This window comes from Serratia sp. 2880STDY5682894 (assembly GCF_001537385.1).
Lineage (GTDB): Bacteria > Pseudomonadota > Gammaproteobacteria > Enterobacterales > Enterobacteriaceae > Serratia > Serratia nevei.
On the sequence record NZ_FCJA01000001.1, the window covers coordinates 286,846 to 386,609 of the forward strand.

Genomic DNA, 99,764 nt, shown 5'->3' on the forward strand with positions numbered 1-99,764 from the left:
TGACTACCTGGACTAAACCTGAGTTTGTTGACCTGCGTCTGGGTCTGGAAGTGACGCTGTACATTTCCAACCGTTAATCGCCCGTCTGCCCGCCTTTCGCGCGGGCATTTCTTTCCCTTTCTTTCTGGTTTAGACATGCAGATAAAAGTTCTCGGCTCAGCAGCAGGCGGCGGCTTTCCCCAGTGGAATTGCAACTGCGACAACTGCCGGGGCGTTCGCGACCACAGCATCAACGCCACGCGCCGCACCCAGTCTTCCATCGCCGTCAGCGACGACGGTAAAAACTGGGTACTGTGCAACGTTTCCCCGGACATTTGCCATCAGCTGCTGGCCTCGCCCGAATTGAATAATCCCGATGTGCTGCGCGGCACCGGTATCGGCGCGATCGTGTTGACCGACAGCCAGATCGATCACAGCGCGGGCTTGCTCAATTTGCGCGAGGGCTGCCCGCATCACGTCTGGTGCACGCCTGAAGTGCATGACGATCTCAGCACCGGCTTCCCGGTGTTTCCCATGCTCTCCCACTGGAACGGCGGGCTGATTCACCACCCGGTGACGCCCGGGGAGCCGTTCCACACGGCGGTCTGCCCGACCGTGCGCTTTACCGCCATTCCGCTACTCAGCAACGCGCCGCCCTATTCGCCGTACCGCGATCGCCCGCTGCCGGGCCACAACGTGGCGCTGTTTATCGAAGATACCGCGCGCGGGGTCGGGCTGCTGTACGCACCGGGCCTGGGTGAGCCGGACGAGGCGCTGATGCCGTGGCTGCGCCGCGCGGACTGCCTGCTGATCGACGGCACGCTGTGGCGCGACAACGAGCTGGCCAACGCCGGCGTGGGCCGCAATACCGGCAAAGACATGGGGCATCTGGCGCTGGCGGAAGAACACGGGCTGGCGGCCCTGCTCGCCACCTTGCCCGCCAGGCGCAAAATCCTGATCCACATTAACAATACCAACCCAATCCTCAATGAAGACTCGGCAGAGCGGCAAAGCCTGACCGCCGCCGGCATTGAAGTGAGCTGGGACGGCATGAATATCGAACTGTAGGGAACCGCCATGACGCAACCACTGCCCCTGACTCCGCCGGCATTTGAAGCGGCGCTGCGCGCCAAAGGCGCTTATTACCATATCCACCACCCGTACCACATCGCGATGCACAACGGTGAAGCAACCCGCGAGCAGATCCAGGGCTGGGTGGCCAACCGGTTCTACTACCAGACCAGCATTCCGATCAAAGACGCGGCGATCATGGCTAACTGCCCGCAGCCGGAAACCCGCCGCAAATGGGTGCAGCGCATCCTGGATCACGATGGCTACGGCGGCAGCGAAGGCGGCATCGAAGCCTGGCTGCGCCTGGGCGAAGCCGTCGGGCTGCAGCGCGACACCCTGCTCTCTGAAGCGTTGGTGCTGCCGGGCGTGCGCTTTGCGGTGGACGCCTACGTCAATTTCGCGCGCCGCGCCTGCTGGCAAGAAGCGGCCTGCAGCTCGCTGACCGAACTGTTCGCGCCGCAAATCCACCAGTCGCGCCTCGACAGCTGGCCGCAGCACTATCCGTGGATCGACGCCGCCGGCTACGACTATTTCCGCAGCCGCCTCGGCCAGGCCAACCGCGATGTGGAGCACGGCCTGGCGTTGGCGCTGGACTATTGCGACACCGTTGAAAAGCAGCAGCGCATGCTGGAGATCCTGCAGTTCAAACTGGATATTCTGTGGAGCATGCTGGACGCCATGAGCATGGCCTATACCCTGAACCGCCCGCCTTTTCACAGCGTGACCGCCGCGCGGGTATGGCACAACCAGAGGCTGGTGTAATGACGCTGAACCCTGAACACACCCCGGTCTTCCGCCGCGGCTACCGCCTGCAATGGGAGCAAGTGCAAAATAGCCACGTGATCCTCTACCCGGAAGGCATGGCCAAGCTGAACGACAGCGCCGCCGCCATCTTGCAGCTGGTCGACGGCCACACCACGCTGAACGGCATCATCGCGCAGCTGAACGCCCGCTTTCCCGGCGCCGAGGGGTTGGCGGATGACGTGCTGGAGTTTTTCCAGCGCGCCTACGAACAAAAATGGGTGACCTTCCGTGACTGAAGCACGCGCGCCGGCGGTGAACCCGCCGCTCTGGCTGCTGGCGGAGCTGACCTACCGCTGCCCGCTGCAGTGCCCCTATTGCTCCAACCCGCTCGATTTTGCCGCGCAGGAAAAAGAGCTGACCACCGCGCAGTGGATTGAGGTGTTTCGCCAGGCGCGGGCGATGGGCAGCGTGCAGCTCGGTTTTTCCGGCGGCGAGCCGCTGGTGCGTAAAGACCTGCCCGAGCTGATCGCCGCCGCGCGCGATCTCGGCTTTTACACCAACCTGATCACTTCCGGCATCGGCCTGACCGAGAAGAAGCTGCAGACCTTCGCCGACGCCGGGCTGGACCATATCCAGATCAGTTTTCAGGCCAGCGACGAAACGCTGAACGCCGCACTGGCGGGCTCCGCCAAGGCGTTTCAGCAGAAGCTGGCCATGGCCAGGGCGGTCAAGGCGCTCGGCTATCCGATGGTGCTCAACTTCGTGTTGCATCGCCACAATATCGGTCAGATCGACCGCATTATCGAACTGGCGATCCAGCTGGACGCCGACGACGTCGAGCTGGCGACCTGCCAGTTCTACGGCTGGGCACACCTCAACCGCGAGGGCCTGCTGCCGACCCGCGAGCAGATCGCCGACGCGGAAGCGGTGGTAAAACGCTACCGCGAACGCATGGCCGCCGACGGCAAGCTGGCCAACCTGCTGTTCGTCACGCCGGACTACTACGAGGAGCGCCCCAAAGGCTGCATGGGCGGCTGGGGTGCGATCTTCATGAGCGTAACGCCGGAAGGCATGGCGTTACCCTGTCACAGCGCCCGTCAGTTGCCGATCGCCTTCCCGTCGGTGCTGGAGCACGATCTGCAGCATATCTGGTACCACTCGTTCGGTTTTAACCGCTATCGCGGCTATGACTGGATGCCGGAGCCCTGCCGTTCCTGCTCGGAGAAAGAGAAAGACTACGGTGGCTGCCGCTGCCAGGCGTTCATGCTGACCGGCAACGCCGACAACGCCGACCCGGTATGCGGCAAATCGCCGCACCACGGCACCATTCTGGCGGCGCGGGAAGCGGCGAACCGTTCGCAGATCGGTATCGATCAGCTGCATTTTCGCAATCAAACCAACTCCCGTCTGATTTTCAAGGGTTGACGATGGCACTCGCCGGCGCCTCCTGGCAGCTCGACAACGGTTTGGCCGTCAAGGCGATAAGCGATCCTGCCGCCGCTAGCGCCGCCGCGCTGGTGCGCATTGAGGCAGGCAGTTTTCAGGCGCCCACCGCCTGGCCGGGCCTGGCGCATCTGCTGGAGCATATGTTGTTTCGCGGCAGCGCGAACTTCAGCGCGCAAGATAGTCTAATGGGCTGGGTACCGTCGGTGGGCGGCCGCCTGAATGCCACCACTCAGGCGACGCAAACCGCGTTTTTCTTCGAGGTGGGCGCCGATCATTTGGCGCAGGGGCTGGCGCGGCTGAGCGATATGCTCGCCGCCCCACAGCTGGCGGCCGAGGCGATCGCACAGGAGGTTGAGGTCATCGACGCCGAATATCGCCTGCTGCGCGCCGAGGTGGAAACCCGCTGCGAAGCCGCACAGCGGCAGATGTTCGCCGGCCTGGACGCCATGCACCGCTTTCATATCGGCAGCCGCGCCGCTTTCGGCAACGACATTTCCGCCCTGCAGCAGGCGCTGCGGCAGTTTCACCGGCGCTATTTTCGCGCGCCAAACCTGACGCTGTGGCTGCAAGGCCCACAATCGCTGGCGCAGCTGCATGTTCTGGCCCAGCGTTACGGCAGCCGCTTGCCATCGGGCAGCGCCATACCGCACAAAGCCTCACCGCCGCTGACCGCTGCGAAAGATTACACTCTGTCTCTTCCCGGCACGCCGCAGCTGAGACTGGTGTTTGCCCTGTCGCGCTCCCATGCGCGCGGTTGGCTGCGGCGGCTGGAGCGCCTGCTGCTGGACGAAGCCCCCGGCGGGCTGCTGGCGCGGCTGCGCGCTCAGGCGTGGTGCGATGCGGTTCGGCTTGATTATTCGCGCTGCAGCGAGAACAACGCGCTGCTGAGTTTTATCTTTACCGTCAATCACGGTTCAGCCACTGAAGCTGCCCACATCGAAAGCGCGTTGTTGGCGTGGCTGCAGGCGCTGCAGGTGCTGGCACCGGCTCAGCTTGCGCATTACGAACGGCTGGCCAATCGCGATCTCCACCGTTTGGCGCCGCTCGATCAACTACGCGCCAGAGCGTTTGGGTTGCCGCCGGCGGAGCCGAACGACGAGTGGCCACGGCATATTGCGGCGCTGATTAGCGCGCCGCGCCGCCGCCTGGCCGTGCGGCCCGATGGCGGCGGCGAAACCCGTGAAATTCAAGGGTTGCCGCTGGCACTTGGCCCCTTCGTTGGCGCCGCGCTGACGCCCGCAGCGGAACCTTTTCGCTTTTTCACCGCCTCGGCGGCGCTGCCGAGTCCGACCTTGCCTTCCGGCCTGGCGCCGCTGCGGCATCTGCTCCCTGGCGAAGCGCAGCCGGTGCTGTTGCTGCGGCCGGCGCCGTCCAGCCCCTTCAGCGATGAACAGGCCTGCGGCATACAGGCGGCGCTGCGCGCCGGGGCGGCCGAACTGGCGCATCGGGAGGGACATTTAAGCTTCGAACGCCACCAGGGCGTGTGGCTGCTGCAGTTGGCGGGCTGCCACGCGCTGATCTGCCATGGGCTGAGCGTAGTAAACCGGGCGCTGGCGGTGTTGTCGCCGGCCGTGCTCAACGAGGCGGCGAGAAACCTGCGCCATACGCAGCGGAAAGAGCAAAACGATATCGCCATTCGCCGTCTGTTAGCCCAATTGCCGGCGGCGCTCAGCGCGCCAACCGCAGCGGCGCAATGGCATGCCACCTTGATCGGCGGCGATGGCGAGTTAAAACGGCAGCTGTCGCACCTGCTGTACGGTTTCCCCTATTCCGTGGCCGCGGAGCCGCCGCTGCCGACACATCACCATCATCGCCCCGTCACGCTGACGGAAAGCGGCGCCGAAAGCGCCTTACTGCAGTTTTACCCGCTGCCGAACGGCGAAGCCGAAGGCCGTTGGGCGCTGCGCGTGCTGGCTCAGCTTTACGCCCCGCGCTATTTTCAGCGGTTGCGCGTGGATCGCAACGTGGGCTATGTGGTGCAATGCGCCTTCCACCGCTGTGCCGATGCCGAGGGCCTGCTGTTCGCGCTGCAATCCCCGACGTTCAACGTTGAACAGCTGCGGCAGTTGACCGACGAATTCTTGCTGCAGATGCACCATGAGCTGGCGCACGTTGGCGCTGGCGAGCTGGCGCAAATACAACAGGCGCTGCGGCAAAGCCTGCAGCGCCTCAGCACCGAATCGTTGCAGCGCGCCCGAGAAATTGCCTTGGAAAATCGCGCACTCATTGCCGCCAAGCCGATGACACTGACGCAACTGACGGATTGGCAGCAGCGGCTGTTCCCCGCAGGCTGATGTTGCGGCGTTGCCAATCCGACGCGATATAAACGCAGCAAGACAAACAATCATCGGGAAAAGATATGTCTCAGAAAATCATGTTATCCCTGTAAAGCTTGCTCCGGAAAATTATTTAAATAAGAGCATGTTGATAAATCGCTTAATCGACTTCTTCCTTTTCCTTTTATACCAGGCATATATTCTTCGCTTTTTCATTCTTCTAAACTCATAAGCTAGAGATATATAAAACACCATGAGCAGCAACATTAATATAACAATCATAAGTTAGCCCAAATCCATTTAGCCATTTCATATGATTATTATCTAATTTAATAAATTAAAAAATTAGAAACATCCTGTTCTAAATATTACTTTATCACATCCCTCAAACCGGCCTTTTATGCTGGCCGGCGAGGCTCGAGAGTTATAATTGCACCGCCCAGTTAGCCCGTCGTGAACAACACAGTGGGTAAGCGATGCCGGTCAGCACCATGCTGATCACCCAGGAAATGTCTGCGCCCGGGATCAGATTGGCGTAAGGGCCGGAGAAAAACGCGTTCTCAACAAAAGGCACCTGCACCGCAATACCGCCGAAATAAACGCCGAGCGCGCGGGTGTTAAGCAGGCCGTAGCGCCCGCCGTCTGCGCTGAAAATGGCCGAAATGTCATAGCGTTGGCGGTTAAGCAGGTAAAAATCGATCAGGTTGATCATGCACCACGGGATCAGCACCGAGATCAAGGCAAAGATCAGGTTCAGGAACAGATGTACAAAGTTGGCCGAGGCAACCAACGCCACCCATACCGATCCCAGCAAAATCAATGCCGAGAACAGCGTACGTATCCGCGCATTAGGCATCCACTGCGGCAAGAAGGTTTGTACGGCGGTAATCAACGAGAGCACCGCACCGTACAAATTCATCGAGTTATGGCAGATGATGTTGATCAGAAACAGCACCATCAGCACCGGCCCCAACCCTCCCGTCGCCTGGCGTACCGCCTCCATGGCATCGTCGCTGCCGGCGACCAGATTGACCGCCACCATACCGAACACGAAGGCTAAAATGGTACCGCTGCAGGCGCCCAGATAGGTATACAGGAAGGGTTTGGCAATGCCGACTTCCGCCGGCAGGTAACGCGAATAGTCTGACGTGTAGGGCGAGAAACTGATTTGCCAGACGGCGCCGATGCAGAATGTGGCGAACCAACCGGCAATGCTGAACGATCCCCGCTGCCAAAAATCCGCCGGCAGCGGTTGAGAAAACATCAATACCAACCCGAGAATCAGCGCGCTGCCCATCACCCAGGCGCCGATTTTGTTGATCTTGTGGATGAAACGGTAGCCCACCACCCCGATCAGCGTCGCCAGCACCGCGCCAATCACCGTCGCCACGCCCATGCTCAATGACGGGATGACGTTATGGATGACCTTGCCAGAAAGCGTGATGTTGGAAATAAAGAACCCCAGATAGATCACCGTGGTGAACACGATCACCAACAGCGAACCATATCGGCCGAACTGCGCCCGGCTCTGCACCATTTGCGGTATCCCGACCTGCGGCCCCTGGGCCGAGGTCAGCGCCAGAAAAATGCCCCCGAACAGGTGGCCGGCGACAATCGCGCTCAGCGCCGAGAGAATATCGAGATGAAACGTCTGCGTGGAGATGGCCCCGGTCACCACCGCCAGCGGCGCAATGTTGGTGCAAAACCACAGGGTAAACAGGCTGCGGGCATGGCCGTGACGCTCCGCGGCGGGAACAAAATCGATCGACTTGTCTTCAATAAACGCGGTCTGCTCTGGCTGAGAATTCATATATCCCCCGGTTAACGTGGATTCTTATTTTTTTACAGCGTGTAGGGTGCGAATACGTCGAAAAAAGCGTGCGTTTGCCCCGGCGACATTGCGGTCGCCTGTATCAACGCGATGAAAACAGAGCTGCCGGCGCGACCTGAGATCGCGCCTGATTACGCTGACTCAGCGCATGACGAAGGGATCGTCTATCGGATCGTCACTGGTGCGCAGCCACACCGTCTTGCTGGTGGTGTATTCCAGCGCGGCGTCAATCCCGCCCTCGCGGCCAAACCCCGACTTGCCGTAACCGCCGAACGGCGCCAGCGGCGATACCGCCCGATAGGTATTCAGCCACACCACGCCCACCCGCAGGCGTCGGGTCACCCGATGCGCACGCGTCAGGTTCTGCGTGAAAATGCCGGCCGCCAGGCCATAGGCTGAATCATTGGCAAGCTGAATCGCCTCCGCTTCGTCCCTGAAGGTCAACACCGACAGCACCGGGCCGAACAGCTCTTGCTTTACGCACTCGGCGTCGGGTTGCGCACTGCAGTCGACGATCGTCGGCGGGTAATAAAAGCCCGGTGAATCGATCGCCGCGTGGCCAACCACCAGTTTCGCCCCCTGCTCCAGCGAGCGGCTGACGATGGCGGCGATCCGCTCTTGCTGCTGCCGGGTACAAAGCGGCCCGAACTGGGTGTCCGGGCGATCCGGCGGCCCGATGCGAATACTGCGCACCTTCTCCGTCAGCCGGGCCAAAAACGCGTCTTTGATGCTTTCTGCCACCAACAGGCGCGAACCGGCTACGCAGCTCTGGCCCGACGCGGCGAAAATGGCCGCCACCTGCGCATTCGCCGCGCTGGTCAGATCCGCATCGTCGAAGACGATAAACGGCGATTTCCCGCCCAGCTCCAGCGAGGTGCTGGCGAGGTTTTCCGCACTGCCGCGAACGATGTGCTTCGCGGTTTCCGCGCCGCCGGTAAAGGCGATGTGGTCTACCTGCGGATGCGCCGTCAGCACCGCGCCGCAGTCGGCGGCAAAGCCGGTGATCACATTGCATACGCCGCGTGGAAAACCGGCCTCGTCTATCAGCCTGGCGAACGCCAGCAGCGGCGCCGGCGCGGTTTCCGCCGCTTTGACCACCAGCGTGCAGCCGGCGGCGATCGCCGGGCCGATTTTCACCGCCGCAAGAAACAGCTGGCTATTCCAGGGCACGATCGCCGCCACCACCCCGATCGGTTCTCGCCGCACCCAGGTTTCCATGTCAGGTTTGTCGATCGCCAGCACGCTGCCTTCCATCTTGTCGGCCAGGCCGGCGTAGTACCGGTAGTATTCCGCCACATAAGCGATCTGCGCCTGGGTTTCCCGGATGATCTTGCCGGTATCCAGCGTCTCCAGCCGCGCCAGCTCGGGAGCGTGTTGCTCCAGCAAATCGGCCAGCCGCAACAACAGCTTGCCGCGCGCGCCGGCGGTCATATCGCGCCATTCGGCTCCCTGAAACGCCCGGTGCGCCGCGGCAACGGCGCGATCCACATCCTGGGCGCGGGCTTCCGCCACCTGCGCCCAGGGTTCACCGGTCGCCGGGTTGAGCGAGGCGAAGGTCGCCGAACCGGCGTCAAACCGGCCGTCGATGTAGAGTTTGAATGATTCCATCAGCGCCTCCGTCAGTGAAATTCCGGCATCACACAGCGAATGAACCGCTCCAGAGAGGCCTTTTTACGCGCAAAGCTCATGCCGCTGTCGATCCACAACGCAAACTCGTCATAACCCAGCGCCTCATATTTTTTCAGCCGCGTAATGACCTCATTGGCGGTACCGATAGCCAGGTTAGTGCGCATCATCTCGGCGGAATAATAGGTATTGGCGGCGATCTCTTCATCGCTCAGCGGCTGAATCAGCCCTTGCCGCACCGGCCGCTGGTTCTTGAACCAGGCGCCGAAGTAGTGGTAGAAACGGTTGAGTTCTTCCGCCGCCAGGCGGGCGTCCGCCTCGTCTTCCGCCACATAGCCATGTTGCAACAGCATGATCTTCAGCGGCTGCTCGGCGGCGAAACGCGCACGCGCCTCGTTGAAACAGGTCACCAGCCGCACGATCTCCTCTTCCCCCTGATGCAGCGGCGTAACCTGAACGTTGCAGCCGTTTTGCACCGCAAATTCGTGGCTGTTGGGATCGCGCGCCGCCACCCAAATCGGCGGATGCGGCTGCTGTTTCGGCAGCGGCGAGGAGGTGGTTGCCGGGAACGACCAGTATTCCCCCTGATGGGCATAGTCGCCCTGCCAGAGTTTTTTTACCGCCGGGATCAGCTCGCGCATGCGTTGCCCGGCATCCCAGGCGGTCAAACCGGGCATCAGCCGTTCGTATTCATAGGAATAGGCGCCACGCGCGATACCCAGCTCCAGCCTGCCGCCGGTGATGATGTCGGTCATCGCCGCCTCGCCCGCCAGACGGATCGGGTGGTTGAACGGCGCAATGATGGTGCCGGTGCCAAGCCGCACCCTGGAGGTGCGCCGGGCAATGTCCGCCAGATTGATGAACGGATTCGGCGCGATGGTGAAATTCATGCCGTGGTGCTCACCGGTCCAGATGGCGTGCATGCCGCCGCGATCGGCGATTTCACAGAGTTCGATCATCTCCTGGTAGAGCTTTTCCTGCGACTCTTCGGGTAACGTTCGTTCCATATGCACGAATAAAGACAGTTTCATCACACTCTCCCGTTCAGCCTCAACCGGCGAATTGCTTGATGGCACCGCTGTGCTCATCGCCATAATAGATACCGTAATTGCCCACGGCGTTTTCTTTGACGAACCGGCCCAGCATCGACCGCAGCGCCGGATCCTTGATCGGCAGCCGCGCCAGCGTCGGCATATCGAACCATTCCGCCGCGCTCAGCTGCGGCGTCAGGCTGCCGGCGTCGGTCGGCAGCGCACACAGAAAAACGATGTGCTGCTGGTGCTTCTGCCGGTCGTCATAGACGGAATAGACGAAACCCGGATGGGCGTTGATGCCCAACTGCCGCAGTAAATCTCCCAACGTTTCGCTGACGCTGCGTTTCTCCACCGCGCTGGACGGCAGCTGATAGCCGCCGTCGTTTTGCCGTACCATCACGGCATGCCCTTCAAACTCGATCAGCGCGCTCACCACCACCTGCGGCCCGCCAATCAGCGACTGCGCGTTTTGATACGGCGTGAAATAGGCACCGCGGTAATACCCCAGACCGGCGGTGGCGTTGGACTCGAACCCTTCGACCTGGCCGATCAAAATGGCATGGTCGCCGGCATCCACCACCTGATGCAGCGAGCAGTCGAACCACGCCGAACTGTTCTCGATCAGCGGCACCCGTGACGCGCTCCAGCGCCAATCGATCAGCGCAAAGCGGTCTTCGTTCTTTTGCGCAAAAATGGTTGAAGCCTCTTTTTGCTGTTCCGCCAGAATATTGATGGCGAAGTGGCTGCACTGGGTAAAGTGCGCCAGGTTTGCCGAACGTTTATCGATGCTCACCAACAGCAGCGCCGGATCCAGCGACACCGAAGAAAACGAATTGGCGGTGAAGCCAATCGGCCGCCCCTGCTTGTCCACCGAGGTCACAATGGTGACGCCGGTCATAAAGGCGCCGAAAGCGTCGCGCAACTGCCTGCGTTTATCCGCGTCCATTTGCCGCTCCTAAAGTCAAAGGTTGCTCTGCGGTCAGAAAATCGAGCATCAGCGCGTTGACGCGTTGCGCATCGGTCAGACTGACCATGTGTTTGGCGTTCTCAATGATCACCGCGCGCCCGTTCGGTGCGGCCTGCGCCATTTGCCGCGCCATCTCCGGGCTGGAGTTGGCGTCGTGCTCGCCGGTCAATACCAACACCGGGCAGCGGATAAGGTGCCAACGCTGGGCATACACCCGATCGCCGGTAGCAAACGCCTGATACGCGCGGGCGTAGCCCGTGACGTCCACCTGTTGCAACCAGCCACCCACCTGCCGGCGCAGACGCTGTTCGGCGGGATCGGCGCCAAACCACCGGCTCAGCGGCGAGTCGATCTGCGTCTGGCCGCTGGCCAACGCGCTGGCGCGTTGCGCAACCGCGGCACTGGCCTGGGCCGAGCGCTGGAACACGCCGCTCATCACCACGGCGCGTTTGACCCGTTCCGGATAATCGATCGCCAAACCGGCGGTGATCAACGCCCCCATCGAGTGCCCCGCCACTGCAACGCTCGGCGTATCCAGGGTGTTTAAGAAGGCCGCCATCCAGCGCACGTAATCCTCCAGCGTCGCGGCGTGGGCGAAGCCTTCGCTTTTGCCGTGGCCCGGCATATCGACGGCGATGACCCGAAAGTGCGCGCTAAGCGCATCGAGCTGGGGATACCAGGCCTCCGCGTTCATGCCTACGCCGTGGATCAACACCAGCGGCTCGCCACGCCCGGCGTCCAGATACCCTACCCGCAGAGCGGGCTCAGACAGCTGCCGGATTGTTCTGATCATGGCCCAGCTCTTTCAGATCCAAATAACGGTTGCCGATACGGTGATGCGGCCGCCCCCCCAGCGCCGCGCCCAGTGCGATGACGATTTCGTCGTCGAAAGGCGCGTCGTTGATGTTGAACTGGAATGTCAGGTAGTGCTCGCGGCTGCCTTCGTCGTTTTTCCCCATCATCGGGATCAGGATCGGCGCGTTGGCCGGCCCGCGGGTATTGTTGAACGCCAGATAGCTTTTACCGTTGACCGCCGAGCGGTAGTGGTTGCCGAAATGCAGCGTGTGAATCAGCGCCGAGGCGTGTTCCAACTCACCGCCCAGCCCCACCACCGCGCTTTTGCCGAAGGCTTCCACCCGCTCGCCGGAGCCGGCCTCTTTGAGGATCAAACCGGTCAGCAGCTCACCCAGCACCGGCGCCATTTCTCGAATCTTTGGCGCCAGATCCTCAACAAAGCCTTGCCCGGCCCAGGGGTTTTTAATCACCGCCGCCGCCGCGATCATCACCAGCGGTTTGCCCGCCGATTTGCCGCCATCGGCGTAGAGGGTTTCTGTGGAAACCAGAGTCTTACGGATGTCTTGATGCATAAGGGACCTCGAAAAGTAAATCAAATGTTAATCAGATGTCGCGAGTCGAGGGTATAGCATCGGGCAGATTGGCATGTCAAAATTTGGTATACCATAATACGGTATTCTTATTTTCATCTAAGAAGGTAAAGAGAAATTGAAAATAACCGATATTAATCAAAGCATTAATAAATCTGCGTGGACTTTGGCCGGGGGCGAAACGCCGGCCACGACCGCTTCCGCTCAGCGGCCGGTGCCCGTGCCGAACCCGTTGAGCCAGCGGGTATCGGCAACGAAAAGCGGTTTTTTTAGGCTATCTTTCGATTTTGTGAGCTGCTGCAACATTCGCCGTTTTAGCGATGCGGCGCGAAATCGGCCGCCGTTGCTTTGCGGGTTGGAAAGATGTTAATAGTACCGGGCAAACGGGAATACGCGTCGTTATCCGGATTAATGATGATCCACAAAAAATAGAGACAATTATGGTTCAGGCGTCATTGAAGATTGAGAATGCACCGGTCACCTTGCGCGAATTGGCATTGGCGAAAATTAGGCAGGCGATTATCTCAGGGTATTTTCAGGCCGGCGATCGTTTGGTGGAACGCAGCCTGTGCGAGGAGCTGGGCGTCAGCCGCAGCGTGGTGCGCGAGGTGATCCGTTATCTCGAAGCGGAGGGACTCATTGAAACACTCGGCAAGAAAGGGCCGATTGTCGCTATTCTGACCTGGGAAATTGCCGAGCAGATTTATACTATTCGTCTGCTGCTTGAACAGGATGCCGCTCACGACTGCGCTTTGAAAGCCGGGCCGGAAGATAAAAAGAAACTGCATGAAAAATTAATTGCAATTAATCAGGCTTCGGCCGGGCAGGACGATATTCAGCGCGTTGAGGCGTCGCAGGCCTTTTATGAAACCATTTTCCAGGTGGCCCATCACGCCATCGCCTGGGAAATCGTTCAACGCCTGAATAGCCGCATCAGCCGCCTGCGCGCCCTGACCCTGAAAACCCCGGAGCGCCAGCTGGCCGGTTTCGAGCGCATGACGCGGATCTATCACGCCATCGAACAAAACAATCCGACGCAGGCCAGGCAAGAAGTCATCGATCACCTGACCGAGGCCGCCGCGCTGGCCAAGCGCATTCTGCAACAGGAGCCCTGAGATGCCCGCGTACTGGATTGCCCATGTCACCGTGAAAGATCCGCAGCAATATCAGCATTATATGGATTTGGCGCCTCAGGCGTTTCGCCAGTTCAACGCCCGTTTTCTCGCCCGCGGCGAACAGGCGCAAACGTTGGAAGGCCCGGCGTTTGTGAAACATGTGCTGATCGAATTCGACGACTATGCCACCGCCCTGGCCTGCTACCATTCACCGGCCTATCAGCTGGCGAAACAACAGCGGCGCCACGTAGCGGAAGCCATGATTACCATCGTCGACGGCTTGCCGACCTCCCCATAAAAGCCCCCCACCGTTACGGCGGAGGCTGGGTGGCGTGAGGTGGGATAACCGCCGGGTCAGGCCGGCGTTTTCCGCTAGTTATTTCTCTTCAGGATCTTTCCCGTCTCGGCCCAGATTTGACTGCGGTAATGATCGTCTTCCTGAGAGAAGAAAAGTACAGTCAGCCCTTCCTTGTCTAACAATGCAATGCCATCAGGTGCAGGACGCCACGCCACTGGCTCTTGCGGCAAGACGTCGGGCGTGCAATCAGACAAAAATTTTAGGCTATAGCCGCCGGCCGATTCCACACCCTCCGTGTTGAGCTGTACAACACAGGACTTTGATTTATCGCTGACCGTCCACTGCCCGGATAGCGTTTCGGCAGAAGGTAAAACCAGACTGCTTGCCATAGAGGCTCCTGAAAACAAGAATATTATTCCGACAAGAATAAATTTACACATAGCTGGCCCATGCAAAACGGTGGGCATCATCGCCCACCGTTGCCGTTTTATACGATAAAGTCAACAGCGACGTCAGCCTGCCCGACGATGTGCACCAGGAAGTCTGGATTTGCACCGCCATGGATGTTGAAGGCCAGTTCGCTCAGATTGCTTTGGGTATCATAGGACACCAGCGCCTCACCGGCCTGCCCGCTGAAATGATCGACAAACTGAATAAAATCACTGCCTTTATCGCCTTGGTTGAAGAAGGACAGATCGATCTTGTCCTTGCCTGACTCAAAGTCCCAAATTGTATCAGGAGCCCGAACAGGCGAGTCATTCAGGTCAGAGAAGACAAAAATGTCGTTACCTTGCCCTCCCCACAATTGATCCTGGCCCGCCCCACCGTAAATAACATCGTTACCGGCGCCGCCTTTGAGCGTATTGTCTGCGTGATTTCCAACAATGACGTCATTACCTGCTCCCCCTATCGCGTTTTCGATGGTGGCGCCGGCAGCGATGGAAACATTCCCTTTTAATCCACCGACGTCGGAGAAAGCGCTTTCGTTCAAATTGATACGCTGATTTTGGCTATACCCCGAAAAATCGAGGGTATCATTGCCACCTGCATCCCAAACAGACATCACCAGCTTGTCGTGGCTGTCCTTGAGCGTATAGAAGTCTCGGCCTGTATTTGAATTAAACCCGTAAACGGTGTCGCCGGTTCGGGTAGTCATGTTGGCGCCGTAAAGATGCTGGATGGCCGCGATATCATCAACCAGCGGTGCAGCGGCATAGTAATGGCCATGATCCGCGTTGGTAATGGATTCATTCCAGTAACTCATTACGCTAAACTGCCGGGTATCTTCGGCGTAAACTGCCTTGGTATAATTTGGGCTGCCTTGCCCCGCATTATAAGTGCCCGGGTGATCTAACCCGAGAGTATGGCCAACTTCATGGGTAATGGTTAAGCGGCCGTAATTACCTAGCTCAGGATGCAAATTTTCGGAGTGATTCTTAATGTTGTACCAACTTTGCCCATCAGAGTTGTATCCTCTGTAATCATTGCCATTATATGAGTAAGGTTTCAAGGCATACGCTTGTCCCGTCCCCTCATAATTCCCAAAGGTAATATTGGAAGGTTGACCTGAAGCAACTTCGACAAATTTGATGTTGGCAACATCGGCCCAGGATTGTAAAGACAGCTTCGCCTGTTCTTGCTGCTGTTGCGTGAACGCACTCAGCCCCGTATCACGTTCCGGGGAGCGGTGGCCCAGGTTCAGTTCGTTATAATCCCAATCCGGGAAGGAATAGGTCACCGTCGCCTCTTTTCCCGTGACGTGAACGCCATTCCAGGTTTTATCGCCGCGCGCTATCTGCAACCCCGCCTCATTTATGTCATAAGACGGTTTGTTATTTATCGTCAGGCCATTCCCGCGTTCATGGTAGTGAATAAGATCGTTAACACTGTCCCAACCCGTTTCGTTTCCATTCATGGTATTACCCATAACTTTCTCCACAAAGTAGCTAGTATTAATATGACATCCGAAATGTCTCTTAGGGATAATCAAAATCCGGAGAATAGCGATAACCCGATACGCCCACTCTTTTTCCTATCCCTTTACACCCAGAGAGTAAATTTACTTTTAACTACCCGAGCCTCCTTACCCATGATTGAGAACTGATGCAACTGCATGAGATCGCGATGTGTCCGTGCAAAATGCGCGAAAGTAACAGGCCGCATTGATCCGGCAAGGGTGTGATTCCAGTGTCTGCGCGTTGAGGCTAAGTTGAGATGCCGCTCAAGAGGTCTAATGACAACGGCCGTCCGATGCATTGCCTCGTTGCCAGAGACCACATCAGACAGGCTCTTGTGCTGTGAATCTGGTCTGTTATCCGAACGGTTACCCGGAGATAATTGCGTGAATGCATTTGCGCCACCATCCAGTTTTGCTAATGATTATCATTCGCGAGGCTATCTCACGCGTAAGCAAAGTGTCAACATATGAAACAAAACATTTCTTGATTTGCATCATGATTTTTCCGCTAAGCCCCAGTAAACGGGCGCTGCAGAGTGCATAAAATGGCGTTCATCCCCGTCTGGACTGCGGTTTTTGTCAGTATTACCGCATAGAGCGGGCAGAATAGCGCCAGGGAGTACATCATGGCGACTGAACATTTAGCCATAGAGAAACATCAAGAATGATTAATTTTCACGGCAATAACGCGGTGTGGTCCGATCACTTATTTTTCGCTGCAATATAAGGGATACTTATAAATAACAGGAGTATTCCTAATGCGTTCACGCTGGATGTATTCCATGCTAGCGGGCCGATTTTTAGCCGCGCCCGCTGGCTATTCCCATTTTCATTGGCAAGACTATATTGAAAGAAGCTCTGCTCTAGAGCGAGAATATGGGTAATTTTCCGAGGAAATACCGCATGACCCTGTTGCCCAAGCAGAGCAATAACAAAAATCCGATTGATCTCTATGGCGAAATCGTAGACGACTTGCCCGGCCTGATTTGCTTCGGCAACCGCCTTGGCGGTTACTTCAATAAACAGTGGCGCGACTATACCGGCGCTATCGCCGGTGAACACGGCGCCGCCGACTGGCTCGATGCTCTGCACCCCGACGATCGCGAGCGGCTGGCCGCGCAGTGGCGCCAGGCGATCGTGGCCCTCTCCTCGTTCGCCGGCGAGGCCCGCCTGTGCGATCGCAGCGGCGCCTACCGTTGGTTTATGCTGGCGTTTAACGCCCGGCAGGACGGCATGGCGCTGGAGCCCAGCTGGTACCTGACGGCGACCGACATTCATCCGCAAATGCTACAGCGCCAGCAAAACGTTCAGGCGCTGTCTATCCAGCAAGACATGCTGGACGCCAGCGTGGACTGCATTAAAGTGATCAATCACGACGGCACGCTGCGCCACATGAACCGCTCCGGCAGCCTGGCGCTCGGCCTTGATCCGGGGCAAAAAGAGTTTGGCATGCCCTGGCTGGGGCTGCTGTCGCCCGAGATCCGGCGCCGCGGCCGCAAGGCGCTGCGCAGCGTCAGAGCCGGAAAAAATGCGCGCTTCACGGGATTGAGCGTGACGCCGCAGGGCAAAAAACAGCACTGGGACAACATTCTCACGCCGGTCAGCGACGAACACGGCACCGTGGCCGAGATCTTGTGCGTGTCACGCGACGTGACTTCGCAACGCGTGATGGAACAACGCCTGTTGCTCGCCAGCGAATATGACGAATTGACCGGCCTGCCCAACCGGCGCCTGTTCAAGAAGAAACTGAAGCAAGAGATGAAGCGGGCCCTGCACGGCAACAAGTCGCTTGGGCTGATGCTGCTGGATCTTGACCACTTCAAGCTGGTGAATGACACGCTGGGCCACGCGGCGGGCGACCATCTGCTGCGGGTTTTGGGCAAAAGGCTCAGCGCCTGCATGAATACGCACTCGTTCGTCTCTCGCCTCGGCGGCGATGAGTTCGCCGTCGTGATCAGCGACGTCGAAAACGAGCAGGATATTTTCCGCATCGCCAACAAATTTCTGCTGCAGCTGGAGACGCCGATCACCCACGGCGGCAAGACGCTGCACTGCGGCATGAGCATCGGCGGCGCCATCTACCCCAAAGACGCACGCGACGCTTCGGAACTGATGAAATGCGCCGATACTGCGCTGTATGAGCTGAAAGACGGCGGCCGCGGCGGTGTCTATATGTTCGACCGCAAAATGATGGACAAGGCGCGCGCCCGCGCCAGCCAGCTCAACTACGCGCGCCAGATCGTGCGCGACAACTGCATCCGCCCCAGCTACCAACCGAAGGTCAGCCTGACCGACGGCAGCATCGTCGGCTTTGAAGCCTTACTGCGCTGGCACTGCCCGATCAACGGCGTGCAGCTGCCGGCGACGGTGAGCGAGGCGTTCAACGACTACGAGCTGGCGACCAAGATCAGCGAAGCCATGCAGCTGAAGGTCTTCGCCGATATCGCCCGCTGGCGCGCGGCCGGCGTGGCGGTGCAGCCCATCTCGCTGAACGTGTCGCCGATCGAGTTTTTACGCGACAACTACGCCGAAACTTTCCTGCAGCGCCTGCTGAAGTTCCACATTCCCCACCACCTGATCGAACTGGAGGTGACCGAACACGCGTTCAACAAGCACGGTTCGAAGTACGTGCTGCGCGCGTTGCAAATGCTCAAGGAGATGGGCATCCGCATCGCGCTGGACGACTTCGGCACCGGTCACTCCTCGTTCAGCCATATCATGGATTACCCGCTGGACTGCATTAAGCTGGACTGCGACTTCGTTCAACGCATGAATACCGAACCGGCGATCCTGGCGATCGTGGAAAGCATCGGCATTCTCGGTCAAAAGCTGTCGATCGATATCATCGCCGAAGGGGTGGAAACCGAGCAGCAGCGGCAAACACTGTGCGAAGCCGGTTTCCATATCGGTCAGGGTTTTCTGTTCAGCCGGGCGGTGGACTCCCAGCGGGTGCCCGAAATGTTGCAGACGATACGACAACCCGCCAAAGGCGGCATGACGAACCGTTAAACCAGGCATCGCATATTCCGTATTCGGGGGTTTTGCCCCCCATATTCCCCACTGTTTTTTCACCACTTCCTCAGCGAGATATTTGTGAGAACCCTCACAAAGCATAAACGTATCTTTACATTTTTGAACGCTTGAGCTTCCGTTCTGTCGGATTTGAGTGTATTCCAGAGCGTCAAAGAGATTCTTTTTCCACTCAATTGGGAACGTTACCGGAGATTTGTTAAAAAATAGTTAATCCAAATCAATGCACTACTCAATGGCAGGAGGTTCTGCGATGCACGCTAGGCAAGAGAAGAATGCAATGTTCATTTCGTTCGATGCCGTCTCGGTCTCAGGGATCACGGTAGAAGCAATGAAGATTGCCAAACGACTGCAAGCCTGTGGATTTCGGTCTTATCTTGATCTGGGATACGACATCAAGATTGATAAGGGAAACTTTAATAAACCCTATAGACATGAGCATGATATCTACCAGGATGTCTTTACGCTTGTCCGCCTGGACGGCATCACGTCGATTCCAGACTACCACCCCGCCTTTCTCGACCACGCGCACGCGGCGTTGATCGGCCAGAAAACGCCCATTGACGAGCAAGAAAAAACCGACCTGTTGCACACTATTGCGCTGGCGGCGCGGCGACTTGCGGATCGCCTTATCGCCCAATGGGAAGCGCTTGCGATCAGCCATGTGGTGGTGGAAAACGGCACGCTGCCGGAAAACATCATCTATACCAAAGCGCTATATCTGGCGATCGAAGATTACGGCCGGCGTTATCAACTGACGCGTTTCGTGATATGGCGCGATCATGACCTGATGTGGAACAGTGAAAAAAAGGTGCTCAAATACGGCCCCCCACCTTATTCTCACGCTATCAAACCTATCGCTTCAAAATACATTACCTATGTCACGCTCAATCACGATCTGAAGCAGAAACTTGAGGCCTGGTGCAATCATGATGTCCATGTCGAGGTAAAGAAAAACACCTATGATTTCTCAGAAAACCTCGAAAGGATAAACTGCAGAAAGCAGATTAATATACGTGAAAATGACATTCTCATTGCCAGAACCACCCGTATAATCCCCCAAAAAAGATTGGATCGTGATATTGTACTGGTCAGCAGGCTTAACGCTTTATTTATACGTGACAACAACACTCGCCGAGTCTGTTTGGCGATCGCCGGCAATGAATATGAGAATCCTTCATGTTATTTGCAGCTCGCCAAATTGGCGCAGGAGCTGCAAGTTCTCCCCTACGTCAAATTTGTCGGCATGCTTCCCCATGCCAGTATGCGTTCGCAAAGTGATACGCTTTGCATAGAGGACCTTTATTATTCCTGCGATTTGGTCTCTTTTCTCACCTCATATGACTATGACAGCTACGGCAATCCCATTGGTGAAGCGGTAAGCTGCCGGCGCTGCTATATCGCCACCAGCTACGAGTATTACCATGAGGTCTATGGCCAGCACGGCTTTGAAGCCCCTATCATGACGATCTCTGAGTTACACGACGGTTTGCCAAGTGACGAATTCGTCGACGAACTCTATCAATTTATTAACAACAAAGAAAAAATGAGACGCGTAGCGGAAAACAATTTCACGCTAGGGAAACGGGTGCTGTCAAACAACGTCATGGAATATTTAAATATTAGTTAAACGTCAATATCACTTGATGTGATATTTCACTTTCAGACAAGGCATTTCTAACTGTGGACTTTCATTAGCCCTGGAGGATCTATGCGTGATACTGTTTTTGTGTCTATCGTACTGCCCGTTTATAATGAAAGCGACCGTATTGAGGCGGTCTTGCTTTCTCTATTCAATCAGAATACCAAAGATGAATTAATCACCCACGACACTTACGAGCTGATTATTGTCGATAATAACTCCACCGATGATTCCGTCGCTAAAATAAACGCGTTTAGTGAAAGATATCCGGTTATGGATATTCTCGTTATCGATGAAAAGGTACAGGGGGTCTCTTCGGCCAGAAAACGCGGTATGGATTATGCGTCGCTGCGATCCAAAGCCCGCGATAGCCGGCTGGGAAAGAAACGCAAGCACTATATCGTGTCCGCCGATGCCGATTGCACCGTGGATGCATTTTGGCTTTACGAGCTGGTGAATACCATGCTCGATCAACAAGGCGACCTGGGCACCAGCAACTATTACTACAACCCCGTAGATTTTGAGCAGCGCCCCAACCTGTTCCGCGAGATCCAAAAAACGCTGCGTCTGCGCGAATTCTCGTTCTCCCTGTTCGGCGGCTTCCCCGACGGCAAGGGGTTCGGGGTGGAACGCAGCCTGTATGACGCGATAGGCGGCATCGAAATCTTCTATCAGCTCAACAACGGCCGTTTTGTCGAGCACCTGTCCGACGACTGGGATTTCGGCATTAAGGTTATCGCCTACGGCGGCAAACCGGTTTACGCCCGGCATGCTTACGTTGAGATCAACAGCCGTCGGGTCGACACCATCCTCGACGAGGTAATCAACGGCATCGCCTACGGCAAAGACGGCATCATTATCATGAAGGACGTCCGGCCGGACGTTGAGCAGCAGAAAACCGTGCTGGCGGACGCCACACCGGCGGAGGCGAAACTGGCCTGGGATTACTCGGTCAAGGACTACACGCCCAAGAATATCTTACTGCCCGTGCTGCTCAACCCATATCTGCTGTTGGAAAACAGCGAAGTGCGCGATTTCTTCTCCGGCCCGTTGGCCGACCACCTCTACCGCCGCATTCACGAGCTGAAACACGAAATGCGCATCATCGATTTCAAACCAATTCATGCCTACAAAACCCCCGCCTATCGGCTTTACCTTGAGTTTCGCGATGCGCTGTTTGCCGCCATGCGCCGCGCCGTCGGTGACGATATCGGTTTCCCGCCCGCATTGCCGACCTGTTTCGACGCGGTCAACGACGAGGATTTCTCCCGCTTTGTTTATTACTTCTGTGAAGACCGCGAGTCCGGCGAAGCCCATAACTATTTCGGTAATGGAGGGGTCTTCTGATGAATGACGAAGCCTTGCAATCGTTATTGGATATCGATGAAAACTACCCTACGCCGCAGGTGAACGGTTTTCTGGCGCAACCGGAAAACCGGGCCTTTCTGGAGTATGTGCATAAGGATCCTTTCGGCTGTCACGTGTTCCCCGGCGATATCGTCGACTATCCGCTGTCCGCGTTTTTTGCCGATATGGAAGACGACATTCGTCAGGCGGGCAAAATCCATCTCTGGGCCTATATCCCGACCTGCCGCTATCGCTGCCATTTTTGCCAATACCCCACGGTGATACTCAATCCCAAGGCGCCCGCCTCTCAGGAGGTATTCCGCGATTTGGTCGACTTCAATATCAAAGAGGCTCAAATGTGGCTGGCGCGCGTGCCCAGTCTGGCCAAGGTGGAAATCGGCGAATTCAACGTCTTCGGCGGCACGCCGTCCCTGCTGCCGGAGCCGGAACTGCGCCGCATGATGGCCTTCTACTACAGCCACTTTAACTTCGCCAACGCCACCCTGCGCTTCGAAGGAGAGCCAGGCACCCTGAATAAAGCCTATCTGACGCTGTTGAAAGAGCTTGGCTTTAGCAAAATCAGCTTCGGCACCCAGTCCTTCAATGATGACATCATCACCGCCTGTGGGCGCATGCATTCGGCCGAGGAGTGCGTGGAAACCATTTATCATGCGCGTGCACTCGGCATCGATTGGGTCAGCGTGGATCTCATCTATGGCATGCTGGGTCAAAGCGTGGACGACGTAAAATACGACATGGAAAAGGCGCTTGCGCTGGATCTGTCACATGTCGTCTGCACCAAGCTGCACATGGATGAGTTTATCAAAAATCGCACCGGCGTCTCGGGCGAACGCGAAAGCCTGTGGCAGAAAAAGGGGCTGATCAGTATCAATAACATGCGCTTCCCAGGACTGGGCAAGCAGTACCAAATGCGCGAACTGGTCGAAAGATACCTGAACGACGGCTATACCGAACACCCCACCATGTACTTTCACCGCAATGATCAACAGCCGGAAAAGTGGAAAGCGCTCATCACCGATCTCGATAAGCAGTATCCGGAAGTGGCGATCGGTTTGGGCGGCAGCTCCAAATCGACGCGATCCGAAGCCATCAACATCACCGGTTACAAGAAGTACAAGGAGGCGCTCAACCAAGACCGCCTGCCCATCGAGGAAAGCCGCGGTTTCTCCCCGATCCAGCGTGAAGTGAACGCCTTCAAAATGGCGCTCTCCACCTTGCTGCCGGTTGACGATCGGGTGTTTAAACGGCGCTTTGACGGCAACAGCCTGTTTGCTAACCCGGTCATCCGCCGCACGTTGAAAACCTTGGTGGATAAAATGCTGGTCATCGTCGATGGCCCGTGCGTCACGCTAACGCCCATCGGCGTCACACTGGTTGAAGCCATTATCAATACCCAATTTTCCGCAGAATTCCCCCATCAGGAGTGAATGATGACCACAACCGCCTCCAAACCTAAACCGGTATTCAGCTTCTATTACATCGGCATCGATACTGAAGCCGGCGTAACGCAACCACAGTTTGAAACCTTTGTCCGCGAAAAAGGCGTACATATCCCCTGTTATCCCGGCTGGCGCTGGACGTTGCTGCGCGGCCTTCGCGGTGAGCGCGTCGGGCAATACCTGATGCTGTATGAGATTGACAGCGTCGAGCAGCGCGATCGTTACGTTACCGCTACGGGGCAGCGAACGACACAGGCGCATGAATTCTGGCGGCAACATGCCGATGCGCAGGAGATCCTCGCCCAGTGGCGAAAATTGGGCACCTACAGTCAGTTGCCGACGCTGTTCAGCGATTACCGTCTGCTGGCGGAGAATGAAAGAAGTGACGTGCCGAGTGGCCCGCGTTATCAAGAACGGCCCGGAGAGGCACCTGAAGCACGCATTATCGGCATCCACAATCTGGCGCTGCGCGAGGGCGTGACGCCGGCGCAGTTCGAACGTTTTATCGCCGAGAATCATCATCGCATTGAAGATTATCCGGGCTGGAAGTTTCATTTGCTGAAGGGAGAGCGCGGTAATCGGCTCGACCAGTACGCGGTCATGATGGAAATCGCCAGCCTGGCGGCGCTGGACGTGTTCTACCCGGAACCCGACATCGCCACCGCCGAAGCGGCAACCTTCGCCAAAGCGCATCGCGACACCAAACAAATGTATGAAGAGTGGAAGCAACTGGCGTCATTTTCCGGTTCGCCGCAAATTTATACCGACTATCTGTCCGTCGCACAGAGCCGATCGTCATGATGCTGCATTGGCTAACCGGTGAGGCCACGGAGAATCATCGCCGGCAAATCGCCACCCGAGCGATATTCTTCCTCGCCGGGTTGGGCATGGCCGCCTGGGCGCCGCTGATCCCTTTCGTAAAAGCACGGTTGGGCATCGATGACGGCACGCTCGGTTTGCTGCTGTTTTGCCTCGCCGCCGGCTCCATGGCGATCATGCCCTTTGCCGGTTATCTGATCGGCAAACTGGGCTGCCGCACCGTGTTGCTGGGTGCAGGCGCCTTGCTGTGCATCGACTTGCCGTTGTTGGCATTACTCGATGCTCCGCTGCTGATGGGGGTGGCGTTGGGGGTATTTGGCGCCGTTAACGGCATCATGGATGTGGCGATGAACTCACAGGCGATAGTCGTCGAGCGGGAGAGCGGCCAGGCGAAAATGTCCGGCTTTCATGGTTTTTACAGCCTTGGCGGCATTGCCGGCGCCGGCGGCGTCAGTCTGCTCCTGCTGCTGGGCATCGTCCCGGCCTTGGCCATCGGCCTGATCGCCCTCCTCATCGCGATCCTGCTGCCGATCGTCGCCGGCGACTTACTGGCGCAGGGCGGCATCGGCGAACGATGCCGGGGCGGCGTGCGGCTAGCGCTGGCCCATGGCAAGATCCTGTTTATCGCCCTGCTCTGTTTCTTCGTGTTCCTGACAGAGGGAGCGATGCTCGACTGGTCGGCATTATTCCTGCATGCCGAGCGCGGCGTGGCCAAATCGCAGGCGGGGATGGGGTTCACGTTGTACGCCGTCGCCGTGGCCTGCGGGCGGCTGTATGGTGACAGACTGATCGGCATCATCGGGCGCTACCGCACTCTGCTGTTCGGCAGCCTGTGCGCTGCAACGGGGTTACTGCTGACCGTCACCGTTCCTCTGGCCTGGGCCGCCTTCGGCGGGCTGATGATGATCGGGCTTGGCATCGCCAACATCGTTCCCATTCTGTTCAACGCCGTCGGCAATCAAAAACAGGTACCGCCTGGCCAGGCGTTTCCCGCCGTGACGCTGGTCGGTTATGTCGGTTTATTAACCGGCCCGGCGCTGATCGGTTTTATCGCCAAGTACACCACGCTGACTTTGGCTTTCGGTTGCACGCTGCTCTGCCTGGTGCTGGTCAGCATCAGCGCCAAAGCCGTAACGCGCTCATCTCACTGATTCAATTTGCGAGGATCGTTAAATGAATGTATCAACAACGCCGGTTTTCTCCCTGCACTACGTGGGGATCAACCTGAAAAGAGGCATCGCCTCGGATCGCTTCGAGGATTTCGTTCGCCGCAAAGGCGTCGCCATCCCAGCCTACCCCGGCTGGCAATGGACGCTGCTGCGCGGCCTGCGCGGCGAGCGTGAAAATCAGTACCTGATGGTTTATCAGGCTAAGGACGCCGCCACCTACACGCGCTATATCGACGGCAACGGCGAGCTGACCGATGAGGCGCACGCCTTTTGGCGGCAGCGCCCGGAGGCAGCCGCACTGATTGAGGAGTGGAGAACCTTCGCGACCTTCGCCGAACTGCCGACCCTTTATACCTGTTACAGCCTGGTGGCGGAGAATAGTCGCAGTTCGTTGCCTCCCGGCCCCAATTACCGCAACCAACCTGGACAGGAAAGCATTCAACGTGTCGTCGGCATTCATAACCTGGCGCTCAAAGCCGGCGTCTCGGCCCAGCGGTTTGAACGGTTCATCACCGACAACATCCACCGCGTGCAAGACTACCCAGGCTGGAAGTTTCACCTGCTGAAGGGCCAGAGTGGCAATCGTCTGGACCAGTACGCGGTGATGCTGATCATTGAAAGCCTGCCGTCGCTCAACGCATTCCATCCGGATCTCGACGTCTCAACCGAGCAAGCGCTCAGGTTCGTGGCCGAACATCAGGATACCGAGCGGATGTACGACGAGTGGAAAACACTGGCGTCGTTCTCCGGCGCGCCGCAAATCTACACGGATTACCTGGCGATTGGCGGCAATGAAAATCACGCGCATCCGGCGTAAACCGAGTGGCGGCGTTGAGCGCCGCCGCCTTCACGGGCGCTGTTCGCCGAACGGCGCCAGCTGCATGCCGATAAGCGTCACCACGCAGACGATCGCTCCGGCGTAAAAGGTGGAGGCGGAACCGGCCAGCTCCCACAGCATGCCGGCCCCGAGACTCGCCAGCAGCAGCGCCACGCCGCTGATCAGATTGAACATGCCAAACGCGGTGCCGCGCAGATGCGCCGGCGCGGTATGCGCCACCATCGCCGCCAACAGCCCCTGGGTCATGCCCATGTGCACGCCCCACAGCGCTACGCCAAACAGCACCCCGCCCCAATGATCGCTCAGCGCCAATACCAGGTCGGCGGCGATCAGCACCAGCAACCCGGCTTTCAGCAATCCTTTATGGCTCATGCGGTCAGACAGTTTTCCGAACGGATAGGCCGAGCAGGCGTAAACCAGATTCATGGCGACCATCACCAGCGGGATCAGCGCCAGCGGCGTGCCGCCCTGCTGCGCCTTCAGCACCAGAAACGCCTCGCTGAAGCGCGCCAACGTGAAGACGGCGCCGATGCCCACCACCCACCAATAGCCACGCCCCAGCAGCCGCAGATTGGCGCGAGTAATCGGGTGGGTTCGCTTGTCGGTTATCACGGCGGCCGGCTCTTTCAGGCCGAAGAACAGCAGCGCGATCGCCAGCGCCGCCGGGATCGCCGCCATCCAAAAGATGGCGCGAAAATCGTTGTGCCACAGCAGCATCAGGCCGACGGCCAGCAGTGGCCCTAAAAAGGCGCCGACGGTATCCAGCGACTGGCGCAGCCCAAAGGCTGCGCCGCGAATTTCCGGCGGTGTCACATCGGCCACCAGGGCGTCGCGCGGCGCGCCGCGGATGCCTTTGCCCACGCGATCCAACAGGCGCGCGCCCATCACCATTCCGGACGACGACGCGACGGCAAAAAACGGTTTGCTGATGGCGCCCAGCCCGTAGCCCAGCAGCGCCAGCCCTTTACGCTTGCCGAGGTAATCGCTGAGCACGCCGGAGAACACCTTGACGATCAATGCCGTCGCCTCCGCCAGCCCTTCGATCAGCCCGATGACGATCACGCTGACGCCGAGCGTCGTCGCCATAAACAGCGGCAGCAGGCTGTGGATCATTTCCGAGGAAACGTCCATCAGCAGGCTCACCCCACCCAAGATCCACACGCCGCGCGGTATGCGGCCCAACGTAGCGAAGCGCGACGACATGGTTCATCCTCGAAAGATTCAGCGCCACCGACGGCGCATCATGATTTTTCCAAGATTGGATAGTTGATTTTGTTCGTTCACAGACCTTTAGCCTTCAGAGATAGTGCAACGACCCTGTGACAATCCTAATAATGAAGGTAATTAACATAATGATAGATAGCAAAAAGATGATAGTGATGGCGGCGCTGCTGAGCTTTTCCGCCGCGGCCGCGCCAGGGGTGGATATCGTCGCCAACGAAACGCCGATCCATACGGTGAAGAACGCCGAGGCGGTCGCCAAAATCCCCGCCGGTTTCAAGTTCGTGGAGCCCGGCACGCTGACGGTGGCCATTTCCCTGCTGGGCAGCGGCCCGCCGTTCGGCCTGTACGCCCGCGACAACAAAACGGTGATCGGCAGCGAGGCGGACATCGCGCGCCTGGTGGCCGACGGTTTGGGGTTGAAACTCAAGCTGGTGCCCACCTCGTGGGAAGACTGGCCGCTGGGAGTGGCCTCCGGCAAATATGACGCCGCGGTTTACAACATCACCGTGACCAACGAGCGCAAGACCAAATTCGATTTCGCCACCTATCGCCAGGATACGCTGGGCTTCTACGTCAAGTCCGACAGTAAAATCACCCAGATCAAAACGGCACCGGATATCGCCGGTAAAAAAATCATCGTCGATTCCGGCACCAATCAGGAAGCGGTGCTGCTGGCCTGGGACAAGGAGAACCGCGCCAAGGGGCTGGCGCCGCTGCAGCCGGTGTACGTCACCGACAAGGCCGCCTCCACGCTGGCCATTCAGTCCGGCCGCGCCGACGCCACCTTCGGGCCCAACGTCTCCGGCGCTTACCAGGCACGGCTGATCGGCAAAACCCGGCTGGTAGGCATCGTGCCCGGCGGCTGGCCGAAAACCGCCAACATCGCCGTCACGCTGAAGAAAGGCAACGGCCTGGTGGACGCAGTGCAGGCATCGCTCAACAGCGCCATCGCCAACGGCAGCTATCTGCAGGTGCTGGATCGCTGGGCGGAGAGCGACGAGAAGATCGCCCATTCCGAGATTAACCCGCCGGGCCTGGGGGACTAAGGCGGTTAGATAATATAAAAATGTGGGAACCGCCGGTGGGGGTTCCCATAGGCATGAGAAGAAACGGTTACTCCCGCTTTTGAAGTTGACGATACAGTTGCCACACGTTCGCCATGACGATAATAGACGTCATGACGAATACCCATCGGTATCCCGCCAGTGCTGAGACACCTGCCCCCAATAATGGGCCACACACGTTTCCAAGATACATGAATGACTGGTTATAGCCGAAAATACGGCCTGTCGTCTGCTCGGAAGAAGACTGAAGCAATAATGTCTGTAACGCAGGCATTAGCGCCCCGTCGGCAAAGCCGAGCAAAAAGCGTAGAACACCCAACTGCAACGGCGTTCTCACGCACGCCATGGCAGACAATAGCACAGCCGTCAACAGCAACGCGGCGATCAGGATACGGACGGCACCTATGCGATCGCCGAGCCGACCGAAATGTGGTGCCGAGACCAGAGCGGCTATCCCGGGGGCGGCTGCGATCATGCCGCTGATAAAAGCAATATTGCCGGTGTTACACGCCAATGCACGAATGAACAAAGTAAGAATGGGGCTGATTGAAGAATTGGCTAATTGGATCATTAACGTACAAATGAACAAACTAACAACCCACATCGGCTGGGGTAAAGACTGAATACCCCTCTTTCCACTGAACCGTTCTGTCTTTCCGACCCCGTCATGGCGCTCTTTAATCAGGAGTAACGTCAATAGAAAATTGATGAACATCATCCCGGAAGTAACGTAAAAAATCATCCGAAGCCCCAGGTGATCGGCCATCATGCCACCGAATAATGGCCCCCCGATCATCCCAGTAATTTGCCCTGTCGACAGCATACCCAATGCCCATCCGCTCTTATCACGCGGTGCTTGCGAAGCGATCAGCGCCATGGCATTGGGAATATAACCACTGGCAAGTCCCATCAAGGCCCGCAAAGCAAATAACTGCCAAACTTGGTTCACCATACCTTGTAATGCAGTGGCCACCGCCATTCCCAATGAGGCTCGCAACAACATTAATTTACGACCTTTACGATCGGCCAGACTCCCCCACAGTGGTGAAACCATCGCTGAAACAAAAAACATACCGCTAAATACTAATCCTGACCATAGATTGAGAGAGGAATGACCTTTTACCCCCAGTGTTTCAATATACAATGGCAAAAAAGGAAGAATTTGGCTCATTGCTAACCCAGTCAGAAAACAACCGAACCAAGCCGAAATCAGGTTGACTTTCCATACATTCATTGAATTTCATTACCCGTCTTAGAAACTGTTGACCTGGATAGAAATTCTTGAGAAAGCAACACCTACCAGCCAAAAAACTTTTAGATGTGAAATGAAGCGAAAATTTAACATCGACCTCATTATAAACATCAATCCATATTCAATGAATCAACCTTTCTTTTAAAGAAGAAAAACACCATGAATAAAACTTGCGACATTACCAAAGATATCAACGTCGCTTCAGGGAAAGGCAATATCCCTCTAAAGATAAAACACAGTAACCCCACAAGAAAATGGTAGGTAAGCATCTCATTACGCCTCAAGCCATGAGTAAAATGATCCTGCGTCATGAAAACAAGACCAAATAAAAAACTCCCCATAAATAGATAATCTATCATTCCCGGCAATAGCGTAAAGGTGTATCCCACGCCGAGAAAAAACCAACCTATGACGGCACCGAATATACCTGCAATAAGAAAAAAAGGATTGTAAAGTTTAAAGGATATCAGAATTAATGCGCCAATCAGCACTCCAACTTTAGACGTCTCCCCGAGAGCACCAGGCCAAGCCCCGAACACCAAGTATTTTAGAGGGTAAACGCCACACTCTGACATTCGCATCATGCTTTTACGGCAAAGAGAGAGCGGTGTAGCGCTGGATATACTGTCATACTTTATTATTGGCGGATTTAGAAAGAAAATGATCATCCTGCTTGAAATTGCTGGATTAAGATTAAATGTACAACGATCAATCCGCACATTAAACAGAGACACGAACGTTCCGGCAAAAAAAGAAAATGCAACAAGAAAAGGTGTCGCGTTCCATGGAATAATGCACAAAAAAATTATCGCACTAAACTTTATCGATTTATATACGCCATTTATTTTCAAACGGTGTAGTGTAATAACAACAACTAGCGAGGCTGCCACTATGGCAGAAACTTGCCATAGTTTCGATTCAAAAAAAAGCATGGTCTGTTTATGAAAAACATAAACGTACTGATTTAACCCGCCAAGAAACACGACGGGAGCAAGGCTAAAAATAAATTTTTTATATGTTGTCATGTTCTTTCCCCAAAGGGCGACGCATACGTCGCCCTTCCGTCTCCTTACTTTTGAGGATAGCTGAATGTAAATGTTTCAATAAATGGTTTAAACCATTTCGGCACGCCGGTTTCTTTGTCAGTGTGGCGCAAGAAGTTCTTTTCGTCGGGTGCCGAATATTTCAGTCTTACCGTATATGTTCCGGGGCCATTCATTTTTAAGGATTGTGCATAGTGAGCCCCATCCTTGGCTATCATAGGAAGTAGTTGCCCAAATGCGACGAAGTTTTTATCGTCTTTCTTGGTCATAACATAGTTTATTGAAAGATAAGGTATCCATTCATCTTGAGAAAAACCCCAAATGTTATTTTGCGTTGCATGAACGTCACTTTCCAGATGGATAATATCGTTACCCATCGCCATTGACGTAATATCCGGCTCCATAGTTATACCCACAAGGTACGATGAGGCAATCTCCATACCCTCATGTTCAACCGGCCCCCCGATAGGGTACTCCCTCGCGTGAGCCATGACGGTGAATAAAAACATTGGTGCAACGACGAACAGCTTAATTAATTTCATGGTATTGACCTCTGATTACGTGAATAATATCGATTCGGCCCGGATAGGTTCGGCGACCTCATCAGGAAAAATATATAAAAATATGAAGACTAAAATAAAAATGCCAGAGTCCGCTATCTTACGAGCAAGCCTGACGTGACTATCTTCTGTTTAACCGCACTTTAGATATCACTTTTCCTTTTGCATCCTGCGCACTGTAATCATCGAAGAAAAGATACTCCCCAGGTTTAAGTGGGCCAGTCAAAACCGAGATCGTTTTCGCAGGAGGCGCTATTTTTTCGAATTTCATATCAAAACTTTCAAATTCGGCCATTTTTTTTGTGGCATTGTACATCCTGATTTCGATCTTTTCATGTGCCGGAACCTCCAGTTGCGAAGGAACAAAACCTTGTTCCGTCAGCGTCAAATTGAACGTTTGACGCTCACCGGCCCATGTAAACGTAGTCAAAATCATTAAAAAAACGGCTACAAGTCCAGATATGATTTTCATAACACCCTCTTAATTACGTGTTGAAGTCAGCAATAAGCATTGAAAGATTAAAACTGGTACACGATTCCAATACCGATACTGTCATCAGTGGGAACGTTCAGTGTATTTTCTCCAGAATTTCCGGATGAGTTTATTAAGTTAATCTTGTAATCAATATAAGCACTCATATTGGAATTGAATATGTAGCTCGCATTCACATCAACATAATTTACAATATCTGTATCTCCCGTGTTATTTTTAAGTCCGTGCCCCCGAGTGTATACCCATGCAAAACCTGGTTGAACTCCCGAATCGAAACTATACTGCCCCACAACCTCCCAACTATCTGCTCTTCTTATCCACCCATAATCCTCAATATGGATAATATTGTTGCTTCGCGTGTAGTTGGCTGCCAAGAGGATATTTTCTTTGTTATATTTTATCCCTGCAGTCACCGCATCTGCCTTATCGCCCTGGCCATCAATCTTTTGCATCGGTGTTCTTTGGGAGCGCGTCAATGCAGCCCCCAGGCTGATCTCATCGTTCCCATTCCATACCACGGATACCCCATAACCGTCCCCGTTCTGAATTTCTGATTTCCTGTCTTCAGCGCTATTCTTTCCCTGATACTGCAGTGCCAAACTCACCCCTGGAAAATACCCAAAGAGATCGTTATTCCGCCAAGTCAAAAGTCCACTACTGCGGCCAGTCATGAAACGATCCGTATCCTCATAAGAATCATTGCCAAATACGGGCAGAATGTCGGTCCAGGCCCCAATATCATACAGAATGCCGTAATTGCGACCGTAATCGAGAGATCCAAACCGGTCTACTTTAATGCCAGAATAACCCAAGCGCGTATACGCGCTGTCATCATCGCCGCCCTCGGTTTTATTCACTTTTATTTCGTATTCCCATTTCCCATATCCAGTGACACTACGGCTTATTTTGGTTTCACCGATAAAACCAAAGCGCGCATAGCTCTGGTCGCCATCCGTGTCGCTGTCCGGACTAAATTGATGTCGAGCATCGAGCATTCCCGTTAATTGAACCCTATTTCCGTTTTTATTGAAAATCTCGGTCGCGTTTACCCGGGGGCACATGCTAAGCATGAGAAATAATGGCAAAGAAGCCATAGCTGTCGCTGCGTATTGGTTCATAAAAGTCCCTTCCAACATGAAAAATAAACAATACATAAACGATAATGATTATCAATATCATTTATTTTTATCACTCAACGCTTGGAAAGTCCTTGGGTAAAATGTAAATTTATGTAAGCAAAATAAAAGTTAACCAATTGTTGTTAATTGGTTTTTTTCCACGAAAACATTCTTTTCATCCTGTTCAGTTGTTGACTAAATTTCAGAAAATAGCTGTCTATCCACAAATAATTTTATGGATAGACGGAATCAACGGCTATTTTTATTGAGTAGTTAAAGGGAAAGGACTTTGTGAAAGAACCGTATACTGCTATTGAGATTTTATCGCGAAATGCCGCTTGCCCAACTTGCGGTACAGCGTGCTGCGCGAAACGCCGAGCGCCTTCGCCGCCCGGCTGAGATTACCCCCCGCCCTGTCGATCGCCGCCTGCAGATCCTCCAGGCCGGTATCGGCGTTCTCCTGGCGCGGCGCCAGCACCGCGATGGACTGTGGCAGATCGTCCAGGGTGAGCACCGCATGATCGTCCGCCAGTGCCAGCAGCACCTTGAGCGTACTCAACAGCTGCCGCACGTTGCCGGGCCACGGGTAGCGCGCCAGCATCGCCAGCGCCTCCGGCAGCAGGCGAATATCACGCCGCTCGCCGCCCAGCTCTCGCCACAGCTGCAAAATGAAGGCTTCCAGCTGCGCCCGCTCTCTGAGCGGCGGAATGCGCAGGCTGTATTCCTGTATGCGGTACAGCAAATCCTCACGAAACGCCCCCGCCTGTACCTGCCGAGGCAGATCGTGGTGCGTGGCGCAGACCAGCGCGAAATCGACCGGATAAGCGCTGCGGCTGCCGAGCGGCGTGACCGTTTTTTCCTGTAACACCCGCAGCAGCCGCGTCTGCAGGCCCGCCGGCATGTCGCCGATTTCATCGAGGAACAGCACGCCGCCGTCCGCCTCGCGGATCTTGCCGATATAGCCTTTCGGGTTGGCGCCGGTAAACGCCCCCGGGGCATAGCCGAACAACTCGGACTCGATCAGCGGCTCAGGCAGCGCCGCGCAGTTGATCGCCACGAAGTTGCCGTTGCGCCAGCGGCTCTCTTGAAACAGGCGTCGGCTGAAGTGCTCCTTGCCGCAGCCGGTTTCGCCGGTCACGCACAGGGAAAGACCGGCATTGAGAATGCGCAGCGCCTTCTGATGCTGTTCGTCATGCCTTTCCGCCGGCGGCGGAACCGAACGCAGGGCGCTGACGCGGCGCTGCGGCGCCTCGAGCAGCGAATAATAATGCCGTTGATTGCCGGCCAGCGTCTGGTGCGGTGCGCCGTAGGGCTGCCGCAGCAGATCGGGGAACAGCTGGGCGAACTCAACCGAGCCGAATGCGGCCGGTGAAAGCTGGAACTCCAGCATCGCCAGCCGATTGGCGGCGACCAGCACTTCGTCGTGAAACACCAGCAGCAGCTCCTGCGCGCTGCCCAAGCTACCGGCGTCGGCGTGCAGGCGCAGCGTCCAGTGACGATCGGCGATCGCGCTTCTGACCCAGCGGTGTTCGATATGTCGCACCGCCTGCATGATCAGGCGCTGTGCATCGCGATACGGCCGCTGCGCGGGGGCGGAAAGATCCAATATCCCGGCAATGTGGCCATCCGGCCGGTAGATCGGCGCGGCGGTGCAGTTCAATCCGGCATTTTGGTTGAGGTAATGCTGGTCGCCGCGCACTTCGCAGAACGCGCCCAGCGCCAGCGCGGTGCCGATGGCGTTGGTGCCCCGCTCCGCTTCTCCCCACGGGTTGCCCGGCGCCAGCGCAAAGCGCGATGCCTTATGCAGAAAATCGGTATTGCCGCGGGTTTCCAGCACCAGCCCGTCGGCGTCGGCAATGACCACAATGGCGGGCTGGCGCGTAATTTGCGCGCCCAGCTGCTCGATCAGCGGCTGCACCCGTTGCGGCACCCAGTCGTTGCGGCTGCGCCGCTCTTCGAGCAACCCGGCTTTGATGAACGAGATGTGCTGATCGGCGCGCGCCAGGCCGTAGCCCCGGCTGCGCTGCCAGGATTCCGCCAGCGGATGGGTCAACAAACTGGCGCCCTCAGTGGGCAAGCGGTCGTCAGGCAACATGCGTTTCTCCCCCGTTCGCGAGTGTTGCAAATATGTATCACAGATGTGTATCAGGCGTTGCGACACGGGACACAAAAAATCATCGCCGGCGGCGGCACCGCTCGATTCCCTAAGCCATATCCGTTTTTAACACGCTAATAAATAAGCTCTTTTAACGAGCATCTTCGCCATTCATCAATCTGGCACGGGGCGTGCTTCTCCTGCTGCGGCGGCATGCCGCACTCACAGGCGCAGCGCAATAGCGCCGGTTATCATCTGCAGAGAGGTGCTTCACATGAAATATGTCCACCCCGGTTTGCCTGGCTCGCTGGTTTCGTTCCGCAAACGCTATGGCAACTACATTGGCGGCAAATTCGTCGAACCGGTATCCGGCAACTACTTCACCAACACCTCGCCGGTGACCGGCCAGCCGATCGCCGAATTCCCGCGTTCCGACGCCAAAGACATCGAGCTGGCGCTCGACGCGGCGCACGCGGCGGCGGACGCCTGGGGCAAAACCAGCGTGCAGGAGCGCTCCAACGTGCTGCTGGCGATCGCCGATCGCATCGAAGCGCGGCTGGAGATGCTGGCGCTGACCGAAACCTGGGACAACGGCAAACCGATCCGCGAAACCCTGAATGCCGATCTGCCGCTGGCGGTCGACCATTTCCGTTACTTCGCCGGCTGCCTGCGCGCGCAGGAAGGCACCGCGGCGGAGATCGATCAGAACACCGTGGCCTACCACATCTATGAGCCGCTGGGCGTAGTCGGCCAGATCATTCCGTGGAACTTCCCTCTGCTGATGGCCGCCTGGAAACTGGCGCCGGCGCTGGCGGGCGGTAACTGCGTGGTGCTGAAACCGGCGGAACAGACCCCGCTTGGCATCAGCGTGCTGATGGAAGAGATCGGCGATCTGCTGCCGCCGGGCGTGCTCAACGTGGTGCAAGGCTTCGGCGCCGAGGCCGGCGAAGCGCTGGCGCGCAGCAAACGCATCGAGAAGATCGCGTTCACCGGCTCCACACCGGTCGGCCGCCATATCCTCGCCTGCGCAGCGGAAAATATCATTCCCAGCACCGTCGAGCTGGGCGGCAAATCGCCGAACATCTATTTTGAAGACATCATGCAGGCGGAGCCGGAGTTTATCGACAAGGCGGTTGAGGGGCTGGTGCTCGGCTTCTTCAACCAGGGCGAGGTCTGCACCTGCCCTTCACGCGCATTGATCCAGGAATCCATCTACCCGCAGTTTATGGAGAAAGTGCTCGCGCGCATCGCCACCATCCGCCAAGGCGACCCCTTCGACACCGACACCATGCTCGGCGCACAGGCGTCACAGGAGCAATACGATAAGATCCTGTCCTACATCGACATCGCCAAGAATGAAGGCGGCAACATCCTCGCCGGCGGCAAACGCACGCAGCACGGGGATGAATTGCAAAACGGTTTCTATCTGCAGCCGACGTTGATTACCGGCAACAACAGCATGCGCTTCTTCCGCGAGGAGATCTTCGGGCCGGTGATCGGCGTCGCCACCTTCAAGGATGAGGCCGAAGCCCTGGCGCTGGCCAACGACACCGAGTTCGGTCTGGGCGCCGGGCTGTGGACCCGCGACATCAACCGCGCCTACCGCATGGGCCGCGCCATCAAGGCGGGCCGCGTGTGGACCAACTGCTACCACCTGTACCCGGCGCACGCCGCGTTCGGCGGCTACAAGAACTCCGGCATCGGGCGTGAAACCCACAAGGCGGCGCTGTCGCACTATCAGCAGGTGAAAAACCTGCTGGTCAGCTACGACGCCAAACCGCTGGGCCTGTTCTGATCCGGGCGTAACAACAAGAAGGCCACCCGCAGGTGGCCTTCTTATTTGGCATGGTTGATGGCGTGATTTATTTCGCCATGCCGAGATCGATCACCATGCGACCGCGAATGGTGCCCGCCTTCATCTCGTCGAAGATGGCGTTGATATCGCCCAGTGGCCGTTTGGTCACTTTCGGCGTCACTTTTCCTTCGGCGGCGAACTGAAACGCCTCTTTCAGATCTTCACGCGTGCCCACCAGCGAGCCCACCACCTGAATGCCGTCCAGCACCAGGCGCGGAATGCTCAGATCCATGCTCTCCGGCGGCAGCCCCACGGCCACCACTTTACCGCCGGCGCGCACCGCATTCACCGCCGAGTTGAAGGCCGCTTTCGCCACCGCCGTCACCACCGCCGCGTGAGCGCCGCCGGTTTGCTGCTGAATGATCTCCTCCGCGTTTTGCGTTTTGGAGTTGATGGTCAGATCGGCGCCGATCTGTTTGGCGAACTCCAGCTGGCCGTCGTTGACGTCGATGGCGATCACCTTGGCGTTAAACACGTTCTTGGCATACTGCAGCGCCAGGTTGCCCAGCCCGCCCAGGCCGTAGATGGCGATCCACTGCCCCGGCTTGATATCGGAAATCTTCACCGCCTTGTAGGTGGTGACGCCGGCGCAGGTGATGCTGCTGGCGGCAAAAGAATCGAGCCCGTCCGGCACTTTCACCGCGTAGTCCGCCACCACGATGCACTCTTCCGCCATGCCGCCGTCAACGCTGTAGCCGGCGTTTTTCACCGAACGGCACAGGGTTTCGTTGCCGCTGACGCAGTATTCGCAATGGCCGCAACCCTGGTAAAACCAGGCGACGCTGGCGCGGTCACCCACTTTTAACGAGGTGACGCCCTCACCGACGGCGGAGACCACGCCGATGCCCTCATGCCCCAACGTAATGCCCGGCACCTCGCCGAAATCGCCGTTTTTCACGTGCAAATCGGTGTGGCACACCCCGCAACACTCCATTTTCAACGCCGCCTCGCCGTGCTTCAGCGGGCGCAGCACTTTATCCTGAATGTCTACGGTATGGTTTTTCGTCACTACGGCAGCTTTCATGGTGTTTTCCTTAGCAGAATGGGAAGTACAGTTGTTAATGTAGTGACTGTATTCGGTGAGGGCAAGCGCCGCGTGTTTTGTGTAAAAACAAATAATTAAATATGAATCAGCATGATTATTTCATAAAAAACAATTAACAGACGGCGCGATCCCAGGCGAATGATTTGCCTGTTCGCTGGCGCCGCCATGACCTGATTCAGCCCTTAAAACGATTCACGGGGATTTTCAGATAGTGTTGCCCATCGTCTTCACAGTCAGGCAAAACGCCGCCGCGAATATTGACCTGCAGCGCCATCAGCATGAGTTCCGGGTGCGGCAGCGTGGCGTCCCGCTGTTTTCTTTGCGCAACGAACCGGGATTTATCCATGTTGACCACCCAGGGATTGTTCTCGCGCTGCTCTCTCACGGTGCTTTCCCAACGGGCCTCACGCCCCGCCGGGCGGTAATCATGGCCGGTAAACAGGCGGGTATCCGCCGGCAGGCTCAGGATCCGCTGCAATGAGTCCCACAAGGCTTCCGCATTGCCGCCAGGAAAGTCGGCCCTTGCGGTACCGCTGTCCGGCATGAAGAACGTATCGTGGATAAACGCCGCATCCGCAATGTGGTAAGTGACGGACGCCAGCGTGTGCCCGGGAGACAGCAAGACTTCAGCGCGCAGGTTACCGATAAAAAAGACGTCCCCGTCCGCGAACAGCACATCCCAGACGGTCTTGGCCGCAGGCAGGTCTTTTAAATTATAGATCTCTTCCCACAGCCCCTGAACGGCGGTAATTTTTTCACCGATACCGGTGAAGGCGCCGGTTTTCTGCGCCAGCCAGGTGGCAGCCGAAAAATGATCGGCGTGCGGGTGCGTATCCAACACCCAGGCCACTCCCCACCCCCGTTGATGGATAAAATTCAGAATGTCGTTGGCCTGTTGATGCGAGACCGTGCCCGATCGGCGGTCAAAATCCAGCACCGGGTCGATAATCGCACAGCGGCGCGCCTCGGGATCGGCAACCACATACTGCAGGCTGCCGCTTTCCGGCTCATAAAACGCGTGAACTTCCGCCGTGGCCCGCACGGACCGATGCTTGCCATACCAGCTGAGCGCCTTATCGGCGTCCGCGCCGTATTCGTCGCATTGGCGGCGAAACTGCGCTTCATCTATCTGACCTTCGCGCAGCGCATACAGCAGGGAAAGGCAGGCAGATCGAGCCCCGCTTCTGCAGTGCGCCAGAGTCTTCCGGCCTTGCCGCAGCAGAAACTGGAAGGTGTAAACGGTCTCCCAGGTCAGCGTATCGAACGTGTAAGGGAGATAGACGTAACGCATCCCCCCTTGTTCAGCCAACGCTTTCTCTTGCTGATGATCAAGATACTCCCCCGGCTCCTCGTCCGGCCGATTGTTGACGATAAGGCGGTAGCCCTGTTGAGACAGCGCCTTGAAATCACTCGCTTCAGGCGCGCCCGAAAAGGAGAGCTGAGGGTGGTAAGTGCGGATGCGCATGTTTTTTTCCTTCCGTTTCATAGGCTTTTAAATAACATATACAGGGCCAGCGCCAGGAGCATGACGGCATAGAGCACATTGATAATGTCCTCGCGTTTTTTCAGGCGCTCGGCGAGCGCCACCCCCACCACGCCCCCCAGGACGCCGCCGACGATGAGCCAGCACGTAATCGCGATCGAGACCTTTCCCGACATGGCGTAGCTGGCGCTGGTCGACAGCCCCATGGCCGCCACGACCACCAGTGAGGTTGCCACCGCTTCAACCATCGAGAAGCGGAAAAACCAGACCAGCACCGGCACAACCAAAAATCCGCCGCCGATGCCCAGAAAGCCCGCCAGCCCGCCCAGGGCCAGCACGCTGGGCCATACGATGGCGGGATGGACGGCAGCATGCGGGGACGGCAAGGGGGGGCCGGCAAGGCGATTTCTTTTCAGCGTCAATCCGGCGACAACCAGCATCAACAGGGAAAAAGGCAGGGTTAAGTAGTGCCCGTCCGTGATTTTTCCCATCTGAGATCCCGCCAGAGCGCCCATAACAGCGACCAGCGAAACGACAACCCCGGTCTGCCACCTGACGTTGCCTTTGGCAGCGTGCGCGGCCAGATTGATCAGCGCGTTAATGGCCACGGACATGGCGCTGGTTCCTATAATCAAATGCGTATCCGGCACTTTCACCATATACAGCAATAACGGCACGCAGACGATTGACCCGCCGCCGCCGGTCAGGGCCAGGAGGAATCCCACAATTCCCCCGGTGACCACTAACAGCATCACGATATAAAAACTGAAATGGAAAAAATCCACTGCACTAATCCCTTAATGATGCTCATGCCATTTATTAACGATCAGTTCACTGGCAATGTCAAATAACTTATTTCGATTTGTTATTACATATATCAAAATGGAATATGTGAATTTTTATATAACCACAAGTTCTATGAATTCGCTTTTAATCTGGCCAGCAACCCCCTACTTTCTTATGAAAGGAGGCCTGCATGAAACCAGAAAAAATAAATACCCAGAAAAGCGTCGTTGTTATTGGCGGCGGCTCATCCGGAATAGGTATCGCGGCAAGCATAAGGAAGCGAATTAAAGACATCGATATAACGGTCGTGGAACCTAACGACTGTCATTATTATCAACCGGCATGGACCCTGGTGGGCGGCGGGCTCTTTGATATCAATAAAACACGGCGTTCCCTGCGCGCTGTCCTGCCTGCAGGAACCGCATGGGTACAGGATAGCGTTGTCAGGGTCGAGCCCAGTCAAAAATACATCGAGACTCGCCAAGGGCAGAAAATAAACTATGACTTTCTTATTGTTGCGTGCGGCCTCGTTTTACGCTGGGATAAAATAGAAGGCCTTGAAGACACCCTGGGATTAAACGGCGTCACCTCTAATTATCGCTTTGATCTTGCCGAATACACCTGGCAACTGGTTCAGGAAATGAAAGGCGGCCAGGCGATATTTTCTCAACCGGCACTACCCATAAAATGCGCCGGCGCACCGCAAAAAGCCCTGTATCTTTCATGCGACCACTGGCGCCGCCAAGGCATCCTGAATAATATTAACGTCAATTTCTGCCTTGCGGGCACGGCGATTTTCGGCATTCCGCAATTTGTCCCCCCGCTGAGCGAGTATTTGCAAAAATACCGTGCAAAGGTCAATTTCAATCATCATTTAATTCGTGTTGATGGCCCGAATCGGCAAGCAACATTTGCCGTAGAGACAAATGAAGAGGGAAAACGCGAGTTAACCCTGCCCTTCGATATGCTCCACGTGGTGCCGCCTCAATCGGCCCCGGCGTTTATTTCGCAAAGCGGGCTCGCTGAGGGATCCGGCTGGTGCGATGTGGATAAATTGACGCTGCAGCATAAGCATTGGCCGGATATTTTTGCGGTAGGCGACTGTTGCTCAACGCCAAACGCCAAAACCCTGGCGGCAGCCCGAAAGCAGGTGGTGGTGGTGGCGGAAAACGTCGCGGCGCTGATTCATGGCGCGCCTCTCACGGCCCATTATGATGGCTATGGTTCCTGTCCGTTGACGGTCGAGAAAGGCAAAGTTGTGCTGGCGGAGTTTGGCTATGACGGTAAGTTACTGCCCACGTTTCCCCTGTTCGACGCAACCCAGCCCAGCCGTCTGGCCTGGTGGCTGAAAGCCTGGTTTTTACCCCGGTTTTATTGGGCGGGCATGCTGCGTGGGGTTGAATGGTTTGCCGGCAGCAAGCGGCCATGACGCACACTCGGCCCCCCTTGCCGCTCTGGCCGCAGCAGACGCTTGACTATTTGGCGAGACAAAGCCACCATCGCTTGCAGGTCCATCAGGCTGATTGCAAGCCGTTACCACTACCGGTCGATCATCGATGAAAAATGCCCCCGCAGTGACGATCCACTACTGTTCACAATGCAACTGGCTGCTGCGCGCCGGCTGGATGGCGCAAGAGCTGCTCAATACCTTCGGCGACGATCTCGCCTCCGTCACGCTGATGCCGGGCACCGGCGGGGTCTATCAAATCAGCGTCGATGGCGTGATGATTTGGGATCGCAAAATTGACGGCGGCTTCCCCGATGCGGCGCAGCTGAAGCAGCGGCTGCGCGATCACAGCTTCCCCGATCGTTCTCTCGGCCACAGCGACGGGAAGAAAGCCAGGCACTGAACATCCGGCGGCAAGCACAGCTTCAATTTAACGCATAGCTGGCCGCCATCACGACGCCATTCATGGTCATATGCAGCCCAATGGGCAAATAGATCCCTTTGGATCTTACTCGGGCGGCCGTTAACACCAGCGAGATGAGCACCAGGGCTGCCAATGTGCGCCAATCGGTGTACTGGGTATGCAAAACGGCAAAGATGACAGACACCGTTAACGCGGCCCAAATCACCTTATCGTTAAACCAATACATCAGTGCGTTAAACAGACAGCCGCGAAATACGATCTCTTCATAGACGGGGACGACGAAAACCAACAAAGCGGCATTGAGCGCCAAAATCTCGCCGGGCAATGCCACCTGCTCCGTCACCCAGGTTTCCGTTTTTTCCACGCCCATCAAGCGCGGGAAAATAAACTGAATCACCAACAGCGCGAACAGCAGCAGCGCAAAATCGTTGCGTTTAACCTCGCCTTTGCCCAATCCTTCTCTACGGCGGAAAAAGAGCAGGTATAACGAAAAGATAGCGACAAATTCCATTCCGTACAGCAACGGCAGCAATAGCCCTTGTCGCATCAAGGCGGCTCTGTTCTCAATGAACAACGGAATAAATGTAATCAGGAACATCAGCAAAAACATGGAAAAGCAGCCATTAACGGCTCGCGTTCTCGCGATAAACGCATTGTCGACCATATAACCATCCTTAGTTTTGAGCAGCGATTGACGAAACGGTAGCAAGGCAAGAGACCGCGGCAGTTTATCCCTATGCGATATCATTGTCATGAACCCGTTCGCAGCGAACGTCCATTCGCAAATTTCTCCAAGCCATTGGCACGCGGTTGATTTCGCCCGGGTCTCCTGCGTTATACTGAGCGCTCTTTTAGCCACGTAATTAATAAAATTTTATGATTGAACGCTTGCTCGAAAACACGATGTACGCCTCCCGTTGGCTGCTCGCACCGGTTTATGTCGGCCTTTCACTGGCTCTGGTCGCCCTGTCGATCAAGTTTTTTCAGGAGATCCTGCACGTCCTGCCCAACATTTTTTCTATCGCCGAAGCCGATCTGATCCTGACCCTGCTGTCGCTGGTCGACATGGCGCTGGTGGGCGGGCTGTTGGTCATGGTGATGTTCTCCGGGTATGAAAACTTCGTCTCGCAGCTGGATATCACCGAAGGGAAAGAAAAGCTGAGCTGGCTGGGCAAAATGGACGCCACCTCGCTGAAAAACAAAGTCGCCGCCTCCATCGTCGCCATCTCTTCCATTCACCTGCTGCGGGTGTTTATGGACGCCAAGAACGTGCCGGACAACAAGCTGATGTGGTATGTGATCATCCATCTCACCTTCGTGCTGTCCGCTTTCGTGATGGGCTATCTGGACAAGGTCACCCGTTCCAAGCACTAACCACGCGCTACCACACCCGATCGCCAGCATCGGGTGCCTCCTTCCTCTCCATTCTGCGCCTGTTTCTCCGCCATCATGTCTTTCATCTGGCACATCTGATGATAATTTTATTATAATGCTATTACACTCACCATGGACTGAACACCGGCCATCGCACCGGTTTCGCCGCAGACAGGATCACGCGCCCCCATGCCATTGAATGGTCATCCCCTGCAATTCAACGATATTCAGGCGATTTTGCCTCATCGCTATCCCTGCCTGTTGGTCGATCGCGTGCTGCCCGCCGGCACCTGCATTGCCGAAGGGCGGCTGAGCGCCATCAAGAACATCACCGCCAATGAGCCGACGTTCTGGAGCGGCCACGCCCACTTCGCCGGTTTTCCCGGCGTGCTGTTGGTAGAAGCGCTGGCGCAAAGCACCGGCCTGCTGGCCCATTACTATCTCGGGGCGCTGAACGAAGGGGAACATTACTATTTCGCCGCCATCCAGCGGGCGCGTTTTTATCGCGCCGCCCGCCCCGGCGATCAGGTGCTGATGGAGGTCGCCTTTGTGCGCCGGCGCGGGGCGATCGCCCGCTTTACCGGCCGTGCCAGCATCGACGGCCAACGCATTTGCACCGCCGATTTCATGTGCGCCCGTAAATAGGCCGCTTGCCAAAGGAGCCCTGCGAATACCATGTCTCTGGTTGACAGCTTACTCAGAACCCTCGATTTCTCTCCGCGCGGCCAGGTGATCGCCCGCGAAGCCGACGCCTGGGGCGAAATCATCGTTTCCGATCACAAGGACTACCGCACGCTGCGGTTTGACGGCATCTGCGAGCAGAGCAAGATGAGCCTCAGCAACCCCGCGCAGCCGATCCACAACTACATCAAAGCGATGCTGATGGCGGTGGCCTGGCAGCCGCCGACGTCGGCGTTGATCCTGGGGTTGGGCGGCGGCAGCCTACTGCGTGCGCTGCACGCCCTCGATCCGACGATGCGCCTGGACGTGGTCGAGCTGCGCGCCGCGGTGATCGCCATCGCACGCCGTTATTTTACGCTGCCGGCCACCGACACCATCAGCCTGCGCACCGCCGATGCCATGGACTTCGTGCGCCCGCCCGCCGAGACGCGCTACGATCTGATTTTCTCCGATCTCTATTCGGCGTTTGCCATGGATCCGCAGCAAGGCAGCCAGACCTTCCTGGAAAACTGCGCCGCAAGGCTGAACGACGGGGGCTGGCTGGTGCTGAATTACCACGATCTGCCCGACGAAAATAGCCTGCTGTACCACAGCCTGCACCGGGTATTCAACACCGTGCTGTTTTGCGTCGCCCCCAGCGGCAACGTCATTATTTACGCCACGCTAGCCCGGGTGACGCTGCCGCTGAGCGCGCTGCGCAATCTGGCCGCCGGCAGCGGCGAACTGTTCAACTGCGAGCTCGGCTATCTGTCGCGCAAAATAGAGCGGCTGCATTTCCGCTAAAGGCGGGGGCGACGCGGTCTGGCTGGCCGCTTCGCCCACGTGGTATTATCATTCAGTTATCATTCTCTGGAGGATCCTGATGGAAAAGAAAACGGCGCGGCTAACGGTGCTGATTGACCCGGACAAGAAAAAAGCCCTGGAAGACCTGTGCCTGCAGCAGGACGTCACCCCTTCCCAGGTGGTGCGCCAGCTGATCCGCGATTACCTGCATAAGCATCAGGTGGACTATCCCAGCCAGCCGACTCACGCCAACCCGCGCGTAGAGAGCAATTGAGCGGCGGCCTGCCCCGCACACCATGAAGCGCGCTATCCCCCTGCGCGCGTCCCTAATCCGAATCCTCCGTTGCGCTCTGTCCATTCGGCAGCATCGCTGCTACTGTTTGATGCGTTCATCCCTCTTCGGAAAGGAAGCGCCATGTTCAGCCATATTACCGTCGGCGTCAGCGATCTGGACGCCGCCGCCGCATTCTACGACGCCATTCTGTTGCCGCTGGGATTACAGCGGCGGGAAGTGACGCCGGACGGCGGCCCCGCCGCCCGCTGCTGGGTGATGCCGGGGCAAACGCTGCCGCGTTTCTATGCTTACCAACCCTTCGACAGACAGCCCGCCAGCGCCGGCAACGGCAGCATGCTGGCCTTTCTCGCCGCCGATGAGCTGGAGGTCAAGCGCGCCTACGCCGCCGGCCTGCTGGCGGGCGGCAGCAGCGAAGGCGAACCCGGCGAACGCGCGCACTACGGCAAAGGCTATTTCGGCGCTTACCTGCGCGATCCCGACGGCAACAAGGTGCATGTGGTTTACCGGGGAGATCTCGCCTGATGAAATGCTCGGTTTACATCGCCACCAGCGTGGACGGCTTCATCGCCGGAGCGGACGGCGACATCGACTGGCTGCTGCGGCCCGAGTACGCGGTTTCATTGCTCAACGGGCTAAGCTATGAGGCGTTTATCGCCGACATCGACGCGCTGGTGATGGGGCGCCATACCTATGAGAAAGTCCGCGCCTTTCCCGAGTGGCCCTATGGCGAACTGCCGGTGGTGGTGCTGTCGACGCAGCCGCCCGCACAACAAGATACCGGGCACGTGCGCTGGATGACTGGCGAACCGGCGGCCATCGTGGCGCAGCTGGCCGATCAAGGCTGCCGTCACCTGTATATCGACGGCGGCCAGACCGTCCAGCGCTTCCTGCAGGCCGGGTTGATCGACGAGCTGACTATCACGCGCGTGCCGCTGCTGTTGGGCGGCGGCATTCCCTTGTTCGGCACCGATGGTCCGGAGCAGCGCCTGCGCCTGCTCGCCGTCACTCCCTCGGACAACGGCTTCGTGCAAGAACGCTACGCGGTTCAGCGCGCGTCGTAACGCAGCATCAGCCGGCGGCCGCCGAAGGCGATGAGCAACGCCGCCAGCGCCAACAGCGCCGCCGTCCCGTAGGTCACACGCATACCGTAAGCCGCGGCGGCGGCGGTTCCCACCACCCGCTGCGAGGCCAGATAAAACAGCGCCCCCATCGCCGAGGCGCCGGTGATCGCCCCGAGATTGCGCGCCAGATTGACCATGCCGGCGATCAAACCGCGCCGTTCAGGAAACAGATCCTTCATCAGCATGGTGTTGTTGGCCACCTGAAACAGCGCATAGCCGGCGGTCAGCAGCGCGATGGGTGCCACATAGCCGAGCACGCCGGCGCGGCTAAGCAGCGACAGCAACGCCGCACCGGCGGCCACCGCCGCCAGCCCAAACTGGGCGATGCGCTGCGATCCAAAACGATCCACCAGATAACCGGCCGGAATGCCGGTCAGGATCGCCACCGCCGGCCCCGCCGACATCACCAGCCCGACCTGCGCAGCGCTTAACCCCAGCGCGCGTGACAGATAGAACGGCCCGACGACCAGCGTGGCGGTCATGACCGTCATCACCAGCGCGCTGGCCGCCAGCCCCGCCGTCAGGGCCGGATGGCGGAACATCGTCGGCGCCAACAGCGGCGATGCGGCGCGGCGCTCCACGCCGATGAACAGCGCCCCCGCCAACAGGGCCCCCAGCATCAACACCAGGTTGAGCGCGCCGAAATTGCCGCGCCCCAGGGTCATCGCCAGCGAATAGCAGAGCAATGCGCCGCCCAGCAGCAGCGTACCGGCGCGATCGAACGGTTCCTGGCGCGCGGCCGGGCGCGCCCCCTCCGGCAAGTATCGCCAGGCGAGCCACAGCGCCAACAGGCCCAGCGGCAGATTGATCAGAAACATTGCCCGCCAGCCGAAACCGGCGATCAGCGCGCCGCCCAACGACGGCCCCAACGCGGTGCCCACTGCCGACATGGTACCGAGCAGCCCCATCGCGCGGCCGATTTTTTCCGTGCCCAGCGCCTCGCCCGCCAGCGCCATGGCGATCGACATCATGACCGCGCCCCCCAGCCCCTGCGCCATGCGCGCCGCCAGCAGCAGCCAAAGCTGCGGGGCCAGCGCACAAGCCAGCGAAGCGGCGGTAAACAGCGCGATACCCGCCAGCAGCAGGCGGCGGCGATTAAGGCTGTCGCCCAAGCGACCGATGCCGATGATGCAGGTGGTGACGGCCAGCAAATAACAGAGCAATACCCACTGTACCGCCTGGAACGAAGCATGGAACGCGGTGGCGAGCGCCGGCAGCCCGACGTTGGCGATGCTGATGCCGAGCGATGACAGCAGCATGCTCAGAGACAGTGCGGCCAGTATGCCGCGGACGCCCTGCGGCGTAGGATGGGATAACATGATAAACACTCCTGACATAGACTGAGGGTTAGCCTATGCCAGGGGTTGGGATGGCGGAAGACGCACGACATGCACTGTATCCATGCGTCTGACGCCTTATCTGACGCGAGCCGTTACCAGGCGGCGATCTCCGCCTCGGTGAGCGGCAGGGTTTGGGTGACGCCGGTTTCCGCCGCCAGGGTGGCCGCCTCCAGCACCGCCATCACCGCCAGCGCCTGCGCAGCGGTAACCGGGTTGGCGCCGGCGCCGCGCAGCGCGTCGCGCACCTGGACATAATACTGACGCTGGTCGCCATCCGGCGTCGGCAGCGTGCGCACCGGCTCCGTGCCGATAAACAGGCTCATCGCGTCGTCGTCTTTGCCCCACTCCGCCGAGCCCGGCGTCACGCCGGCCAGCAGCTGGCTCTCCTGCCCGTCGGCGCGCGCTTTGACTACGCTGCCTTTCTCGCCGTGCACGGTAAAGCGCGCCACGCCCCCCGCCACCAGCATGCTGCCGTGCAGGATCACGCGGTGCGTCGGGTAGTTGAGCACCACATGGGCCCAGTCGTTAACCTGCGCATTGTGGCGCAGCGTGGCGATGTTGGCCTGCACGCTTTGCGGCAAACCGAACAGCTGCAGCGCCTGATCGACCATGTGCGGCCCCAGATCGAACCACAGCCCGCTGCCCGGCAGATTCTGTTCGCGCCAGCGCACCCGCACTTCAGGGCGGTAGCGATCGATGTGCGACTCAAAGTGCGTCACCTTGCCGATCAGCCCCTGTTCGATCACCTGCTTCACGCCCAGGTAGTCGCTGTCCCAACGGCGGTTCTGGAACACCGACAGCAGGCGATCGTGTTTTTCCGCCGCCGCAATCAGCGTGCGCGCCTGCGCCAAATCCAGCGTAAAGGGTTTATCCACCACCACGTGCTTGCCCGCTTCCAGCGCGGCCAGCGCCAGCGGCGCATGGGTATCGTTCGGCGACGCGATCACCACCAAATCCACCTCCGGCCGGCGGATAGCCTCCAGCGGGTCGGCGATCACCTGCGCGTGCGGCAGATCGGCATGCACCTTAGAGGCATCGCGCGAAGCCACCACGCTCAGTTCCAGCCCCGGCACCGCGTTAATCAGCGGCGCGTGAAACGCCTTGCCGACAAAGCCGTAGCCAATCAGCGCCACCTGCAACGGTCGTGCGGTATCGTTCATCAGTGTTCTCCTCTAGCGGTCGTCGGCGACGACACAAAGTTCAATCAGTGATTGTTCGTCCAGGTTGTCCCACGGGCGGTCGGTAAACAGCCGTTGGATCTGCGCCAGATCCGCAACGTGATGCGGTTCGCAGCGATCCAGCTTCATATGGTCGGCCACCAGCCAGCGCTCGCCGCTGTTGGCCAGCATGGCGCGTTTGACCTCGGCATCGGCCTCCTCGCCGGCGCTCAGCCCCAGCTGCGCATGCACCGCACAGGCGCCCAGCAAGGCGATGTCCGCGCGGTAGCGCGCCAGCAACGCCAAAGTGGCGCCGCCGGCGAACAGCCGCTGGCGCGCATCCCATTGGCCGCCAAGCAGAATCAGGTTGATCTCCGGCCTGTCGCTCAGGCACTGCGCGATATCCAGCGAAGCGGTGATCACCGTGGCCGGCCCACGCAGCGCCTGCGCCACCGCCAGCAGCGTACTGCCCGCATCCAGCATCAGGGTGCTGCCGGGTGGGATCTGCGCGGCCACCGCGCGACCGAGCCGCTGCTTGACCTGCGGCAACAGCGCCGCACGCGCCTGGCGCGGCATGTCGGACGGTTCGAGCGCGATCGCCCCGCCGTGATGTTTCTGCGCCAACCCTTGCCGTTCGAGATCGGCCAGATCGCGGCGCACGGTATCGACCGAAACGCCGATGGCGCCGGCCAATTCCGCCACCGCCGCCTGCCCGCGTTCGCTGAGCAAATCCAATAAATGGCGCTGTCGTGCCGCTTTGTGCATGGGTTTATTCCGCAATAAAAAGCATAAAACAGCAATATACAGCAGAAAACAGCATCAGAGAAGCCGCAATGATGCGCACCGGAGATCAAACATCTTTTCGCCTGCGGGACGATGATGAAGGCATAACGCATAACAATCCGGAGAAGTGATGAGCATCGATCTGACGTTTGAAGACCTGAGCGCGCGCGCCGTGCAATACAACGCCCGCGCTTCGGTGGACGATTTTGACGCCTGCATGGCGGAATACGCCGCGCTGGCCCAGCGCGCCAGGGCGCAGACACCCGGTATTTACGACCTGCGCTACGGCATGAGCGCCGCAGAGCGCCTCGATCTGTTCCCGGCCTGCACGCAGCCCGCCCCGCTGCTGATCTTTATTCATGGCGGCTACTGGCATTCGCAGCGCAAAGAGGAAGCCTGTTCGATGGCCGCCACGTTTGCCCGCCGCGGCGTGGCGGTCGCCACGCTGGAATACACGCTGGCGCCGGAAGCGACGCTGGCGGAGATCGTGCACGAGGTGCGCAGCGCCGTCGCCTGGCTTTATCATCACGGGGCGCCTTTCGGCATCGATCCGGCACGCATTTTCGTCAGCGGCAGTTCGGCCGGCGGCCACCTGTGCGGCATGCTGATCGCCGACGGCTGGCAACCACGCTATCGCCTGCCGCCCAACGCGATCAAAGGCGCGTTGGCGCTGAGTGGCCTCTACGATCTGCGCCCGCTGTGCGATATCTATATCAACGACTGGCTGCACCTGACGCCCGAGCAGGCGCAAACCCTTAGCCCGCTGTTTTTACTGCCGGCGAAGGAACATGCGCCGCAGATATTGCTCGACGTCGGCCAGCGGGAAACCCAAGGATTCAAAAACCAGACGCAGGCCTATTATGACGCCTGCCTGGCGCGCGGCCTCGACGTCCAGCTGCTGGCCGATCGCCACTGCAACCACTTTACACTGGTCAACGAGCTGGCCGATGCGGAAAGCGCGATGTTTCGGCAGGTGATGGCGATGATTGACGCAACGCAACCGTAGCCTGCCGTTGCAGCCACAGCCTGGCGGCGATCGCGATCGCCGCCAGTGCGGCAAACATGGCCCCACACAGCAGGCTGCCCTGTAGCCCCCAGGCAGCGATAAACCAACCGCCCACCAGCGACCCCACCGCCACACCCAGGTTGATAAAGGCGATATACAGCCCGGTGGCGAACGCCGGCGCCTGCGGCGCTTCGGAGGTCAGCCAGACCTGCGTCACGATCAAACCGCTGGTGTGCGCCGCCCCCCAATACAGACAAAGTGCCGTCATCGCGCCGATATTCGCGCTGCCGTAGCGATACAGCAGCGCATAAGCCGCAATCAAGGCTATCGGATGCAGCAGCACCGTCACTGCGCGATGGCGGCTCAACCCCTTGCCGGCCAACAGGTTGCCCGCGACGCCGCCCACACCGAACGCCACCAGAAGCCAGCCGATGGCGGCGTCGCCAATACCGGCTTCACGGCTGAGGTACTCGGCTGCGTAAGCGTAGACGGCAAACATGGCGGCAAAGATCAGCACGCAGGTAGTGATATTCAACCACAGCGTGCCGCTGCGCAGGATTGCCAACTGCTTGCCGTAGCTGAGACGCTGCACGGCCGCATCAGGCAAGCGCCACAGCAATCCCAGCGTCGCCAGCAGGTTGACCAGCGCGCAAAATCGGAACGATGCCTCATAGCTGAACTGCCCGGCTATCCATTGCGTCAGCGGTATGCCCAATACCATCCCCATGCTGGTGCCGATAAACGCATAAGCGGCTGCTTTGGTGGCCAGATGCGGCGGATAAAGCGCCGCGGCCGCCACCATGGCCAGTGAAAAGTAGATCGGATGAAACAACGCCGGCAAAATACGCAGCAGCATCAGCATGGCAAAGCTGTCCGCCTGAGCGGCCAGCGCGCTGGCTGCCGTAAATACGGCCAACGCGATCAACAACATGCGTTTGCGATTGAACCGCGACGCCAGCAGCACCAACAGCGGCCCGAACAGCGCAATGGTCAGGGCGAAGACCCCGACCAGCCAGCCGGCCTGCGCCGTGGAGATGCCATAGCGCGTGATGATCTGCGGTAAAATACCCACCACGCCGAACTCGATGCAGTAAACGCCGAACAGCCCCAGCGCGATGAAGAAAATCGGTGGCATCAGGCCCATGACGGCACTCCCGTGGCGGCATAAACCGCCTGACAAATCTCGCCGACAAAGGTGCCGGACATTCCTTCCAGCGCCGTGTTGGTAAATGCCACCACGCTGAGCTGCCGGGCAGGATCGACGAACCATGAGTGGCCATAGGTGCCGCCCATCCGCCAGCTGCCCACAGACTCCGGCGTTTGCGCAGCGACGGGATCTTTCAGCACGGTGATGCCCAGGCCGAAGCCGCGCCCTGGCCAAAACGGCATCGGCAGATCGCCGATTTGGTTGGTGGTCAGCGCCGTCACCCAATCAGTTGGCAGTACCGGCTTTCCTCCCTGGCGCAACGTTTCCAGCAGGCGCAGGAAATCCGCCGCCGAACCGACCATGCCGGCGCCGCCGGAGGCGTACGCCTGCGGATCCAGCGCACGTGCCGGCGACAGATGAAAACCGGCGCTGCCGTCGATGAAGGGTAAACGATCCGGCTGGCGCAGGCGGCGTGGCTCGCCGGGATGATCAGCGTAAGCGGCCGCCAGGCGCGCGGCGTCCACCGCCAGGAAATCGGTATCCGTCATCGCCAGCGGCCCGGTCACCCATTTTTTGACCGCCTGCGCCAGCGGCAAGCCGCTCGCCCGTTCAATAACCGCGCCCAACACATCGGTGGCGATGGAATAACGCCACTCCGCGCCGGGCGGTGCCAGCAACGGCGCGGAGGCAATGCGCCGCACATTTTCCAGCAGGCTGAGCGCCGCCTCATCCATCCCGTCGGAGACGCCCAATCGGGCGTAGCATCCGCCTTCCGGCTGAAAAAAACGGTAGCTTAACCCGGCGGTGTGGGTCATCAAATGGCGCAGCGTCAACAACGGGACGGTGCCGTCCGCCAGCCGCGGACGAAAATCCGGCAGCCAGCGGGTAACGGGATCGTCCAACCGCATGTCTCCTCGCGCCATCAGCGCCAGCGCCGCCGTGGACACGATCGGTTTGGACACCGAAGCTAACCTGAACAGCGTATTGCACGCCATCGGTTTGCCCGCTTCGCGATCTGCCATGCCCGCCGCACGTCGATAAACGATCTCACCGCCCTGCGCCACCAAAACGACCGCGCCAACCAATCGTTTTTCGCGCAAGGCTTTCTCTATCGCGCCGTCGATCGCGTTGGCGGAGGATCCGTATTCACTCATCTTTATTGCTCCAGGTAGTCAGCCCATGCTGTCGCCACCGAGCATAGAGCGTGGCGATTAACGGAAAAACAGGCTAGATTTCCTTTCATAGCGGACAATTTCGTCCGCAATGAGGAAAGCAATGGATAATCTGTCTGGGGTGAGCGTCTTTGTGCAGGCCGCGGAGACGCTGAGTTTCGTTGAGGCCGGCCGCGTGCTCGGCATTTCTGCCTCCGCGGTGGGGAAAAGCATCGCCCGCCTGGAAAATCGGCTGGGTGCACGCCTGTTCCACCGCAGCACGCGCAGCATGACGTTGACCGCCGAAGGCCGGCTGTTTCTGCTCCGCTGCCAGCGTATTCTCGGGGAATTAGCGGCGGCGGAACGGGAAATCAGCGATACGCACAGCGCGCCGCGCGGCAAGCTGCGCGTCAGTTTGCCGTTAGTGGGCGGCCTGTTGAATCCGGTGCTGGCGGAGTTCGTCCGGCGTTACCCGGAGATTGAGTTGGAAACCGATTTTTCCGACCGCCGGGTCGATGTCATCGAAGAAGGCTTTGATGCCGTAGTTCGCGTCGGCGAGACCGAGGACTCACGGCTGATGAGCCGCCAGCTGGGCACGTTTCAACTGCAGCTGGTGGCCTCGCCGGATTATTTGCGCCAGATGGGGATCCCGCATCAACCGGCGGAACTGCAAGGCCATGCCTGCCTGCTGTACAAATTTCCCTCGACCGGCAAAGTGGAACCCTGGCCGATCGCCGGATGGGAAAAGCTGCTCGCCGAGGGGATCAACACCCGGCTGGTCTGCAACACCGTCGATACCCTGATTTACCTGGCGGAAAGCGGCCAGGGCATCGCCTGTTTGCCGGATTTTGCCGTGAAGCGCGCACGGGAACAGGGGCGATTACAACAGATATTGCGCGAGCATAGTCACCACAGCGGCAGCTTTAAAGTCCTGTGGCCTTCCAGCAAGCACCTGACGCCGAAACTCAGGGTGTTCATCAATACGCTGAGCGCCCGACTTTTTCTGGAGTAGAGGGGTATTTACGCTATGACGCAAGAAGGGTGCAGGATAATTCGGGGGGAGCCGGAGGACGAGAACCGCCCCCTGGCGTGCCATCAGCCGTTTTTGCGGCCGATAGCGGAAAAGACGTTGAACACTTCACCCAGGCCGTAAATCGCGCCGAGCAAGACGGCCACCATTACCGGCACCAGGACCACCACGGTGGCCAAGCTTTCAATCATTTCTAACATCGTTCTCTCCTGGTTTATAAGCACAGCGAATCTGCGCCGGAAGAAAAGGTTTCCGGCCAATCGGTTGAGTATCGTGGGGAGGCAGTCTAAAACGTGAGCTACATCACACTTGATGCGAGCTAATGTAACTTACACAATTACATTAAAGCAATGCAAAAAATGCTCTGCGCGTAGCGGGAATTGGCGTGGGTTTTTATTGCGTATCCGCTTGATATTGCGGTGAACAAGGGATAAAAGGATAGCCTGCGCGCCGCTCGACCTGCCCGGCCATTTCGGCGATGCTGGTTTGCGCCAGGCTGGCTTCCAGCGCATGACCGACGCGCGCGAACTCTTGCTCCAGCACCGGGGTAATCGCGTGGCCGATATAGCACGCATCGTTAGGCCGGGTACGGTGCAGCATGAAATACGGTTGATCCTCTACCGCGCGATACACGTCCAGCAGCGAGATCGCTTCCGCCGGCCGCGCCAGCAGCGCCCCGCCGCCTTGCCCCATCTGTGAATAGGTCAGCCCGGCCTCCGCCAGCGCGCCGAGGATGCGCCGCACCACCGTCGGGTTGGTGTTGACGCTGCGCGCGATATCTTCGGAACGCACCGTCTGGCCGCGACACAGCGTGATATTGGTCAGAATATGGATGGCAACGGCAAATCGCGTAGAGGTAGACACCTTGGCACCTGCTCAGAGTTTCGTTTATGTCGGATTAAAACATAAGGAAAGCGTATCAATTTCCGGTAATACACATAATGAGTAGGGACAATGAGAATGTCAACCTGCCCCCGCCCGATGGCGGCGGCGGCTCATGCTTCGGTGCGGATCTCCGTCACTTTATCGGGATAAAATGCCAGATGATCCTTGATTGCCACCACGGCGTTGTAGGGCATTTCATAACTCCAGGCCACATTGGCCTCCTGCTCGCCGTTAAGCACAAGGGAGAAATAACTGCAGTCGCCCTTATAAGGGCAGTAGCTGACGTGCTCGTTTTTCTGCAACAGCGCCCGATTCACATCCTCACGCGGAAAGTAAAACACCGGCGGATAGGTGGCTTCCTGCAGGATGAGCACGTTGCGGCTGTCGGCCAGGGTCTGACCGGCTGCACGCACGACAACCCGCGCCGGATGGTGGGTCAAGGTGATTGGGTGGGCCGGGCCGGGGATTTTCACCGGTTTGCCGGATGCGGAAACGAGATCGGACATGGCGGCCTCCAGAGTGTGCGCCCCGCACCCCGCGAGGCGTCTTTCCAGTATAGACCCACGATTTTACCGGCGGCCGCACATTCGGCGAGCAATCGCTTTTCACCGCTGCAAAATTAAGAATTTTTACCTGTTCGATTTTCTTACGGAGGAATACATTCATCCCAACTTCTACCGGCAGGTTAATCGGATTATTTTTAATCCATTAATCAGTCAATTTACCAGGAACTCATTATGAATATTAAACGTGCCGCAGGTGTGTTGGTGGTGGTGATGGCAACGCTTTCCGTTACCGCATGTGGGCATATGTCCAATCGCGATCGCAACACGGCGATCGGCGCGGGCGTGGGCGCCGTCGGCGGCGCGGTACTGACCGACGGCAGCACGCTGGGCACCCTTGGCGGCGCAGCGCTTGGCGGCATTATCGGCCACCAGACCAGCCGTTAATCATCCCGTCAAAAATAATCTCTGCAGGCCGATGTTTTTTTAATCCATAAGCGTCGGCCTGCGCTTTTATTTAACCGCTGAACTTTCTCAGGGCACGAAAATAATAAATAACGTTAAGCGCAGCTTTATTATTCATTAACCTGCATCGGAAGTATTTATTGCGCCGGCAGCCTGAAACGCGCCATCGCTTTTTCCAACCGTTCCGACTCGCCCTGCAACAGCTGCGAGGCCTCGGTCACCGCGTTCACCACCGTGCCGGTTTGGCGCGCCACCTGATTCAGCGCCGAGATGCGCGCCGTCACGTCCTGAATGCTCTCCCCCTGATTGAGCGACGCCAGGGAAATGTCCCCCATCAGCGCACTGCATTTGTTCACCAGATCGATAATCTGGCGCAGGTTGCCCGTCAGCAGATCCACCGCCTGCGAACCTTGATCGATTTGCTGCAGCGAACGGTTGATCAACTGCTGAATATCGCGCGTCGAATGGCTGCTCTTTTGCGCCAGCAGCCCCACCTCTTTGGCCACGATGGCAAAGCCGCGGCCATGAACGCCGGCGTGCGCCGCCTCGATTGCCGCATTCAGCGCCAGAATATTGGTCTGGAACGCCACGCTGTCGATCAGCGCGACGATGCCGCGCATTTCGGCCGATTGGTTGACGATCCCTTGCATCGAAACATTGACGGTTTCCATCATCTGCTCACCGGCGCCGGCGCACTGCCGGGCCTGTTCGGTTCGTTGGCTGGCCTGCTGCGCGTATTGACCGTTCTCTTCCACCCGCGCCGCCAGCTGCTGCACGTGCTCGGTCGCCAACTGCAATTCACCGTTCTGCTTCGCCGACTGCGCCGTCAACTGTCGATTGCCGTCCGCCAGCCGCCCGACGCCGTTCAGGATCCCGCTCGCCGCATCGCGCACCTCGCTGACCAGGCGCTGCAGGCCGCCCTGCATGTGGCCAATGCTGGTCTGCAGCTGGTGCATCTCGCGGTTGAATGCCCGCTCAGGCGGCAGCGGCCGCGAAAGATCGCCGGCGGCCAGCACGTTGAGGTGCGCGATTGCCCGCCGCAGCGGTGCGATCACCCAGCGAGAGACGCCGACCCACACCCCCACGGCGATCAGCGCCAGCGCGGCCAGCGCGCCGAGCGCAAAGGTCCTGGCTTGCTCCAGCGCCGCCAATTGCCGCACGTTGACATCATCGCCACGCCGTTCGTTCAGCGCCTGATAAGCGAGGTACTTCTCGTTGAAATCCGCCTGAAACGCCTGGATCGGCACGGCGAAAAACGCATCGATGCTGCTGCCCTGCAACCCTTGCGCCTGCTCTTTCAGGCCGTCATAGAACAGGCGGTAGCTGTCTTTCAGGGCGCCCGCCGCCTCGGGCGCCTCCGCGCTCAGGCGCTCGAACTGGGCGAAGGCCTGCTCTGAGGCCTGCAGCGCCGCCAACGACTCATCCAGCAGGCTGTGCCAACTGCCGTCGGAGCCGGTGGCTTTGTCCTGCAGGTAGTAAATGCCCGCACGGTTCAGACTGTCGCTGGCCGTCAGCAGCGACAGTCTGGCGCGATCCATCGTCGCCTGCTGGCGATGCAAGCCATCGCCCGCCACCAGGTTAGCCTTGGCGTCGCGCAGAATATTAGAAATAAATACGGTGGAAAACAGTTGCAGCAGAGAAAATAGCGCGATAACGCAAATTACGCCGCTTAATAAGCCCATGCTCTTGCCGAAGCCAAACGCGCGCGGCAGCGCCGCCGCAGATTTTACCCTGCGGCCCAGTGTCAGTTTTATGTTCATGATTTTTAGTCAGTAATACCAGGATGCCGCGAGTCTAACGGGCATTGATGACACTAATATTTCAGCCTGCTGTGTGCCGCCCCCGCCGACCAAGACAACCGAATAATCGGTATTGCCCGTCAACTCTCATTTTTATTTCTTGACTTGTTTAATACCGGATTTATAGTTTTCCCATTAAAAAAGAAACAAAGTTTCATATATTAACCGGCGCTAAATTTAATATATGAAACGCTCGATAAAATCGTCTCAAATATAAAACTGATGAGCGTAAGCACCCTGTCCACAGGTGAAACTCGCTCGCCTTAATAAACAGTCTACTTTCTTCAGGGGCCTGGCATGCGCAAGATTACGCTTTGTTTTTTCCTTGTTTCACCAGTGAGTTATGCAACCGTCGCCGCAATACCCAACGACGTTGCCGCCACCGCGGCACCGGTAAAAAAAAGCCGCCCGGCATTTCCGCATATTCATTGGCAAAGCGAGGATAATAAAAAAAATATTGATATCGGTGGCGCACTGCGCGCCAATTATCGCTATGAAGACTGGCACAGCAGCAATTATCGGAATCCTCCGCATTTACGCTTTGACGCCTTTCGCATCGATGCTGCCGGCCAGGTAAACGACGCGTTTTTCGATAGCGGATTCTGGTTTCAGGATCGGCGCAAATACGCCATCGACCGCGCCTATGTCGGCTACCACCTGTCTGAGCATTCCGCCGTGCAACTCGGCGCGCCGTTCAAACCGTTCGGCCTGATGCCCTACCCGCAGTTCGGCTGGTCGTACGGCATTCCGTTTTACCTCGGCTTTGGCGTCAACACCGGGCTGGGCGCCAAATACCAATACCAGCATGACGATTGGGCCTTCGACGCCGCCTACTACCCGCGCATGATGCCGACCGGCGTGCGTTACGCCCCCGACGTCGCCAGCTACGACGATTTGAAAAACACCAATTACGCGTCACAGCACCTGCAGCGCAACGAAAAACGCGATCAGGTAAACCTGCGGCTGACGCGCGCTTTCCATCAGGGCGGCTGGGACAATGAGCTCGGCGGTTCGCTGGCGGCCTCGCGGCTCTACAACCAGGCGACCGGCGATAACGGCAGCTTCTGGGCGGCAGGCTTACATACGCTGGTGAATTACGATCCCTGGCATCTGTCCGGCCAGGTGATCCGCTACGGTTACGACGCCAAAGGCCCGGCCGGGGCCAACAATTCGGTGATCCTGATGGGGGGCAACGGCCTGACGCCGGCCTATCTGATCCCGTCGCAGGCCACCACCGCCGCCATCAACCTGGCGCGCGACGTCGACGTGCCCTGGGGGCCGGTGAAAAAGCTGCGGTTCTACAACGATTACAGCGTGCTCTGGAAGGACAGGCACGGCGGCTCCGACTCTAAAATGAACACGCTGGGGGTACAAGTGTTCGCCATGCCGGTGATGCTGTGGGTGGATCTGACCTGGGCGCAGAACGCCAACCCGTGGGGCGGCGTAGAAAATGCCACCGGTTGGACCGGCACCCAGTCCCCCGGCAGCAATAAATGGTATTTTCGCACCAACGTGAACATCGGTTACTACTTCTAAGCGCGGCGGGATCTACACTGAAGTATCGCCGCCAACCGGAGAAACCACGATGCTGAGCGCACAAACGCTGCATGTTACCATCAACCGCCCTTGTGACGAGGTGTATGCCTTTCTCAGCCAGCCGGAAAACTTCCCCTTGTGGGCCAAAGGGTTAGCCAACAGCTTGCGGCGAGAAGATGAAGACTGGGTGGCGGACACCCCGCAGGGGCGGATCCACATTCGCTTCAGCGCGCCAAATGCCTTCGGCGTGCTGGATCATTGGGTGACGCTGCCGGACGGCGGCGTGGTCTACGTGCCGCTGCGCGCGCTCGCCAACCGGCGCGGCACCGAGGTGATCTTCACCCTGTTCCGCCAGCCGGACATGGACGATGCGCTGTTCGCCCGCGACGCCGGGCTGGTGAACGCCGATCTGCAGGCGCTGAAGCATTACCTTGAGTCCAGCTAACCGCTTGTTGGAACATTTATTTCAATGAAAGACAGCAATTGCGTTCGGGAAAATAAATGTTGTTTTTAGATGTTGACATAAATATTCAATATAAATATTAATCAATGAATCAGGGCACATCCATAATGAAATCTGCCGTAGACGTTATACCAACAAATTATTACTCTCATTAGCGCTCGTCGTGTAACGGCAAGCATGGGACTCTATTTTCATTAATTAAGGAAGAATGATGAAGTTATCAAATCTGATGCTGCTCACAGCGATTTTAGCCACCACCGTTAGCCTCCCTCTCACCGTTAATGCTACCGAACGCCCGGCAGGCTACTGCTCAAGAATCTACTCACCGGTACCTTATATCACCAAAGAAGGTAAAACTATTCAGGCACCCAATGCTTGCGTAGCGAAATGGTGGGCAACCCAAGGGAAATAACGCGTAAGTCAGACTCGTTGCATTAAATATTGGGTCAGAGATTCTCTGGCCCAATATTTCCCGCTTAAATCATTACCCCTTGACCGACGACACCACGTTAAGCGGCTGGGCATCCGGCAGAATATTCATGTGCTCCAGCACCTGGGCCATGATCTTGCCGAACACCGGCCCGGCCACCGAACCGCCGAAGTGCTTGCCGGCTTTCGGGTTGTTGACCATCACCACCAGCGCCACCTGCGGATCGCTGGCCGGCGCCACGCCGGCGGTGTAGTTGATGTAGCCGCCGTCGTATTTGCCGCTCGGGCCCATTTTCTCGGCGGTACCGGTTTTGATCGCCAGCCGGTAGCCCGGCACCGCGGCGCTCACCCCGCTGCCGCCCGGCAAGGCATCGCTCTCCATCATATGCACCACGGATCGTACCGTATCCGCCGGCAGAATACGCTGCCCCATCACCGGCGGCGTCACCTTGGTGATCGACAGCGGCCGATAAATGCCGAAGGAACCGATAGCGGCGTACTCGCGCGCCATCTGCAGCGGCGTCACGCGCAGCCCATAGCCGAAGGAGAAGGTAGCGCGTTCGATATCGGCCCAGCGTTCACGATGCTGCGGCAGATAGCCGCTGCTCTCGTTGCCGATGCCAAGCTCGGTCGGCCGCCCCAGGCCAAAGCTGCGATAGACCGCAGGCAGCACCGTGGCCGGCAGCGCCAGCGCAATGTGCGATACCGCGATGTCGCTCGATTTTTGCAGCACGCCGGTGATGGTCAACTTCGACCAGTGGCCGACGTCTTTGATCAGGTGACCGTTCACCCGATACGGCGTGGTGTCCAGCACCGTATCCGGCCGGATCAGCTTATGCTCCAGCCCCACCATCACCACCACCGGTTTCACCGTCGAGCCCGGTTCGAAGCTGTCGCTGCTGCACACGTTGCGAATGTCTTTCGCCGGGGTGCTGCCATAGTTGTTCGGGTTGAACGACGGGTAGCTGGCCATGCCGAGGATCTCGCCGGTGTCGATCTTGACCAGCACCGCACAGCCGGAGTCGGCCTGGTTGGCCACCACGCCGTCGCGGATCTGCGCATAGAGCACATACTGGATAAATTTGTCGATGCTGAGCGTCACGTTCGGCGGCGGCACCGGATCCACGCTTTTTAGCACGCCGATCACCGCGCCGCTGCCGTCCTTCTGATAGACCCGCAGGCCATTTTTGCCCTGCAACAACGGGTTGAAGCCCAGCTCGATGCCCTCCAGCCCCTGATTGTCCTGGCCGACGATGCCGATCAGCCCGGCGGCGTCCTGGCCCATCGGATAAAAGCGGCTGAAATCCTGCTCGGTGCTGACGCCGGTCAGGTGCAGTTTGCTGATGTAGGCGGCGTTGTCGTCCTCCACCTTGCGCGCCAGATAGACGAAACGCTTGTGCGCGTTGCTCTGGATCAGATGCTGCACGTCCGCCAGCGGGATCTTCAGCACGTTGGCCATGCTCTGCCAGCGCTCGTTGCCGGTGTCGGTCTGGGTATCGAGAATGTGTTTCGGATCCAGCACGATGTCTTTGGACGATACGCTGACCGCCAGCGCCTCATCGTTGCGATCGGTGATCATGGCGCGGTTGGTCGGCACCACCTGGGTGCGGATAGAGCGCTGGTCAGCTTGATCCGCCAGCTGCTGGTGCTCCAGCAGCTGCAGATAGCCGACCCTGAACGCCAACAGAAAAAAACAGACCAGCATGCCGGCGCAAATCCAGCCGAAACGAACTGTGGAATAGGTTTTACCGCTTTTTTTGGTCGATGGCGCCACTGTTGTGTTAACCCTGCGTTTTTATTCGGTTTATGGTGTTATTTCAGTCTACCTTGCCGGAAATGGTCAGGAGATTGCAGTTTGTAAGAAAGTAAAAACAAACCGCATCACCGTTGCACATCCGCACTGTCGTTTAACTGCGGTTTACTTTGCGCCGGATCGCCGGGCTGCGGCGCGTTGACCGGGTCAAAAATGTGGTCGAGGATCGCGCGGGCGGTCGGCCCCGCCACCACGCCGTCGCCGCCGCCGTTTTCCAGGATCAGCGCCATCGCCACCCGGGGGGTTTTGTAAGGCGCGAACAGCGTATAGAAGATGTGATCGCGCAGCCGCACCGGGATCATTTTGGCGTTGTAAGTCTGGTTTTGCTTCAGGCTGAACACCTGCGAGGTGCCGGATTTGGCGGCGATCTGGTATGGCGCGGTGTGGAACAGCTTGTAACCGGTGCCGTTCGGCAAGTTGGCCATGCCGTACATGCCGTTACGCACGATGCCCCAGTAAGGCGAGTGGGGATCGCCGATCTGCGCCGCTTGCGCCGGCGGCTGGTAGCGCGTCACCCGGTTGCCCTGCTGCAACGAATACAGCAGGTGCGGCGTTTTCACCTGGCCGTTGTTGATCAGCGTGGTCAGCGCTTTTACCATCTGGATCGGCGTCGCCACCCAATACCCCTGGCCGATGCCCACCGAAACCGTATCCCCCTGATACCAGCCCTTTTTGTGCACCTTCAGCTTCCAGTCGCGGCTCGGCAGCACGCCGCGGTACTCTTCGTTCAGATCGATGCCGGTGGACTGGCCGTAGCCGAACTGGCTCAGCCAGTGGTGGATACGGTCGATACCCATCTCATACGCCACCTGATAAAAGAAGGTGTCGGCGGATTCCTCGATCGCTTTGGTGACGTTGAGCATGCCGTGGCCGGTTTTCAGCCAGTCGCGGTAGCGGCGTTCGGTGCCGGGCAGCGTCCAGGTCGGCGCGCCGAAAAAGGTGGTGGTGGGTGTGATCACCCCGGCGAACAGCGCCGAAACGGCCATGTAGGGCTTCACCGTCGACGCTGGCGGGTACAAGCCCTGAGTGACGCGATTGATCAGCGGCAAATCCGGGTTGGTCAGCAAGGTCTTATAGGCCTGATAGCCGATGCCTTTGACGAAAGGATTGGGATCGTAGCTGGGGCTGGAGACCATCGCCAAGATGCCGCCGTCCCGTGGATCTTCCACCACCACCGCGGCGCGCTGCCCCTTCAGCACCGATTCGATGTACTGCTGCAGCGGTAAATCCAGCGTCAGGTAGATGTTCTTGCCGGCCTTCGGCGGCTGCTCCTTCAGCAGGCGGATCACCCGCCCGTGGTTATCCACCTCCACCTCCTGATAGCCGGTGGTGCCGTGCAGTTCGGACTCGTAATAGGCCTCGATGCCCTGTTTGCCAATGTTGCGGTCGGCGGCATAGTTCTCGCTCAGCCCGGCCTTGTCCAGGCGTTTGAGATCGTTGTCGTTGATCTTCGACACATAGCCCAGCACGTGCGCCAGCTGGGCGCCGTAAGGATATTCACGCTGTTGATAGGTATCGATCGTCACCCCGTCGAAACGGTATTGATTGACGGCAAAGCGCGCCACCTCGGTGTCGCTCAGCCCGGCTTTGAGCGTCACCGGTTTGTAGCGGCTGTTGTGGTGCATGTCGTCGCGAAACGCGCTGATGTCCTCCGGCGTCAGGTCGACGATCGGCGTCAGCGCCTGCAGCAGCGCCGCCATGTTGCTGATTTTGCTGGGCGTGATCTCGATACGATACAGTGTCACGTTTCGCACCAGCGGAATGCCGTTGCGATCGAAGATCAGCCCGCGGCTGGGGGCGATCGGCAGCATCTTGATGTCGTTCTGGTTGGAACGCGTCTGGTAAAAGCCGTGCTGGCGGATTTGCAGCCGGTAGAGATTGACGATCAGCACGCCGAAACAGACCACCACCAGTGCCAGCGCTACGCCGGCCCGGCGGATAAACAGCCTCTCTTCCGCAGAGTGGTCGCGAATTTTTTCTTTTAACAGGGCCATGCGGTGCCGATACCTTTTGCGTCACATTTCCCCGCAAAATCAGGGAACTGAAAAGCCGGCAAGCATAGCGTTATCGGGCGCACCGCCCCATGAAAAGGTTGCTAATGAAATGGCATAACTGTTTCAGCATATTGGAATGTTACCGTCGGCGTTTTTTTCACCGCGCTTCCCATTGAGCCGCCGTTCGCCCCAATGCTACAATGTGATCTTAATCACACTATTCCCGATATTCCCCCGCATTTCCCTGTCGGCGCCCTGCCGGATGCGGCTTTTTGTTACATAGGATCGAGTTCGATGAGTACCATTGCCACCGGTTTAGTCATGATGCGCTGGGAGTTGCTGAGCGCCGTGATGATGTTCTTCGCCAGCCAGTTAAACGTCGTTTGCCGTAAGACCAGCCGTAACGGCATGGCGTTCATGTTCAGCAGCCTGGGCCTGTTTACCGCCTGCTGGTTCGTGATGGGCCTGATGGGCATCCACCTTACCCTGGAAGCCTTCACCCAATTCTGGTCTTCGGCCTGGGATCGCTACGTGGACGTGGTCAGCACCATGCCGGTCGATTGGCCGATGCCGTAATCTCGCCGCAGGGGCGGCGCACCGGCCGCCCCGCCGATTATTCCGTTTCCGTTGACGGCGCCGCCGCCAGCCGCGCCATCAAGGCCCCCGCCTCAATCAACAGCGCCTGCTCCCGCTCCGTTAAACAGCTTTCCATCGCCGCCAGCAGCCACGCCTCGCGCCGGCTGCGGCTTTGCTGCAGCAGGCCCAGCCCGGCGGGCGTCAGGCGCACCCGCACCCGGCGTTTGTCTTCGGCGTCCGGCGTGCGCACCAGCAAGCCATCGGCCTCCAGCTCACGCAAGGCGGCCGCCAGGTTAGAGGAACGCATGCGCTCCGATTCCGCCAGCAGCGACGGCGTCGCCTCGCCGCCGTGGCGATCGATAGCCCCCAACAGCATCAGTTGGGCCCAGGATTTTTCGTCGCTGCGCGATTCGCGCCGTAAACGGCGCACCAGCGACATTAACTGCGTGCGCAGCAGCGTCACGTCTTCAGGATGATCTTTCTTCATTGGCATCAATCTAGCGTTCAGTTTATCCCTGCTTTCACACCGCCGGATCGCGCGGTGCCCTTCCTGGCTACCGCGCCGCTCTGGCTTAACCCAGTTACCTATGATAATATAGCTATTAATATATAGCAAAAAAGACACTGCATCGGCAGGGTTACGTTTGCTCACGCATTTGCCCCTCGCCGATTAGTTTGCAGTGTTATTATTATTTTGCTTAATAAATCCCTCCTTATTCAACGTGGTACGGTAAGCCGATGGAAGCGTGGAAAGTCAATCTGATCTCGGTCTGGCTCGGGTGTTTCTTCACCGGGCTGGCGATGAGCCAAATCCTCCCTTTTCTGCCGCTGTACGTCGAACAGCTCGGCGTCAGCGATCACCAATCCCTCAGCCTGTGGTCCGGGCTGGTGTTCAGCGGCACCTTTTTGGTCTCGGCGGTAGTCTCACCGCTGTGGGGCAGCCTGGCCGACCGCAAAGGCCGCAAGCTTATGCTGCTGCGCGCCTCGCTGGGCATGGCGATCGTCATCGCGCTGCAGGGGCTGGCCACCAACGTCTGGCAGCTGTTCGCGCTGCGCGCCCTGATGGGGCTGACGTCCGGCTATATTCCCAACGCCATGGCGCTGGTCGCCTCGCAGGCGCCGCGCGATAAAAGCGGCTGGGCGCTGGGCACGCTCTCTACCGGGCAGATCTCCGGCGTGATCGCCGGGCCGCTCTTGGGCGGGCTGATGGCCGATCATCTGGGGCTGCGGGTGGTGTTTTTCGTCACCGCCGGGCTGATGTTCGTCAGCTTCCTGGTGACGCTGTTCCTGATTAAAGAGCGGCGCATCACGGTGAAAAAAGCGGATCAGCTGAGCGGCAAGGCGGTATTCCGTTCGCTGCCCTATCCGACGCTGATCGTCACCCTGTTCATTTGTACCCTGATGATCCAGCTGGCCAACTCGTCCATCAGCCCGATCCTGACGCTGTTCATCCGCGAGCTGTCCGGCGACGTCAGCAATATTGCCTTTGTCAGCGGCATGATCGCCGCCGTGCCCGGCATTGCGGCGCTGATCTCGGCGCCGCGCCTCGGGCGCCTCGGCGATCGCATCGGCACCGCGCGCATCCTGATCGCCGCGCTGCTGTTCACCACCGGGCTGTTCGCCGTGATGGCCTGGGTCAATACGCCGCTGCAGCTGGGCATTCTGCGCTTCCTGCTCGGCTTCGCCGACGGCGCGCTGATGCCGGCAGTGCAGGCGCTGCTGCTGAGGTATTCCTCCGATCAGGTGACCGGGCGCATCTTCGGCTATAACCAATCCTTTATGTACCTGGGCAACGTGGTTGGCCCGCTGCTGGGTTCGGGCATTTCGGCGATGATGGGGTTCCGCTGGGTGTTCGCGGTGACGGCGGTGTTGGTGCTTTGCAATGCGCTGCAGCTGCGCCATCAGTTCAAAAAAGTGGAGAGTCAACGCGCGGGATAACGGGAAATGCGGGGAAACGCCTCAAGCAGTGGCGGGACAATGACGCCCATCAACCGTGCCACCACTGCCAAAGGCGGCCGTAGCCTACTCGACGCGGCGGTCATTTAATATTTATGTAAGTAAATAAAGTGTTGCGGGCGTGTTGAGGGCCGCCGCAGCGGCCCTTGCGGATCAGAACATGGTATTGTCGTTAGCCGATTTTTCCGGCACATCCTGATTGACGTCCCAATGCTCGGTGATTTTCCCCTGATCGTTCACCCGATAAATATCCACGCTGGCGGTGCCGCGATCCTGCGGGTTATTTTGGTATTTGACGTGAACATAGACCAGATCGCCGTTGACCGCGCTGCGGTATATTTTGGCGCTGTACTGCGGATTGTCCTTAAAGGTCTGGCTGAAGAAATCCAGGAACGGCTTGATGCCGTCGCCGACGAACGGGTTATGCTGCTTGTAGTTTTCCACAATCAGCCTCTGCGCCACGCCGATGTCGTGGCGGTTGAAGAAGCCCGCGTACAGATCTTCCACCACCTTCAGCTTCTGCTGGGCATGATGATAACCGCCTTTGCCGGTCGATTTGTAAGACGCCGCCTGATCCGTTGACAGCGCCGGGTAACTCGCCAGCAAGCCGCCGACGATCGCACAGGTGATCAATGCCTTTTTCATAACTGCTCCTTATTTTCCTGAGTGACCTACGATTTTCAGCTGCCCTTTCAGATGGGTGAAGCTGCCGTCCTTGGCGGCGATGTTGGTGTACACCTCGCCGCGCTCAAAGTCCTCGATATGCGTCACGTTGTCGCCGGACTGAGGTTCGTGCCAATAGACCATATAGACCTTCGGCCGAATCTCCACCGCAGTGTATTGCACGGTATCGGTGATGCCCTGCGACGCCTCGCCGATGCCGGTGAAGGTCATGGTCTTGTCATCGGTAAAATCCAGCTTGAAGGCGAAATCGCCGAAGGTCACCTGCACCACTTTACCGACCGCAATGAACTGCCCGTGTTTTTCCGTCATCGTTGCCGCCTTACTGTTAGTCAGGGAGGATTGCGCCGCCGTAGCGGCGGGCAATGCCAGGGGGAAAGTCAGGGCTATCGCCAGCGCGATGCCCGTTCGCTTCACTGTTTTCATCGTTCCTTCTCCTTTCCGTGGTTGAAAACGAGAATCATTATTATTTCTTAAGGGTTGGCGGAAATATAAGAATAATCTCTATTCCCATCAGGCACCTGGCGGCAAAAAAAGACGGGGGAAAATCGCCGTAAAATGGCATGGCAATAGCGCGTTCTGGCCATTGGTTTTTACGCAATGAACGGAATTTCTGCTTACAGGAAGGGAAACCACTCGGGGATTTGATGGGTCTATAGCGCAGACCGCTTTAAGCTAATGCGTATTTGTTCTTAAGCCGCTCACCGCCGGCAGGCGGCGGCGAACGGCGTGGCGTTTACCGCAGCCAGGGCGTATAGGTGACACCGACCAGCAACCCTTCCGGGCTGAGCAAACGGGTAACGCTCTGCCCCCACGGCTCTTCGCGGTTGGCGACCAACAGCCGATAACCGCGATCGACCAGCCCCTGGGTGGCGGCCGCCATGTCGGCCACGTCGAACTCGATCCACGCCTGCGGCACCGCGAGATCCGCCGGCCAGCGATCGTCGCCAAAGCAGGACTGCGCCGCCTGCGCCAGCGGCCACAGGGCGAAATGCTTCACGCCATCCAGCGCGCCCTGCTCCGACAGCAGATAGGTTTCGTTGCCCGGCATCGGCTTTAGCGGCAACCCCAGTGCCTCGACATAAAACGCCTTGCTCTCGTCGCTCTCACGCGTGATGGGCCCGAATCCGGCGACAAACAACACGCCCAGCCCGGCAAATGGTTGATCCATGCTGCTCTCCCTTCCGGTTAACGCCCCTGCCGCACCTGCAGCGGAGCAAATCCATAGGCCGCTTTGAAGCGGTTGCTGAAGTGGCTGGCGGAGCTGAAGCCGCACGCCAGCGCGATCTCGGTGATCGGCTGTTGGCTGTGCCGCAGCAGCCGTTCCGCCCGCTGCAGCCGGGCGCGCATCACAAACTGGTGCGGCGCCAACCCGGTGGCGTGCTTGAACATGCGAGCGAAATGGTATTCGCTCAGCCCGGCCTGCGCCGCCAGATCCGCCAACAGCAAAGGCCGATCGAGGTGGTTTTCGATATAGTCCCGCACCCGCCTGGCCACCGAGGGCGCCAGGCCGCCGCGCGCCTGCGGCAGCTTCCACTGCAGCTGGCTGTAACGCTGGATCAGATGTGACATCAGCAGGTTAGACGCGCTGCTGAGCGCCAGCAGGTTGGCGCTGTCCCGCCAGTCGCAGTTGAGCAAAAACTGGCGATACAGCAGCGTGATCTGCGGATCTTCGCCGAAGCTGCGCGGCTCTACGTTGATCGCCGCCGGGCTGCGATCCCAGGTCTGCTCCGCCAGCTGCCGCAAATGCCCGTCGGTGCAATACAGGTGCACGAACGACAGATCGCTGCGCACGTCCCAGGTGGAGGCGTATTGGCGCGGCATGATGCAGAACCGATCCGGCCCGCCGCCGTTGCGCCAGCCGCCCGGCACCTGCTGATAGCACTCATAGCCGTCGGCGACGTACAGGCTTAGGGTATGGTGGTCGGCGCTTTCCTGCGTGACGCGATCGTTGCAGTTGGACCAGGCGGCCAGCTCCACGCCGGTGCCCAGCAGCACGCTGCCGTGCAGCCGCGCCTTGTGCTCACGCAGTGTTTCAAACGCCTGATAGTTGGACATCGCCGGCCCCGTTGTTCGACATGCCGACAGTGTAAAGAGTGGCGCCGCCGCATACCAGCCGCCGCCCCGCGCTTTTGGCAAAAAAAGCGCAAGAATATGCAACTGGCCGCAAAGCGCTGCAAGCGCCGCCGCGCGCCAAAACGGATACTGCGCCATCGGTTTTTTCGGAGTAACAAATAGAATGAATGCGCTGTTGTACCTCGCCGTGGTGCTGATTTGGGGCACCACCTGGATTGCGATCACCCTGCAACAGGAAGGGCCGGTGGCCATTCCCGTATCGATCGCTTACCGCTTCGCCATTTCCGCCGCGGTGATGTTCGCCGTGCTGCTGCTAACGCGCCGCCTGCGCCGCCTCGCTCCGCGCGATCATCTGTTCTGCGTGCTGCAGGGCTGCTGCGTGTTCGGCTTCAACTTCTTCTGCTTCTACCACGCGGCGGCCTACATCAGCAGCGGGCTGGAATCGGTGATCTTCTCGATGGCGGTACTGTTCAACGCCCTCAACAGCCTGCTGTTTTTCCGCCAGCGCCCCAGCCCCAACCTGCTGCCGGCGGCGCTGCTGGGGTTGACCGGCATCGTGGCGCTATTTTGGCAAGATCTGGCCGCCACCCGCATGGCGCCGGAGCTGCTCAAAGGCATCGGCCTGAGCGCGCTCGGCACCTACGGTTTCTCGCTGGGCAACATGATCAGCACGCGCCATCAGCGCCGCGGGCTGGATATCTTCTCCACCAACACCTACGCCATGACCTACGGCGCGCTGTTGATGGCGCTGATCGCCTTGGCGCAGGGCGCATCGTTCCAGATGGAACACAGCAGCCGCTATATCGGCTCCCTGCTGTACCTGGCGATTTTCGGATCGGTGATCGCCTTCGCCGCTTACTTCAGCCTGCTCGGCCGCATCGGCGCCGGCGCGGCGGCCTACAGCACCCTGCTGTTCCCGCTGGTGGCGCTGACCATCTCAACGATCTACGAAGGCTATCAGTGGCACTTCAACGCCGTGCTGGGCCTGTGCCTGATCCTGCTGGGCAACCTGGTGATGTTCGCTAAGCCGGGGCTGAAATGGCGACGGGCGGGTATCTCAAAACAAAACTCAACCCTTTGAAGCCATTGGCGAATATCGTTATCATCAGGTTTTGTTGATAACGGATGATGGCCAATGCTCAGAAGTGATGATGTGACACCCCGCGCCTACAAACAGGTGGACGTGTTTACCCGTACGCCGCTGCAGGGCAACCCCGTGGCGGTGGTACTGGAGGCCGAGGGGCTGAGCACCGCGCAGATGCTGGCATTGGCCCGTTGGACCAACCTTTCGGAAACCACCTTTGTACTTAAACCGACGCACCCGGCGGCGGATTATAAGGTGCACATTTTCACCACCGAAAAAGAGCTGCCCTTCGCCGGCCACCCAACGCTGGGCACCGCCCACGCCCTGCTGGAAGCCGGATTGACGCCTAAACGGCCTGGAACGGTGATGCAGGAATGCGGCGTCGGCCTGGTGGCGGTCAATATCCAGCCGGAAGGCATATTGGCGTTCGCCGCGCCCGAAGTTGAGTTTCGCCCAATGGCGGCTGAGGAAACAGAACGGCTGATGGCCGCTTTACGGCCCGCGGTGATTGAAGGAGGCCCCCTGCCGGTGATTGCCGAGATGGGCATTCGCTGGCTGATGGTGCGCCTGCCGGACGCACAATCCTGCCTGGCGGTAACGCCGGATCAGGCCACGATTAAACGGTTGCAAACGGCTTGCGATGTGGATGGCGTGGTGATCTATGGCGCCTGCACCACGGCCGAACCGGCCGATTACGAAATGCGCGCGTTTATGGTGGAATGCGGTGTTTTGATTGAAGATCCGGTAACCGGCAGCGCCAACGCCTGCCTGGCGCGCTTATTGAAGGCCAACCGCTTTCCCGACGGCGGCCAGACCGCACAGGGCTACCTGGTGCGCCAGGGCACCCAACTGAATCGAGATGGCCGCGTGAGCGTGCGCTTTATTGACGGCGAACCCTGGATCGGCGGGCACTGCCGCACCCTGATTAATGGGACATTGGGTATTTAGTTTTGGGGGAGGAATGATACCGTAATATTAAATGATTTATCAATGTTTATGGATGGATATTTCAAAATTATCAAACCTGCTTTTAGATACTTTTTTACCCTAGACATTTAGAACCGACTGAGAATTACCGGCTCTAACAACATCACTTGTTTTAATCATTAAAAACCAGAGTGTTTATCTCAAGCTGGTGATCTCTTATATAGCCCTCCTCCCATTCATAATAATCATCCGGTGCTGTACGAGTAAAACCCTTCTCAAAGTATCTATCACCATGTGACATTACCATACCCCAATAATACTCATCCTCATGACCTAACATACAGGCCTCCATGAAATTCTTGGGTGGGGTTGTAAACATAGGTGTATTGTTAATTATGTAACTTGCTTCCTCTTCACTTTTTCTCCCATAAAAAATAATCACTCCATAAATAATATGGACCCAAGAATAAAAATTTATAGTGACACTTTCATTTTTATTAGATTCATTCAAAAACACCAGTTTGTCAATTAATCTATTATTTTCAAACATATTAATCATTACCCGCCCAGGTTATACACCGTGTCACTTACTTCCAATAACGCACTAATTCAATCAATGTAACATCAGCATATATCCGCCGAACAGTCGCCGTTGTCACATCACTCCTGCGAAAACCGACGGTGCTGCCACAGGAGGCTTATAAACTCTTCAAACTATGTGGTTAGTAAGAGAGAGTATTACCCTCCTATTAAGATACTTTATCTTGGTTTAAATGGATGAAGACATTGTTTAAAGACTTCCCTCATAGTCTTGTCACTCATTTTATTTAAAGAATCATGTTGATATTTATTGATTTTGCTCATTACTGCAATCTCATTATCCGGGTTTTGTATGTCATAAAACTTTCGTTCAAACTCTTCAAGATAATCAATAGCAATCAACTTATCAAAGAAACTATTGATCGCATAACTACCAGCATACTCTAATGACTCAACATCATCACAAGAAAACTTAACATACATGATAAGCTTCTTCAGCGCACTAATTTCAGCCTGAGTAACAATCATGTTTTCACTATCATCCACAATAGTCCCCTCCACTTAACAGCCCTGCTTCGTAGTTTTAACACGCTACCACCCCGCCGTTACTGGTTTAACAGCTAATAGGTTACAGATACCTACTCGATGGTATGGAGGCATCAAGTAGTCCTGTTTCGTGGTGTTCTATCAATCCAAAGGCGTCGCGCAGTGACTGCTGTTACTATGCCTCCTACCACTTCAATCTTTTTCTGCGACTCAAAACGCCCCGTTATTCATACAATATTTTAAAATTACCTGTAACATCGAAAACATGATCATAAATACTTAACGCAACTCTTTTTCTTCCTGAACTGTATTCTTCCAGCAAATCAAAGCTTGACTCTGAATACCTCTCATAAGGGTAGTCATCAACTTTATAAATAGACATCCTTTCTATTTCACTAAAAAAGAACTCTATTTTCACATCTGCCTCATTCAAAACCTCTGGCTCGCATGCCGATAACGAAAGCAACGCTTTAACTTTAAATGTAAAAGGAGAAAAACTCATTTCATGTTCAGAAATGATCAAGGCATCTCGTCCTAGTATGATCCCATACTTAGTTTTTATTGCTTGTACCTTCATCTTTAGCTTATTCTCTACTTAAATGATAATTAACAAAGGCATTGCGCTGTATATTCCAGACAAGTTGGTCGTCATACTGGTTAATTTCAATACCGCACTTTTCAGAAGCATTTTATCCCCTGAGAGTTAGTCTCTTCTGGTACTCAACCCCAGCGGATCCTGCGTGGTGAAACGCCCCACCTCGGGTTCGTAGTAACGGAATAGGTTGTAGTGCAGGCCGCTTTCGTCGTCCTGATATTGCCCGGCGTAGCGCAGCAGCTGCAGATATTGCGCGCCCTGCCGCTTCGCCGCGCCGGCCACCGTTTGGCCCTGAAGCTTGCCGATTTAGCTCATCACTTCATAGAAATAAACTTTCATCCACGCCAATCACTTTCGTTTAAAGTCTCACCAACTTTTTTCATTTTTTATAGATATGTTATTATTGGTTATATCAAAGCAGAGATAGAAACCCAGCGTAGATTGAAAATATACGCATTTGCCAGCTTCTATAACGTTAACAAAAGGGTTAGAGGTTGTTGAGTACATAAACCATTTCAATCTATTAATTCCATCTGTACGTGCAATAAACCCTTCATTGCCCATTTCACCCTCACCACATAACAAGAAATCACCGTCAGAAAGTTGCACCTTGTTATTCACTTGAATCTCTGACCACACCTCGTCATACTGTTCAATCAATGCATTCAAGGTTGTCTCACTACCTAATGAAATTTTATATTCCTTATTAAAGGTGTCTTTAAATTTATAATTTATCTCGAATTCAATGTCTATTTCTCTTACGACACCTACATCATTAATGATTACATCTAATCCGATCAGTTGATTGTCTTCCCACTTACTCTGCATTTCTTTAGCTATCATTTGCAACTCCCCGTTTTTTTGTTCTTGCTAACAATTGTTGGCTTTTTAGGTGTTCCTGTTGCTGGCAACTGGACTCTAGGAACATCAGAATTCTTAGGTTTAGAGTTCAGTTTTTTATTGAGATTACTCCCATACGTACCTCCAGTTGCTGGTGGTGGTAACGGTTCAGATAAATTAACTCTCTTAATCGGTACAGATTCTACATTAGCCATTTGTGCTGCATATAATCTGCGGTTGTCTAGAGATACTAATTGTCCATCCACTTCGGCAACATTCAATGGTCCACTTCGATTCCAATCCCAATTGTTATTAGACATATCATGTATATATCCAGTTACGTTATCAGATATATATGCTTGAGAATAATTTAACGATGAAGGATTAACCCATTCAATACTCAACCCAAACGGATCCACCCACATCAGCGGGTTCGGCGCATACTGATACAGGTTCAACCCGCCGCGCAACCCTATCGGATCCTGCGTGGTGAAACGCCCCACCTCGGGTTCGTAGTAGCGGAACAGGTTGTAGTGCAGGCCGCTTTCGTCGTCCTGATATTGCCCGGCGTAGCGCAGCGGCTGCTGATATTGCGCGCCCTGCCGCTTCGCCGCGCCGGCCACCGTCTGGCCCTGCAGCTTGCCGAAGGTGTCGTATTGCCCGGACCAGCACAGGTTGCCCGCCGCGTCGGTCACCTCCAGCGGCGCGCTGTTCAGATCGGTGTGATACCAGTAAATATCTGCCGAGCGGCTGTCGCCCGCCTGCTCCAGCGCCGCCAGCGGGCTCCACGGGCTGGCCGGATCGTAGCTCCAGCTGCGGCGGCTACCGTCGTCGCGCTGCTCCTGCAGCAACCGGTAACCCTGCCACAGAAAACGGGTCGTCTGTTCGGTTTTGCCCTTGTAGCGCACCGCCTTGCGGCTGCGGCGGCCCAGCGCGTCGTAATGGTACTGCGCCTCGAACTCGCCCTGCGGGCCGCGGCCATGCGCCTGCACCAGCCGGTTGTCGGCGATCGGCACCAACGGCAGGTGTGCGAGGATGTCGTTTTGCAGACTTATTAAACCAATTCATTCTTATTTTTAAAGAACGCCTCGCTGAACCTAATTTTTTAGCATTAAATTATATTGTTTATCCCTCTCCTTCTCACAAGCCATTTTCATTTGAAATTAGACGCTTCCATTTCTCAAGATATCCCTCAAACTCATCTATACTCGAGACAATCATAGACTCCTCGGTGTACTCATTAAAAATCTCCACACCATTAGGTTTAATAGTTATAGTATGAGAGTTCCCCGTCCCCTCCCAAAATGGCAGAGTTCCAGAGCTTACAAGTTTACAAGTCTCAATAAACTCATTGACACCATAGACACTTCTTTGGATATCATCCTTTAAAAAGTCAATCAGTATCCTAAAATCACCATCAGCTTCTATAGATGGATAACCGTCATCACAGATAAAAAACCTCATGACAATCCTTCATGTTCTTTATTTCCTCATTCAATTCCCGCACACTCAGCAATCAAACTATCACCATTTCCTCAGGTTTTAGCACATTGACCTTCAGTCGGAATCCAGCACTTGAATCTATGACAACCGTTGAATCATGTAAAATGGTTGCAGAAACGAAGGGGTTGGAGTTTTCCGAGTAAATAACCCAAATTAGTTTTTCTTCGCGATCCAAATAAGCGATAAAACCTTCTGAACCATAACTCCCCTCCCCTAAGCATAAGTATCCACCACAACTCAAATCAATTTTTTTTATTACATCAATAGTAGTAATCTCATCTTTATTTTTTTCATAGAACTCACAAAAATCGAAACATCCCGATTTAGATACTTTAGGCGTGGGGTAGGATATGATATCGATCAGCTCAGCCCTACCATCTGAAAAATAAAGAGCATTTTTAATCGGTAATTCACCAGCTTCCCACAGTTCAGTAATTACATTCTTCATTTTTATGGACACCTCTTAGGTCGGCTATTGAGCCCTTTATCCGGAACCACACCGCCAGCTTTAACATTTCTGCGGTCTTTGAAACGCTCTTGGAATTTTTGCTGCCATGTTTTTCCTGTCGTAGATGAAGGATGAACAGCATTAGGGTCAACACGTTGAACAGCAACTTTTTCTACACCTGCTTCCAAAGCAGCATCTAACCTTCTATTATCATATGTGACTAATTGGCCATCAACCTCTAATACATTTAGAGGAGAACGCCCCCAATCCCACTCTCCTTTTTTCATGATCTCGGCATAATCATTTGCAGATATTGTTCTCTGTGAGAAATTGATATCTGATGGATTAACCCATTCAATACTCAACCCAAACGGATCCACCCACATCAGCGGGTTCGGCGCATACTGATACAGGTTCAGCCCACCGCGCAGCCCTATCGGATCCTGCGTGGTGAAACGCCCCACCTCGGGTTCGTAGTAGCGGAACAGGTTGTAGTGCAGGCCGCTTTCGTCGTCCTGATATTGCCCGGCGTAGCGCAGCGGCTGCTGGTATTGCGCGCCCTGCCGCTTCGCCGCGCCAGCCACCGTTTGGCCCTGCAGCTTGCCGAAGGTGTCGTATTGCCCGGACCAGCACAGGTTGCCCGCCGCGTCGGTCACCTCCAGCGGTGCGCTGTTCAGATCGGTGTGATACCAGTAAATATCCGCCGAGCGGCTGTCGCCCGCCTGCTCCAGCGCCGCCAGCGGGCTCCACGGGCTGGCCGGATCGTAGCTCCAGCTGCGGCGGCTGCCGTCGTCGCGCTGCTCCTGCAGCAACCGGTAGCCTTGCCACAGGAAACGGGTCGTCTGTTCGGTTTTGCCCTTGTAGCGCACCGCCTTGCGGCTGCGGCGGCCCAGCGCGTCGTAATGATACTGCGCCTCGAATTCGCCCTGCGGGCCGCGGCCATGCGCCTGCACCAGCCGATTGTCGGCGTCGTAGCGGTAGTGCTGTTCGTACAGGCCGTTGCGCCGGCTGATCAGGTTGCCCCAGGCGTCGTAACGGTAAAACAGTTTTTGCCAGTGCGTCAGCCGGTTATCGGCGATCGGCGCCAGCGGCAGGTGCGCGTCGATGTCGCTCTGCGGGCTGCGTTCGCCCAGCAGGTTATCCGCCAGATCGTACACCAGCCGCGCGCCCGGTTTGCCCTGATTGGGTTCGCGGTGTTGCAGCAGGCGGCCTTCGGCGTCGTAACCGTAGTGCACTTCGCCGCGCAGCGCGTCGCTCACTCCGGCCAGCTCGCCGCGGCCGGTATAGCGATAAGCGCGCCACAGCACGCCGTCTTCCGGCCGGGTCAGTTTGTCGTGGCCGAAGGCGCTGCTTTGCCAGCTGCGGCGGCCCATGGCGTCGTAACGCCGCTGCTGCTGCAGCGCGCCCTGGCTGCGGCCGGTTTCCCGGTGCAGGCGATCGCGGGTGAATTCGCTCACCACCTGCTGGTTGAATTTGATGGCGCTGGCGTGGCCGGAGCCGTAATACAGCCACTGCAGGCGATCGCCCTGCGGCAGCGTCAGCGCCTGCAGGTTGGCCAGCGCATCCCACTGGTATTGCAGCTCGCCATTCACGCCCTGCTCACCGAGCAGCCGCCCGGCGGCGTCATAGCGCATCTGCACGCTGTCCGGCTCGATGCCCAGCGCCGCGCCGCTCGCCGTCGGCAGGCGGTTCAGCTCGCGCAGCCGCCCCATGGCGTCGAAGCGGTAATGCCATTCCGCGCTGGCGTTGCCGCGCCAGACCAGCTGCCCGGCCTCGTCGAAGCGGAAGCGCTGTTCGCGCTGCGTCAGCTCGCCTGCGCTGCCCGGCAGGCCGACCTCGCGGTGCTCCTCCAGCAGCCCGGCCGCGCCGTAGCGATAATAGTGGCGAGTGTCGTCCGGGCGCTCTTCGGCCAGCACGCGGCCCACCGCATCGTAGCTGAAGCGGTAGTCGCCGCCGTTGCCGTTCTCCAGCCGCGTCAGCCAGCCCTGCGGGCTATAGTGATAGCGCCGGGTGCGGTTAATGCGGTCGGTGATGCTGACCGGCAGCCCCAGGGCGTTGTACTGCCAGCGGGTCAGGCTGCCCAGCGCGTCCTGATGTTCTGCCAGCTGGCCGTGCGCATTCCAGTTAAAGCGCTCTTCGCCGCCGTCCGGGTGGATCAGGGTGTGCAGGCGGCCGCCGTTATCCCACCGGTAATGGGTCTGATGGCCTTCGGCATCGGTCTGTGCCGTCAGTTGCCCCAGCGCATCGTAGGTATAAGCCGTCACGCTGCCGGAACAGTCGGTGTAGCGCGTCAGCTGGCCGCGGGCGTCCCACTCCAGCTTCACTTCCCCGCCCAGCGCGTCGATCACGCCGGCCGGCAGGCTCTCTTCGTCATCCGGGTAGCGGTACAGCGTGGCATTGCCCAGGGCATCGACATAGCGCGTCGGGCGCCCCAGCGTGTCCCAATGCTGCGCCTCGCTGCTGCCGTCCGGGTACGCGACGGCGAACAGCCGGCCGCTGTTGCGCGAATATTGATAGCGCGTCACGCGGCCGAGCGGATCGGTCTCCGACAGCAGGCGGCCGTAAGGGTCCCATTCGCTCTGGCGCTGCGCGCCGCCGGGCAGCAGCACGCTGCACAGCTCGCCGCGTTGATAGATAAAACCGTAGCGGCGCTGGTCGAAATCGGTGTACTGCGCCACGTTGTCGTCGTCATCCAGCCGCCACTCCGCGCGCTTGCCGTCGCCGCGCACCGCGCTGCGGCGCCCGCCGGCGAAATCATAGCCGAACTCCAGGGATTCCCCGGCGCTGTTGCGGTAGGCCGTCACGCGCGGCACGCCGTCGATCTCTTGCCATTGGTATTCGTTCAGCAACCCGGCGGCGTCCTGGTGGCTGATCATCAGGCCGTCGCGCCAGCCAAAACGGCGCGTTACCTCACCGGCGCGGTTGCTCACCGTCGTCAGTTGGCCCTGCTCATCGTAGCCGTAGCGCGCCAGCGTCCGTTCGCCTTCGGCGGTTTGCAGCGCCACTTCGCGCAGGCGGCCCTGCGCATAGCGGCACATCAGGCGCTGCCCGGCGCTGTCCACCAGTTCGCTCAGCAACCCCTCGTCGTCGTAAAACAGCGAGGTAGCGTTGCCGATGGCGTCGGTGATCATGCTGAGCCGGCTCGGCTGGTCGCCCGCCAGCGGCGGGTAGTGGAAAATCTGTTCGCCGACGTCAAACAGCTGCCAGCTGCCGTCGTCGTTGTGCATCAGCCAGCATTTTTCGGCTTCGCAGTAGGTTTTGTGGCCGCGCGGCACCCTGGGGAAAGCGACGAAGTCGCCGGAAGGGGCGCGCCACACCAGGCCGTCCTGATACGGCTGCAGGCTGCTCTCCCAGAACAGGTTCCAGCCGCGGCCCAGTACGCCGTCGCCGGGGTTGCCGCTGCGCCAATAGCGCTGCCAGGCGACCGGCAGGCGCGAAGGCAGCACGAAATCGAGATCGTCTTCGCCGTCGAGGAATTTCTGGCCGCTGACGATATCCACCGGCCGGGCGATAATGCCGACGGCGGCGGTGGCGGTCATCAGGGTGCCGGCGCGGCAGGCGATGCGCGCCAGCTTGTTGATGCCGGGCAGCTTGCCCAACAGTTTGCCGAGCGCCCCCAGCTTGCCGGCGGCGCCGCCCACGCCACCCACCAGGCCGGCGAACAGCAGCGTCAGATCAGAGACCTTGTACAGCCAATCCGGCACTTCGGGCTTGATCGGCAAGGTGGTGACGGTGCCGCCGCCGATAAACACGTTGGGCGAGCCTTCCATTACCTGCGCGTCGCAGTTGGTTTTGTCCCCCACGCGCGAGGCGGGCTGGCCGTTGATGCTGACCTTGTCAGAGCCCTGCGCCATCTGCATGCTCGGGCCGTCGTCGCTGCAGGCCACCTGGCTGTTGGTGGCGAGCGCAGCGGGTTTGCCGTTGATGAAGACGTTGGGGGAGCCGGTGACGATATTGCCTTTGGGGGTCAGGCTACCGGCACCGGCGTCGGCAATGCCGTCGCGCGCCGCGGTGGCCGCCTCCCCGGTGAGATACCCCACCGCCAGGCTGGCGCCGATGAGCAACACGCCAACGCCGATACAGGAAGCCGCCAGGCCGGCGACGAACAGCGCCCCCGCCGCCACCGCGCCTGCGGCGGCGATCAGGCCGCCGACAAGGGTGCCGGCAATCATGCCGGCCAGGGCATGGGAATGCCCGATGGTATCGCCGACGCGGGCCGCTTCGGTCATCGTAAGGTCCTTTTACGTGAAGGGTTCATCGTTATGCCGCCCGGTAGCTGCTCAGCACCTGCAACAGCAGCGCATCGTCTTGCGGCGTCAGCTTGCGCGCCATCGCCAGGGTGAACACCAGCACCCGGCCCTCCGCCAGCGCGAACACCGCCTGGTTTTGCCAGATGCGCTTGCCGTCGCGCAGGTAGCTGGCGCGCACCCATTCACCGGCGGTTAATCCATCGCCCAGCGTCGCCGGCTCGCGGCTTTTGAACGCCCAGCCTTTCAGCCCCTGCGCCAGCGCATCGAGCTGGCGGGTGACGTAGCCTTCCAGGTTTTCCGCCGGCTGCAGCGCATCGCGGGAAATATTGATTGAGGGGGAAACATCATCGCCGGCCAACAGCACGTTGACGGTGCGATCGGCATAGCCTTCCGGCAAAGCGACGCTGCCTTCGCTGAAAGCGCAGCGGGATAAAGCGGACATGCGAGGATCCTTTTGCATAAATAATGCTTAAGCATCGCATAACTTAGCCTTGAAATAAAACCATCAGGCACCGCCAATGTTGCGCGGCGTGACCGCGTTCACTGTGTGCAAGGCCGTGGCCGGAACCTTGCCCGGGATCGGGCCGTAACATTACAGAATTATCTGAAACCATCGGCGCGCCGACGCCCTGATTATGGCTATACTCGGCTATCGTCCGTTTTTCAGGAGATCAGGATGCTGAGATTCACCCGTAGCGCGCTGCTGTGCGCCACGCTGGCCGCGTTCCCCGCCGCCGCCGAAACGCCGAAGTTCGGCCCGGAGCTGCAGGGTTTTCACTACCCTTATCCGTTGCAGCAGTTCAGTTTCACCTCGCAGGGGCAGGCGTTAAAAATGGGCTATATGGACGTGCCGCCGGAAGGCGCCGCCAACGGCCGCACCGCGCTGTTGCTGCACGGTAAAAACTTCTGCGCCGCCACCTGGCAGGACACCATCAAGGCGCTGAGCAAGGCCGGCTACCGCGTGATCGCGCCGGATCAAATCGGCTTTTGCTCCTCCACCAAACCTGCGCATTACCAGTACAGCTTCCAGCAGCTGGCGCAAAACATCCACGGCCTGCTGCAGAACCTGAAAATCAGCCGGGCCATCGTCATCGGCCACTCCACCGGCGGCATGCTGGCCACGCGCTACAGCCTGATGTATCCGCAGGCAGTGGAGCAATTGGTCATGGTCAACCCGATCGGCCTCGAGGACTGGAAGGCCAAAGGCGTGCCATGGCGCAGCGTCGATCAATGGTTCGAGCGCGAGCTGAACACCACCGCCGAGGGCATCCGCAACTATGAGCAGCGCACCTACTACGGCGGCCGCTGGAAGCCGGAGTACGATCGCTGGGTGGATATGCTGGCCGGGCTGAACAACGGGCCGGGCCATCGCCTGGTGGCGTGGAACTCGGCGCTGATCTACGACATGATCTTCACCCAGCCGGTGTACTACGAGTTCAAGGATCTGCAACCCCCCACTACGCTGATGATCGGCACCGCCGACACCACCGCCATCGGCAGCGATATCGCCCCGCCGGCGGTCAAGGCCAGGATCGGCCACTACGCGGAGCTGGGCAAACAGGCGGCGAAGCTGATCCCGCACGCCACGCTGATCGAGTTCGCCGGGCTGGGCCACGCACCGCAAATGGAGGAGCCGGAGCGTTTCCATCAGGCACTGCTCAAGGCGCTGCAGCCCTGAGCGGCCGGTTGGCGTAGCCGCCGCGCGGCGGCTAAACTTTCAGCTGGCACTCAACGGCAGGAGACAGCCATGCGACAGATTATTGCCAGCGCCTTCGTCAGCCTCGACGGCGTGATGCAGGCGCCGGGCGGGCAGGACGAAGATCGCAGCGGCGGCTTTCAATTCGGCGGCTGGACAGCCCCCTACTGGGATGACGCCATTGCGGAAACGATGGGCGATCTTTTCTCCGCGCCGTTCGATCTGCTGCTGGGGCGGCGCACCTACGACATTTTCGCCGGCTACTGGCCGCAGATCACCGACGAGGCCGATCCGTTTTCCGCCGATATCGCCCGCGTATTCAATCAGGCCACCAAATACGTCGCCACCCACCACGGCGAGACGCTGGCGTGGCAGAACAGCCAGTGGCTGGGGCGGGACATCATCGCCCGGCTGCGCGAGCTGAAGCGCACCCAGGGGCCGGTGCTGCTGGTGCAGGGCAGCAGCACGCTGATGCAACAGCTGCTGGCCAACGACCTGGTGGACGAACTGCTCCTGCTCACCTACCCGGTGCTGCTCGGCGGCGGCAAGCGGCTGTTTGATGACAACGCGGCGCCGGCGGCCTTCACGCTGGCCCAATCGGTGGTCTCGCCCGGCGGCGTGATTGTGGCCCACTACCGCCGCGCCGGCGCGGTGACGACCGGCTCCTTCGTGGCGGAAAGCGCGGCGGCGGCCCAGCCGTAAAAAAAGGGCCGTTCGGCCCTTTTCTCTTTTCCTTCCTCACCCTCAGGCAAACAGAATATCGCTCTGCTCCACCTGCCCGATCACATGGATCTTGAAGTCGGCGGCGTAGCTGTTGCTCTGGGTGTTCATCAGCAGATCGGTGGTGCCGTTGAAGGCGTCGAAGTTGAGCTGGATCTCGCCTTTCTGGCCGCTGAAGGCGCTGCCGCTGTCGATAAATCGCAGCTCGCTCAGGCTGTTGTTGAAGCGCAGGCCGGAGAGATCGATCTTGTCGATACCGTGCTCGAAGTCTTCAATCACGTCGAACGCCGCCACCGTGGACTCTTTGGCATTGAGATAGACGAAATAGTCGGTGAAGTTGTTGGCGTCTTTGCCGCCCCACAGATGATCCGCCCCCAGGCCGCCGTACAGGATGTCCGAACCGGCGTTGCCCGCCAGCAGGTTGTCCTGATCGTTGCCGATGATCACATCGCGCCCGCTGCCGCCGATGGCGTTCTCGATGATCGCCCCGCGCGCGATGGCGACGTTCTGCGTGCCGCCGCCGACGCTGGAGAACGCGCCGTCGTTCAGGTTGATCATCTGCTGCTGGCTGTAGCCGGAGAAGTCCAGCGTGTCGTTACCGCCGGCGTCCCACACCGCGAAGTTGACCGGTTTGCCGTTGTCCGCCGTGGCGGTCAGGAAATCGCGCCCGGTGTTGGAGTTGAAACCGTACACCGTGTCGCCGGTGCGGGTGCTCATGTTGGCGCCGTACAATTTTTGAATCGCGGCGATGTCATCCACCATCGGGCCATAGCCGTACACCCCTTTGGTGTCGGCGCCGGTGTAACCGGCGTTGAAATAGCTCATGATCGAGTATTGCAACGAATCCTGATAGTAAGCGGCATCGTTCTGGTAGCTCGGATTGCCCAACGAGGCGTCATAAGATCCCGGGTGCGCCAGCCCCAGGGCATGCCCCAGCTCGTGGGTGAAGGTCTGGCTGCTGAAGTCACCGCTAACCGGCGCCTGATGGGTGGCGAAGTTTTTGTTGAACCACACCGTGCCGGCAAAGGCGTTATCGCTGCCCGGCTTGGAGCTCGGCGGGTAATAGGCGTACGCGTTGATGGCATTCGGGCCGCTGCCGGCGGCGGTGCTGCCGTCGGCGCGCTGGGTGAAGTACGCGAAGGTGATGTCCGCGCGGTGGTTGATATCGGTGGACGCCGCCTCGGTAAAGGTCACATTCGCCACGTCGGCCCAGGCCTGCATCGATTTCAGCGCCTGTGTCTGCGCCGCCTGAGTCAGCGGTTGCAGCCCCTTGTCACCGTCACCGGTCTGGCCGATGCGGTTCAGCGCGCTCTGCGTCAGGAAGGAATAGGTCAGCGCCACCGGCTGGTGATAGACCTGATCGCCGTTGTGCGTCAGGCCCGGCCGCGTCAGCTGATCGGCGGCGCGATCGAAGCTGAAGTTATCGCGGATTTTACCCAGGTTGTTGATGGCGGCTCCGCCGCGCTGGTTGCTGTACAGGTTGGCGTTGTCCAGCGTAAACAGCGCGCCGTACCCTAACCCATCATAGAGGCTGCCGGGCTGGTGATAGTAAAACTGATAGTTATGATCGTTGGGGGATGTGGCGGACAGGCTGGTGAACTCATCGTCATCTTGCAAAATATCGTTGTGGCGGCTGCTCATTCCATTCTCCTTTTACACAGTAGGAATCCACTCGCTTTGTAAGACTATTCATCAGTCGTTCTAATCTAAGCCAAGGCTTAGGATTGACCAGTATAGTAATTAACCCCGACGGCGCGACCCGACGCCGCCGTGCATCATCGCGCCGGGCGTTAAGACGGAAATAATCATAACGATTTGTATTAGCGCAGTATTAATGAGAAAGATAAGCGTATCGGCGGGCTAATGACTCGTCTTTATGGGCATGTTATCGCCGGTTAGTTCAGAATTATCGAGGATTAAAAAAGCTAATCCTTGCCTCATCATCCCGCAGGGAACGTGCTAAGGTGTGAACGGACAGCCGAAAGGAGTGACCCGATGCCAACCCATTTCCTTATGCGCGCCTTGCGCCGCGCCAGCCTGACAGGAGTCGTTATGAGCGTATTGTGCAGCAGTGCCCTGGGCAGTTCACTGCCGTTGCTGGAACCCGCCGCGCTGAAGGGCGACTGGCAGCTCGCCGCCATCGGAGACGGTAAAACCGTCTGCGAGGTGCAGCTGAGCGACGAAGCGGTGGCCAACACCAACGCCTTCCGCTTCAGCGCCTCCGCCCAGTGCCTGCAACCGCTGGCGCTGCAAACGTTGCCGGTCGCCTGGCGGCCGACGCCGGACGGCATGACGCTGACCGACGCCGAAGGCAGCATGGTGGCGTTTCTGGCCCTGACCGCGCCAAAGCGCTATGAGCTGATCGATCGCGGCGGCCCTTCGCGCTTTGTGCTGATCCCGCGCTAATCCCTCAGGCGAACAGCAACCCGAGCAGCGCGCCGCCCGCCAGCACCCACAGCGGATGGAGGCGCTTGCTCATGCTCAGCCCCGTCGCCAGCGCCACGATCGCCGCCAGCCGCCAGCTGGGTGCGGAAGCCTCGGCGATCAAGATACCGCTGGCCGCCACCAGCCCCACGGTCAGCGGCACCAATCCGGCCTGCACGATGCGGCGCCACGGGCGATCCTTAAAGCGCCGCCAGGCGCCCATCACCAGCAGCGTGACGATCGAAGACGGCCCGAACTTGGCGATCGAAGAAACCAGCAGCCCCGCCCAGCCGGCGACGTGCCAGCCGACCAGCGGCACGATCATCATGTTCGGCCCCGGCGCGGCCTGCGCCATGGCGAACAGCGCGCTGAACTCCTGGGCGCTCATCCATTGATGCACCTCCACCACCTGCCGCTGCATCTCCGGCAAAATGGTCATACCGCCGCCAAACGCCAGCAGAGAGAGCTCGGTGAAGATCAGCGCCAGCGCAATCAGAACCCCGCTCATGACGGCCACCGCCACATCAGCAGAATGCTCAGCGGTGCCAGCACCAGCATGGTCGGCAACAGCGGCAGGCGCAGCCAGGCGATGGCGATCAAGGCCAGCGCGACGATCGCCAGCGCCGGCCATTTGCCGCGCAGCGGCAGCAGCATCTTGATCCCGGTCGACAGCAGCAGCCCGGCGGCGGCGGCGGCCAGCCCGGCGAACACATGCTGCACATGCGGATCGTTTTGGAAGCGGGCGTAGACTACGCCCAGCCCCACCACGATCGCCGTCGGCGCGCTGATGAGGCCCAGCAAGGCGCACAGCGCGCCGCGCAGCCCGCGAAACTCCATGCCCACCGCCACCGACAGGTTGATCACGTTGCCGCCGGGCAGAAACTGGCACAGCCCGAGCAGCTCGGTAAACTGTTCGCCGCTCAGCCAGCGCCGGCGCTCCACCAACATACTGCGCGCCAGCGGCAGCACGCCGCCGAAGCCGATCAGCCCCAGCCACAGAAAGCCCACAAACAGCTCTGCGTTGCCCGGCGCTGCCGCCGGGTGCGGTTTTAACGTATTGATATCTGACATGACATTGCCATTCCATATCGCTTTTTTTGATGTCTGGTATCATGCGCGCCGCCGTGCCATGATGTCTAATGCATTCCGGAACAACTAAAGATACCTTTGAGGTATGGCTATGATCGAACTGCGTCGCCTGCGGGCATTCGTCACCGTGGTGGAAGAAGGCAACATCACCCGCGCCGCCGAGCGGCTGTTTATCCAGCAGCCGCCGCTGACCCGCCTGCTGCAGGGGCTGGAAGATGAACTGGGCGTCACCTTGTTGCAGCGCCTGCCGCGCGGCGTGCGCGTTACCGAAGCAGGCGGCGTGCTGTTCGAAGAAGCCCGCGCCCTGCTGGCGCGCGCCGAACGCCTGCGCGAAGCGGTGCAGCGCGCCGCTCGCGGCGAGCAGGGGCACATCGCCATCGGCTTCACCAGCTCCGCCGCGCTGCATCCGTTCGTGCCCAACCTGCTGCGCCGCTACCGCGACATCCTGCCGGGCATCACCACCCAGCTGGAAGAAGCCGGCAGCGGCGAACTGATGGAGGCGTTGCTGGAACAGCGCCTCGACGCCGCCTTCGTGCGCTCGCCGGCCAGCGGCATTCCCGGCCTGAGCGTGGTGCCGGTGCTCAGCGAACCGATGATTGTCGCCCTGCCGCTGGGCCACCGGCTGGCGCAAGAAACGCAGCAGCCGCTGCCGCTGGCCGAACTGGCCCACGAGGCGTTTATTCTCTATCGCCGCCCGGCCGGCCAGGGGCTGTACGACGCCATCCTGGCCGCCTGCCACCGCGCCGGCTTCAGCCCGCGCATCGTGCAGGAAGCGCCGCGCCTGCCGGCCACCCTCAGCCTGGTCGGCGCCGGGCTGGGGCTGTCAGTGGTGCCTGGCTCAATGCGGCGGCTGGGCGGCGACGGTATCGTCTACCGCACCCTCGCCGAAGAGGCGCAGCTCAGCGCCCCGCTTTACCTGGCGCTGCGCCGCAGCCCGGCTTCGCCGATCGTCGAGCGGTTTCGGCAACTGGTGCTGGAGACCGTGGGGGAGTCATAAAAAGCCCGAACGGCCAATAAAAAATGCCGTTCGTTTATTATTTATTTAAACCGGTCGGCGACTAAAATTAATTCCAATTAATGACTATTCAACTTCCGGGGAATTAATCAAACCCGCTCTCACTTAGTAACAAACGCAAACAAATAAGCGCCTACTCAATAAATTCCAGCCGCTAGGATTTAAGGGTCACAGCCTGTTCCCGCCGATGACAAAAAATCATTTCAATGGCGCTCGCGCCTTCCCTGTCGCCTGCCTCTGCGGGCGCACGGTTTTATATTGGAGAAAACGCTATGCTATCGCGTCGTGATATATTGAAAGTCTCCGCCGTCAGCGCGGCGGCCGCCGGCATGATCGGCGGCATCGCTAAAAATGCCGCTGCCGACGACCACCGCAATATCGTGCCCCCCAGCAGCTACCAGCCGCCTGCTAATGCGCAGCATCTCTATAAGTACAAATTCACCGACAGCAAGAAACGCAGCCTGCCCAGCGGCTGGGCGCGCGAGGCCACCGTCGAGCAGTTTCCAATCTCCGAAGGCGTGGCGGGCGTCGACATGACGCTGGAGCCGGGCGGCGTGCGCGAGCTGCACTGGCACGCCATCGCCGCCGAATGGGCGTTTATGCTGGAAGGCCATGCGCGCATCACCATCCTCGATCCCGAGGGCAAATGCGAAGTGGCGGATTTCGGGCCCGGCGACGTGTGGTATTTCCCGAAAGGCTACGGCCATTCCATTCAGGCGCTGGCGGACGGCGCGCATTTTATTCTGGCGTTCGATAACGGCCATTTCTCCGAATTCGGCACCTTCAGCATCACCGACTGGGTGGCGCATATGCCGAAAGAGGTATTGGAAAAAAGCGTCGACATGCCGGCGGCGGTATTTTCCAAGGCCAAACAGGGTGAGGCCTATATTGTTGGCGGCGCCGTTCCGCCCGCCCTGCCATTGCCGAAAAACGACGGCGGATTAAATAACGCTCCGCTGACCCACCGCTATGAATTAATGAAGCAAAAGCCGTTCTTTGAAAATGACGCCGGCAGCGTGCATTTGGTGTCATCGAAAGAATTTCCCATTTCCACCACCATGACCGGCATCATCGAGATCGTGAAACCCGGCGCGATCCGGGAATTGCACTGGCACCCCAATGCCAACGAATGGCAATACTATATTGCCGGCAAAGGCCGCATGACGGTGTTCAGCTCGCACGGCCACGCGCAGACGGAAGAGTACGCCCCTTCAGACGTCGGCTACGTGCCGCAGGGCTTCGGCCATTACATCGAGAACATCGGCGATGAGGATTTGAAGGTGCTGATCGTGATGGACAACGGCATTTATCAGGATATTTCGTTGTCCGACTGGCTGGCGAAAACCCCGGCCTACCTGCTGGCGGATAACTTCAACAACCAGGCTGAGGACTGGCAGGATCGGCCGAAAGACAAACGGGTCATGTCACGGCGCAGCCGCTGACGCCACGGCGAGGGAGAGACTCCCTCGCCCTCCGGCCTGCGCTTACAGCGTGGCGTTAAAGAACGGCACCAGCTTCTCCAGCGCCTGGGCTACCGGCTCCGGTTTGTCGTAGAGATCGTAATGCGACCAGCCTTCCACCACCACCAGCTCTTTGTGCTGCGATTTGGCGCGGCGCACGATCTCATAGCCATCGCGCAACGCGCCGAACAGGCCGGGTTTGCTGCCGACGATCACCAACAGCGGCTGGGTCAGCAGCACTTCCGCCAGGTGGAACGCGTCCCAACCCACGGCTACCGCGTTATGGGAATACAGCGTCTTGTTTGCGCCGTTCGGCTTCTCACCGCGCGCCGTCCGGTAGTATTCCGTCGCCTCGCGCAGATCGATATCGGCACCGTCTTGTTGCGCCGCCTCAACGCTCGGGTACAGGCCTACATCCACGCGCAACGCCGCGCCGCGCGCCTCTGCGGTGCGCTGCCGGGCAATATCCTCCAGGAAAGCCACAGGATCGCCGTTGGCCAACACGCCCTCGCGCATCACCCGGCCATAGTTGGCGCCGGTGATGGTCGCCACCGCTTTGATGCGCCGCTCCGTCATCGTGGCGTTGATGGCGTAACCGCCGCCGCCGCAGATACCGAGCACGCCGATACGCTGGTCGTCAACGTAGTCCAGCGTCACCAGATAATCGGTCACGACGCGAAAATCTTCCACGCGCTGAGCGGGATCTTCGATAAAGCGCGGTTCGCCGCCGCTCTCACCCTGGAAGCTGGCGTCGAATGCGATGACCACAAAGCCGGCTTTCGCCAGCGCCGCGCCATAGACATTGCCCGAGGTCTGCTCTTTGCAGCTGCCGATCGGGTGGGCGCTGATGATCGCCGGATATTTTTTCCGCTCGTCGAAATCCGGCGGGAAATGAATATCCGCCGCGATGTCCCAATACTGACGCTTGATTTTGACCGTTTTCATCATGAGTTCCTCACAGGGTTGCTGGCTCGGGAAACGCGCTCGGCATCGCTTCCGCTGGGATAACGCTCACTTTAGACGTCGTATTGTTCTTTGAGAAGCACAGGGAATGGACTACAGTGTTAAGCTGTGATTTACAATGCGGAGCGTCTCGATGGATCCTTCCCTGCTTCCCTCACTGGCGTGGTTCGCGCATATCGCGCAGCACCGCAGCTTCACCAAAGCGGCGGCCCAAATGGGCGTTTCCCGCGCCGCGCTGTCGCAAAATCTAAAGGCGCTGGAAAAACAGCTGAACGTCAAGCTGCTCTACCGCACTACCCGCGATATGTCGCTCACGGAGGAAGGGCAACGCCTGCTCGAGGCTCTGGCGCCCGCCCTCAACGCGATCGAACACGCCGTCGGCACGCTGGAAGAGAGCCGTCACGAGCCGGCGGGGCTGCTGCGGATAAACGCCTCGCGCACGGCCGCCAAGCACTTTATCGAACCGCATATTGGCGAATTTCTGGCGCGCTATCCCAGATTGAAGCTTGAACTGGTGATGGACGACGGCATGGCCAGCATCATTTCCGAAGGCTACGACGCCGGCGTGCGGCTGGGTGAAAGCCTCGCCGAGCATATGGTGGCGATCCCCATCACCCCGCAGGTGGAACTGGTGGCGGTGGCCACGCCGCAATACCTCAGCCGCTACGGCACGCCCGCCACGCCGGCGGATCTGGTCAACCACAACTGCATCGCTTTTCGCCACGCAACCAGCGGGGCCATTTATCAATGGGAGTTTTCCACCCTTGAGCGGCACGCGCGCCATACCTTTTCCGTCGAGCCGCAAGGCAGCATGATCACCAACGACGACGACGGCATGATCCGCGCCGCGTTGCAGCATGTCGGCATTATTCAGCACTTTGATTTCGCCGTGAAGGCGCTGGTGGAACGCGGTGAACTGGTGCGGATCCTGCGGCCTTGGTCACAGCCGTTTCCCGGCTTCTACCTGTATATCCCCTCCCGTGAGCACATGTCTTCCAAGGTCAGGGCGCTGCTGGACTTTCTGGTCGAGAAGCGCGCAGGCTAAGCCGGCCCGCGCGCCGTTTCGCTTTACTGTTTATGCGGCTCCGCTGGCAGCGACAACAGCTTCGCGAGCAGCAACTCCGACATATTAAGCTCGGTGCTTAATACCACATGGCAGTTGGCATCGGGCTGCGGCGGATAGTTCATATATCGTCCCCGCATATCGCACAGGGTTTGCCCGCGGCCTGGCCCGTCGGAATCATCGATCGTCACCTTCACGTTAGGCGCAAAGCAGGCGCCGATGCCCTGCACCGCCAACACCGCAGCCACCGGATCGTGCAGCGCGCAGGCTTTGCGGCCGTAGGTATTGATATAAAACTGGATATACCGCTCCAGCATTTGCCCTATCGCCTGCGCAAACCGGCTCTCGGCCGACAGCAGTTTGAGCCGATCCGCCTCTTCAAAGGTATGCGACATGGTGACATCAAGCGGCACCATCACGATATTCTTCATCGCCTTAAACACCATGGCCGCCGCCTCCGGATCGCAGGCAATATTCGCCTCCGCAACGGGCGTTCGGTTGCCGGGCGCCAGTGCCGCACCGCCCATGATCGTCAGCGTGCCGATAAGCTCTCCTAGCGCGGGCTCAAGCTGCAAGGCTTTGGCGATGTTGGTCAGCGGGCCGGTCGCCAAGATGTCCAGCTCCCCCGGGTGCGCTCTGGCCAGCTCAACCAGCAGTTCGGGGGCCGGCAGCGGCGCCAGCTTGGCGTGTGAGGCTTCCAGCGCGATGTCGCCGATGCCGTTGTCACCGTGTATATGCTGCACATCGCAAAGATACGCCTGGCGCAGGTAGTCCCGTTCCCCCACGGCGACGGGGATCGCGGGAAAACCGGCCAGGCGGGCAAGCTCCAGCGTATTTCTGGCTCCGGCATCGGCGGCGACGTTGCCGCAAACCGTGCCGATCGCCAGAATATCCACCTTGTCGCTTTCTGCGAGCAAATAGCCCAGCGCCATCGCATCATCGATGCCGGTATCGCAGTCAAAATATAATTTTATTTTCTTCTCGCTCACCGCTTGTCTCCATTTTCTGTATTAAGAGAGGCAACCCAAAGATCCATTTTCTTCCGATACTCCGTTTTTGCCTCGTCGCCGGCGAAACTGGCGGCAAAAGCATTCAGGGCCACATCGACGATATCCTGGGTGGAAAATGCAAATTCGCTCTGACAGATCAGATATTCATCCACCAACGTGGTGTGCAATAAGACCGGGTCGTCGGTATTGATGGTCGCGATGACCCCGGCATCCCGCAGCCGGCGCAGCGGATGTTCCGCGTAGCCGGGATAGACGCCCAGTTTGATGTTCGAGGTCAGGCATACGCCGATGGGGATACGTCGTTCAGCCAACAGCGCCACTACGGCCGGGTCGTCTATCGCCCGAACGCCGTGATCGATGCGGTCGGCCCCCAGCAGCAAGATGGCGTCGCGCACGCCCTCTGCGCCGCTGGACTCCCCGGCATGCACGGTTCGCTTCAACCCGGCCCTGCCCGCCTGGGCGAAAGCCTGCGCAAAACGCGCACCGCTGCCTTTGGTGACGGCCTCATTGCCATCGACGGACAGCGCGACCACTCTGGGGTGCCGCAGCGCGGTTAAAAAATCCACCAGCTCACTCGCCTCGGCGGCGGTTTGCCGGCGGAGCAAACTGACGCACAGCCCAACGGACGCCAATCCATCTTCTTCGGCCGCGCGCAAACCGGCGTCAATCGCGTCGATCATGTCACCAAGCCTGCCGCGCCACGCTTTCCAATGGGTCGGGTTGAAAATCAGATCGGCGTACAGCCCGCCATCCCGCGACAGCCGTTGTGCATAGGAGTAGCTTAACTGCGCCAGGCGTTCGCGGCTGCTCACCAGGCTGCAGGACCAATCGAGGAAATCGAGAAAGTCGGCAAGCCCGTTAAAATTCAGCAGCTCGGCCTGCTTTCTGGGCATCGGTATCCCCGAGGATAACGCCCAGGCCGAGAGCTGTTCCGGCTCAAAGCAGCCCTCCAGATGCACGTGCACTTCCGCCTTCGGCAGGGAAACCATCTGCGCTCGAGAGAGCGTGGTTTGGTTTACATTCCATTCCATAAAATGGCTCCCAAGGGTTATTTATGCAGGCCAACGAGCACTTTTTCGCGCGACGGCATGGGTGCGAAGGCCTCGCTGAAGGGGGAGTGAATGCGGTAAAAAACGCCGTGAGACGAGGAATGATCTAGGGTAAGCATCGCAATCTGTTAATCCTGTAATGAGTTAGATGGCAGGCCATCCAAAAATTCATCAACAGGTCAGTAACCTATGCGTGCGGCAACCGGTGACACCTCTCATCACCGAAGCCGGCACGGCATCACCCCATCCTCACTGCAACGCCCGACTTCTATGGGCGCCGGCAATCATCGATGGGGCCGTTCTCTTACCTGAACCTATGTAAAACATGGCGTGTTAAAGCAGAGTGTTCGCCGGCAGCCGCTGTTATGCGCGGCCATCGCCAGCCATCAGCGCCAAAACACGCCGCCAAGCTTATGAAAGCCAGGGGGTCTTGTAAAGCCCTTCCCCAACGCCGGAAACGTCAGGCCTTTCTCAGCAACAGCGCCCACAGCGCCAGCACGGCAAAGGCGATGTATATCGCCATAAAAAGGACAATGGCGGCGAACAAGGCGCCCACTACCCCTATTTTATCCGCCAGCCAACCTGCGGCCGGCGGCATGATATTGAACAAATAGACGATAAAGTAAAACTTCGACACCGCGTTCCACCCTGGCGCCGCTAGCGAGAGCTTATTGACCAGGATGGCACCGCCCACAAAAACCGCGCCGTACGAGAAGCCGGACAGCGCCAGACTCACCGCCGCGCTGGCCACAGAACCGCTTTCGAGCGCCATGGTCATCATCACCATAGAGAAAACCTGCGCAATCAGCCCTAGCACCAAAGAAAACTCAGGCTTCAGAAAACGCGGGATCGTGAACTGCACCACGCCGGCCACCAGTAAATAACCGGTGGCGATATAGCCAAAGCCCGCGGGTGACTGGAGCCCGAAGACCTGGATCGCGGCCGTCGGCCCCAACGACAGGATCAGCGCGGCGTATGACCAGGAGATAAACACGCACAGCGCAAGCAGATAGAACAGCGGTTGGCTAAAACCGGCGCCCTTTTCTGCCGTTTTCGTGTCCGCAACGCCGAGGGTAGGCAATCCTTTCTTCGGCCAAAGCAGGACGATGGCGATCGCAGAGAGGAAAACCAATGCGGCGATGGTCACCGCCGGCGAAGTGAGCGGATAAAACGCCAGCTGGGCGTAAACGCTGCTGATCACCGGGCCCAGCGCCAGGCCGGTCACCAAAGCCAGGCTGCCCAACAGCGCGGCGCGTTTGGCGCTGTCGCCGCGGCTGACGTTAATCAACAAGATGTTGATGATGGCCGTGGCCGTACCGGCCCCTAAACCGGAAATAAACCTGAACAGGCACAGCGCCTGCAAAGAACGAGCAAAGGAAAAGCACAGCGTTGGCACCACCACCACCATCAGCGACACCACCAGCAGCAGCCGGGCATTTTTATCGGTGATGGTGAGCCTGCGTGATAAAAACAAGGCCAGCAATACGCCAAACCCGTAGGAAGAGAAAATGAAGGTCAGGTCGATATTACTCAGGCCAAGGGTTTCTTGATAGAGGGGATATAACGGCGTAGGAGAGCCGCTGTTCAACAAGATAAAAAATAAAGCGATCGTCAACGCCGCCAATAGGCTCACCTGGCTGCGGTTTGTCTGGTCAGAAGTCATTATGCCACCATCATGGAAAATACCGATCGTAGCACCCGACCGGATCGCGAACTTTCGCGTTCGCACTTTTTTTCTTATCGTTCGGACAGGACGGCGGGATAGCCTGTACACCGGCTGGCGCCTCACCCATAATGCGTTCACCTCGCCGCACTGCCGGGATCATGCATAACCCTGGCGCAATAGCGACTATGCTCAACAGTAAACGCATCAGACAAGCAGGTAATAATGGATCCGCTATCCGATATTGTTTCCAGGCTAAAAATCAGCAGCCAGAAAATTGTGACGTTTGACATGAGCGCGAATACCAAAGCGCTGTTTCCCGACTATTCCGGGATGAAAATTTATATCGCCAAGCGCGGATCCTTTTTCATTAAACTGGCGGGCGACGCCAACAGTTACCCGATTGAACAAGGCGATGTGCTGATCTTATCCAGCGGGCGCGAATTCAGCATTTTTGATAACCCTAACGCGCCTGCCATCGATATAACAAAAATTCACGTGATGAAAGACCGCTCATCCTGCTTCAGCAACGGCGGGTGCGATTTCTCCTTTGTGGGTTGCCGCTTCGTATTTCAGATCAACGATACCTTCCGCTTTATCACCAGCCTGCCCGAACCCATCGTGATCAAAACGCAGCGGGAGGAGAACGCCGGCATCAAGGATTTCCTGAGCCGCCTCTCGTCGGAGATAGAAAATCCCGGCCCGGGCAGTGAACTCATCACCGAGCATCTGCTGCAGATCATTTTGACGCAGGCGCTGCGCATGCTGCTCTCTTCCGGCGCGCTCGGCCGCGGTGAGGGCTGGTTTTACGCGATGGCGGACAAACATATCGGCCTCGCGCTGACCCGCATACACGACCAACCGGGCAGAAAATGGCGCCTGGACGAGCTCGCCGTCGTGGCCGGCATGTCGCGTACCGCCTTCACCACCCGCTTCAGAAAGCTGGCCGGCTACAGCGTCAACGAATACATTCGCATCTGGCGTTTTAGCCTGGCCATCGAGCGAATGGTCGCCAATAAAGAAAAAATATCCCAGATCGCCTTTGACCTGGGATATGAATCGGAAAGCGCCTTCAGCACCGCGTTCAAGAAAAGCATGGGCGCGTCGCCAAGGAGTTATATCGGCAGCCATATTTCCTGAAGCAGCCAACGGCGGCACGTCCCTGTGCCGGTCTTATCCTTATTCTGCAAACCAGGCCGCGGGCAGATCCGTCTGCAGCGTGATGGTTTTTATTTGCGTGTAGGCATTGAGCGTTTCTTTGCAGAACTCGCGGCCGATCCCGCTGTTCTTGTAACCGCCGAACGCGGTGCCATCGGTAATGTTCGAGTAGCGGTTGATCCATACGGACCCGGCTTCCAGCCGGTCTGCGGTCGCCAGGGCGTTTTTCAGGCTGCGGGTGTAGATCCCCGACGCCAGCCCATATTCGCTGTCGTTAGCCTGGGCGATCATCTCGTCGTAGTCTGACCATTTGATCAGCGTCAGCACCGGCCCGAAAATTTCTTCCTGGCAAATGCGCATGCCATTTTCCGCAGCAAAGATCGTCGGCTCAATGAAGTAGCCATGCTCGCAGCCGGCGACGGCGCGGCGTTTGCCGCCGGTCAGCAGGGTGGCACCCTCCTCGAGGCCGGTCCGAATATAAGCCAGCACCCGCTCGCCCTGCTTCTCAGAAACCAGGCAGCTGACCCGGGATTGCTCGGCCAGCGGTGAACCGACGCGCACCCGTTCGAAAGCCGTCACCAGTTTGGCGCTGAAACGGTCGTAAATGTCCGCGTGAACGAACAGCCGGGTGCCCGCCAGGCAGGACTGACCGTTATTGTGGATGGCGGCAAAGGTCACGTTGTCCACCACCGCGTCCAGGTCTTCGATGTCCGGGAACACAATATTGGGGCTCTTCCCGCCCAGCTCCAGCGTGACGGGCACCAGCCGCTCCGCGGCGGCCTTGGCCACCCGCTTGCCCACCTCCGTGCTGCCGGTGAACGAAAGCTTGCGCACCTTGCGGTTGCCGGTCAGCGCCGCCCCCGCCACGCTCCCGAGCCCGGTAATGATGTTGACGACGCCGGCAGGGAAAATGTTGGCGATCATCTTGCCCAGCTCCAGCGTGGAGAGCGAGGCGTTTTCATCGGCCTTCAGTACCACCGTGTTGCCGGTCACCAGCGCCGGCGCCAGCTTGAACGCCGCCATGATCGCCGGCGCATTCCAGGGGATAATCTGCCCGCAGACGCCGAGCGGCTCGCGTTTCGCCAGGCTGTAGCCGTCCGCGATGCTTCTGCCGCTGTCTTCGTGCCCCATGACAACCGCGGCGAAATAGCGATAGTGTCTGACCGCCGTTTGATAATCGCGGCGCACTTCGCTGATACAGCGGCCCACATCCCGCGCGTCGATTTGCGCCATTCTTTCCAGATCGCTTTCCAGCACATCCGCCAGCTGCGCCATCAGGCGAGCGCGGGCCTGCTGCCCTAATGCCTTCCAGGCGGGGAAAGCCGCTTCCGCCGCCAACACGGCGCGCTCGACGTCCCGTTCGTTGCAGTAGTGCAAATCCGCCAGGCGCTCCCCGGTCGAGGGGGAAATCACGGGATGAATGTCCGTGCCATCCAGCTCGAATACGCCGTTAATCAGTGGCCCGTAGGCTTTATCTAATGTCATTTCTGTTCCATTCTTCGCTAAATTAATGCAAACCGCCGCCGACGATCAGGCTCTCGCCGGTCACCCAACCCGCCTCGTCCGAGGCGAGATAGGCCACGGCCGGGGCGATATCCTCCGGTGTGCCGATGCGCCCCAGCGGGGTGATGGATTCAATGTGCGTTTTGAAATCGGTATCGAAAAAGCCGCTGTCATGCACGCCTTCCGTGATGACCAAGCCAGGATTGACCGCATTGACCCGGATTTTGCGCCCGCCAAGCTCGTTGGCCAGCGTCTTGGTGATCGAATCGACCGCGGCTTTGGAAGCGGTATAAACCAGCGAATTGGCCGGCGTAAACGAGGTCACGCTGGAGCTGATATTGACGATGCTACCGCCCGATTCAGGCATGGCGGCGACCGCCGCCTTGCAGCAATAAATCAGCCCTTTGACATTTAAATTGAAGTGCCTTTCATATTCCGCGTCGCTGAAGGCTTCCAGGCTATTGGTGGCATAAACCCCGGCGTTATTGACCAGCACGTCCAGGCGACCATACTGCTCGACAATGTTTTGCATCAGGCCGTTGACTTCGGCCTCAATGCCGACATTGGCCTGCAGCGGAAAAGCGACGCCACCCTGCTCATTGATCTCTTTAACCAACCGGTTAGCATCTTCACGCCCGCGGGAATAGTTAATGAAAACCACGGCGCCTTCCGCCGCCAGGCGTTTAGCAATGGCGGCGCCAATTCCCTTTGAACTGCCTGTCACCAGGGCAACTTTATTTTCAAAGCGTTTCATTCGTCATTCTCCTCAGTGTCTGTGAAACTCGGGAGAAGATTACGGTAAATGCTCGCCGTGCAGCATAGCGGGGCGAACATAAAACCTTATCGAACGAACAACTTTGCCCAAAAGAGAAGTGGCATTTTTAGAGTAAACGCGCGGCCAAAATGGTGCAGGCTAATAACAGAATGACGCCACCGAAGCATTTATTGATATAAATCCCAATGACCGGACGCCGTTTTATACTCAGCGCGATCTTTCCCGCCAGAAATACCAGGGGAACTTCGATCAGAAACATGATGACGATGAGTTCAGTGCCTAATATCAGCATCTGCATTCCCGGCCTGCCCGCGTCCACCCGAATAAACTGCGGAATAAACGCCAGCATGAAAATAATGGCCTTGGGGTTAAGCAGGTTGGTCAGCAATCCTTGCGAATAGAGCCTTTTGCGGCTTTTGCGCTCGCCGTGGCTTTCCAGGCCAATCGCATTTGCCTGGGTAAAAATGCCCAACCCGACCCACATGATGTACAGCGCGCCGCCGATGACAAAAAGCTGATACAGCAGCGGCGAAGAGGCGATCAGTGCCGTGACGCCGGCAATCGCAAAACAGACGTGGCATATCACCCCGGTGACCGCCCCCAATACGGTAATCAGCCCCGCTTTCGTTCCCTGGCTGACGGCATTGGACAGTGCGCAAAGCATATCGGCGCCGGGAATAAGCGTTAAGACGGCGGCCGAAAGGGCAAATAAACCCAGCGTGGATAATTCGATGACCATGATTTTCTCGCGTCGTAAATAGGCACATTGTCGGCCCCCGTAAGTCGGCGAGATAGAACGATATTGCTCACAGGCAGCGATCGCGATAGCCGCGCGGCGTCACGCCGTAACTCGACTTGAACGCCCTGCCCAGGTGCGACTGATCGGCGAACCCGCAGGCGACGGCGATTTCCGCAATATCGCCGCCCCGGGATAGCAAAACCTTCGCCTGCTGCAGCCTAAGCTGCCGCTGATAGCGGCTCGGCGACAAGCCGAATGTTGCCGAGAACTGGCGGCAAAGGTGAAACCTGGACAGACCGGCGGCCTGCGCCAGCCTCTCCAGACGCACTTCCCGCGCCGGGTTATCGTGCAGATACTCTTTCGCCCTGCGCAAGCCCGGTGCGATGCCGGCATCTGCCAATGGCGCGCGCCGCGGGGAACACACCGCCAGCAGATCCGCCACACAGTGGCTCCAGGCCACCTCCCGGTCGAAACGGCTGGATTGCGCCGCGGTCAATACCGTCGCGGCCTCACACAGCCGGTTGGCGAAAGGCGCATGGTCGATATGCTTCTCCTTCACTGCCGACGGCAGTGGCATCTCCATGTTTTCCGCCACGTCCAGCAGCATCTCGTGGCTGGGGTAAAACATGAAATAATGGCATCCCTCTTCTCCCAGCACCGTCCCGGCATGCATCTGCCCCGGCGCGATGAGGCTGACTTGCCCGCGGCTGACGATACCGTCGGCATCGCCTTTAGCGCTGTTGTTATTGGCGCCGCGCAGGACCACGCCAATCGACCAGGTATCATGCCAATGCACGTCAAACCGATGGTCTGAAAAGTCCGCGACGAGCAGTTCAAGCCCGTCCAATGCGTCAAAACGATGCATAAATGCCGAATTGCCCATCCTCTTTTACCCGATTGCCGGTTATCCACAGCGGCCAAAATAACACACAACGTACGGCGTGAAAGCCCTGCGATCTGTACTGAAGCGGCTTTCTGAACGTCGGCAAAAAGGGGCCGGCTGGCCCCTTCACATTGTTCGTCTGCCTTCTTGCCTTGCTCTCATGCCGATTAATGTGGATTCATCGCGCCATAGTTCAACGGCTGCCAGTCGTAACCTTTCCCCTGTTTATTGATGTAGCCAAGGCCCGGGAAGGACAAATGCGCCCCTGCGACCAGCGCCCTTTGCTGCGCGAGGTCATCGAACAGCCGCTTGCGCTGCGCAACGGCGGCAGGGACGTCGATGTCATAGGCGATGGCGACATTCGGATCGGGAAACTGCACCGAGCCGACGTGGATCATATCCCCCAGAATCACCATCTTTTGCCCTTTGCTTTCGACGGCGAACACGCTGTGCCCTGGCGTGTGCCCACGCGTATCGATAGCCGAAATGCCCGGGGTGAGCACCTGATTGCCTTCAAACGTTTTGAGTTTCCCCGCCGTGACGTAAGGCTGCAATGAGGCGATGGCGGCATCGAAGAAACGTTTATCTTTCTCTTCCGCCTGCCGTTTTTTCTCTTCGCTCAGCCAAAAAGCGACTTCGTCTTTTTCCACCCAGACGGTGGCGTTCGGGAAGGCGAGACGCTTGTCCGCCATCAACCCGCCCACATGGTCGGGATGCAGGTGCGTTAAATAAATCTCATCCACCTGCTCCGCCTGATAGCCGGAAGCGTTTAGGTTTTTCATCATTTTGCCCAGCGCTTCGCCATGCAGCGCGCCGGTGCCTGCATCGACCAGAACCAGCTTGCTTCCGGTATT

The 99,764-nt window shown here is 58.2% G+C and carries 97 protein-coding genes and 2 pseudogenes (1 of these 99 running past the window's edge); 42 read left to right on the forward strand and 57 right to left on the reverse strand.

Annotation, left to right across the window (positions count from 1 at the left end; genetic code table 11):
* The 6 genes in view from pqqA to pqqF are tightly spaced (at most 58 nt apart) and all read left to right on the forward strand, a layout consistent with a single transcriptional unit that may run on beyond the window.
* Positions 1 to 77 carry the 3' portion of a pyrroloquinoline quinone precursor peptide PqqA gene (pqqA, locus tag AWX27_RS24255; protein WP_004937827.1) on the forward strand. Its footprint begins 1 nt before the window's first position, so only the last 77 of its 78 coding nucleotides appear in the window; its start codon straddles the left edge of the window (only 2 of its three bases are visible, at positions 1 to 2); the stop codon is at positions 75 to 77.
* Between the two features lie 58 nt (positions 78 to 135).
* On the forward strand, positions 136 to 1,047 hold the full coding sequence (gene pqqB, locus AWX27_RS01215) for a pyrroloquinoline quinone biosynthesis protein PqqB (RefSeq protein WP_060418923.1): 912 nt from the start codon (positions 136 to 138) through the stop codon (positions 1,045 to 1,047).
* 9 nt (positions 1,048 to 1,056) lie between these two features.
* Positions 1,057 to 1,812 (forward strand): pyrroloquinoline-quinone synthase PqqC, encoded by a 756-nt coding sequence (gene pqqC / locus AWX27_RS01220; protein ID WP_060418926.1) that lies wholly within the window; start codon positions 1,057 to 1,059, stop codon positions 1,810 to 1,812.
* Positions 1,812 to 2,090: a pyrroloquinoline quinone biosynthesis peptide chaperone PqqD gene (gene pqqD / locus AWX27_RS01225; RefSeq protein WP_016927749.1), complete on the forward strand. Its 279-nt coding sequence runs from the start codon at positions 1,812 to 1,814 to the stop codon at positions 2,088 to 2,090. The genes pqqC and pqqD overlap by 1 nt, the downstream gene beginning before the upstream one ends.
* Positions 2,083 to 3,219 carry a pyrroloquinoline quinone biosynthesis protein PqqE gene (pqqE, locus tag AWX27_RS01230; RefSeq protein WP_060418927.1) on the forward strand — a complete coding sequence of 379 codons (1,137 nt, stop codon included), beginning with the start codon at positions 2,083 to 2,085 and terminating at the stop codon, positions 3,217 to 3,219. The genes pqqD and pqqE overlap by 8 nt, the downstream gene beginning before the upstream one ends.
* A gap of 2 nt (positions 3,220 to 3,221) precedes the next feature.
* Positions 3,222 to 5,534 carry a pyrroloquinoline quinone biosynthesis protein PqqF gene (pqqF, locus tag AWX27_RS01235; protein ID WP_060418929.1) on the forward strand — a complete coding sequence of 771 codons (2,313 nt, stop codon included), beginning with the start codon at positions 3,222 to 3,224 and terminating at the stop codon, positions 5,532 to 5,534.
* Positions 5,535 to 5,940: 406 nt separating this feature from the next.
* Here the strand turns inward: pqqF and AWX27_RS01240 are convergent, their stop codons facing one another.
* The 6 genes from AWX27_RS01240 to AWX27_RS01265 form a co-directional block, all read right to left on the reverse strand.
* Positions 5,941 to 7,326, reverse strand: coding sequence for a purine-cytosine permease family protein (locus tag AWX27_RS01240; RefSeq protein WP_060418931.1), 1,386 nt, complete (start codon positions 7,324 to 7,326; stop codon positions 5,941 to 5,943).
* 162 nt (positions 7,327 to 7,488) lie between these two features.
* Positions 7,489 to 8,955, reverse strand: a complete 1,467-nt coding sequence (locus tag AWX27_RS01245) for an aldehyde dehydrogenase (protein WP_049199554.1) — start codon at positions 8,953 to 8,955, stop codon at positions 7,489 to 7,491.
* 11 nt (positions 8,956 to 8,966) lie between these two features.
* A complete protein-coding gene (locus tag AWX27_RS01250; protein ID WP_049199552.1) occupies positions 8,967 to 10,004 on the reverse strand; it encodes an LLM class flavin-dependent oxidoreductase in 1,038 nt (345 codons plus the stop codon).
* A gap of 19 nt (positions 10,005 to 10,023) precedes the next feature.
* Positions 10,024 to 10,953 carry a flavin reductase family protein gene (locus AWX27_RS01255; RefSeq protein ID WP_060418933.1) on the reverse strand — a complete coding sequence of 310 codons (930 nt, stop codon included), beginning with the start codon at positions 10,951 to 10,953 and terminating at the stop codon, positions 10,024 to 10,026.
* Positions 10,940 to 11,767, reverse strand: coding sequence for an alpha/beta fold hydrolase (locus AWX27_RS01260; protein ID WP_060418935.1), 828 nt, complete (start codon positions 11,765 to 11,767; stop codon positions 10,940 to 10,942). The genes AWX27_RS01255 and AWX27_RS01260 overlap by 14 nt, the downstream gene beginning before the upstream one ends.
* The gene (locus tag AWX27_RS01265) at positions 11,739 to 12,341 is read right to left on the reverse strand and encodes an amino acid synthesis family protein (RefSeq protein WP_033648297.1); all 603 of its coding nucleotides are present in this window, start codon (positions 12,339 to 12,341) and stop codon (positions 11,739 to 11,741) included. The genes AWX27_RS01260 and AWX27_RS01265 overlap by 29 nt, the downstream gene beginning before the upstream one ends.
* Positions 12,342 to 12,679: 338 nt before the next feature.
* On the opposite strand from AWX27_RS01265, the gene AWX27_RS01270 reads away from it, so the two are divergent.
* Both AWX27_RS01270 and AWX27_RS01275 read left to right on the forward strand, forming a co-directional pair.
* Positions 12,680 to 13,474 (forward strand): GntR family transcriptional regulator, encoded by a 795-nt coding sequence (locus AWX27_RS01270; protein ID WP_204275777.1) that lies wholly within the window; start codon positions 12,680 to 12,682, stop codon positions 13,472 to 13,474.
* Between the two features lies 1 nt (position 13,475).
* Positions 13,476 to 13,772: a DUF1330 domain-containing protein gene (locus tag AWX27_RS01275; RefSeq protein ID WP_060418938.1), complete on the forward strand. Its 297-nt coding sequence runs from the start codon at positions 13,476 to 13,478 to the stop codon at positions 13,770 to 13,772.
* A 74-nt stretch (positions 13,773 to 13,846) separates the two neighbouring features.
* Here the strand turns inward: AWX27_RS01275 and AWX27_RS01280 are convergent, their stop codons facing one another.
* Positions 13,847 to 14,161, reverse strand: a complete 315-nt coding sequence (locus AWX27_RS01280; protein WP_060418940.1) for an AprI/Inh family metalloprotease inhibitor — start codon at positions 14,159 to 14,161, stop codon at positions 13,847 to 13,849.
* A 98-nt stretch (positions 14,162 to 14,259) separates the two neighbouring features.
* Positions 14,260 to 15,699 carry a serralysin family metalloprotease gene (locus tag AWX27_RS01285; protein WP_060418942.1) on the reverse strand — a complete coding sequence of 480 codons (1,440 nt, stop codon included), beginning with the start codon at positions 15,697 to 15,699 and terminating at the stop codon, positions 14,260 to 14,262.
* A 933-nt stretch (positions 15,700 to 16,632) separates the two neighbouring features.
* Here AWX27_RS01285 and AWX27_RS01290 point away from each other — a divergent pair.
* The 7 genes from AWX27_RS01290 (at position 16,633) to AWX27_RS01320 (ending at position 26,013) form a co-directional block, all read left to right on the forward strand.
* Positions 16,633 to 18,738, forward strand: coding sequence for a putative bifunctional diguanylate cyclase/phosphodiesterase (locus AWX27_RS01290; protein ID WP_060418944.1), 2,106 nt, complete (start codon positions 16,633 to 16,635; stop codon positions 18,736 to 18,738).
* Between the two features lie 301 nt (positions 18,739 to 19,039).
* Positions 19,040 to 20,389 carry a glycosyltransferase family protein gene (locus tag AWX27_RS25225; protein WP_230200964.1) on the forward strand — a complete coding sequence of 450 codons (1,350 nt, stop codon included), beginning with the start codon at positions 19,040 to 19,042 and terminating at the stop codon, positions 20,387 to 20,389.
* An 81-nt stretch (positions 20,390 to 20,470) separates the two neighbouring features.
* Positions 20,471 to 21,748: a glycosyltransferase family 2 protein gene (locus AWX27_RS25230; protein WP_060418948.1), complete on the forward strand. Its 1,278-nt coding sequence runs from the start codon at positions 20,471 to 20,473 to the stop codon at positions 21,746 to 21,748.
* Positions 21,748 to 23,196, forward strand: a complete 1,449-nt coding sequence (locus tag AWX27_RS01305; RefSeq protein ID WP_060418950.1) for a radical SAM protein — start codon at positions 21,748 to 21,750, stop codon at positions 23,194 to 23,196. Before AWX27_RS25230 ends, AWX27_RS01305 begins: the two co-directional genes overlap by 1 nt.
* A 3-nt stretch (positions 23,197 to 23,199) precedes the next feature.
* Complete coding sequence (locus AWX27_RS01310) at positions 23,200 to 24,009, forward strand: hypothetical protein (protein WP_060419702.1); 810 nt, start codon at positions 23,200 to 23,202, stop codon at positions 24,007 to 24,009.
* Positions 24,006 to 25,178 (forward strand): MFS transporter, encoded by a 1,173-nt coding sequence (locus tag AWX27_RS01315; RefSeq protein WP_060418952.1) that lies wholly within the window; start codon positions 24,006 to 24,008, stop codon positions 25,176 to 25,178. Before AWX27_RS01310 ends, AWX27_RS01315 begins: the two co-directional genes overlap by 4 nt.
* A 22-nt stretch (positions 25,179 to 25,200) precedes the next feature.
* Entirely contained in the window at positions 25,201 to 26,013 is an 813-nt protein-coding gene (locus tag AWX27_RS01320; RefSeq protein WP_060418953.1) for a hypothetical protein, read from the forward strand.
* A 30-nt stretch (positions 26,014 to 26,043) separates the two neighbouring features.
* On the opposite strand, the gene AWX27_RS01325 is transcribed toward AWX27_RS01320, so the two are convergent.
* Entirely contained in the window at positions 26,044 to 27,237 is a 1,194-nt protein-coding gene (locus AWX27_RS01325; protein WP_060418955.1) for an MFS transporter, read from the reverse strand.
* Positions 27,238 to 27,386: 149 nt separating this feature from the next.
* Between AWX27_RS01325 and AWX27_RS01330 the strand changes: the two genes are divergently transcribed.
* Positions 27,387 to 28,304: an ABC transporter substrate-binding protein gene (locus AWX27_RS01330; protein ID WP_154618162.1), complete on the forward strand. Its 918-nt coding sequence runs from the start codon at positions 27,387 to 27,389 to the stop codon at positions 28,302 to 28,304.
* Between the two features lie 67 nt (positions 28,305 to 28,371).
* Here the strand turns inward: AWX27_RS01330 and AWX27_RS01335 are convergent, their stop codons facing one another.
* The 6 genes from AWX27_RS01335 to AWX27_RS01360 form a co-directional block, all read right to left on the reverse strand.
* Positions 28,372 to 29,556: a multidrug efflux MFS transporter gene (locus AWX27_RS01335; protein ID WP_060418959.1), complete on the reverse strand. Its 1,185-nt coding sequence runs from the start codon at positions 29,554 to 29,556 to the stop codon at positions 28,372 to 28,374.
* A gap of 128 nt (positions 29,557 to 29,684) precedes the next feature.
* Positions 29,685 to 30,599, reverse strand: a complete 915-nt coding sequence (locus AWX27_RS24260) for an RnfABCDGE type electron transport complex subunit D (protein WP_072265391.1) — start codon at positions 30,597 to 30,599, stop codon at positions 29,685 to 29,687.
* 44 nt (positions 30,600 to 30,643) lie between these two features.
* Positions 30,644 to 31,159: an iron transporter gene (locus tag AWX27_RS01345; protein WP_060418963.1), complete on the reverse strand. Its 516-nt coding sequence runs from the start codon at positions 31,157 to 31,159 to the stop codon at positions 30,644 to 30,646.
* 139 nt (positions 31,160 to 31,298) lie between these two features.
* Positions 31,299 to 31,649, reverse strand: coding sequence for a cupredoxin domain-containing protein (locus AWX27_RS01350; RefSeq protein WP_060418964.1), 351 nt, complete (start codon positions 31,647 to 31,649; stop codon positions 31,299 to 31,301).
* A gap of 47 nt (positions 31,650 to 31,696) precedes the next feature.
* A complete protein-coding gene (locus tag AWX27_RS01355; RefSeq protein ID WP_369819278.1) occupies positions 31,697 to 32,788 on the reverse strand; it encodes a porin in 1,092 nt (363 codons plus the stop codon).
* A gap of 310 nt (positions 32,789 to 33,098) precedes the next feature.
* Positions 33,099 to 34,883, reverse strand: a complete 1,785-nt coding sequence (locus AWX27_RS01360; protein WP_060418969.1) for a sigma-54-dependent Fis family transcriptional regulator — start codon at positions 34,881 to 34,883, stop codon at positions 33,099 to 33,101.
* A gap of 274 nt (positions 34,884 to 35,157) precedes the next feature.
* Between AWX27_RS01360 and AWX27_RS01365 the strand changes: the two genes are divergently transcribed.
* The gene (locus tag AWX27_RS01365; RefSeq protein WP_060418971.1) at positions 35,158 to 36,678 is read left to right on the forward strand and encodes an acetaldehyde dehydrogenase ExaC; all 1,521 of its coding nucleotides are present in this window, start codon (positions 35,158 to 35,160) and stop codon (positions 36,676 to 36,678) included.
* Positions 36,679 to 36,745: 67 nt separating this feature from the next.
* Here the strand turns inward: AWX27_RS01365 and adhP are convergent, their stop codons facing one another.
* The 3 genes from adhP to AWX27_RS01380 form a co-directional block, all read right to left on the reverse strand.
* A complete protein-coding gene (adhP, locus tag AWX27_RS01370; RefSeq protein WP_004928541.1) occupies positions 36,746 to 37,762 on the reverse strand; it encodes an alcohol dehydrogenase AdhP in 1,017 nt (338 codons plus the stop codon).
* A gap of 196 nt (positions 37,763 to 37,958) precedes the next feature.
* Positions 37,959 to 39,248, reverse strand: coding sequence for a bifunctional sulfur transferase/dioxygenase Blh (blh, locus tag AWX27_RS01375; RefSeq protein WP_060418973.1), 1,290 nt, complete (start codon positions 39,246 to 39,248; stop codon positions 37,959 to 37,961).
* Positions 39,249 to 39,265: 17 nt separating this feature from the next.
* A complete protein-coding gene (locus tag AWX27_RS01380; RefSeq protein WP_080432926.1) occupies positions 39,266 to 40,051 on the reverse strand; it encodes a sulfite exporter TauE/SafE family protein in 786 nt (261 codons plus the stop codon).
* A 191-nt stretch (positions 40,052 to 40,242) separates the two neighbouring features.
* Between AWX27_RS01380 and AWX27_RS01385 the strand changes: the two genes are divergently transcribed.
* Both AWX27_RS01385 and AWX27_RS01390 read left to right on the forward strand, forming a co-directional pair.
* Positions 40,243 to 41,481, forward strand: a complete 1,239-nt coding sequence (locus AWX27_RS01385) for an NAD(P)/FAD-dependent oxidoreductase (RefSeq protein WP_060418974.1) — start codon at positions 40,243 to 40,245, stop codon at positions 41,479 to 41,481.
* A gap of 127 nt (positions 41,482 to 41,608) precedes the next feature.
* Complete coding sequence (locus AWX27_RS01390; protein ID WP_004928553.1) at positions 41,609 to 41,902, forward strand: Rdx family protein; 294 nt, start codon at positions 41,609 to 41,611, stop codon at positions 41,900 to 41,902.
* Positions 41,903 to 41,924: 22 nt separating this feature from the next.
* Here AWX27_RS01390 and AWX27_RS01395 read toward each other — a convergent pair whose 3' ends face one another.
* Positions 41,925 to 42,587: a CPBP family intramembrane glutamic endopeptidase gene (locus AWX27_RS01395; RefSeq protein ID WP_048321554.1), complete on the reverse strand. Its 663-nt coding sequence runs from the start codon at positions 42,585 to 42,587 to the stop codon at positions 41,925 to 41,927.
* Positions 42,588 to 42,802: 215 nt separating this feature from the next.
* On the opposite strand from AWX27_RS01395, the gene AWX27_RS01400 reads away from it, so the two are divergent.
* The 6 genes from AWX27_RS01400 (at position 42,803) to AWX27_RS01425 (ending at position 46,117) form a co-directional block, all read left to right on the forward strand.
* A complete protein-coding gene (locus AWX27_RS01400; protein ID WP_033648490.1) occupies positions 42,803 to 43,297 on the forward strand; it encodes a TIGR00645 family protein in 495 nt (164 codons plus the stop codon).
* A 189-nt stretch (positions 43,298 to 43,486) separates the two neighbouring features.
* A complete protein-coding gene (gene fabZ / locus AWX27_RS01405; RefSeq protein WP_038873003.1) occupies positions 43,487 to 43,942 on the forward strand; it encodes a 3-hydroxyacyl-ACP dehydratase FabZ in 456 nt (151 codons plus the stop codon).
* Between the two features lie 30 nt (positions 43,943 to 43,972).
* Entirely contained in the window at positions 43,973 to 44,761 is a 789-nt protein-coding gene (locus tag AWX27_RS01410; protein ID WP_048321552.1) for a spermidine synthase, read from the forward strand.
* A gap of 79 nt (positions 44,762 to 44,840) precedes the next feature.
* Entirely contained in the window at positions 44,841 to 45,035 is a 195-nt protein-coding gene (locus AWX27_RS01415; protein WP_038872997.1) for a ribbon-helix-helix domain-containing protein, read from the forward strand.
* 141 nt (positions 45,036 to 45,176) lie between these two features.
* The gene (locus tag AWX27_RS01420; RefSeq protein WP_048321551.1) at positions 45,177 to 45,578 is read left to right on the forward strand and encodes a VOC family protein; all 402 of its coding nucleotides are present in this window, start codon (positions 45,177 to 45,179) and stop codon (positions 45,576 to 45,578) included.
* Complete coding sequence (locus AWX27_RS01425; protein ID WP_180548589.1) at positions 45,578 to 46,117, forward strand: dihydrofolate reductase family protein; 540 nt, start codon at positions 45,578 to 45,580, stop codon at positions 46,115 to 46,117. Before AWX27_RS01420 ends, AWX27_RS01425 begins: the two co-directional genes overlap by 1 nt.
* Here the strand turns inward: AWX27_RS01425 and AWX27_RS01430 are convergent.
* From AWX27_RS01430 to AWX27_RS01440, 3 genes are all read right to left on the reverse strand, one after another.
* Positions 46,102 to 47,496: an MFS transporter gene (locus tag AWX27_RS01430; protein ID WP_060418979.1), complete on the reverse strand. Its 1,395-nt coding sequence runs from the start codon at positions 47,494 to 47,496 to the stop codon at positions 46,102 to 46,104. The two genes, AWX27_RS01425 and AWX27_RS01430, sit on opposite strands and share 16 nt — an antisense overlap.
* A 113-nt stretch (positions 47,497 to 47,609) precedes the next feature.
* The gene (locus AWX27_RS01435; RefSeq protein ID WP_060418981.1) at positions 47,610 to 48,677 is read right to left on the reverse strand and encodes an oxidoreductase; all 1,068 of its coding nucleotides are present in this window, start codon (positions 48,675 to 48,677) and stop codon (positions 47,610 to 47,612) included.
* A 12-nt stretch (positions 48,678 to 48,689) separates the two neighbouring features.
* Positions 48,690 to 49,439, reverse strand: a complete 750-nt coding sequence (locus AWX27_RS01440; protein WP_048321547.1) for a DeoR/GlpR family DNA-binding transcription regulator — start codon at positions 49,437 to 49,439, stop codon at positions 48,690 to 48,692.
* Between the two features lie 148 nt (positions 49,440 to 49,587).
* Here AWX27_RS01440 and AWX27_RS01445 point away from each other — a divergent pair, with 148 nt between their 5' ends.
* Positions 49,588 to 50,463, forward strand: a complete 876-nt coding sequence (locus AWX27_RS01445; RefSeq protein WP_060418983.1) for an alpha/beta hydrolase — start codon at positions 49,588 to 49,590, stop codon at positions 50,461 to 50,463.
* Here the strand turns inward: AWX27_RS01445 and AWX27_RS01450 are convergent.
* Both AWX27_RS01450 and AWX27_RS01455 read right to left on the reverse strand, forming a co-directional pair.
* A complete protein-coding gene (locus AWX27_RS01450; protein WP_060418985.1) occupies positions 50,390 to 51,607 on the reverse strand; it encodes an MFS transporter in 1,218 nt (405 codons plus the stop codon). The genes AWX27_RS01445 and AWX27_RS01450 overlap by 74 nt on opposite strands.
* Positions 51,598 to 52,764 (reverse strand): serine hydrolase domain-containing protein, encoded by a 1,167-nt coding sequence (locus AWX27_RS01455; RefSeq protein ID WP_060418987.1) that lies wholly within the window; start codon positions 52,762 to 52,764, stop codon positions 51,598 to 51,600. Before AWX27_RS01455 ends, AWX27_RS01450 begins: the two co-directional genes overlap by 10 nt.
* Before the next feature lie 121 nt (positions 52,765 to 52,885).
* Between AWX27_RS01455 and AWX27_RS01460 the strand changes: the two genes are divergently transcribed.
* Positions 52,886 to 53,773, forward strand: a complete 888-nt coding sequence (locus AWX27_RS01460) for a LysR family transcriptional regulator (RefSeq protein WP_060418989.1) — start codon at positions 52,886 to 52,888, stop codon at positions 53,771 to 53,773.
* Positions 53,774 to 53,856: 83 nt separating this feature from the next.
* Here the strand turns inward: AWX27_RS01460 and AWX27_RS24265 are convergent, their stop codons facing one another.
* The 3 genes from AWX27_RS24265 to AWX27_RS01470 form a co-directional block, all read right to left on the reverse strand.
* Positions 53,857 to 53,991 (reverse strand): AcrZ family multidrug efflux pump-associated protein, encoded by a 135-nt coding sequence (locus tag AWX27_RS24265; RefSeq protein ID WP_033643027.1) that lies wholly within the window; start codon positions 53,989 to 53,991, stop codon positions 53,857 to 53,859.
* A gap of 193 nt (positions 53,992 to 54,184) precedes the next feature.
* Positions 54,185 to 54,655, reverse strand: coding sequence for an Rrf2 family transcriptional regulator (locus AWX27_RS01465; protein WP_038872961.1), 471 nt, complete (start codon positions 54,653 to 54,655; stop codon positions 54,185 to 54,187).
* A gap of 131 nt (positions 54,656 to 54,786) precedes the next feature.
* Complete coding sequence (locus AWX27_RS01470; protein WP_060418991.1) at positions 54,787 to 55,182, reverse strand: DUF427 domain-containing protein; 396 nt, start codon at positions 55,180 to 55,182, stop codon at positions 54,787 to 54,789.
* Between the two features lie 231 nt (positions 55,183 to 55,413).
* Between AWX27_RS01470 and osmB the strand changes: the two genes are divergently transcribed.
* Positions 55,414 to 55,626 (forward strand): osmotically-inducible lipoprotein OsmB, encoded by a 213-nt coding sequence (gene osmB / locus AWX27_RS01475; RefSeq protein WP_004940700.1) that lies wholly within the window; start codon positions 55,414 to 55,416, stop codon positions 55,624 to 55,626.
* A 155-nt stretch (positions 55,627 to 55,781) separates the two neighbouring features.
* On the opposite strand, the gene AWX27_RS01480 is transcribed toward osmB, so the two are convergent.
* The gene (locus AWX27_RS01480) at positions 55,782 to 57,326 is read right to left on the reverse strand and encodes a methyl-accepting chemotaxis protein (RefSeq protein WP_172906254.1); all 1,545 of its coding nucleotides are present in this window, start codon (positions 57,324 to 57,326) and stop codon (positions 55,782 to 55,784) included.
* Positions 57,327 to 57,740: 414 nt separating this feature from the next.
* Here AWX27_RS01480 and AWX27_RS01485 point away from each other — a divergent pair, with 414 nt between their 5' ends.
* From AWX27_RS01485 to AWX27_RS24270, 3 genes are all read left to right on the forward strand, one after another.
* Positions 57,741 to 58,979: a hypothetical protein gene (locus AWX27_RS01485; protein ID WP_080432927.1), complete on the forward strand. Its 1,239-nt coding sequence runs from the start codon at positions 57,741 to 57,743 to the stop codon at positions 58,977 to 58,979.
* Positions 58,980 to 59,028: 49 nt separating this feature from the next.
* A complete protein-coding gene (locus AWX27_RS01490; RefSeq protein ID WP_060418995.1) occupies positions 59,029 to 59,424 on the forward strand; it encodes an SRPBCC family protein in 396 nt (131 codons plus the stop codon).
* 226 nt (positions 59,425 to 59,650) lie between these two features.
* Positions 59,651 to 59,854 (forward strand): hypothetical protein, encoded by a 204-nt coding sequence (locus tag AWX27_RS24270; protein WP_223294866.1) that lies wholly within the window; start codon positions 59,651 to 59,653, stop codon positions 59,852 to 59,854.
* A 72-nt stretch (positions 59,855 to 59,926) separates the two neighbouring features.
* Here AWX27_RS24270 and AWX27_RS01495 read toward each other — a convergent pair whose 3' ends face one another.
* Together AWX27_RS01495 and mrdA are read right to left on the reverse strand one after the other, a co-directional pair.
* Positions 59,927 to 61,645 carry a penicillin-binding transpeptidase domain-containing protein gene (locus tag AWX27_RS01495; RefSeq protein WP_038875183.1) on the reverse strand — a complete coding sequence of 573 codons (1,719 nt, stop codon included), beginning with the start codon at positions 61,643 to 61,645 and terminating at the stop codon, positions 59,927 to 59,929.
* A 107-nt stretch (positions 61,646 to 61,752) separates the two neighbouring features.
* Positions 61,753 to 63,678 carry a penicillin-binding protein 2 gene (mrdA, locus tag AWX27_RS01500; RefSeq protein WP_060418998.1) on the reverse strand — a complete coding sequence of 642 codons (1,926 nt, stop codon included), beginning with the start codon at positions 63,676 to 63,678 and terminating at the stop codon, positions 61,753 to 61,755.
* Positions 63,679 to 63,972: 294 nt separating this feature from the next.
* Here mrdA and AWX27_RS01505 point away from each other — a divergent pair, with 294 nt between their 5' ends.
* A complete protein-coding gene (locus tag AWX27_RS01505) occupies positions 63,973 to 64,254 on the forward strand; it encodes a YjcB family protein (RefSeq protein WP_033634498.1) in 282 nt (93 codons plus the stop codon).
* 37 nt (positions 64,255 to 64,291) lie between these two features.
* Here the strand turns inward: AWX27_RS01505 and AWX27_RS01510 are convergent, their stop codons facing one another.
* Positions 64,292 to 64,741: a MarR family winged helix-turn-helix transcriptional regulator gene (locus AWX27_RS01510; RefSeq protein ID WP_038875187.1), complete on the reverse strand. Its 450-nt coding sequence runs from the start codon at positions 64,739 to 64,741 to the stop codon at positions 64,292 to 64,294.
* A 251-nt stretch (positions 64,742 to 64,992) separates the two neighbouring features.
* Between AWX27_RS01510 and AWX27_RS01515 the strand changes: the two genes are divergently transcribed.
* A complete protein-coding gene (locus AWX27_RS01515; RefSeq protein WP_060419000.1) occupies positions 64,993 to 66,192 on the forward strand; it encodes a multidrug efflux MFS transporter in 1,200 nt (399 codons plus the stop codon).
* Between the two features lie 171 nt (positions 66,193 to 66,363).
* On the opposite strand, the gene AWX27_RS01520 is transcribed toward AWX27_RS01515, so the two are convergent.
* From AWX27_RS01520 to AWX27_RS01535, 4 genes are all read right to left on the reverse strand, one after another.
* Positions 66,364 to 66,855, reverse strand: coding sequence for a nuclear transport factor 2 family protein (locus AWX27_RS01520; RefSeq protein WP_060419002.1), 492 nt, complete (start codon positions 66,853 to 66,855; stop codon positions 66,364 to 66,366).
* A gap of 9 nt (positions 66,856 to 66,864) precedes the next feature.
* On the reverse strand, positions 66,865 to 67,317 hold the full coding sequence (locus AWX27_RS01525; protein WP_230200965.1) for a MoaF-related domain-containing protein: 453 nt from the start codon (positions 67,315 to 67,317) through the stop codon (positions 66,865 to 66,867).
* Positions 67,318 to 67,627: 310 nt separating this feature from the next.
* On the reverse strand, positions 67,628 to 68,062 hold the full coding sequence (locus AWX27_RS01530) for a VOC family protein (RefSeq protein WP_038875193.1): 435 nt from the start codon (positions 68,060 to 68,062) through the stop codon (positions 67,628 to 67,630).
* 17 nt (positions 68,063 to 68,079) lie between these two features.
* Positions 68,080 to 68,949, reverse strand: a complete 870-nt coding sequence (locus AWX27_RS01535; RefSeq protein ID WP_049199491.1) for a helix-turn-helix domain-containing protein — start codon at positions 68,947 to 68,949, stop codon at positions 68,080 to 68,082.
* Between the two features lie 181 nt (positions 68,950 to 69,130).
* On the opposite strand from AWX27_RS01535, the gene AWX27_RS01540 reads away from it, so the two are divergent.
* Both AWX27_RS01540 and AWX27_RS01545 read left to right on the forward strand, forming a co-directional pair.
* Entirely contained in the window at positions 69,131 to 70,048 is a 918-nt protein-coding gene (locus AWX27_RS01540) for a DMT family transporter (RefSeq protein ID WP_049199489.1), read from the forward strand.
* A 54-nt stretch (positions 70,049 to 70,102) separates the two neighbouring features.
* Positions 70,103 to 70,999 (forward strand): PhzF family phenazine biosynthesis protein, encoded by an 897-nt coding sequence (locus tag AWX27_RS01545; RefSeq protein ID WP_060419003.1) that lies wholly within the window; start codon positions 70,103 to 70,105, stop codon positions 70,997 to 70,999.
* Between the two features lie 151 nt (positions 71,000 to 71,150).
* Here the strand turns inward: AWX27_RS01545 and AWX27_RS01550 are convergent, their stop codons facing one another.
* The 10 genes and pseudogenes from AWX27_RS01550 to AWX27_RS01580 all read right to left on the reverse strand — a co-directional run bounded on the left by AWX27_RS01550 (position 71,151) and on the right by AWX27_RS01580 (position 80,142).
* A complete protein-coding gene (locus tag AWX27_RS01550; protein WP_060419005.1) occupies positions 71,151 to 71,528 on the reverse strand; it encodes a hypothetical protein in 378 nt (125 codons plus the stop codon).
* 209 nt (positions 71,529 to 71,737) lie between these two features.
* Positions 71,738 to 72,064 (reverse strand): hypothetical protein, encoded by a 327-nt coding sequence (locus tag AWX27_RS01555; RefSeq protein WP_230200966.1) that lies wholly within the window; start codon positions 72,062 to 72,064, stop codon positions 71,738 to 71,740.
* A gap of 223 nt (positions 72,065 to 72,287) precedes the next feature.
* Positions 72,288 to 72,641: a hypothetical protein gene (locus AWX27_RS24275; RefSeq protein WP_060448642.1), complete on the reverse strand. Its 354-nt coding sequence runs from the start codon at positions 72,639 to 72,641 to the stop codon at positions 72,288 to 72,290.
* Positions 72,642 to 72,785: 144 nt separating this feature from the next.
* A pseudogene (locus tag AWX27_RS24845) lies at positions 72,786 to 72,962 on the reverse strand (RHS repeat-associated core domain-containing protein); the annotation flags it as partial.
* 63 nt (positions 72,963 to 73,025) lie between these two features.
* Positions 73,026 to 73,502 (reverse strand): hypothetical protein, encoded by a 477-nt coding sequence (locus tag AWX27_RS01560; protein WP_060419007.1) that lies wholly within the window; start codon positions 73,500 to 73,502, stop codon positions 73,026 to 73,028.
* Positions 73,503 to 73,897: 395 nt separating this feature from the next.
* Positions 73,898 to 74,506, reverse strand: a pseudogene (locus tag AWX27_RS24285) (RHS repeat-associated core domain-containing protein); the annotation flags it as partial.
* A 133-nt stretch (positions 74,507 to 74,639) separates the two neighbouring features.
* A complete protein-coding gene (locus AWX27_RS01570) occupies positions 74,640 to 74,963 on the reverse strand; it encodes a hypothetical protein (protein WP_060419012.1) in 324 nt (107 codons plus the stop codon).
* A 52-nt stretch (positions 74,964 to 75,015) separates the two neighbouring features.
* Positions 75,016 to 75,450, reverse strand: a complete 435-nt coding sequence (locus AWX27_RS24290; protein ID WP_048233698.1) for a hypothetical protein — start codon at positions 75,448 to 75,450, stop codon at positions 75,016 to 75,018.
* Positions 75,451 to 75,452: 2 nt separating this feature from the next.
* Complete coding sequence (locus AWX27_RS01575) at positions 75,453 to 79,679, reverse strand: RHS repeat-associated core domain-containing protein (protein ID WP_230201001.1); 4,227 nt, start codon at positions 79,677 to 79,679, stop codon at positions 75,453 to 75,455.
* Between the two features lie 31 nt (positions 79,680 to 79,710).
* On the reverse strand, positions 79,711 to 80,142 hold the full coding sequence (locus tag AWX27_RS01580; RefSeq protein WP_033634486.1) for a DcrB-related protein: 432 nt from the start codon (positions 80,140 to 80,142) through the stop codon (positions 79,711 to 79,713).
* A gap of 234 nt (positions 80,143 to 80,376) precedes the next feature.
* On the opposite strand from AWX27_RS01580, the gene AWX27_RS01585 reads away from it, so the two are divergent.
* Complete coding sequence (locus tag AWX27_RS01585) at positions 80,377 to 81,378, forward strand: alpha/beta fold hydrolase (RefSeq protein WP_060419014.1); 1,002 nt, start codon at positions 80,377 to 80,379, stop codon at positions 81,376 to 81,378.
* A 69-nt stretch (positions 81,379 to 81,447) separates the two neighbouring features.
* Positions 81,448 to 82,098: a dihydrofolate reductase family protein gene (locus AWX27_RS01590; protein WP_060419016.1), complete on the forward strand. Its 651-nt coding sequence runs from the start codon at positions 81,448 to 81,450 to the stop codon at positions 82,096 to 82,098.
* Positions 82,099 to 82,140: 42 nt separating this feature from the next.
* On the opposite strand, the gene AWX27_RS01595 is transcribed toward AWX27_RS01590, so the two are convergent.
* Entirely contained in the window at positions 82,141 to 83,757 is a 1,617-nt protein-coding gene (locus AWX27_RS01595) for a serralysin family metalloprotease (RefSeq protein ID WP_060419018.1), read from the reverse strand.
* 411 nt (positions 83,758 to 84,168) lie between these two features.
* Between AWX27_RS01595 and AWX27_RS01600 the strand changes: the two genes are divergently transcribed.
* Positions 84,169 to 84,522 (forward strand): AprI/Inh family metalloprotease inhibitor, encoded by a 354-nt coding sequence (locus tag AWX27_RS01600; protein WP_060419020.1) that lies wholly within the window; start codon positions 84,169 to 84,171, stop codon positions 84,520 to 84,522.
* A gap of 4 nt (positions 84,523 to 84,526) precedes the next feature.
* Here AWX27_RS01600 and AWX27_RS01605 read toward each other — a convergent pair whose 3' ends face one another.
* Positions 84,527 to 85,048, reverse strand: a complete 522-nt coding sequence (locus tag AWX27_RS01605; protein ID WP_025302761.1) for a chromate transporter — start codon at positions 85,046 to 85,048, stop codon at positions 84,527 to 84,529.
* Positions 85,045 to 85,611, reverse strand: a complete 567-nt coding sequence (locus tag AWX27_RS01610; RefSeq protein ID WP_033634481.1) for a chromate transporter — start codon at positions 85,609 to 85,611, stop codon at positions 85,045 to 85,047. The genes AWX27_RS01605 and AWX27_RS01610 overlap by 4 nt, the downstream gene beginning before the upstream one ends.
* A gap of 103 nt (positions 85,612 to 85,714) precedes the next feature.
* Here AWX27_RS01610 and AWX27_RS01615 point away from each other — a divergent pair, with 103 nt between their 5' ends.
* Complete coding sequence (locus tag AWX27_RS01615; RefSeq protein WP_060419022.1) at positions 85,715 to 86,626, forward strand: LysR family transcriptional regulator; 912 nt, start codon at positions 85,715 to 85,717, stop codon at positions 86,624 to 86,626.
* 290 nt (positions 86,627 to 86,916) lie between these two features.
* Positions 86,917 to 88,086, forward strand: coding sequence for a cupin domain-containing protein (locus tag AWX27_RS01620; RefSeq protein ID WP_060419024.1), 1,170 nt, complete (start codon positions 86,917 to 86,919; stop codon positions 88,084 to 88,086).
* Between the two features lie 42 nt (positions 88,087 to 88,128).
* On the opposite strand, the gene AWX27_RS01625 is transcribed toward AWX27_RS01620, so the two are convergent.
* A complete protein-coding gene (locus tag AWX27_RS01625; RefSeq protein ID WP_048323359.1) occupies positions 88,129 to 89,049 on the reverse strand; it encodes an alpha/beta hydrolase in 921 nt (306 codons plus the stop codon).
* Positions 89,050 to 89,200: 151 nt separating this feature from the next.
* Here AWX27_RS01625 and AWX27_RS01630 point away from each other — a divergent pair, with 151 nt between their 5' ends.
* On the forward strand, positions 89,201 to 90,112 hold the full coding sequence (locus AWX27_RS01630; RefSeq protein ID WP_080432929.1) for a LysR family transcriptional regulator: 912 nt from the start codon (positions 89,201 to 89,203) through the stop codon (positions 90,110 to 90,112).
* A 23-nt stretch (positions 90,113 to 90,135) separates the two neighbouring features.
* On the opposite strand, the gene AWX27_RS01635 is transcribed toward AWX27_RS01630, so the two are convergent.
* From AWX27_RS01635 to AWX27_RS01645, 3 genes are all read right to left on the reverse strand, one after another.
* Complete coding sequence (locus AWX27_RS01635) at positions 90,136 to 91,119, reverse strand: nucleoside hydrolase (RefSeq protein ID WP_072265392.1); 984 nt, start codon at positions 91,117 to 91,119, stop codon at positions 90,136 to 90,138.
* On the reverse strand, positions 91,116 to 92,171 hold the full coding sequence (add, locus tag AWX27_RS01640; protein WP_060419028.1) for an adenosine deaminase: 1,056 nt from the start codon (positions 92,169 to 92,171) through the stop codon (positions 91,116 to 91,118). The genes AWX27_RS01635 and add overlap by 4 nt, the downstream gene beginning before the upstream one ends.
* 478 nt (positions 92,172 to 92,649) lie before the next feature.
* Positions 92,650 to 93,993 carry an MFS transporter gene (locus AWX27_RS01645; protein WP_139180733.1) on the reverse strand — a complete coding sequence of 448 codons (1,344 nt, stop codon included), beginning with the start codon at positions 93,991 to 93,993 and terminating at the stop codon, positions 92,650 to 92,652.
* 84 nt (positions 93,994 to 94,077) lie between these two features.
* Here AWX27_RS01645 and AWX27_RS01650 point away from each other — a divergent pair, with 84 nt between their 5' ends.
* A complete protein-coding gene (locus tag AWX27_RS01650; protein ID WP_060419032.1) occupies positions 94,078 to 94,992 on the forward strand; it encodes an AraC family transcriptional regulator in 915 nt (304 codons plus the stop codon).
* A gap of 39 nt (positions 94,993 to 95,031) precedes the next feature.
* Here the strand turns inward: AWX27_RS01650 and AWX27_RS01655 are convergent, their stop codons facing one another.
* From AWX27_RS01655 to AWX27_RS01675, 5 genes are all read right to left on the reverse strand, one after another.
* A complete protein-coding gene (locus AWX27_RS01655) occupies positions 95,032 to 96,495 on the reverse strand; it encodes an aldehyde dehydrogenase family protein (RefSeq protein WP_060419034.1) in 1,464 nt (487 codons plus the stop codon).
* Positions 96,496 to 96,517: 22 nt separating this feature from the next.
* Positions 96,518 to 97,267: an SDR family NAD(P)-dependent oxidoreductase gene (locus AWX27_RS01660; RefSeq protein WP_033634470.1), complete on the reverse strand. Its 750-nt coding sequence runs from the start codon at positions 97,265 to 97,267 to the stop codon at positions 96,518 to 96,520.
* A 127-nt stretch (positions 97,268 to 97,394) separates the two neighbouring features.
* The gene (locus AWX27_RS01665; protein ID WP_060419035.1) at positions 97,395 to 98,027 is read right to left on the reverse strand and encodes a LysE family translocator; all 633 of its coding nucleotides are present in this window, start codon (positions 98,025 to 98,027) and stop codon (positions 97,395 to 97,397) included.
* Between the two features lie 67 nt (positions 98,028 to 98,094).
* Positions 98,095 to 98,910 carry an AraC family transcriptional regulator gene (locus AWX27_RS01670; RefSeq protein ID WP_060419037.1) on the reverse strand — a complete coding sequence of 272 codons (816 nt, stop codon included), beginning with the start codon at positions 98,908 to 98,910 and terminating at the stop codon, positions 98,095 to 98,097.
* A 167-nt stretch (positions 98,911 to 99,077) separates the two neighbouring features.
* Positions 99,078 to 99,764, reverse strand: a 687-nt coding sequence (locus tag AWX27_RS01675) for an MBL fold metallo-hydrolase (protein ID WP_060419039.1), incomplete at its 5' end; no start/stop codon positions are given.

What these genes read in the sequence shown, in the direction of transcription:
- AWX27_RS01510 (WP_038875187.1), bottom strand. Translation starts at nt 64,741, where the DNA reads ATGAAGAAAGATCATCCTGAAGACGTGACGCTGCTGCGCACGCAGTTA.
- AWX27_RS24260 (WP_072265391.1), bottom strand. Translation starts at nt 30,599, where the DNA reads ATGACAACATATAAAAAATTTATTTTTAGCCTTGCTCCCGTCGTGTTT.
- AWX27_RS01485 (WP_080432927.1), top strand. Translation starts at nt 57,741, where the DNA reads ATGCGCAAGATTACGCTTTGTTTTTTCCTTGTTTCACCAGTGAGTTAT.
- AWX27_RS01415 (WP_038872997.1), top strand. Translation starts at nt 44,841, where the DNA reads ATGGAAAAGAAAACGGCGCGGCTAACGGTGCTGATTGACCCGGACAAG.
- AWX27_RS01435 (WP_060418981.1), bottom strand. Translation starts at nt 48,677, where the DNA reads ATGAACGATACCGCACGACCGTTGCAGGTGGCGCTGATTGGCTACGGC.
- AWX27_RS01250 (WP_049199552.1), bottom strand. Translation starts at nt 10,004, where the DNA reads ATGAAACTGTCTTTATTCGTGCATATGGAACGAACGTTACCCGAAGAG.
- AWX27_RS01360 (WP_060418969.1), bottom strand. Translation starts at nt 34,883, where the DNA reads ATGTTGCCTGACGACCGCTTGCCCACTGAGGGCGCCAGTTTGTTGACC.
- AWX27_RS01240 (WP_060418931.1), bottom strand. Translation starts at nt 7,326, where the DNA reads ATGAATTCTCAGCCAGAGCAGACCGCGTTTATTGAAGACAAGTCGATC.
- osmB (WP_004940700.1), top strand. Translation starts at nt 55,414, where the DNA reads ATGAATATTAAACGTGCCGCAGGTGTGTTGGTGGTGGTGATGGCAACG.
- pqqF (WP_060418929.1), top strand. Translation starts at nt 3,222, where the DNA reads ATGGCACTCGCCGGCGCCTCCTGGCAGCTCGACAACGGTTTGGCCGTC.
- AWX27_RS01455 (WP_060418987.1), bottom strand. Translation starts at nt 52,764, where the DNA reads ATGAGTGAATACGGATCCTCCGCCAACGCGATCGACGGCGCGATAGAG.
- AWX27_RS01550 (WP_060419005.1), bottom strand. Translation starts at nt 71,528, where the DNA reads ATGTTTGAAAATAATAGATTAATTGACAAACTGGTGTTTTTGAATGAA.
- fabZ (WP_038873003.1), top strand. Translation starts at nt 43,487, where the DNA reads ATGCCATTGAATGGTCATCCCCTGCAATTCAACGATATTCAGGCGATT.
- AWX27_RS01600 (WP_060419020.1), top strand. Translation starts at nt 84,169, where the DNA reads ATGAGCGTATTGTGCAGCAGTGCCCTGGGCAGTTCACTGCCGTTGCTG.
- AWX27_RS01285 (WP_060418942.1), bottom strand. Translation starts at nt 15,699, where the DNA reads ATGGGTAATACCATGAATGGAAACGAAACGGGTTGGGACAGTGTTAAC.
- AWX27_RS01575 (WP_230201001.1), bottom strand. Translation starts at nt 79,679, where the DNA reads ATGACCGAAGCGGCCCGCGTCGGCGATACCATCGGGCATTCCCATGCC.
- AWX27_RS01545 (WP_060419003.1), top strand. Translation starts at nt 70,103, where the DNA reads ATGCTCAGAAGTGATGATGTGACACCCCGCGCCTACAAACAGGTGGAC.
- AWX27_RS01365 (WP_060418971.1), top strand. Translation starts at nt 35,158, where the DNA reads ATGAAATATGTCCACCCCGGTTTGCCTGGCTCGCTGGTTTCGTTCCGC.
- AWX27_RS01420 (WP_048321551.1), top strand. Translation starts at nt 45,177, where the DNA reads ATGTTCAGCCATATTACCGTCGGCGTCAGCGATCTGGACGCCGCCGCC.
- AWX27_RS01540 (WP_049199489.1), top strand. Translation starts at nt 69,131, where the DNA reads ATGAATGCGCTGTTGTACCTCGCCGTGGTGCTGATTTGGGGCACCACC.
- AWX27_RS01330 (WP_154618162.1), top strand. Translation starts at nt 27,387, where the DNA reads ATGATAGATAGCAAAAAGATGATAGTGATGGCGGCGCTGCTGAGCTTT.
- AWX27_RS01270 (WP_204275777.1), top strand. Translation starts at nt 12,680, where the DNA reads ATGCGGCGCGAAATCGGCCGCCGTTGCTTTGCGGGTTGGAAAGATGTT.
- AWX27_RS25225 (WP_230200964.1), top strand. Translation starts at nt 19,040, where the DNA reads ATGTTCATTTCGTTCGATGCCGTCTCGGTCTCAGGGATCACGGTAGAA.
- AWX27_RS01525 (WP_230200965.1), bottom strand. Translation starts at nt 67,317, where the DNA reads ATGAAAACAGTGAAGCGAACGGGCATCGCGCTGGCGATAGCCCTGACT.
- AWX27_RS01605 (WP_025302761.1), bottom strand. Translation starts at nt 85,048, where the DNA reads ATGAGCGGGGTTCTGATTGCGCTGGCGCTGATCTTCACCGAGCTCTCT.
- add (WP_060419028.1), bottom strand. Translation starts at nt 92,171, where the DNA reads ATGGAATGGAATGTAAACCAAACCACGCTCTCTCGAGCGCAGATGGTT.
- AWX27_RS01245 (WP_049199554.1), bottom strand. Translation starts at nt 8,955, where the DNA reads ATGGAATCATTCAAACTCTACATCGACGGCCGGTTTGACGCCGGTTCG.
- AWX27_RS01630 (WP_080432929.1), top strand. Translation starts at nt 89,201, where the DNA reads ATGGATCCTTCCCTGCTTCCCTCACTGGCGTGGTTCGCGCATATCGCG.
- AWX27_RS01560 (WP_060419007.1), bottom strand. Translation starts at nt 73,502, where the DNA reads ATGATAGCTAAAGAAATGCAGAGTAAGTGGGAAGACAATCAACTGATC.
- AWX27_RS01255 (WP_060418933.1), bottom strand. Translation starts at nt 10,953, where the DNA reads ATGGACGCGGATAAACGCAGGCAGTTGCGCGACGCTTTCGGCGCCTTT.
- adhP (WP_004928541.1), bottom strand. Translation starts at nt 37,762, where the DNA reads ATGAAAGCTGCCGTAGTGACGAAAAACCATACCGTAGACATTCAGGAT.
- AWX27_RS01620 (WP_060419024.1), top strand. Translation starts at nt 86,917, where the DNA reads ATGCTATCGCGTCGTGATATATTGAAAGTCTCCGCCGTCAGCGCGGCG.
- AWX27_RS01335 (WP_060418959.1), bottom strand. Translation starts at nt 29,556, where the DNA reads ATGAATGTATGGAAAGTCAACCTGATTTCGGCTTGGTTCGGTTGTTTT.
- AWX27_RS01325 (WP_060418955.1), bottom strand. Translation starts at nt 27,237, where the DNA reads ATGTCGTCGCGCTTCGCTACGTTGGGCCGCATACCGCGCGGCGTGTGG.
- blh (WP_060418973.1), bottom strand. Translation starts at nt 39,248, where the DNA reads ATGCGCATCCGCACTTACCACCCTCAGCTCTCCTTTTCGGGCGCGCCT.
- AWX27_RS01625 (WP_048323359.1), bottom strand. Translation starts at nt 89,049, where the DNA reads ATGAAAACGGTCAAAATCAAGCGTCAGTATTGGGACATCGCGGCGGAT.
- AWX27_RS01660 (WP_033634470.1), bottom strand. Translation starts at nt 97,267, where the DNA reads ATGAAACGCTTTGAAAATAAAGTTGCCCTGGTGACAGGCAGTTCAAAG.
- AWX27_RS25230 (WP_060418948.1), top strand. Translation starts at nt 20,471, where the DNA reads ATGCGTGATACTGTTTTTGTGTCTATCGTACTGCCCGTTTATAATGAA.
- AWX27_RS01610 (WP_033634481.1), bottom strand. Translation starts at nt 85,611, where the DNA reads ATGTCAGATATCAATACGTTAAAACCGCACCCGGCGGCAGCGCCGGGC.
- pqqC (WP_060418926.1), top strand. Translation starts at nt 1,057, where the DNA reads ATGACGCAACCACTGCCCCTGACTCCGCCGGCATTTGAAGCGGCGCTG.
- AWX27_RS01425 (WP_180548589.1), top strand. Translation starts at nt 45,578, where the DNA reads ATGAAATGCTCGGTTTACATCGCCACCAGCGTGGACGGCTTCATCGCC.
- AWX27_RS01310 (WP_060419702.1), top strand. Translation starts at nt 23,200, where the DNA reads ATGACCACAACCGCCTCCAAACCTAAACCGGTATTCAGCTTCTATTAC.
- AWX27_RS24275 (WP_060448642.1), bottom strand. Translation starts at nt 72,641, where the DNA reads ATGAAGGTACAAGCAATAAAAACTAAGTATGGGATCATACTAGGACGA.
- AWX27_RS01290 (WP_060418944.1), top strand. Translation starts at nt 16,633, where the DNA reads ATGACCCTGTTGCCCAAGCAGAGCAATAACAAAAATCCGATTGATCTC.
- AWX27_RS01395 (WP_048321554.1), bottom strand. Translation starts at nt 42,587, where the DNA reads ATGGTCGACAATGCGTTTATCGCGAGAACGCGAGCCGTTAATGGCTGC.
- pqqB (WP_060418923.1), top strand. Translation starts at nt 136, where the DNA reads ATGCAGATAAAAGTTCTCGGCTCAGCAGCAGGCGGCGGCTTTCCCCAG.
- AWX27_RS01305 (WP_060418950.1), top strand. Translation starts at nt 21,748, where the DNA reads ATGAATGACGAAGCCTTGCAATCGTTATTGGATATCGATGAAAACTAC.
- AWX27_RS01665 (WP_060419035.1), bottom strand. Translation starts at nt 98,027, where the DNA reads ATGGTCATCGAATTATCCACGCTGGGTTTATTTGCCCTTTCGGCCGCC.
- AWX27_RS01390 (WP_004928553.1), top strand. Translation starts at nt 41,609, where the DNA reads ATGAAAAATGCCCCCGCAGTGACGATCCACTACTGTTCACAATGCAAC.
- AWX27_RS01265 (WP_033648297.1), bottom strand. Translation starts at nt 12,341, where the DNA reads ATGCATCAAGACATCCGTAAGACTCTGGTTTCCACAGAAACCCTCTAC.
- AWX27_RS24290 (WP_048233698.1), bottom strand. Translation starts at nt 75,450, where the DNA reads ATGAAGAATGTAATTACTGAACTGTGGGAAGCTGGTGAATTACCGATT.
- AWX27_RS01260 (WP_060418935.1), bottom strand. Translation starts at nt 11,767, where the DNA reads ATGATCAGAACAATCCGGCAGCTGTCTGAGCCCGCTCTGCGGGTAGGG.
- AWX27_RS01650 (WP_060419032.1), top strand. Translation starts at nt 94,078, where the DNA reads ATGGATCCGCTATCCGATATTGTTTCCAGGCTAAAAATCAGCAGCCAG.
- AWX27_RS01355 (WP_369819278.1), bottom strand. Translation starts at nt 32,788, where the DNA reads ATGAACCAATACGCAGCGACAGCTATGGCTTCTTTGCCATTATTTCTC.
- AWX27_RS01530 (WP_038875193.1), bottom strand. Translation starts at nt 68,062, where the DNA reads ATGGATCAACCATTTGCCGGGCTGGGCGTGTTGTTTGTCGCCGGATTC.
- AWX27_RS01670 (WP_060419037.1), bottom strand. Translation starts at nt 98,910, where the DNA reads ATGGGCAATTCGGCATTTATGCATCGTTTTGACGCATTGGACGGGCTT.
- AWX27_RS24270 (WP_223294866.1), top strand. Translation starts at nt 59,651, where the DNA reads ATGATGAAGTTATCAAATCTGATGCTGCTCACAGCGATTTTAGCCACC.
- AWX27_RS01590 (WP_060419016.1), top strand. Translation starts at nt 81,448, where the DNA reads ATGCGACAGATTATTGCCAGCGCCTTCGTCAGCCTCGACGGCGTGATG.
- AWX27_RS01515 (WP_060419000.1), top strand. Translation starts at nt 64,993, where the DNA reads ATGGAAGCGTGGAAAGTCAATCTGATCTCGGTCTGGCTCGGGTGTTTC.
- mrdA (WP_060418998.1), bottom strand. Translation starts at nt 63,678, where the DNA reads ATGGCCCTGTTAAAAGAAAAAATTCGCGACCACTCTGCGGAAGAGAGG.
- AWX27_RS01480 (WP_172906254.1), bottom strand. Translation starts at nt 57,326, where the DNA reads ATGGGCTTATTAAGCGGCGTAATTTGCGTTATCGCGCTATTTTCTCTG.
- AWX27_RS01440 (WP_048321547.1), bottom strand. Translation starts at nt 49,439, where the DNA reads ATGCACAAAGCGGCACGACAGCGCCATTTATTGGATTTGCTCAGCGAA.
- AWX27_RS01315 (WP_060418952.1), top strand. Translation starts at nt 24,006, where the DNA reads ATGATGCTGCATTGGCTAACCGGTGAGGCCACGGAGAATCATCGCCGG.
- AWX27_RS01505 (WP_033634498.1), top strand. Translation starts at nt 63,973, where the DNA reads ATGAGTACCATTGCCACCGGTTTAGTCATGATGCGCTGGGAGTTGCTG.
- AWX27_RS01655 (WP_060419034.1), bottom strand. Translation starts at nt 96,495, where the DNA reads ATGACATTAGATAAAGCCTACGGGCCACTGATTAACGGCGTATTCGAG.
- AWX27_RS01520 (WP_060419002.1), bottom strand. Translation starts at nt 66,855, where the DNA reads ATGAAAAAGGCATTGATCACCTGTGCGATCGTCGGCGGCTTGCTGGCG.
- AWX27_RS01385 (WP_060418974.1), top strand. Translation starts at nt 40,243, where the DNA reads ATGAAACCAGAAAAAATAAATACCCAGAAAAGCGTCGTTGTTATTGGC.
- AWX27_RS01615 (WP_060419022.1), top strand. Translation starts at nt 85,715, where the DNA reads ATGGCTATGATCGAACTGCGTCGCCTGCGGGCATTCGTCACCGTGGTG.
- pqqD (WP_016927749.1), top strand. Translation starts at nt 1,812, where the DNA reads ATGACGCTGAACCCTGAACACACCCCGGTCTTCCGCCGCGGCTACCGC.
- AWX27_RS01490 (WP_060418995.1), top strand. Translation starts at nt 59,029, where the DNA reads ATGCTGAGCGCACAAACGCTGCATGTTACCATCAACCGCCCTTGTGAC.
- AWX27_RS24265 (WP_033643027.1), bottom strand. Translation starts at nt 53,991, where the DNA reads ATGTTAGAAATGATTGAAAGCTTGGCCACCGTGGTGGTCCTGGTGCCG.
- AWX27_RS01430 (WP_060418979.1), bottom strand. Translation starts at nt 47,496, where the DNA reads ATGTTATCCCATCCTACGCCGCAGGGCGTCCGCGGCATACTGGCCGCA.
- AWX27_RS01450 (WP_060418985.1), bottom strand. Translation starts at nt 51,607, where the DNA reads ATGGGCCTGATGCCACCGATTTTCTTCATCGCGCTGGGGCTGTTCGGC.
- AWX27_RS01275 (WP_060418938.1), top strand. Translation starts at nt 13,476, where the DNA reads ATGCCCGCGTACTGGATTGCCCATGTCACCGTGAAAGATCCGCAGCAA.
- AWX27_RS01350 (WP_060418964.1), bottom strand. Translation starts at nt 31,649, where the DNA reads ATGAAAATCATATCTGGACTTGTAGCCGTTTTTTTAATGATTTTGACT.
- AWX27_RS01345 (WP_060418963.1), bottom strand. Translation starts at nt 31,159, where the DNA reads ATGAAATTAATTAAGCTGTTCGTCGTTGCACCAATGTTTTTATTCACC.
- AWX27_RS01595 (WP_060419018.1), bottom strand. Translation starts at nt 83,757, where the DNA reads ATGAGCAGCCGCCACAACGATATTTTGCAAGATGACGATGAGTTCACC.
- AWX27_RS01410 (WP_048321552.1), top strand. Translation starts at nt 43,973, where the DNA reads ATGTCTCTGGTTGACAGCTTACTCAGAACCCTCGATTTCTCTCCGCGC.
- AWX27_RS01460 (WP_060418989.1), top strand. Translation starts at nt 52,886, where the DNA reads ATGGATAATCTGTCTGGGGTGAGCGTCTTTGTGCAGGCCGCGGAGACG.
- AWX27_RS01320 (WP_060418953.1), top strand. Translation starts at nt 25,201, where the DNA reads ATGAATGTATCAACAACGCCGGTTTTCTCCCTGCACTACGTGGGGATC.
- AWX27_RS01470 (WP_060418991.1), bottom strand. Translation starts at nt 55,182, where the DNA reads ATGTCCGATCTCGTTTCCGCATCCGGCAAACCGGTGAAAATCCCCGGC.
- AWX27_RS01580 (WP_033634486.1), bottom strand. Translation starts at nt 80,142, where the DNA reads ATGTCCGCTTTATCCCGCTGCGCTTTCAGCGAAGGCAGCGTCGCTTTG.
- AWX27_RS01445 (WP_060418983.1), top strand. Translation starts at nt 49,588, where the DNA reads ATGAGCATCGATCTGACGTTTGAAGACCTGAGCGCGCGCGCCGTGCAA.
- AWX27_RS01570 (WP_060419012.1), bottom strand. Translation starts at nt 74,963, where the DNA reads ATGAGGTTTTTTATCTGTGATGACGGTTATCCATCTATAGAAGCTGAT.
- AWX27_RS01585 (WP_060419014.1), top strand. Translation starts at nt 80,377, where the DNA reads ATGCTGAGATTCACCCGTAGCGCGCTGCTGTGCGCCACGCTGGCCGCG.
- AWX27_RS01535 (WP_049199491.1), bottom strand. Translation starts at nt 68,949, where the DNA reads ATGTCCAACTATCAGGCGTTTGAAACACTGCGTGAGCACAAGGCGCGG.
- AWX27_RS01280 (WP_060418940.1), bottom strand. Translation starts at nt 14,161, where the DNA reads ATGGCAAGCAGTCTGGTTTTACCTTCTGCCGAAACGCTATCCGGGCAG.